This is a genomic window from Mycoplasmopsis arginini (genome assembly GCF_965278885.1).
Taxonomy (GTDB): Bacteria; Bacillota_I; Bacilli_A; order Mycoplasmatales; family Metamycoplasmataceae; genus Metamycoplasma; species Metamycoplasma arginini_B.
This window is the reverse complement of sequence record NZ_CBDIHE010000003.1, coordinates 1-110,543: the sequence shown is the minus strand read 5'-3', so window position 1 is coordinate 110,543 and position 110,543 is coordinate 1. Positions and strand designations below refer to the sequence as shown.

Annotated in this window: 109 protein-coding genes, 11 tRNA genes and 1 other RNA gene; 70 read left to right on the top strand and 51 right to left on the bottom strand. The window is 24.7% G+C overall.

Going from position 1 to position 110,543, the window contains the following annotated elements; translation table 4 throughout:
* Positions 1–126 precede the first annotated feature (126 nt).
* The 5 genes from ACQW0Y_RS01775 to ACQW0Y_RS01755 all read left to right on the top strand — a co-directional run bounded on the left by ACQW0Y_RS01775 (position 127) and on the right by ACQW0Y_RS01755 (position 2,870).
* Positions 127–202, top strand: a tRNA-Thr gene (locus ACQW0Y_RS01775).
* 3 nt (positions 203–205) lie between these two features.
* A tRNA-Leu gene (locus tag ACQW0Y_RS01770) sits at positions 206–290 on the top strand.
* A 95-nt stretch (positions 291–385) separates the two neighbouring features.
* Entirely contained in the window at positions 386–781 is a 396-nt protein-coding gene (gene dcm_N / locus ACQW0Y_RS01765) for a DNA (cytosine-5-)-methyltransferase N-terminal subunit (RefSeq protein ID WP_427867465.1), read from the top strand.
* Positions 751–1,605: a DNA (cytosine-5-)-methyltransferase gene (gene dcm, locus ACQW0Y_RS01760; protein ID WP_427867464.1), complete on the top strand. Its 855-nt coding sequence runs from the start codon at positions 751–753 to the stop codon at positions 1,603–1,605. Before dcm_N ends, dcm begins: the two co-directional genes overlap by 31 nt.
* Entirely contained in the window at positions 1,596–2,870 is a 1,275-nt protein-coding gene (locus ACQW0Y_RS01755) for an MAG4270 family putative restriction endonuclease (RefSeq protein ID WP_427867463.1), read from the top strand. Before dcm ends, ACQW0Y_RS01755 begins: the two co-directional genes overlap by 10 nt.
* 100 nt (positions 2,871–2,970) lie before the next feature.
* Here the strand turns inward: ACQW0Y_RS01755 and ACQW0Y_RS01750 are convergent.
* The 4 genes from ACQW0Y_RS01750 to ACQW0Y_RS01735 all read right to left on the bottom strand — a co-directional run bounded on the left by ACQW0Y_RS01750 (position 2,971) and on the right by ACQW0Y_RS01735 (position 3,398).
* Positions 2,971–3,046, bottom strand: a tRNA-Val gene (locus tag ACQW0Y_RS01750).
* Positions 3,047–3,049: 3 nt separating this feature from the next.
* Positions 3,050–3,125, bottom strand: a tRNA-Glu gene (locus ACQW0Y_RS01745).
* A gap of 4 nt (positions 3,126–3,129) precedes the next feature.
* Positions 3,130–3,204: transfer RNA gene (locus ACQW0Y_RS01740), tRNA-Asn, on the bottom strand.
* A 118-nt stretch (positions 3,205–3,322) separates the two neighbouring features.
* Positions 3,323–3,398 (bottom strand) — tRNA-Thr (locus tag ACQW0Y_RS01735).
* Between the two features lie 162 nt (positions 3,399–3,560).
* Here ACQW0Y_RS01735 and ACQW0Y_RS01730 point away from each other — a divergent pair.
* The 13 genes from ACQW0Y_RS01730 (at position 3,561) to ACQW0Y_RS01670 (ending at position 13,890) form a co-directional block, all read left to right on the top strand.
* Positions 3,561–4,001 (top strand): division/cell wall cluster transcriptional repressor MraZ, encoded by a 441-nt coding sequence (locus ACQW0Y_RS01730; RefSeq protein WP_109246692.1) that lies wholly within the window; start codon positions 3,561–3,563, stop codon positions 3,999–4,001.
* Entirely contained in the window at positions 3,998–4,909 is a 912-nt protein-coding gene (gene rsmH, locus ACQW0Y_RS01725) for a 16S rRNA (cytosine(1402)-N(4))-methyltransferase RsmH (protein WP_427867467.1), read from the top strand. Before ACQW0Y_RS01730 ends, rsmH begins: the two co-directional genes overlap by 4 nt.
* 3 nt (positions 4,910–4,912) lie before the next feature.
* A complete protein-coding gene (locus ACQW0Y_RS01720) occupies positions 4,913–5,980 on the top strand; it encodes a hypothetical protein (RefSeq protein ID WP_427867462.1) in 1,068 nt (355 codons plus the stop codon).
* Between the two features lie 62 nt (positions 5,981–6,042).
* Positions 6,043–7,170, top strand: a complete 1,128-nt coding sequence (ftsZ, locus tag ACQW0Y_RS01715) for a cell division protein FtsZ (protein ID WP_427867461.1) — start codon at positions 6,043–6,045, stop codon at positions 7,168–7,170.
* 108 nt (positions 7,171–7,278) lie between these two features.
* Positions 7,279–7,941 carry a 16S rRNA (uracil(1498)-N(3))-methyltransferase gene (locus ACQW0Y_RS01710; RefSeq protein WP_427867460.1) on the top strand — a complete coding sequence of 221 codons (663 nt, stop codon included), beginning with the start codon at positions 7,279–7,281 and terminating at the stop codon, positions 7,939–7,941.
* 90 nt (positions 7,942–8,031) lie between these two features.
* Entirely contained in the window at positions 8,032–8,466 is a 435-nt protein-coding gene (gene rplM, locus ACQW0Y_RS01705) for a 50S ribosomal protein L13 (RefSeq protein ID WP_427867459.1), read from the top strand.
* Positions 8,466–8,864, top strand: a complete 399-nt coding sequence (gene rpsI / locus ACQW0Y_RS01700) for a 30S ribosomal protein S9 (RefSeq protein ID WP_057247583.1) — start codon at positions 8,466–8,468, stop codon at positions 8,862–8,864. Before rplM ends, rpsI begins: the two co-directional genes overlap by 1 nt.
* Positions 8,865–8,907: 43 nt before the next feature.
* A tRNA-Ile gene (locus tag ACQW0Y_RS01695) sits at positions 8,908–8,984 on the top strand.
* A gap of 110 nt (positions 8,985–9,094) precedes the next feature.
* Entirely contained in the window at positions 9,095–9,814 is a 720-nt protein-coding gene (locus tag ACQW0Y_RS01690; RefSeq protein ID WP_427867458.1) for a hypothetical protein, read from the top strand.
* A 124-nt stretch (positions 9,815–9,938) separates the two neighbouring features.
* Positions 9,939–10,205 carry a 30S ribosomal protein S15 gene (gene rpsO / locus ACQW0Y_RS01685; RefSeq protein ID WP_004414576.1) on the top strand — a complete coding sequence of 89 codons (267 nt, stop codon included), beginning with the start codon at positions 9,939–9,941 and terminating at the stop codon, positions 10,203–10,205.
* A 152-nt stretch (positions 10,206–10,357) separates the two neighbouring features.
* Positions 10,358–10,885 (top strand): tRNA (cytidine(34)-2'-O)-methyltransferase, encoded by a 528-nt coding sequence (locus ACQW0Y_RS01680; protein WP_427867457.1) that lies wholly within the window; start codon positions 10,358–10,360, stop codon positions 10,883–10,885.
* 12 nt (positions 10,886–10,897) lie between these two features.
* Positions 10,898–11,740: a ribosome biogenesis GTPase YlqF gene (ylqF, locus tag ACQW0Y_RS01675; protein WP_427867456.1), complete on the top strand. Its 843-nt coding sequence runs from the start codon at positions 10,898–10,900 to the stop codon at positions 11,738–11,740.
* 2 nt (positions 11,741–11,742) lie between these two features.
* Entirely contained in the window at positions 11,743–13,890 is a 2,148-nt protein-coding gene (locus ACQW0Y_RS01670) for an SGNH/GDSL hydrolase family protein (RefSeq protein WP_427867455.1), read from the top strand.
* Between the two features lie 41 nt (positions 13,891–13,931).
* Here ACQW0Y_RS01670 and ffh read toward each other — a convergent pair whose 3' ends face one another.
* Together ffh and ACQW0Y_RS01660 are read right to left on the bottom strand one after the other, a co-directional pair.
* Positions 13,932–15,257 carry a signal recognition particle protein gene (gene ffh / locus ACQW0Y_RS01665; protein ID WP_427867454.1) on the bottom strand — a complete coding sequence of 442 codons (1,326 nt, stop codon included), beginning with the start codon at positions 15,255–15,257 and terminating at the stop codon, positions 13,932–13,934.
* Between the two features lie 199 nt (positions 15,258–15,456).
* Positions 15,457–16,137: a hypothetical protein gene (locus tag ACQW0Y_RS01660; RefSeq protein WP_427867453.1), complete on the bottom strand. Its 681-nt coding sequence runs from the start codon at positions 16,135–16,137 to the stop codon at positions 15,457–15,459.
* 236 nt (positions 16,138–16,373) lie between these two features.
* Between ACQW0Y_RS01660 and ACQW0Y_RS01655 the strand changes: the two genes are divergently transcribed.
* The 6 genes from ACQW0Y_RS01655 (at position 16,374) to ACQW0Y_RS01630 (ending at position 23,102) form a co-directional block, all read left to right on the top strand.
* Positions 16,374–17,750 (top strand): glycine--tRNA ligase, encoded by a 1,377-nt coding sequence (locus ACQW0Y_RS01655; protein WP_427867452.1) that lies wholly within the window; start codon positions 16,374–16,376, stop codon positions 17,748–17,750.
* A gap of 20 nt (positions 17,751–17,770) precedes the next feature.
* Positions 17,771–19,720, top strand: a complete 1,950-nt coding sequence (dnaG, locus tag ACQW0Y_RS01650) for a DNA primase (RefSeq protein ID WP_427867451.1) — start codon at positions 17,771–17,773, stop codon at positions 19,718–19,720.
* Complete coding sequence (locus ACQW0Y_RS01645; protein ID WP_427867450.1) at positions 19,710–21,248, top strand: RNA polymerase sigma factor; 1,539 nt, start codon at positions 19,710–19,712, stop codon at positions 21,246–21,248. The genes dnaG and ACQW0Y_RS01645 overlap by 11 nt, the downstream gene beginning before the upstream one ends.
* Positions 21,249–21,265: 17 nt before the next feature.
* Positions 21,266–22,111, top strand: a complete 846-nt coding sequence (locus ACQW0Y_RS01640; protein ID WP_427867449.1) for a deoxyribonuclease IV — start codon at positions 21,266–21,268, stop codon at positions 22,109–22,111.
* 273 nt (positions 22,112–22,384) lie between these two features.
* Positions 22,385–22,516 (top strand): hypothetical protein, encoded by a 132-nt coding sequence (locus ACQW0Y_RS01635; RefSeq protein WP_427867448.1) that lies wholly within the window; start codon positions 22,385–22,387, stop codon positions 22,514–22,516.
* Positions 22,509–23,102 (top strand): hypothetical protein, encoded by a 594-nt coding sequence (locus ACQW0Y_RS01630; RefSeq protein ID WP_427867447.1) that lies wholly within the window; start codon positions 22,509–22,511, stop codon positions 23,100–23,102. The genes ACQW0Y_RS01635 and ACQW0Y_RS01630 overlap by 8 nt, the downstream gene beginning before the upstream one ends.
* Positions 23,103–23,157: 55 nt before the next feature.
* Here the strand turns inward: ACQW0Y_RS01630 and ACQW0Y_RS01625 are convergent, their stop codons facing one another.
* The 6 genes from ACQW0Y_RS01625 to holA all read right to left on the bottom strand — a co-directional run bounded on the left by ACQW0Y_RS01625 (position 23,158) and on the right by holA (position 28,508).
* Entirely contained in the window at positions 23,158–24,207 is a 1,050-nt protein-coding gene (locus ACQW0Y_RS01625; protein ID WP_427867446.1) for an aminopeptidase P family protein, read from the bottom strand.
* A gap of 16 nt (positions 24,208–24,223) precedes the next feature.
* Positions 24,224–24,376: a 50S ribosomal protein L33 gene (rpmG, locus tag ACQW0Y_RS01620; protein WP_004414614.1), complete on the bottom strand. Its 153-nt coding sequence runs from the start codon at positions 24,374–24,376 to the stop codon at positions 24,224–24,226.
* Positions 24,377–24,537: 161 nt separating this feature from the next.
* Positions 24,538–25,443, bottom strand: coding sequence for a CDP-diacylglycerol--glycerol-3-phosphate 3-phosphatidyltransferase (gene pgsA / locus ACQW0Y_RS01615; RefSeq protein WP_427867445.1), 906 nt, complete (start codon positions 25,441–25,443; stop codon positions 24,538–24,540).
* Positions 25,430–25,954: an MHJ_0274 family protein gene (locus ACQW0Y_RS01610; protein ID WP_427867444.1), complete on the bottom strand. Its 525-nt coding sequence runs from the start codon at positions 25,952–25,954 to the stop codon at positions 25,430–25,432. Before ACQW0Y_RS01610 ends, pgsA begins: the two co-directional genes overlap by 14 nt.
* A 67-nt stretch (positions 25,955–26,021) precedes the next feature.
* A complete protein-coding gene (locus ACQW0Y_RS01605) occupies positions 26,022–27,527 on the bottom strand; it encodes an alpha-amylase family glycosyl hydrolase (RefSeq protein ID WP_427867443.1) in 1,506 nt (501 codons plus the stop codon).
* Between the two features lie 12 nt (positions 27,528–27,539).
* Complete coding sequence (gene holA, locus ACQW0Y_RS01600; protein WP_427867442.1) at positions 27,540–28,508, bottom strand: DNA polymerase III subunit delta; 969 nt, start codon at positions 28,506–28,508, stop codon at positions 27,540–27,542.
* Positions 28,509–28,598: 90 nt separating this feature from the next.
* On the opposite strand from holA, the gene ACQW0Y_RS01595 reads away from it, so the two are divergent.
* The 3 genes from ACQW0Y_RS01595 to ACQW0Y_RS01585 all read left to right on the top strand — a co-directional run bounded on the left by ACQW0Y_RS01595 (position 28,599) and on the right by ACQW0Y_RS01585 (position 31,213).
* Entirely contained in the window at positions 28,599–29,330 is a 732-nt protein-coding gene (locus ACQW0Y_RS01595) for a YebC/PmpR family DNA-binding transcriptional regulator (RefSeq protein ID WP_060823258.1), read from the top strand.
* A 102-nt stretch (positions 29,331–29,432) separates the two neighbouring features.
* On the top strand, positions 29,433–29,945 hold the full coding sequence (locus tag ACQW0Y_RS01590; RefSeq protein ID WP_427867441.1) for an MAG0490 family ComEA-like DNA-binding protein: 513 nt from the start codon (positions 29,433–29,435) through the stop codon (positions 29,943–29,945).
* Positions 29,870–31,213 (top strand): MAG0480 family ComEC-like protein, encoded by a 1,344-nt coding sequence (locus tag ACQW0Y_RS01585; RefSeq protein ID WP_427867440.1) that lies wholly within the window; start codon positions 29,870–29,872, stop codon positions 31,211–31,213. The genes ACQW0Y_RS01590 and ACQW0Y_RS01585 overlap by 76 nt, the downstream gene beginning before the upstream one ends.
* On the opposite strand, the gene ligA is transcribed toward ACQW0Y_RS01585, so the two are convergent.
* From ligA to ACQW0Y_RS01565, 4 genes are read right to left on the bottom strand one after another with little or no spacing between them, the layout of a single operon-like run.
* Positions 31,210–33,219 (bottom strand): NAD-dependent DNA ligase LigA, encoded by a 2,010-nt coding sequence (gene ligA, locus ACQW0Y_RS01580; RefSeq protein ID WP_427867439.1) that lies wholly within the window; start codon positions 33,217–33,219, stop codon positions 31,210–31,212. The genes ACQW0Y_RS01585 and ligA overlap by 4 nt on opposite strands.
* Position 33,220: 1 nt before the next feature.
* Complete coding sequence (locus ACQW0Y_RS01575) at positions 33,221–34,171, bottom strand: energy-coupling factor transporter transmembrane component T family protein (RefSeq protein WP_109246674.1); 951 nt, start codon at positions 34,169–34,171, stop codon at positions 33,221–33,223.
* A gap of 1 nt (position 34,172) precedes the next feature.
* Positions 34,173–35,201, bottom strand: coding sequence for an ATP-binding cassette domain-containing protein (locus ACQW0Y_RS01570; protein WP_427867438.1), 1,029 nt, complete (start codon positions 35,199–35,201; stop codon positions 34,173–34,175).
* The gene (locus ACQW0Y_RS01565; RefSeq protein ID WP_427867437.1) at positions 35,186–35,989 is read right to left on the bottom strand and encodes an energy-coupling factor transporter ATPase; all 804 of its coding nucleotides are present in this window, start codon (positions 35,987–35,989) and stop codon (positions 35,186–35,188) included. Before ACQW0Y_RS01565 ends, ACQW0Y_RS01570 begins: the two co-directional genes overlap by 16 nt.
* 182 nt (positions 35,990–36,171) lie before the next feature.
* Here ACQW0Y_RS01565 and ACQW0Y_RS01560 point away from each other — a divergent pair, with 182 nt between their 5' ends.
* Entirely contained in the window at positions 36,172–38,076 is a 1,905-nt protein-coding gene (locus tag ACQW0Y_RS01560; RefSeq protein ID WP_427867436.1) for a hypothetical protein, read from the top strand.
* 19 nt (positions 38,077–38,095) lie between these two features.
* On the opposite strand, the gene hpt is transcribed toward ACQW0Y_RS01560, so the two are convergent.
* The 13 genes from hpt to ruvA form a co-directional block, all read right to left on the bottom strand.
* Entirely contained in the window at positions 38,096–38,641 is a 546-nt protein-coding gene (gene hpt, locus ACQW0Y_RS01555) for a hypoxanthine phosphoribosyltransferase (protein WP_427867435.1), read from the bottom strand.
* Positions 38,611–39,282, bottom strand: coding sequence for a deoxynucleoside kinase (locus ACQW0Y_RS01550; RefSeq protein WP_427867434.1), 672 nt, complete (start codon positions 39,280–39,282; stop codon positions 38,611–38,613). Before ACQW0Y_RS01550 ends, hpt begins: the two co-directional genes overlap by 31 nt.
* 149 nt (positions 39,283–39,431) lie before the next feature.
* Positions 39,432–40,304, bottom strand: a complete 873-nt coding sequence (locus ACQW0Y_RS01545) for a tetrahydrofolate dehydrogenase/cyclohydrolase catalytic domain-containing protein (protein ID WP_427867433.1) — start codon at positions 40,302–40,304, stop codon at positions 39,432–39,434.
* A 2-nt stretch (positions 40,305–40,306) separates the two neighbouring features.
* Positions 40,307–40,483, bottom strand: a complete 177-nt coding sequence (locus ACQW0Y_RS01540) for a DUF2188 domain-containing protein (RefSeq protein WP_004414744.1) — start codon at positions 40,481–40,483, stop codon at positions 40,307–40,309.
* Between the two features lie 167 nt (positions 40,484–40,650).
* Positions 40,651–41,038, bottom strand: a transfer-messenger RNA (tmRNA) gene (ssrA, locus tag ACQW0Y_RS01535).
* Positions 41,039–41,043: 5 nt separating this feature from the next.
* Positions 41,044–41,475, bottom strand: a complete 432-nt coding sequence (smpB, locus tag ACQW0Y_RS01530; protein ID WP_427867432.1) for an SsrA-binding protein SmpB — start codon at positions 41,473–41,475, stop codon at positions 41,044–41,046.
* A 32-nt stretch (positions 41,476–41,507) separates the two neighbouring features.
* Positions 41,508–43,640 (bottom strand): ribonuclease R, encoded by a 2,133-nt coding sequence (rnr, locus tag ACQW0Y_RS01525; RefSeq protein ID WP_427867431.1) that lies wholly within the window; start codon positions 43,638–43,640, stop codon positions 41,508–41,510.
* A 9-nt stretch (positions 43,641–43,649) separates the two neighbouring features.
* Positions 43,650–43,904 carry a preprotein translocase subunit SecG gene (gene secG, locus ACQW0Y_RS01520; protein ID WP_004414865.1) on the bottom strand — a complete coding sequence of 85 codons (255 nt, stop codon included), beginning with the start codon at positions 43,902–43,904 and terminating at the stop codon, positions 43,650–43,652.
* A 17-nt stretch (positions 43,905–43,921) separates the two neighbouring features.
* The gene (gene aspS, locus ACQW0Y_RS01515; protein WP_427867430.1) at positions 43,922–45,595 is read right to left on the bottom strand and encodes an aspartate--tRNA ligase; all 1,674 of its coding nucleotides are present in this window, start codon (positions 45,593–45,595) and stop codon (positions 43,922–43,924) included.
* Positions 45,595–46,854, bottom strand: coding sequence for a histidine--tRNA ligase (gene hisS, locus ACQW0Y_RS01510; protein WP_427867429.1), 1,260 nt, complete (start codon positions 46,852–46,854; stop codon positions 45,595–45,597). Before hisS ends, aspS begins: the two co-directional genes overlap by 1 nt.
* A 34-nt stretch (positions 46,855–46,888) precedes the next feature.
* Complete coding sequence (gene secDF / locus ACQW0Y_RS01505; protein WP_427867428.1) at positions 46,889–49,534, bottom strand: protein translocase subunit SecDF; 2,646 nt, start codon at positions 49,532–49,534, stop codon at positions 46,889–46,891.
* Positions 49,535–49,622: 88 nt separating this feature from the next.
* On the bottom strand, positions 49,623–50,570 hold the full coding sequence (gene ruvB / locus ACQW0Y_RS01500; RefSeq protein WP_427867427.1) for a Holliday junction branch migration DNA helicase RuvB: 948 nt from the start codon (positions 50,568–50,570) through the stop codon (positions 49,623–49,625).
* Positions 50,548–51,165 (bottom strand): Holliday junction branch migration protein RuvA, encoded by a 618-nt coding sequence (gene ruvA, locus ACQW0Y_RS01495; RefSeq protein WP_129694510.1) that lies wholly within the window; start codon positions 51,163–51,165, stop codon positions 50,548–50,550. The genes ruvB and ruvA overlap by 23 nt, the downstream gene beginning before the upstream one ends.
* 110 nt (positions 51,166–51,275) lie before the next feature.
* Between ruvA and ACQW0Y_RS01490 the strand changes: the two genes are divergently transcribed.
* The 4 genes from ACQW0Y_RS01490 to ACQW0Y_RS01475 all read left to right on the top strand — a co-directional run bounded on the left by ACQW0Y_RS01490 (position 51,276) and on the right by ACQW0Y_RS01475 (position 53,633).
* Complete coding sequence (locus ACQW0Y_RS01490) at positions 51,276–51,824, top strand: inorganic diphosphatase (protein WP_427867426.1); 549 nt, start codon at positions 51,276–51,278, stop codon at positions 51,822–51,824.
* 175 nt (positions 51,825–51,999) lie between these two features.
* Complete coding sequence (locus tag ACQW0Y_RS01485) at positions 52,000–52,350, top strand: hypothetical protein (protein WP_427867425.1); 351 nt, start codon at positions 52,000–52,002, stop codon at positions 52,348–52,350.
* 189 nt (positions 52,351–52,539) lie between these two features.
* Positions 52,540–52,950: an MHO_1580 family protein gene (locus tag ACQW0Y_RS01480; RefSeq protein ID WP_427867424.1), complete on the top strand. Its 411-nt coding sequence runs from the start codon at positions 52,540–52,542 to the stop codon at positions 52,948–52,950.
* Positions 52,914–53,633, top strand: a complete 720-nt coding sequence (locus tag ACQW0Y_RS01475) for an MHO_1580 family protein (protein WP_427867423.1) — start codon at positions 52,914–52,916, stop codon at positions 53,631–53,633. The genes ACQW0Y_RS01480 and ACQW0Y_RS01475 overlap by 37 nt, the downstream gene beginning before the upstream one ends.
* Positions 53,634–53,658: 25 nt before the next feature.
* Here ACQW0Y_RS01475 and nadE read toward each other — a convergent pair whose 3' ends face one another.
* Positions 53,659–54,441, bottom strand: a complete 783-nt coding sequence (gene nadE, locus ACQW0Y_RS01470; protein WP_427867422.1) for an NAD(+) synthase — start codon at positions 54,439–54,441, stop codon at positions 53,659–53,661.
* 131 nt (positions 54,442–54,572) lie between these two features.
* On the opposite strand from nadE, the gene efp reads away from it, so the two are divergent.
* Genes efp through ACQW0Y_RS01455 form a run of 3 tightly spaced genes read left to right on the top strand, consistent with a single transcriptional unit; the run spans position 54,573 to position 57,283 of the window.
* Entirely contained in the window at positions 54,573–55,130 is a 558-nt protein-coding gene (efp, locus tag ACQW0Y_RS01465; RefSeq protein ID WP_427867421.1) for an elongation factor P, read from the top strand.
* Between the two features lies 1 nt (position 55,131).
* Complete coding sequence (locus ACQW0Y_RS01460; RefSeq protein ID WP_427867420.1) at positions 55,132–55,440, top strand: MMB_0454 family protein; 309 nt, start codon at positions 55,132–55,134, stop codon at positions 55,438–55,440.
* Complete coding sequence (locus ACQW0Y_RS01455) at positions 55,433–57,283, top strand: transketolase (protein WP_427867419.1); 1,851 nt, start codon at positions 55,433–55,435, stop codon at positions 57,281–57,283. Before ACQW0Y_RS01460 ends, ACQW0Y_RS01455 begins: the two co-directional genes overlap by 8 nt.
* On the opposite strand, the gene ACQW0Y_RS01450 is transcribed toward ACQW0Y_RS01455, so the two are convergent.
* Positions 57,280–58,002 carry a pseudouridine synthase gene (locus tag ACQW0Y_RS01450; RefSeq protein WP_427867418.1) on the bottom strand — a complete coding sequence of 241 codons (723 nt, stop codon included), beginning with the start codon at positions 58,000–58,002 and terminating at the stop codon, positions 57,280–57,282. The two genes, ACQW0Y_RS01455 and ACQW0Y_RS01450, sit on opposite strands and share 4 nt — an antisense overlap.
* A gap of 125 nt (positions 58,003–58,127) precedes the next feature.
* Between ACQW0Y_RS01450 and ACQW0Y_RS01445 the strand changes: the two genes are divergently transcribed.
* The 5 genes from ACQW0Y_RS01445 (at position 58,128) to ACQW0Y_RS01425 (ending at position 60,404) form a co-directional block, all read left to right on the top strand.
* Positions 58,128–58,436 (top strand): MG284/MPN403 family protein, encoded by a 309-nt coding sequence (locus tag ACQW0Y_RS01445; protein ID WP_427867417.1) that lies wholly within the window; start codon positions 58,128–58,130, stop codon positions 58,434–58,436.
* Complete coding sequence (locus ACQW0Y_RS01440) at positions 58,420–59,553, top strand: MHO_1580 family protein (protein WP_427867416.1); 1,134 nt, start codon at positions 58,420–58,422, stop codon at positions 59,551–59,553. Before ACQW0Y_RS01445 ends, ACQW0Y_RS01440 begins: the two co-directional genes overlap by 17 nt.
* A complete protein-coding gene (locus ACQW0Y_RS01435) occupies positions 59,553–60,062 on the top strand; it encodes an MHO_1590 family protein (RefSeq protein ID WP_427867415.1) in 510 nt (169 codons plus the stop codon). Before ACQW0Y_RS01440 ends, ACQW0Y_RS01435 begins: the two co-directional genes overlap by 1 nt.
* A gap of 7 nt (positions 60,063–60,069) precedes the next feature.
* A complete protein-coding gene (locus ACQW0Y_RS01430; protein ID WP_427867414.1) occupies positions 60,070–60,294 on the top strand; it encodes a phosphopantetheine-binding protein in 225 nt (74 codons plus the stop codon).
* A 35-nt stretch (positions 60,295–60,329) separates the two neighbouring features.
* Positions 60,330–60,404 (top strand) — tRNA-Trp (locus tag ACQW0Y_RS01425).
* 119 nt (positions 60,405–60,523) lie between these two features.
* On the opposite strand, the gene ACQW0Y_RS01420 is transcribed toward ACQW0Y_RS01425, so the two are convergent.
* Positions 60,524–60,598, bottom strand: a tRNA-Thr gene (locus ACQW0Y_RS01420).
* An 86-nt stretch (positions 60,599–60,684) separates the two neighbouring features.
* Here ACQW0Y_RS01420 and prfA point away from each other — a divergent pair.
* The 10 genes from prfA (at position 60,685) to ACQW0Y_RS01370 (ending at position 70,366) form a co-directional block, all read left to right on the top strand.
* Positions 60,685–61,764 carry a peptide chain release factor 1 gene (prfA, locus tag ACQW0Y_RS01415; RefSeq protein WP_427867413.1) on the top strand — a complete coding sequence of 360 codons (1,080 nt, stop codon included), beginning with the start codon at positions 60,685–60,687 and terminating at the stop codon, positions 61,762–61,764.
* On the top strand, positions 61,764–62,474 hold the full coding sequence (locus tag ACQW0Y_RS01410; RefSeq protein ID WP_427867412.1) for a peptide chain release factor N(5)-glutamine methyltransferase: 711 nt from the start codon (positions 61,764–61,766) through the stop codon (positions 62,472–62,474). Before prfA ends, ACQW0Y_RS01410 begins: the two co-directional genes overlap by 1 nt.
* Positions 62,475–62,508: 34 nt before the next feature.
* The gene (gene dnaJ / locus ACQW0Y_RS01405; protein ID WP_427867411.1) at positions 62,509–63,615 is read left to right on the top strand and encodes a molecular chaperone DnaJ; all 1,107 of its coding nucleotides are present in this window, start codon (positions 62,509–62,511) and stop codon (positions 63,613–63,615) included.
* A gap of 91 nt (positions 63,616–63,706) precedes the next feature.
* On the top strand, positions 63,707–65,548 hold the full coding sequence (gene topA / locus ACQW0Y_RS01400) for a type I DNA topoisomerase (protein WP_427867410.1): 1,842 nt from the start codon (positions 63,707–63,709) through the stop codon (positions 65,546–65,548).
* 132 nt (positions 65,549–65,680) lie between these two features.
* On the top strand, positions 65,681–66,790 hold the full coding sequence (locus tag ACQW0Y_RS01395) for a hypothetical protein (RefSeq protein ID WP_427867409.1): 1,110 nt from the start codon (positions 65,681–65,683) through the stop codon (positions 66,788–66,790).
* A 2-nt stretch (positions 66,791–66,792) separates the two neighbouring features.
* A complete protein-coding gene (locus tag ACQW0Y_RS01390; RefSeq protein ID WP_427867408.1) occupies positions 66,793–67,059 on the top strand; it encodes a hypothetical protein in 267 nt (88 codons plus the stop codon).
* Between the two features lie 15 nt (positions 67,060–67,074).
* Complete coding sequence (cmk, locus tag ACQW0Y_RS01385) at positions 67,075–67,743, top strand: (d)CMP kinase (protein WP_427867407.1); 669 nt, start codon at positions 67,075–67,077, stop codon at positions 67,741–67,743.
* On the top strand, positions 67,743–69,059 hold the full coding sequence (gene der / locus ACQW0Y_RS01380; RefSeq protein ID WP_427867406.1) for a ribosome biogenesis GTPase Der: 1,317 nt from the start codon (positions 67,743–67,745) through the stop codon (positions 69,057–69,059). The genes cmk and der overlap by 1 nt, the downstream gene beginning before the upstream one ends.
* Before the next feature lie 2 nt (positions 69,060–69,061).
* A complete protein-coding gene (locus ACQW0Y_RS01375) occupies positions 69,062–70,036 on the top strand; it encodes an NAD(P)H-dependent glycerol-3-phosphate dehydrogenase (protein WP_427867405.1) in 975 nt (324 codons plus the stop codon).
* Between the two features lie 33 nt (positions 70,037–70,069).
* Complete coding sequence (locus tag ACQW0Y_RS01370; RefSeq protein WP_057235694.1) at positions 70,070–70,366, top strand: HU family DNA-binding protein; 297 nt, start codon at positions 70,070–70,072, stop codon at positions 70,364–70,366.
* On the opposite strand, the gene recU is transcribed toward ACQW0Y_RS01370, so the two are convergent.
* The 5 genes from recU to ACQW0Y_RS01345 all read right to left on the bottom strand — a co-directional run bounded on the left by recU (position 70,356) and on the right by ACQW0Y_RS01345 (position 75,747).
* Positions 70,356–70,859 (bottom strand): Holliday junction resolvase RecU, encoded by a 504-nt coding sequence (gene recU, locus ACQW0Y_RS01365; protein ID WP_427867404.1) that lies wholly within the window; start codon positions 70,857–70,859, stop codon positions 70,356–70,358. The two genes, ACQW0Y_RS01370 and recU, sit on opposite strands and share 11 nt — an antisense overlap.
* 52 nt (positions 70,860–70,911) lie before the next feature.
* Entirely contained in the window at positions 70,912–73,041 is a 2,130-nt protein-coding gene (locus ACQW0Y_RS01360; protein WP_427867403.1) for a UU173 family protein, read from the bottom strand.
* Complete coding sequence (locus ACQW0Y_RS01355) at positions 73,013–73,882, bottom strand: MAGa7180 family putative nuclease (protein WP_427867402.1); 870 nt, start codon at positions 73,880–73,882, stop codon at positions 73,013–73,015. The genes ACQW0Y_RS01360 and ACQW0Y_RS01355 overlap by 29 nt, the downstream gene beginning before the upstream one ends.
* Positions 73,883–74,060: 178 nt before the next feature.
* Positions 74,061–74,579: a peptide-methionine (S)-S-oxide reductase MsrA gene (gene msrA, locus ACQW0Y_RS01350; RefSeq protein WP_427867401.1), complete on the bottom strand. Its 519-nt coding sequence runs from the start codon at positions 74,577–74,579 to the stop codon at positions 74,061–74,063.
* A 100-nt stretch (positions 74,580–74,679) separates the two neighbouring features.
* Positions 74,680–75,747 carry a hypothetical protein gene (locus ACQW0Y_RS01345; protein WP_427867400.1) on the bottom strand — a complete coding sequence of 356 codons (1,068 nt, stop codon included), beginning with the start codon at positions 75,745–75,747 and terminating at the stop codon, positions 74,680–74,682.
* 264 nt (positions 75,748–76,011) lie between these two features.
* Between ACQW0Y_RS01345 and ACQW0Y_RS01340 the strand changes: the two genes are divergently transcribed.
* From ACQW0Y_RS01340 to ACQW0Y_RS01330, 3 genes are all read left to right on the top strand, one after another.
* On the top strand, positions 76,012–76,995 hold the full coding sequence (locus tag ACQW0Y_RS01340; protein ID WP_427867399.1) for a variable surface lipoprotein: 984 nt from the start codon (positions 76,012–76,014) through the stop codon (positions 76,993–76,995).
* Between the two features lie 330 nt (positions 76,996–77,325).
* Positions 77,326–77,979, top strand: a complete 654-nt coding sequence (locus ACQW0Y_RS01335) for an ABC transporter permease subunit (protein ID WP_427867398.1) — start codon at positions 77,326–77,328, stop codon at positions 77,977–77,979.
* On the top strand, positions 77,972–79,138 hold the full coding sequence (locus ACQW0Y_RS01330) for an ABC transporter permease subunit (RefSeq protein WP_427867397.1): 1,167 nt from the start codon (positions 77,972–77,974) through the stop codon (positions 79,136–79,138). Before ACQW0Y_RS01335 ends, ACQW0Y_RS01330 begins: the two co-directional genes overlap by 8 nt.
* A gap of 28 nt (positions 79,139–79,166) precedes the next feature.
* Here the strand turns inward: ACQW0Y_RS01330 and ACQW0Y_RS01325 are convergent, their stop codons facing one another.
* Positions 79,167–80,180, bottom strand: a complete 1,014-nt coding sequence (locus ACQW0Y_RS01325; RefSeq protein ID WP_427867396.1) for an HxHSH motif-containing lipoprotein — start codon at positions 80,178–80,180, stop codon at positions 79,167–79,169.
* Positions 80,180–82,045 (bottom strand): MAG3240 family lipoprotein, encoded by a 1,866-nt coding sequence (locus ACQW0Y_RS01320; protein WP_427867395.1) that lies wholly within the window; start codon positions 82,043–82,045, stop codon positions 80,180–80,182. Before ACQW0Y_RS01320 ends, ACQW0Y_RS01325 begins: the two co-directional genes overlap by 1 nt.
* Before the next feature lie 116 nt (positions 82,046–82,161).
* Between ACQW0Y_RS01320 and ACQW0Y_RS01315 the strand changes: the two genes are divergently transcribed.
* From ACQW0Y_RS01315 to ACQW0Y_RS01300, 4 genes are read left to right on the top strand one after another with little or no spacing between them, the layout of a single operon-like run.
* A complete protein-coding gene (locus ACQW0Y_RS01315; RefSeq protein ID WP_427867394.1) occupies positions 82,162–83,112 on the top strand; it encodes a hypothetical protein in 951 nt (316 codons plus the stop codon).
* 23 nt (positions 83,113–83,135) lie between these two features.
* Positions 83,136–85,487, top strand: coding sequence for an OppA family ABC transporter substrate-binding lipoprotein (locus tag ACQW0Y_RS01310; RefSeq protein ID WP_427867393.1), 2,352 nt, complete (start codon positions 83,136–83,138; stop codon positions 85,485–85,487).
* Positions 85,487–85,957 (top strand): hypothetical protein, encoded by a 471-nt coding sequence (locus ACQW0Y_RS01305; protein WP_427867392.1) that lies wholly within the window; start codon positions 85,487–85,489, stop codon positions 85,955–85,957. Before ACQW0Y_RS01310 ends, ACQW0Y_RS01305 begins: the two co-directional genes overlap by 1 nt.
* Before the next feature lie 32 nt (positions 85,958–85,989).
* Positions 85,990–86,550, top strand: a complete 561-nt coding sequence (locus tag ACQW0Y_RS01300; RefSeq protein WP_427867391.1) for a variable surface lipoprotein — start codon at positions 85,990–85,992, stop codon at positions 86,548–86,550.
* A gap of 26 nt (positions 86,551–86,576) precedes the next feature.
* Here the strand turns inward: ACQW0Y_RS01300 and ACQW0Y_RS01295 are convergent, their stop codons facing one another.
* The 3 genes from ACQW0Y_RS01295 to ACQW0Y_RS01285 are packed head-to-tail and all read right to left on the bottom strand — an operon-like array spanning position 86,577 to position 88,630.
* On the bottom strand, positions 86,577–87,140 hold the full coding sequence (locus ACQW0Y_RS01295) for an NAD(P)H-dependent oxidoreductase (RefSeq protein ID WP_427867390.1): 564 nt from the start codon (positions 87,138–87,140) through the stop codon (positions 86,577–86,579).
* Positions 87,141–87,166: 26 nt separating this feature from the next.
* On the bottom strand, positions 87,167–88,219 hold the full coding sequence (locus ACQW0Y_RS01290; RefSeq protein ID WP_427867389.1) for a helix-turn-helix domain-containing protein: 1,053 nt from the start codon (positions 88,217–88,219) through the stop codon (positions 87,167–87,169).
* 12 nt (positions 88,220–88,231) lie between these two features.
* Entirely contained in the window at positions 88,232–88,630 is a 399-nt protein-coding gene (locus tag ACQW0Y_RS01285; RefSeq protein ID WP_427867388.1) for a cytidine deaminase, read from the bottom strand.
* Positions 88,631–88,813: 183 nt separating this feature from the next.
* Here ACQW0Y_RS01285 and rpsP point away from each other — a divergent pair, with 183 nt between their 5' ends.
* The 3 genes from rpsP to rplS are packed head-to-tail and all read left to right on the top strand — an operon-like array spanning position 88,814 to position 90,097.
* Complete coding sequence (gene rpsP / locus ACQW0Y_RS01280) at positions 88,814–89,074, top strand: 30S ribosomal protein S16 (RefSeq protein WP_057236159.1); 261 nt, start codon at positions 88,814–88,816, stop codon at positions 89,072–89,074.
* A gap of 2 nt (positions 89,075–89,076) precedes the next feature.
* Positions 89,077–89,754: a tRNA (guanosine(37)-N1)-methyltransferase TrmD gene (trmD, locus tag ACQW0Y_RS01275; RefSeq protein ID WP_427867387.1), complete on the top strand. Its 678-nt coding sequence runs from the start codon at positions 89,077–89,079 to the stop codon at positions 89,752–89,754.
* A complete protein-coding gene (gene rplS, locus ACQW0Y_RS01270; protein ID WP_004415194.1) occupies positions 89,744–90,097 on the top strand; it encodes a 50S ribosomal protein L19 in 354 nt (117 codons plus the stop codon). Before trmD ends, rplS begins: the two co-directional genes overlap by 11 nt.
* Positions 90,098–90,221: 124 nt before the next feature.
* Here rplS and ACQW0Y_RS01265 read toward each other — a convergent pair whose 3' ends face one another.
* Entirely contained in the window at positions 90,222–91,289 is a 1,068-nt protein-coding gene (locus ACQW0Y_RS01265; RefSeq protein ID WP_427867386.1) for an alanine/ornithine racemase family PLP-dependent enzyme, read from the bottom strand.
* Between the two features lie 3 nt (positions 91,290–91,292).
* Positions 91,293–92,543 (bottom strand): tyrosine--tRNA ligase, encoded by a 1,251-nt coding sequence (gene tyrS / locus ACQW0Y_RS01260; RefSeq protein ID WP_427867385.1) that lies wholly within the window; start codon positions 92,541–92,543, stop codon positions 91,293–91,295.
* A 238-nt stretch (positions 92,544–92,781) separates the two neighbouring features.
* Between tyrS and ACQW0Y_RS01255 the strand changes: the two genes are divergently transcribed.
* From ACQW0Y_RS01255 to ACQW0Y_RS01215, 9 genes are all read left to right on the top strand, one after another.
* Complete coding sequence (locus tag ACQW0Y_RS01255) at positions 92,782–93,663, top strand: DegV family protein (RefSeq protein ID WP_427867384.1); 882 nt, start codon at positions 92,782–92,784, stop codon at positions 93,661–93,663.
* Positions 93,664–93,886: 223 nt separating this feature from the next.
* The gene (locus ACQW0Y_RS01250; protein WP_427867383.1) at positions 93,887–94,258 is read left to right on the top strand and encodes a hypothetical protein; all 372 of its coding nucleotides are present in this window, start codon (positions 93,887–93,889) and stop codon (positions 94,256–94,258) included.
* The gene (locus ACQW0Y_RS01245; protein ID WP_427867466.1) at positions 94,161–96,098 is read left to right on the top strand and encodes a putative immunoglobulin-blocking virulence protein; all 1,938 of its coding nucleotides are present in this window, start codon (positions 94,161–94,163) and stop codon (positions 96,096–96,098) included. Before ACQW0Y_RS01250 ends, ACQW0Y_RS01245 begins: the two co-directional genes overlap by 98 nt.
* Before the next feature lie 26 nt (positions 96,099–96,124).
* A complete protein-coding gene (gene mip / locus ACQW0Y_RS01240; protein ID WP_427867382.1) occupies positions 96,125–98,926 on the top strand; it encodes an Ig-specific serine endopeptidase MIP in 2,802 nt (933 codons plus the stop codon).
* A complete protein-coding gene (locus tag ACQW0Y_RS01235) occupies positions 98,926–100,392 on the top strand; it encodes an MSC_0624 family F1-like ATPase-associated membrane protein (protein ID WP_427867381.1) in 1,467 nt (488 codons plus the stop codon). The genes mip and ACQW0Y_RS01235 overlap by 1 nt, the downstream gene beginning before the upstream one ends.
* Entirely contained in the window at positions 100,379–100,888 is a 510-nt protein-coding gene (locus ACQW0Y_RS01230) for an MSC_0623 family F1-like ATPase-associated protein (protein ID WP_427867380.1), read from the top strand. Before ACQW0Y_RS01235 ends, ACQW0Y_RS01230 begins: the two co-directional genes overlap by 14 nt.
* Before the next feature lies 1 nt (position 100,889).
* The gene (locus ACQW0Y_RS01225; RefSeq protein ID WP_427867379.1) at positions 100,890–101,798 is read left to right on the top strand and encodes an MSC_0622 family F1-like ATPase gamma subunit; all 909 of its coding nucleotides are present in this window, start codon (positions 100,890–100,892) and stop codon (positions 101,796–101,798) included.
* Positions 101,798–102,271 (top strand): MSC_0621 family F1-like ATPase epsilon subunit, encoded by a 474-nt coding sequence (locus tag ACQW0Y_RS01220; protein ID WP_427867378.1) that lies wholly within the window; start codon positions 101,798–101,800, stop codon positions 102,269–102,271. The genes ACQW0Y_RS01225 and ACQW0Y_RS01220 overlap by 1 nt, the downstream gene beginning before the upstream one ends.
* On the top strand, positions 102,255–104,378 hold the full coding sequence (locus tag ACQW0Y_RS01215) for an MSC_0620 family F1-like ATPase-associated subunit (RefSeq protein WP_427867377.1): 2,124 nt from the start codon (positions 102,255–102,257) through the stop codon (positions 104,376–104,378). The genes ACQW0Y_RS01220 and ACQW0Y_RS01215 overlap by 17 nt, the downstream gene beginning before the upstream one ends.
* Before the next feature lie 123 nt (positions 104,379–104,501).
* On the opposite strand, the gene tig is transcribed toward ACQW0Y_RS01215, so the two are convergent.
* Complete coding sequence (gene tig, locus ACQW0Y_RS01210; protein ID WP_427867376.1) at positions 104,502–105,908, bottom strand: trigger factor; 1,407 nt, start codon at positions 105,906–105,908, stop codon at positions 104,502–104,504.
* 49 nt (positions 105,909–105,957) lie between these two features.
* On the bottom strand, positions 105,958–106,662 hold the full coding sequence (locus tag ACQW0Y_RS01205) for a hypothetical protein (RefSeq protein WP_427867375.1): 705 nt from the start codon (positions 106,660–106,662) through the stop codon (positions 105,958–105,960).
* A 125-nt stretch (positions 106,663–106,787) separates the two neighbouring features.
* On the opposite strand from ACQW0Y_RS01205, the gene eno reads away from it, so the two are divergent.
* Positions 106,788–108,164 carry a phosphopyruvate hydratase gene (gene eno, locus ACQW0Y_RS01200; RefSeq protein ID WP_427867374.1) on the top strand — a complete coding sequence of 459 codons (1,377 nt, stop codon included), beginning with the start codon at positions 106,788–106,790 and terminating at the stop codon, positions 108,162–108,164.
* A 35-nt stretch (positions 108,165–108,199) separates the two neighbouring features.
* Here the strand turns inward: eno and rplA are convergent, their stop codons facing one another.
* The 5 genes from rplA to ACQW0Y_RS01175 form a co-directional block, all read right to left on the bottom strand.
* On the bottom strand, positions 108,200–108,892 hold the full coding sequence (gene rplA, locus ACQW0Y_RS01195) for a 50S ribosomal protein L1 (RefSeq protein ID WP_268164568.1): 693 nt from the start codon (positions 108,890–108,892) through the stop codon (positions 108,200–108,202).
* The gene (rplK, locus tag ACQW0Y_RS01190) at positions 108,892–109,335 is read right to left on the bottom strand and encodes a 50S ribosomal protein L11 (RefSeq protein WP_427867373.1); all 444 of its coding nucleotides are present in this window, start codon (positions 109,333–109,335) and stop codon (positions 108,892–108,894) included. The genes rplA and rplK overlap by 1 nt, the downstream gene beginning before the upstream one ends.
* Before the next feature lie 207 nt (positions 109,336–109,542).
* Positions 109,543–110,142 (bottom strand): FMN-dependent NADH-azoreductase, encoded by a 600-nt coding sequence (locus ACQW0Y_RS01185; protein WP_427867372.1) that lies wholly within the window; start codon positions 110,140–110,142, stop codon positions 109,543–109,545.
* Between the two features lie 132 nt (positions 110,143–110,274).
* Positions 110,275–110,348: transfer RNA gene (locus ACQW0Y_RS01180), tRNA-Gly, on the bottom strand.
* 5 nt (positions 110,349–110,353) lie between these two features.
* Positions 110,354–110,427, bottom strand: a tRNA-Gly gene (locus tag ACQW0Y_RS01175).
* Between the last annotated feature and the right edge of the window lie 116 nt (positions 110,428–110,543).

The following is a 110,543-nucleotide window of genomic DNA, read 5'->3' as shown; positions in this document are numbered from 1 at the left end:
AATATATATTTTTACAAAAACAGAAATAACTGGAACGCCAATGTTTTAAATTTTATCAAAATATAAAATACTTTTTTTATAAAAAATTAAAAAATTATATATAATTATAAAGCATTAAAAGCACAAGCCGTTTTAGCTCAGTTGGCAGAGCAACTGACTTGTAATCAGTAGGTCGTAGGTTCAAGTCCTATAAACGGCACCATATGCGCGAGTGGTGAAATTGGCAGACACGTTAGTTTTAGGCACTAATGCTTTACGGCGTGAGGGTTCAAGTCCCTCCTCGCGTACCATATCATTCATTTGTGGAGAAGACATTTAGTCTTCTTTTTTTATATAAAAAATTAATATTTTTTAAAAATCAAATATTCCGTTAAACTAATATATTATGAAAAAAATTAGATTATTTGAAATGTTTTCGGGAATTGGAAGTCAATATAAAGCCTTAAAAAATTTAGAAAAAAAATTAAAATTTAAAACCATTAGTTTGGGAGCTTGTGATTTTTATATAGATGCAATTATTTCATATATGATAATTCATTATGGAATTTTAGAAAAGGAAGTTAAGATTCCAGATGAGGAACAAATAGAAATATTGTCTAAAAATTCTTTTAGTTCTAATAGTAAGATACAAGTAAGCAGAAAATATTTTTCAAGAATAAGTAAGGAAAAATTAAATGCAATTTTCCCATATTTAAATGCTTTTATAAATAATAATTATTTTAGAAATGTTTATAACTTTTCTAATGATTCTTGAGAGAGAGAGAGAGAGAGACTTATTTAAGATTTTCTAATACTGACATAAAAACATTTAAAAAATTACCTAAAAATATTGATATTTTAACCTATTCTTTTCCTTGCCAAGATTTATCTCAACAAGGAAAACAAAAGGGAATAAGTAAAGAAACTAGAAGTGGGCTTTTATATGAAATTGAAAGAATCCTACAAAATAATAAAGATAGATTACCAAAAGTTTTATTACTTGAAAATGTAAAAGCTTTAACTACAAAAAAATTTATTAAGGATTTTAAAAATTGAATAAAAATTTTGGATGAACTTGGTTATGTAACAAAATGAAAAGTTCTAAATTCATCGGATTATAATAGTTTTCAAAATAGAGAGCGAGTTTTTGCAATTTCTTATTTAAATAAAAATTCTAACTTTGAATTTCCTAACAAAGTAACAAATAATAAGGATTTGTCAGAATTAATAAATATTAATAATGAAGGTAAAGATTTATCTAATTTGCTTTCTTATAAGAAGACGAATTTTTACAAAACTAATAAAGGTATTTTTAAAAGTAAATTTATTAATTATTCTAAATTTAATTCAGAAGCTTATTTATATTTACCTAAAGGCCTTGGACCAACGCTAACCGCATCAGGTGCTAATAGTCGATTAAAGTTTTATTTTGAATCAAAACAAATTATAAAAACTATGGATGAGCTTGAGGCTTATCAATATATGGGATTTAGTTTGGATGATGCCGTTGCTGTACAAAGTACAAAATTATTATCACGTGAAAAAATGATTTTTACTTGTGGTAATTCAATTTCTGTTGAAGTTTTAGAAGCATTATTTGAGGAGATTATCAAAAAATGTCTATAAACTGATTAAATATATGGGAAAGATGCAAAAAATATTCTTTTGATTTTATATCAAAAAACTATTATAATAATAATTCAAAAAGTTCTAAGTTCAAGGGTAAAATAGATTTATTATTTTCAGAGGATGAGAATTTTATTCTTTACTGGGAAATAAAATTTACAGAATTAGCAATAGATTTGTATACAACAAAATCATGATTTAAAGAAAAAAATAAAAACTTTAGATATAGAGAAAATTTGCTAGAATATATAAATAAAATGTGTAATAAGAATTACAGCCAAGAAGAAAGGCCTAAAAAAATATCTAATAAGACTATATTTCTTGGTAGTGATGAATTACGATTTGTAAATCAATGATTTAATTCTAAAGAATACCAGAGCACATTAAAAAATATAATTGCAATAATTAAAGGAAATAACCCCTGTGGTTCAGCAAAGAATCCTAATAATTCTGAAATGATATGAGACATAAGCGAAGAAAAGACTCGTTTTTCAAAATATAAAAATAACTTAATTATGTTGTTAGATGACATTTTTTATTTTGATAGAAGATATTCAGAAATTGATAAAGACGATTTGAAACAATTTAGAGAATTTGAAATTTCTCAAGATTTGCATAATTGATTAGATAAAATTTTAAACGAAAATAATCAGGGATCAATTAAAGAAGAAATTAGAAATTATATTAAATTTATAAATTCTGAAATTGAAAATAAAAAAAACACAATTGAAAATTTTAGTAAAAGAATTAAACAAGAAATAAATGAAACTAAAGTATTATTTAATGAAGCTAAAAAACAAATAAAAGCTGAAAGATCAAGAGTTTCAACAATAACAGTTAATGTTTTTGGAGATTCAGATGCTTCAGAAAATGCACATATTTATCAAATAAAAGATATTAATTATGACATTGAAAAAGAATTAGAAAAAATGCTTAATAATTTTAAGAAAAATAGTATATCTAAACATTCAAATAATAATATTTTTAAATGTTATAAAGATAAAATATCATTAGAATTTGATAGAATTATGAAAAAATTTAAATTATACGTTACTGATAAAGATAATCTGTTAAATTTAACAGCAACTGTACATAGGTTATATGATAAAGATTATTTTTATTATGATGAATCAGGAAAAATAATATTATTAAAGAAAATAAAGGAAAATGATCGTATTTTAATTGAGCTTTATAAACAAATTCCTAAAAATTGCTTATCTAAAAAAAGAAAAGAATATATAAGACTTAGAAATAACAATTTGTAATAATAAAAATCTCAAGATATTTATTAAACTTGAGATTTTTTGTTTTTTTAAAAAAAGTAATAAAAAAAATGCCTTATGGCATTCAAGGTGCATTTACAAATGGTGGAGAATGAGGGGCTCGAACCCACGACCCTCGCCTTGTAAGGGCGATGCTCTCCCAACTGAGCTAATTCTCCAAATGGTGACCCTAGCGGGACTCGAACCCACGCATGTATGGATGAAAACCATATGTGTTAACCACTTCACCATAGGGCCATAATGGCGCCGACTATTGGGATTGAACCAACGACCAACTGGTTAACAGCCAGCTGCTCTACCGCTGAGCTAAGTCGGCACTCATTTAACTAAATGCTTAATTATTATAACTTAAAAAAATAAATTGTTACAAAAAAAATATTTTTTTTAATAATTAATGGTTTAATCACCAACATAACTCAATTTATCAGCAATTATGGTGCTGGCTAGAGGGATCGAACCCCCGACCCACTGATTACGAATCAGTTGCTCTACCGACTGAGCTAAACCAGCATGTAAAGTATTTTAGCAAATTTTAAAATAAATTTAATAATTAAAATAGCAAATTTAAAACCAAAAATAGCAATTCTTTATTTTTTTTATAAAAAATATATTTTTTTTGTAATAACAAACTAAAAAAGTGTAAAATATGGTTGATAGTGGGAGGAAGTGGAAATGTATGGTAAATACGAACGAAGTTTAGATGACAAAAATCGTGTTGTTATTCCGCCAAAAATTCTAAGTGAATTAGGTGATGAGTTTTTTATCACCATCGGATTTGACAAACAGTTAATTCTTAGAGATAAAAAAGAATTTGAAAAACTAAAATCTAGACTTGATGAAAATAATTCCCTAAATAAAGATTTAAGAGAATTAAGCAGATTTATTTTTGCTAACACCGAATTAGTTAGCCCAGATAAATTAAATCGTATTATTATTCCTAAACATTTAACCTTAAAAACTGCTATCAAAAAAGATGTTGTATTCATTGGTTCAGGTAACATTTGCGAATTATTTGCAAAAGAAATTTATGATGCAAAAGAAAGTTATTTTGAAGAAGAATCAAACATCGATGATCTAGCTCAAAAATTATTTGAACAAGGAGTTAAGTTATAGAATCACATATCCCCGTTTTGCTTAATGAAGTAGTTAACTCATTAGAAATTAAAAAAGACGGGATTTATCTAGATTTAACTTTAGGTCGAGCAGGTCATAGTGTTGAAATTCTTAAAAAAATAAAAGAAAACGGCTCAGGTTATTTAATTTGTTTTGATAAAGATATTGAAGCAATTAATGAATCTGATCCAAAACTTAAGCAAATTAGTAATTCTTATAAATTAATAAAAAGTGATTTTAGATTTCTTAAAGAAGAACTAAAAAAAATAAATATTGAAAAAGTTGATGGAATTTTAGCGGATTTAGGCGTTTCAAGTCCTCAGCTTGATAAAATCGAGCGTGGTTTTTCATATTCACAAAATACAAAATTGGATATGAGAATGGACTTGGAATCAAAATTGGATGCCAATATAATAATTAATGAATGAGAAGAAGAAAAAATAGCTCAGATTTTATATGAATATGGTGATGTAAAATTGGCTAGAACAGTTGCGAAATCAATCGTAAAAAATCGCCCTATTTCTACTTCATTTGAATTAAATGAAATTATTAGAAACGCATTACCAGCTAAAATAGTTCGCCAGAAAAATCCATCAAAAGCAATTTTTCAAGCATTAAGAATTGCGGTTAATGATGAACTAAATGCACTAGATGATTTATTAAATCAAATTAATGATTTATTAAATGTAAATGGAAAATTAGCAATTATTACTTTTCATAGTAAAGAAGATGCAAAAGTAAAAAAATTTTTCCAAAATCTTAACTACACCGATCCGAAATTAAAAAAACTTCCGATTCAAACAGAAGTGAAGTGAAAACAAAAAATCATTTTTCCTTCTGAAAAAGAATTGGAAATAAATAAAAGATCTCATAGTGCGAAGTTGAGAGTTATAACAAAATTAGGTTAAATTATGAAAAAGAGTGTTATTGTTGCTTATAAATTTAAAGTAAATATATTTTCCGTAGAAGTTATCGAAAAAAGCTTATATGGAAATATTTTGGTTTATAAAAAAGAAACAAATAACACCTCATTTAACCTTTTTAATTTAGATAGTTTTATTAAATCAACAAAAAAAGAAATTGAAAAAACAATTGCTTCAAAAATAAATGATGTAGTTGTTATTGTTCAAAATTCCTCAGATTTATCAATTCATAAAAAAATTATTTTAAATAAATCTAATACTTCTAATTTAACTGAATTAGATATAGCTAAAAAACTTTATCAATTAGAAAAAGCTAACAAACTATACTTATTTGATTATTCATACATTGAACAAAAACAAAATGAAAACTTTATTAATTTAAGTATGCTTGATTGAAACAAAGCAAAAAATATCTTTAATTTATTTATAAAAAATGATTTAAATGTTTTAAGAATATATGATTATGATTTCCTAAATAATATTTCTTTAGATTATAAAAAAGAAAAAGGAGTAGCTACCTTAGTTTCTTTTGAAGATCTTAGCTTGAAAATTGAAATATTAAAAAATAATATTTGTATATTTAAAAAAGAATTAAAAATGGGAATTAATTTTTTAATTAAATTAATTGCAGACCATTTAAAAATAAGTGAAAATCGAGCAAAAATAGAATTTAATTTATGAACTTTAAACTTGCATGCAGGGGATAGTAAAGAAATTGAATTTTTAGTAAAAAAATACTTATTTTTAGTTGAAAAAGAATGTTTAAACTTTAATATGAAATTATTAGAAAATCAAAATGTTAAATTTATTTGCCCAAATTCTAAAATTGCAAGTATTTTTAACAAATTTGAGAATCAAATAACTAAGTTAATTAGCTTTAATAAGGAAAATATTTATTTAAATGAAATTATTAGTAATGAAATGCAAGGTATTATTAGCTTAATTGATAATAATGCACAAAACACTATTAAAGAAATGACTATTACATCTGAATTATTTGTATTAGATACATATAATTTAGAAAATAAAAATTATTCATTTAATTACAACAAATAAAAAATAATTACTTATATAATTTAATTTATTTGAGTTTAGTTTTATTTTTAAGGAGGCTAACCATGGCAGATTTAGAAAATTTTAATTCTGTTGCAAAAATTAAAGTTATCGGCGTCGGTGGTGGCGGTAATAATAGTATTCAAAGCATTTTAGATACTAAAATTGATGGATTAGAGTTTATTGTAGCTAATACGGATAAACAAATTTTGGATAAATTTGATAAGTCTCTTACTTTACAATTAGGAGATAAAAGAGGAATAGGCGCTGGAGCTAACCCTGAAGTGGGTAAAGCCGCTGCTGAACATTCTGCGCAAGAAATTAAAGAAAAAATTAAAAATGCTAATTTAGTTGTTATTACAGCGGGAATGGGTGGTGGAACCGGAACTGGTGCTGCACCTGTGATTGCGAAATTAGCAAAAGAGCAAAATTCTTTAGTAATTGCGATTGTTACAACTCCTTTTTCTTTTGAAGGAACAAAAAGAAATCAAATTGCTTTAAAAGGAATAGAAGAGTTAAAAAAATACGTTGATTCTTATATTATTATTTCAAATGACAAATTAAAAGACAAATTTGGAGAAATTTCTTTTAAAGATGCTTTTAAGGTTGCAGATAATATTGTTAAACAATTTATTAGAACTGTTGTAGATATTATAGCTGTACCTGGTTTAATTAATTTAGACTTAGCAGATTTAGAAACTTTAATTAAAAACTGTGGCGAAACTATTGTTGGTATTGGAAATGCCAACGGTGAAAATGCCGCAAAACAAGCAATGCATCGCGCTATAAATAGCCCAATTATTGATAGCAATATTAAGGGTGTTACAAAAGCAATTGTTTACTTTTCATCATCTAAAAATAGTACAATCAATGACTTTCAAGAAGCAATAAATGAGCTAAAAAGCATTGCAGGTGAAAATGTTGATGTTATCTTTGGTGTTGGATCACCAGCTAGTGAAGAAGCAGAAAAACTAGGTGAAATTTATGTATCTGTAATAGCTACAGGAATTAAGAAAGCCGAAAATGAAAACGATTTTAAGTTAACAGAAGAACAAGTTACTCAAAAACGTTATAACGAGGATGATACACAAGAATACTTAACACTTTCTAATTACTCATCTTCAAAAAATAAATCATACTTAAGTGAAAATGATATTAGCAATATTGAAAATGATGAACTACTTTATAAATAATTTATTAGTAAAATGATGTAAGAAATTTTATTAGCATAAATAAATTATTAATAATGTATTAATCAAAAAAGAGGCACCCGCCTCTTTTTATATTATAATTTTTGAATTATGTATAAATTTTTTGCTTATCAAAAAGAAAAAGAGTATTTTATATTAGACGAAGATGTTTTAAAACATTTAAAAGTAATAAGAATTAAAGATCAAGATTTTTTAATTAATTATCAAGATGAGTTTTATTTATGTAATTTTATTTTTCCTAATAAGGCTTTAATTAAAGAAAAAATTTCAACTAATAATGAGTTGGATTTTGATGTTGTGGTCGCTATACCATTAATTAAACAAAACCATTTTGAAATTGCATTACAAAAATCCGTTGAACTAGGTGCAACTAAGATAATTCCGTTTATTTCTGAATATACAGATAAAACTAATATTCAAATTGATAATAAATTACCGCGTTTTAGAAAAATAATTTTGGAAGCCGCTCAACAGTCTTTTCGTAACAAAATTCCAGTTTTAGAAAAAGTTTTAAAATTTGAAGATCTCATGAATTTAGATATTACAAATAAAATTCTTGCTTATGAAAATGAAAAAGCAACTAAAATTGAAAAAGTAAATAAAAATACTTTATTAATAGTAGGACCTGAGGGTGGTTTTTCTAAAAAAGAAATAGATTTAGCAACTCAAAATAATGTCAAAATTGTTGCACTAACAAAAACTATTTTAAGAGCAGAAACAGCAATTATTTATATGCTGGTAAAAATAAATTAAATAAAAATTTTTTTGTTATAATAGATAAGCATAAATTTAAATTGCAATTTAATTAAATCAAAAATATATTTACATTTAGAAAGAGAAAGTATGCGTCAAACAACAATTATTAGAAAAGAATTAGTTGACAAAAAGTGATACATCATCGATGCAGCCAACGTACCTTTAGGTAGACTTTCAACTCTTGTAGCTTCAATCCTTCGTGGAAAAAATAAACCAACATTTACACCAAATGTTGATATGGGCGACAATGTAGTTGTTATTAATGCAAAAGATGTTCTTTTAACAGCTAAAAAAGATGAAAAGAAAATTTACTACCACCACACTGGATATCCTGGTGGATTAAAACAAATTACTGCTGCTGATTTAAGAGCTAAAAAACCAGAAGCTTTAGTAGAAAAAGCAGTTAGAGGTATGTTACCTCATACAAAACTAGGCCGTAAACAATTTAAAAATCTATATGTTTATGCAAACGCAGAACATAAACAAGTATCACAACAACCAACATTAATCGAGGTTAAATAATGGCAGATAAAATTAGATACTATGGTCTAGGTCGTCGTAAATCATCTGTTGCCAGAGTTTACTTAATTCCTGGAAAAGGTAGTTTTGTAATTAATGGTAAAGAAGCAAGACAATATTTAAATTCAGATATTTTATTAAAAGATGCTTTAAGTCCATTTACCGTAACTGAAACAACAAATCAATTTGATGTTTTTGCAAATGTTAACGGTGGTGGTCTAACAGGTCAAGCTGGTGCTATCAGATTAGGTATTGCCAGAGGACTTTTAGAAGCTTCAAATAATGAATATCGTAACAAATTAAAAGATGCCGGTTTCTTAACAAGAGATGCTCGTGTTAAAGAACGTAAAAAATTCGGTTTGAGAAAAGCAAGAAGAGCAAGACAATTTTCAAAACGTTAATTTTTTTTGTGGTATACTTATATGGGTTTTATCCCATTGTAATGCGAGCGTAGCTCAGCTGGTTAGAGCACACGACTGATAATCGTGAGGTCGATGGTTCAAGTCCATTCGTTCGCACCATTTCAAGAAATTGATCATTAAACACGCATAAGCGTGTTTTTATTTTATTTATTAATAATTGTTTTATAATTAATTAAAATGTTTTGACTTAAGGTGGAAATATGTGATGAATGTTATTATTAATTCTTCCAGTTATTATTATTTTTATAATTATCATTATTTCTATTGTTAGATTCAAGAAGAAACTTAATTCTGATAAAGAAATACAAAAAAATAATCAAGATACCGTAGAAAAAAATGTTATTGAGGACAAAGAAGTTACTGTTGATGAAATAATTTCATCTGTTTTTTATGATAATGTTTTGCCAAAGGAAGAATATAGTAAAGTTGAAGATTTTTTTAGCCCGAAAGAATTTCTAGAAAGAGAGAAGAAAAATATTTGGGTTAAAAGATATTATCAAGTAATTGAAATTATGGAAAAAAAGGGAGCTATCATCGGACCTTATAATGAAATTAGAATATCTGATTATTATACTAATTTTAAAAATGAAATAGGCCAATGAAATTATTGCCGTCATCATATAGACGAAATAAGAATAAGTGCCCAAGAATTTAGCTCTAAAGAATCTGGTATGTATGAATACTATAAGATATCAGAAAGTATATTAATTAATTTTGATCAACATTTATTTTTGCATTACTTAATAATCATGGCCAAAACGACTTCTCCTAATGATAATATGTTATACCAGCTTAATAGAACTTTTGATGATGATAAGAAAAGTTTTGAATACTGGGATAATATTATTCAAAAATATTGTCAAGAATATGCTATTCCTTATCGAAAAACTTGACGTAATAATTTAAAAAAACAGAGTATAGAAAATTAATATTTAATTATAGCCGCTTAATGAAAAATGAAGATATTTATTAAAAAGTGTTATACTTATATCGATTAAAAATTATTCCTTGGTAATAATTAAGATTATTGCTAGGTTATGAAAGGATCAAAACATGGTTTCAAAACAAAGAAAAAGCGAATTAGTTAAACAATTTGGTAGAAATGACAAAGATACAGGTTATCTTCCTGTACAAATTGCAATTCTTACTGAAGATATTGAATCATTAAAAAAACACTTCGCTGTAAATAAAAAAGACTTACATTCAATGCGTGGATTTATGGCTAAGGTTAACCACCGTAAAGCTCTATTAAGCCACTTAAAGGATGAAGATTACACTTTATACCAAACAACCATTAAAGCTCTAAATATTAGAAAATAATTTTAATATTTTAAGCTTAAAACTCAACACGAAACGTTGAGTTTTATTTTTTTATCTAAAATTGATTTAAAAAAAATAATTTAATTGCTATGATTTTAAATTCCAATTGTTAATCAACTTTATTTTTTACTATTTATAGTAAAATTTTTACTATGATTAACATTATTTTATATCAACCAGAAATAAGCCCTAATACCGCAAACATAATTAGAACATGCTTTGCCGGAAAGGCTAAACTTCATATCATCAAGCCTATTGCTTTTGATTTGCACCCGCATTGATTAAAAAGAAAAGCAGCTGGTCATTTTTTAAGTGAAATACAACATGAAATTCATGAAAGTTATGATAAATTTATAGAAAAATATCCAGATAAAAACGTTTTTTATATTACGCGTTACGGACTTCACAATTATGCTGAAATTAACTATAATAAAGTTTTGAAGAAAGAAAAAGAAATTTGAGTAATGTTTGGAACTGAAAGTACAGGAATTCCCAAAAGAATTATGCAAGGCAAAATTGCAAACTGTTTAAGAATTCCAATGAATGCGCAATGCCGAAGCTTAAATTTAGCTAATTCTGTTGCTATTGTATTATATGAAATTTTACGTCAAAATAACTTTGAAGATCTATCAGTTTATGAGGTTCAAAAAGGTAAAGATTTTATTCTAAAAAAAGATTAAAAAAGGATTAACATGATTCATTGATTTCCTGGTCATATGGCCAAACAATTTAGACTTTTACAAGAAAAGCAAAAGCTTTTTGATTTATTTATCGTTGTAATGGATGCAAGACTTCCTAAAAGCTCTTTTAATGAAGAGATTTTTAAACTTATTAATAATAAGCCAATTTTATTTGTTTTTAATAAGGCGGATAAAACTAATTTAGCTAAATTGAATCCTTTTTTAGAAAAGTACCAAAAACGTGGACAAGTTGTTATAACTAATTTAAAAAACAAAGACGGATATGCCAAAATTAATAATGCATTAAATAAAGAATTTTTAAAATTTAAGACTAAAAATGATCTAAAAGGAAAATTAACACCTGCTTTAAAGTGTGTTGTTTTAGGCGTGCCTAATGTTGGTAAATCTACTTTAATTAATACTATGTCTAAATCTAAATCAACTAAAGTAGGAGCGATAGCAGGTATAACTAGATCAGAACAATGAATTAATTGCAAACACTATATGTTATTAGATACACCCGGCTTATTAATGCCTAAAATTGAAAGTGATGAAACTGGTGCAAAACTTGCTATTGTTGGATCAATTAGACAAGAAGCGATTGATATTAATGAGTTAATAGTTGCTTTATATCGATTAATGTCAAAATATTATCCTGAGAAACTAACAGAAATTAAATTAGAACCTACTTTTAACGAGGAAGAAATTTTTGATAACCTTGCAAAGTACGCCCAAATTAATAATTTACTTCTTAAAAATGGTGTTTATGACATTAAAAAGGGAATAAATATGTTAATTAATTATTTCAAAAATTTAAATAATGTAATTTTTGATGTATATGAGGAAGGTAAATAAAAATGACTGACAAAAATACTTCGAAAATTAGAATTAATTATATCGCATTAGGTGATGCTTTTGCTTCGGGATTTAATTCAAAAGTTGGATTTCCTACTAACGGATTTTTAAATCAAGACGGAAAAATTTTAGGTTTATGCTATCCTTCAACACTTGCTAATTTAATTAAGAATAATGACAATTTAGAACTAACTAGTTTTTACAACTTTTCTGTTATTAATGGATCAATAGATTTTTTAAAGGCTTTCTACACAAATGATAAAAAAACATTAAAAAAAATGTCTAATAAAATCGACTTAATTCAATCAATAGATTGATTTTCAGCTAATATATTTGAAAACTATTTTTCAAAATTTTTAAAGGACTGAAATATAGATAAAAATGATTTTAGTTTTTTTTCAAAAAAAATAAAAGAAGCAAATTTAATAAGTATAACAACAGGTTTTTATGATTTCTTTTCTAATTTACCTTTAAAAGAAATTTTTTCTTTGCATAAGTTAAATTCAAAAGAAAGAGATGATCAAATAAAGCAAATTCAACAACTTGTTTCAAATGTGAGAATAGATGTTGAACAAAAATTAATAAATTTTATAGCAACGATAAAATCAGTTAATAATAAAGCAAAAATAATTACGACAAATTATTCACCTTTATTACTTAATTTAAAAGATACGATTTTGTCATTTACTAACATAACTCTAAAAGAACGTTTTGATATTTATTCTTATTTACAAAATACATTAAGCGAATCTATCAAAAACGCCGCGATAAAAAATTCAATAGATTTTATTGATATTAATGATAAAAAATATTGAGAAGAAAATAAGAGTTATTTATTTGAAAATATTTTTTCAATTTATCCAACTGAAAAAGGTTATAAGAAAGTTGGAATGGACATTTATACGAAATTATTTTTTAATAAAAAGCATTTTTTATTGGATTTAAATAATTTGACATTTAAAGATAAATATATTTCTGATCAAAATTATTGAATGGATGATGTGAAATATTATATGTCTATTTCTAATAGTTCTAATAATTATGATTTATTCAATAGTGTTTACGGTAGAAATAAAAATGAGAATGTTTTTGTTCCAAATAGTTCAGAGACATACTTTAATAGTAATCTTGATAAGAAAAACCGCGTCACTGATTTTTGATCTTTATTTATAAGATATAGTAAATTTCCAATTAAAGATATTTCAAAAAAATTTATTATTGAAAAATTTTTAAAAGCACCTGAAGAGTATGAAAGTGTTAATAAAATTTTAGAATTTTTAAATAATGAACAAAGATCAAAAGAAGCTATTTTGATTTTGCTAAAGGATCAAAAAGTCGATAATATTCTTTATATTATCGAACAATCTTTGATTGCAAAAAAACATAATGAAGCCTTTTATATAGATTATGAATTAATTAAAAAAGAAATTAATTCAATTTTCAAACAAGAACAAAATTTAGTTTATGATGTTTTTAAAAACTTTTTTAGCTCAGGTTTAATTAATGATTCAAAAGCTGAAATTAAAGAAATTACAAAAGCGATTTTTAGTGATGCTTTAAATACTAGTCTATTAAGTTATTTATTTAATATAAAAAATGATAAACGGTTTAATAAAATAAAAAAATATCTTTCAAGCTTAAATACATTTAAGGAATTTATCGATTTCTTTATCGAATCACTAATTAATTATTCAGATATTTATGTTAAGTTAAAAAACTTTGATGAACTTTGAAAACATTTTATTATTAAAAATAAATATAATTTATTATTTCTTTTTGACAAAATGTTAGTTGAATTAACTAACGATGATAATATTAATAATACCGTTGATTTCTTTATATCAACAATTAAGAATTCGATTCGTTTAGAATTAGATTCAAAAGACTATAAGGCATTAAAAAATGCTATTAATAATGTTTTAAATATTTGTAAGAATCACCCTAAATATTTAAATAATATTTTCTTAAAATTTCTTGATAACGCTAAAAAGATTTCAATATATGACTTAATTTTTCAACTTAAAACAAGGAAAGAAAAACTATTTAAGAAATCAAACCTTATCTCAATAAATATCTTTTTTATTACTGGTGTAAAATTATTGAAAAATCTTTTTATCATTAAAAAGATAATTAAGAAAAATAAACTATAAAAATAAAACCCCTGAGATTTTTTCTCGGGAGTTTTATTTTTCTATCCTAAAATTCCGTTTTTAATTTGTGGATTTGAACCCATTTCTTTCATTTGTTTTGACATTCTTTCAAAATCATTTATTAGCATATTGTATTCTCTTGCGCTTCTTCCTGATCCTTTGATAATTCTGTCTTTTCTAGTTGGATTTTTTAAAAGTTTAGGGTTCTTTTTTTCTAAGTCAGTCATTGAATTAATTAAATAAGTATAAACCTTAAATTTATTTTCGGCCTCATCTATTTTTTCGTCACTAACTTTATCAGCCATACCAGGAATTAATTTAAGTATAGCTTTCATTTTACCTAATTTTTTAATTTGAGATAAAGAGTTCATTAAATCGTTAAGATCGAATTTACCGCTAATCATTTTATAGCCAATTTTTTTCATCATTTTTTCATCAACTTCTTCCGAAGCTTTTTCGATTAATGATAAAACATCACCCATTCCTAAGATTCTGTCAGCCATTCTGTCAGGATAAAATAGTTCTAATCCAGTAATTTTTTCACTTACCCCGATAAATGCAATCGGAACTTGTAGTAAATGAGTAATAGATAACGCAGCACCACCTCTAGCATCAGAATCTAGTTTGGTTATAATTGTTCCACTTAGATTTAGTTCTTCATGAAACTTTTTAGCTGTATTAATAACATCTTGACCACTCATTGAATCAACAATTAAGAAAATATAATCAGGTTTAATTTTACTTTTTATATTCTTTAATTCATCCATTAGTTGTTCATCAATTGCTAAACGGCCGGCGGTATCAATAATAACTAAATCGTTTTTATGCTCTTCAGCAGCTTCAATTGCTTGTGTTGCTATTAATAAGGCATCATTTTCACTCTTTGTGTAAAAGTCTGTTTGCGTTTGTTTTGCAAGTTGTTCTAATTGATCTCTAGCTGCTGGACGATAAATATCATCTCCGACTAATAAAGGTTTTTTAAAAATGCCTTTCTTTCTAAAGTAAACTGCTAATTTTGCTGAAGTTGTAGTTTTACCAGAACCTTGTAATCCAACCATCATTATTTTTGTTGGATAAGACTTGGGCTTAATTTCAATTGTTTTATTCCCTAGTATTGTTGTTAATTCGTCTTTAAATATTTTTAAAACTGTTTGTTGTTGGTTTAATTTACCAATAATTTGACTATTTAAAGCCTTTTCCTTTACTTGTTTAATAAAAGATTTAACAACTTCTAAATTAACGTCGGCCTCCAACAACGCCAATTTAACTTCGCGTAAAATTTCTAAAATATCTTCCTCATTAATTGATAATTTTTTGTTAATTTTATCAATTGATTTTTGAATTCTTTTTTGTATAAAATCTAGCATGTATTTATTATAATATAATAAATTAAAATAAAAACGCCATTAAGGCATTTTTTACTTATATCATTTGTTTTTAACAAAAATTTGGCATTGTTAATATTATATAGCCATAAACCATTCCAATAATTATTCCAATTAATGCTAATAAGCCAAATATGACACCAATTGTTATTAAAATATTTTTCTTTTTATTTGACATATATTAAGCTCTTTTCATTTCTAATTTGAATTCAATTTCAATATTTTTCTTAGTAACTAAATTTTTAATTTCTAGAGAAGATTTCTTATTTAAATAATCAACACTTAAATTAAAAATAAATTTTGGTTTCTTATCTTTTATAAAAATATGTTTGCAATTTAATTTTTTATTTATAGCATCATAATCTTGTTTTTGATTAGAGTTAAAAGCGAACTTATCGACATAGTGTCATAAAACATTTTTCTCATTTCTTAGAATATAAGTGTAATTTTTTTGAGCATCAATATCATTTAATTCTTTAAAAACATCATCAAAAAGATTTTGATTTACTTTTAGCATTACTGAAAAATAATCATCTTGATTTGTGTTTCTAACTTGGCACTTTCTATGTACTCAATTAAAAACAAAATAATATTCATTATTAGATTTTACAATTTTTGAAATTTGTTTTGATTTTAAGGTGTTTTCATTGATTGAAAAATACTTTTCTGCTTCTTTGTTTAAACTTATTATTTTTGAGTCAAATGCATATTCTTCTTTCTCATATTCTTTAGGTAAATAAGGTTTTGTATATGTGTTGTAATTATGAATTGCTATTCCACCAAAGTAAAATCCTAAAATAGTACTAGGAATTAATACACCAGCTAATGTTCCAAACAAAATTTTTTTACTCTTATTAGTCATTTATTATTCCTTTCTTATTTTTATAAAATAAAAATCAAGATACTATTAATATCATAGTTCTTTTTCTTTATTTTTTTTTTTTAAAAAAACCCCCCAAACTTTTTACAAAAAATGCAAATTTTTATTTAAATTATAAAAAATATCAAGATATTGCCAAATTTAGTCATTAGATTTTTAGCGTTTGTGATACAATTTATATATTGTTTTAACAATCTATAAAAAAATAGGAGTATTGCATGTCAAATAATAATCAAAAAAATATTCAAGATGTAATTGCGCACTTAAAAAATCAAGGTTTTGTTTATCAAAATTCTGAAATATATGGTGGTGTTGTTAACACATGAGATTATGGGCCTTTAGCAACAACAATGATGACTCAAATTAAAAATATTTGAATTAATGAATTTATTAGAAAAGAAAAAAATTATCAAATTGATTCAAAGATTATAATGAATAAGAACGTTTGAAAAGCCAGTGGACATATTGATAATTTTTCAGATTTTTTAATAGAAAATAAAGTTAATAACAAAAGATATAGAGCTGATCATATTGTTAAAGATTTATTTCCTGAAATTAATGTTGAAAAATGCACATTTGAAGATTTGGAAAAAATAATTAAAGAAAATGTTAATAAATATGATGGTGTTGCAACTGATTGGGGAGTGATTAGACCATTTAATTTGATGTTCAAAACTCAAATGGGAGCTATTGATAATTCTTCATCAGAAACATTTTTAAGATCAGAAACTGCACAAGGTATTTTTGTTAATTTTAAAAATTTGACAAGAACCTCAAGAGCTAAGCTACCATTTGGAATTGGACAAATTGGTAAAAGTTTTCGTAATGAAATAACTCCGCGTGATTTTATTTTTAGAACAAGAGAATTCGAACAAATGGAACTTGAATTCTTTTGTGAAGAAAAAGATAGTGATAAATTCTATGAATACTGAATTAATAAATGTAAAAACTTAGTTACTTTTTTAGGTTTAAAAGAAGACAATATTCGTATAAGACTTCATGAAAAAGAAGAATTAAGTCATTATTCAAAAGGAACTAGCGATATTGAATATTTATTCCCTTTTGGATGAGGAGAATTATTAGGAATTGCAAACCGTGGTAATTATGATTTATCTCAACATATGAAATTTTCGGGTGAATCATTAGAATACCTTAAAGAAGATGGAACAAAAATTATTCCTTTTGTTATTGAACCTTCAATTGGGCTAGATAGATTATTATTTGCATTAATAATTGATGCATTTGACATAGAAAAATTAGATAATCAAGAAGAAAGAGTTGTGCTACACTTAGACCAAAAAATCTCGCCATATCAAATTGCTATTTTACCATTAATGAAAAAGCAATCTGAAGAAGCAAAGAAAATTTTTGAAGATTTAATTGAAAACACAAATTTAAGAGTAACTTATGATGAAAGTGGTTCAATAGGAAAAAGATACCGTCGTCAAGATGCTATTGGGACACCATTCTGTGTAACAATTGATTTTGATACCGTTGAACACAACACTGTCACAATAAGAAATCGTGACACAATGAAACAAGACACAATTTTAGTAAGTGATATAGCTAAGTATTTAGAAGATCAAAAAAAATAAAATAATGAAATTAGGGATAAATGATAAAAGAAAATATATGAGAATTTGTTATTTCTAAAAGCGACATTGTAAATATAGTTGGTCAATATGTTTCTTTGACAAAACAAGGAAAAAACTATAAAGCTTGTTGTCCTTTTCATGGAGAAAAAACCCCTTCATTTATTGTTAGTCCAGAAAAAAATATATTTAAATGTTTTGGATGCGGAAAAAGTGGAAACGCTATTAAATTTATTGAGTTTAAAGAAAATTTATCTAGCATTGATGCATTAAAATTGTTAGCTAAAAAACAAAATTTAGATATATCTCAATTTGGTGATTTTTCTAATAAAGGAAATTTTTCAAATGAACATTTTAAGATTTTAGAAGTTAATAAAAGTGCTTCAAATTTTTTTAGATATCAAATTACGTTTGAAAAATCTGAATTTTTAAAAGATTATCTTAAAAAGAGAGATTTAAGTGAAGAAATAATAAAGGAATTTCAAATTGGTTTTGCTTCGAAAGATAAATCGATTTATGACACTTTAAAAGAGCACCAATTTGATTCTTTTGAAATTTTTAATTCCTCTTTAGTTTCAAACTATGATAATAAAAACTTTTTTAATGACCGTTTAATGTTTCCGATTCATGATGAAATTGGAAACATTGTTGCTTTTTCTGGTCGCGATATAACGGGATTACAAAATCAAAAATATTTAAATAGTGCAGAAACAATAGTTTTTAAGAAAAATGAAGTTATGTTTAATTATTTTCATGCTAAGGAGGAAATATTTAAGCAAAAAGAAGTTTATTTAGTTGAAGGGCAATTTGACTGCATTGCTTTGCATAAAACCAATATTAAAAACGTTGTAGCTATAATGGGTACCTCACTTTCGATTAATCATCTTAAAGAGTTATCAAATAAAACTATAACTTTATTTTTTGATAATGATTCTGCAGGCAAAACAGCAACACTAAAGAATCTTAAAATTATTTTATTTTATGCTTCTAAGTATCAAATTAATGTTAAATTTGTTATTAATAATTTAAATAAAGACCCAGATGAAATTTATAAATTAGATCAAGGAAAAACTTTAAATAAATTATGTGAGAACAAAATAGATATTGTTGAATACTTATTTAACTTGTGTAAGGAAAATATTCAAGATAATAATCAATCATTTGAAAAAAATAAAAAATTTGAAGAGATTTTTGAATATGTATACTATGTTGATAAGTCGTTAGTTTTAATGTTAAAAGAAAAACTGATTGCAAATAATATTTTAAACAAAGAATTATTCGAATATTATTTTTCAAATTCAAAACCTTATTTTCCTTCTGACCCATTTTTTAAAAATAAATTAACTGATTCAAAAATAAGAAATAATTTTAATGAAATTAGAAGCCAAAATATTCAATCAAAAAATTTTGATGTTAATTTTGATAAATTATTTTTAAATAAAGACAATTTTCAAGAATCAAATAACATAAAGCAAAATTTAAAGACTAATAAACAATTAAATAATCTTAATTATAAAAAAACAAAACTTAGGGAAGGTTTAAGTTCACATTATACTTTATTGAAAGATATTTTATTAATGTCATTAAACCAAGAAGTATTCATTAAACAATGAAGAAACGATAAATTTCACCAGTTAGACCTAAAAGATGAATCACAAAAATCTTTAAGAAAATTAATTACATATATTATTAGAAAATCAAGACAAGGTTACAAAATCAATCAGAATAATTTAATTTCTTTTATCGAAAATGATATTAAAGAAATAAGTAAAACAAACCGCAACGATTTAGTTAAGGAATACAAATCATATCTAGAAGAAGCGATTCGAATTTCGCAAATTATTTTAGATAATAATTTAAATAATCAAGATATTGATTTAATGCTTAATAAAGTTGATGAATTTGTTGAACGAAGAACAAAAACTGGTAAACAAATTTTGATTTTCAACAAAGGAGAAAAAAATGCCAAATAAAGATTTAGAAAAATCAATAGACTATATAGTTTCTGTTATTGAGCAAGAAATAGAAAAAAAACAAAAGAAAGATAAAACTAAGAAAACTTTTTCACAAGAAGAAGTGTTTAATATTATTGATAAGAAAAAACTTTTTGTTGATGAAGAAGAAGCAGATTTATTGTTAACAAAATTATTTGAAAAAAACTTAATTTCTAATAATGTAGATGATGGTGATAATGATGATGTTGATGGTTTTGGAGATGATGCTCAATTCAATGAGAATGCTTTAAAAGATATTGATTCTGAAGAACCAGATAATGAAGAAATTGATTATGATTCAGAATATGACGATAGTACTAGAGTTATAAATGATGATTCTAGTTCAAGTGATGAAGAAGAAAATTATAGCGAAGATGATGAATATATTTCTACAAGAATTGGTGGAGAATACGAAGATGATGATGAATATAATTATGATTTAAGCGAATATGATGATTATGGCGATAGCGGCTGAAAAAGTAGTCGTAGATCTTCAGAAGATTTTGAAGCTTCAAAACTATTAAAGAATTACGATAGTGAAGAAATTAAAATTGGTACTTTAAGAAAAAATTCAGAAAATAGTAATTTATCAAACCGTTTAACAGAAACAAATGATATTGTTAAATGATACATGAGATGAATTGGTAAATATGGTAAACTTTTAACTCCTAAAGAAGAACTTGAAACCGCTGAAAAAATGGCAAATGCTCGTGAAAAAGGCGATTATTATACATATAAAAGGGCTCGTGATTTATTAATCAAAAGAAATTTAAGACTTGTTATTAATAATGCTAAGAAATATAAAAATCGTGGTTTAAGTTTTATTGATTTAATTTCTGAAGGTAATTCAGGAATTATGAAGGCGGCTGATAAGTATTTACATACTAAAGGTTATAAATTTTCAACATATGCAACTTGATGAATTAGACAAGCAATTACTCGTGCTGTAGCAGATCAAGCAAGAACAGTTAGAGTTCCTGTTCACATGGTTGAAACAATTAATAAGGTCTTAAAAATCGAAAGAGAATTACAACAAGAAAATGGATATCCACCAACAGATGAAGAAATTGCTAAGAAATATGGTGAACCAGAATTTACTGCTGATAAAGTTAGATATATTAGAAAAATTAACATTGATCCTATTTCCTTAGATAAAAACATTGGAAAAGAAGAAAATTCTAGTTTTTCTGATTTTGTTAAGGACGAAAGTGTTATGAGTCCTACCGACTTTTCTAGCCAAGAAGAATTAAAAGTAATTATAAACGAAATGATTAACTCTTTACCAGACGAATCAGATCAACTTTTAATTCGTAAAAGATACGGAATTTCTGATCCTAATGGTGAATCATATCGTCCACATTTATTAGATGAGATTGCAAAAGAATTAGGAATTACCAAAGAAAAAGTTCGTCAAATGGAAACAAAAGTTTTACGTAAATTAAAACATCCACAAAAACGTAAAAGATTAAAAGAATTTTTTGCTAATGAAGGTTATAATTCCGATTAATTATAGGAGATTTTAATATGATTAAATTAGGTAGTCATATTTCATTTGCAAAACCTGATTATTTATTAGGTTCAGCAAGGGAATCAATTGAAAATAAAGCAAATTGTATGATGATTTATTTAGGCCCTAATCAATCTACTTATCGTGTTGATAAGCAATATTATCAACTTGATGAATATCTTAAATTATATTCTTCTAAAGTAAAACCAGAAGATATTGTAATTCATGCTCCATATATTGTTAATCCATCAAATCCTGAAAAATCAAAGTTTGCAATTAACTTTTTAGTTTCAGATATAAAAAGAATGAATTATATTGGTGCTAAATATTTGGTTCTTCACCCTGGATCTCATACAATTTATTCACAAGAACAAGCTAAAGCAAGCTTAGTTTCTTCTTTAAAACAAATTCTTGCGCAAACTAAAGATGTAGTTATTACTTTAGAAACAATGGCAGGAAATGGAACTAATTATTGCAATAGTTTTGAAGTTTTAAGAGATGTAATTGAAGAGGTTAAATCTGAACGTGTTGCTATCTGCCTAGACACATGCCACATTTGAGATGCCGGTTACAATATTAAGGATTATGATAATTTTAAAAAATATTTAAAAGATAATGATTTTTTAAAATATATTAAAGTTTTACATTTAAACGATTCTTTAAATCCGTTAGGTGCTAAAAAAGATCGTCATGCTAATATTGATAAAGGTTACATTGGGCTAGAAACATTGCAAAAATTTGTATTTGATAAAGACTTTGATAATATACCAATTATTTTAGAAACGCCATATATAAATAATAAACCTCCTTATAAAGAAGAAATAGCTTTATTATTAAACGAAAGCGAACCAACATTATTTTAAAAAAGAGCAAAAAAGTTAAGCAAAAAGTTTAAACTTTTGCTTTTTTTTATTTTTTTGTCAATAAATAAATTGAATTTTAATCTTTTTTTTATAAAGAACTATAATAAAAACACTATAAAAGGATAAATAATTATGAATAAAAAGGATTTTTATATCAATTATCAATTTCGTCAGTGCTTGATGATTAATTATTGCTTTTTAATAAGTAAATAATCATTAAGTTTGTTTTTAAATAAATTTTTAGATAAAAAGTTTAAAAGAAGGTTTTTAATAATGAATAAAATTAGTAAAAAGAAAAAAATTATTATTGCAATAGTTGTTATAGCAACAGTGCTTTCTATAATCGGAATCATTTTAGGATTCTTTGGAGCTTTATCGAAAGGATATCATCATTTTTATGGATAAATCAATTTGTCTTGAAAAAAATATTTCCAAATCAAAATGAGTTTTAGGGCTAACAATCTATTCGATAATATTAGCAATATTTTTTATAGTTACTTTATTGTATACTCAAGATTTCCTAAACACTCAAGCAAGATCTGCAGCAAATAAATTCGAAAACTACGAAGAAGGTGTTGAAATTTTTTGATTCAAAGGATTTAGAATTTCAATATTAGTCATCTTATCTGTCTTAACCATTTTCTTTATTGTATTATTTGTAAAATTCTGAACTAAAATTAAAACAAATAATAAACAAGATAAAATAATATCAATAATTTTATTTTCAATTAACTCATTTTTATTATTCTTATCTTTTATTTATGTTGGTATTTTAATTCATTCGATTGATGTTGTTTTGTGAACATTAAAATATGGATGATGAGAAGGTGGGATAGTTAAAAAAGATAATTTAAGAATTGCAATAATCTATTACAACTATATAATTTGAATTGAAGCGGTGCTTTTTGTTTCAAGTAGTTTATTTACGCTTATTTCAATATTTCAAATTTATCACTATGGTAAAATAGTTCATAAGAAACTTTACTTATAATTTAAAAAAGTAAATAATAAAAAGTTGCTTAAACAAAGCAACTTTTTATTATTATTTATTTATAATCTTCTGGTCTGCTTAATACTTTAGCACCTGTTTTAGTAACAAGAATAGTGTCTTCTACACGAGCTCCACCAAGATCTTTAACATAAATTCCTGGTTCAACGGTAATAACCATCCCTTCTTCTAAAACAACATTACCTGATCTTCTTCCTACACCTGGTAGTTCATGAACATCAATACCAACACCATGTCCGGTAGAGTGAGTAAAGAATTTACCATAACCTTTTGATTCAATATAATCTCTACAAATTTTATCGATTTCAGATGTTTCAATACCTGGTCTAACTGCTTCTCTTCCTAATCTTTGTGCTTCGGTTACAATATCTAAAATTGTAACTAATTCTGGGGATTTAGGTTTTCCAAAGAAAAATGTTCTGGTAATATCACTTGCTCAACCTTTGTATTGAGCTCCAAAGTCAACCTTAACAATATCGCCATCCACTAATTTACGGTTTGTTGGGTGGTGATGTGGTTCAGCAGCATTTGAGCCAAACGCAATAATTGATTCAAAACATTCTTTTTCTGCACCAAATAAACGCATTAAATATCCTAATTTATTTGAAGCTTCTAATTCAGTCATACCTTCAACTAAGATTTTCTTAAATTCCTCAAAAGCTTGTAATGAAATTAAACAAGCTTCTTCTATTTGTTCATATTCTTCTTGGTCTTTTTTAATTCTAAATTGTTTACCTTTTAAATTATGGAATTTAGCTTTAGGCAACATTTGTTTAAAATATTCTAATGTTTGAACTTGTAAATAATCTGCTTCGATACCAACATTTGCATATTTCTTTTTTTCTAAGAAATTAGCTAATGTATTTCCATTTGATTCTAATAAAATAACTTCAACATTCTTTGCAAACTTACTTGCATATTCAATGTATCTGCCGTCAACAAATAAATAAGCTTTATCCTTTTCAATTACGATAAAACCATCACTTGTTTGAACGCCAGCATATCATAATGTAGTTTGTGGTGCTTCTGAAATAATTGCATCTAATTTTAAATCATCAAAAATTTTGGTTATTTCTTGTTTTAGCATTTTTTACTCCTAATACTTATTTCTTTTCTTTGTGACCTGTGTGTGCATTACATTTTGGACAGTATTTTGTTACTTCCATTTTTTCAGGGTGTAACTTTTTGTTTTTCTTTGTAATGTAGTTTTCCATTTTACATGATTCACATCTTAATGTTAAACCTTCTCTTGGCATAATTTTCCTCCTGATTAATTTTATGTGAATATATTTAATAATAAATATATTAAAAATAATAATAAATTATATTATAAAAACGTTTTAATTTAGTGTTTTTGTACAATTAAACTTACTTGATTATTAAAGAATTTATAAAAAAATAGTTAGTTGAATTGCAACTAACTATTAAAGAAAGGTTCGTCATATGAAATTTGATCAGAATTATTTTTATCTTTACTCTTTGAATTCTCTGAACCTAATTTCATTTCTTCGTTCTCTTCATTTTTAACTTCCGCAGATTCAATAACTATATCTTCTTTAGAAATTTCTTCTTTCTCTTTTACATTATTTTTCTGTGCTTCAATATCTAATATATATTGCTTAGTAATTCCCTTTAGATATTTACGTAAGTATATTATTCCACTGATTCAAGCTAAAACAAGTCCTAAAATTAAAGGAATGTTAACATACAATAAATATAAATTATTAGTTACATGTTTTCCAGTGTCAGAATCAATTTTGGTAAATCAAGGAGCCGAGACAGCGATTGCAATAATTGCTAATGAAACAACAATTGTTTTGATTTTTCCTCATCAATTTGCTGCTACTTTAATATCCTTTTTAACAGCATATACTCTTGCTCCGTCCACAAATATATCTCTAATAATGAATAGAATCACTATTGGTAAATATGAATAGTTCATTAATGAAATAAATAAAAGCATTAATGTTGTAGCTATCTTATCAGCAATTGGATCAAATATTTTCCCGAAGTTAGAAACAGTCTTTGTTTTTCTTGCTACATATCCATCAATAAAATCAGTAATCATTGCAGTAATAAAAATTAAAACATTAATTCAATAAATTGCAGACAATGCTATTGAATATTTTTGTTCACCAACAATTTTTATTCCGTCATATCAAAATGTTCCATTAAATTTTGTTACTAACAAGAATGCTGTAGACATTAAGATAATAAATGGAATCATTAAAATAATTCTTAATACTGTTAATCAGTTTGCAACACCAAACCTTGTTTTATTTTGTTTTCTAGTTTTTTCTAGTTGTTTTTTATTTTTCTTCATAGAATTGTCTTTCAATAGATTCTAAAGTAATTTTTTCTAAGTTATTATTTCTTTTTTCTTCAGGAATGCTATTGTATTGATTTTCGAAAAACTCTAGTACATTATTAATTTTTTTCTCTCATAAATTAGGTTGAGTGATTGTTAATAATTCAGCATTTTCTACAAAAAGACTATATTTTTCATCATCTTTAAAAAAGAAAGCAAAATCATCTCTGTTAATTAATTTTAATAAAAGTCTTCTTGCACCTTCTTTAATTTGACCCATTTTATATAATGTTTCTTTTTCAACAAATTTATTTAATTCTTGCTTTGTAAAATCAATAACATGTTTGTATGTAATTATAAAATCATAATATAAAGCTAAAGTTTCAGCGTTTTTCTTATTTTCTAATTTTTCTGCTTTTCTCTTAGCACGTTTATTTTTAGTAGCTTTTCAAACAATGTAAGCAATTATTAATAATAAAACTACCGAAAGCAATGTATAAACTATAACTTGTCCATTTCCTTGCATAGTATCTCCTTAATTAGTTTTAAAAATTATATATTTTTATATTAAATTTATTATAAATAAATTCAAATTAATTTTTTTGTTTGTATAAAATTAAGCTTTCAAACGGCCCTAATTCTTTGGGTATTTCTGAATAAAATTTATTAGCATAAGAACTTGCTAATATTGAAAAATTGTTATAAGGAATTATCTTTCGATGATTATTTGTTAGGTTTATAAGAAAAATAATTTTTTGTTGGTTAATAGTATGCTTAATTTTAAATATTCCATTATTATGTTCTAAAATCACATTCTTATTTTTGAAAAATAAAGAAAAATCAGAATTAAAAACTAATTTATTTAAAAAATAAACAAAGTTAATGGTGCTATCCTTATTTTTTGTTTGACTTTCAACATTATTATGTTCAAAATTTATTGGAAGAAAAATGTTTTTATTATTTTGGTTAAATATTTTATTACTATTTCAAGGCATTTGAATATATGAAGATCATTTATTAAAATAACAGTTATATGTAAAATATTTTTCTAAGCTAACATTTTTTGATTGATAAAAACGTTTTTCTTCATTGTAATTTTCATTATTAAAGTCGAATTTTCAATTAAATTTAGCTCTTAAACAACCAATTTCATCGCCATAATATATACCAATTGAATTATTTCCTGAATATAATAGCATCATAAAACTTTTGACTGACTCGGTAAAATATGCTTTTTCGTTTCCTCATTTTGAAATTATTCGTCCTGATAAGTCAGAACCAAAAGAAATAATAACATTAGAATCATCCTTGAAAGCTGATAAAAACTTAAAAACTAAATTAAAATTTAAGCAACTTTTCTTGTTTTTCTTTAAAAAATCATTATTTCCAATTGTTGAAATTCATGTTAAGTATAAATAATCTAAACATTTATTTTCTAATGAAAGCATTTTTTTATATAAACCCAAATTATTATTATGTGATTTTAAAATTACATTCATTTCTGGTTTTTTTCTTTTTATAATTTTATATAAATCAGTAATAAATTTAAGTTTATCTTCATCTTTTAAACTATCAAAAGCAAGAAATTCAAAGTTATCTAAAATAATTGTTGAAGTATTTAATTTTAAATAGAAATCCAATACATTTTCAAAATATTTGATAAAGTCTGTTAATTCATACAAAGTTGTGTTTGTGATACTTTTATTAATTAAATAAGGATCTAGCTTTGTTAAATATTTATTTGTTTGCTTTTCATTTAAATCATACAAACTCATCATATTATTTCAGTTAATAAAAGACTGTTTAATATTTTTTAAATCTATTATTGGTGCGATTTCTATTTCATTTTCTTTAAATTTTTTCACTATTCTAGCGAAATCTTTAATTGAACCAAATTTGTTCTTTATTGAATCTAAATCAAATTCATTTTGATATTGGTTTAAAATATCATCAAAAGCAACAACATTTATTCCTAATTGTTTAAAATAGTCTAGTTTTAATTCAACACCTTTAAAATCTCCAAATCCACTTTTATTAGTATCTAAAAAGTTTTCTAGTTTTAGTTCGTATAAAATTATTTTTTTATTTGATAAATTCATTTCTATCCTTTTTTATTTTAATAAGAAAATATTGATTAAACCAATAAAAGTATCACTTGAAATTTCGCCTAATTTATAATTCACATCAATTTGTGAAATATTAGCTATCATTTCATTTAATTTTTTTTCACCTATTTTTAAAAAGAAATCTCAATGAAGTTTAACTCTATATGGATGAATATTTATGATTTTCGAAGTTTCTTCATTACTAATATTTTGTTTTTTTAAAATACTTATACTTTTTGTGTTTAATAAAATCGTTGAAATTTGAGAAAGAATTAAACTTATATCAATTCCATATTCTAATTGTTGATTTAGGCTTTTAATAATTGATTCGGGACTATTTCACTTCAATATAGCATCACTTAATGCAAATTCAATATTATTAGCAACAGAAAAATTATTTTGATTAACAATATCATTTGTTATTTCTTTATTAATTAAAAGCAATTTATCTACTTCATTTTCTATTAAGCTTAAATTATTTGGCATTGAACTTAAAAAGTTAAAAAGTGTAGATTCGTTAATTTTTCCACCTTTTTCTTTGATCATTGTGTTAACGAAAGAAAATAATCTGCTTTCATTTATTTTTTCAACCTGAATTATTTTACTATTCTTATTAATAAAATTAAAAGCCAAAGAAGGACTAAAATTTTTGTCGTATTTATAAATTTCTTGAGTAAAAATAAATACTATATTAGGATCACTAATCGAACCCTTAATTAAATTAATAAATTCTTCAATTAAATTTTTCGCAAATTTGCTTTTAGTATTAAAAATAAAAGGATTTTTAATAATAATTATTTTTTTATTAAAAAATAAACCAGTATTATTTAATACATCTGCCAGCTCTTCTAATGCGAAAAAATCATAGAACTTAATCAGTTCTAAATCTTCTGAATTACCGTTTTTTTCATTATCAATTATTTCATTTATTTTTTTTCTAATAAAATAATCTTCGTCGCCCTTAATTAAATACATATACGCTATTTATTATATTATGAAAGTATAAAATTTTGGTATAATAAACAAATATCGTTAATATTAACTAAAAAAGATTGGAGTACGCATATGTCAGGACATTCAAAATGAGCAACAACAAAACATCATAAAGCAGCAATGGATTCAAAAAGAGCACAAATGTTTCAAAAATTTTCTAAGGAAATAATTGTAGCTGCAACAATCGGCGGACCAGACCCTGATTCAAACCCAGCATTAAAATTAGCAATTGCAAAAGCTAAAGCAAAATCTATGCCTAAAGCAAATATTGAAAAAGCAATTTCAAAAGTTTCAGGTGGATCAAAAGAAGGGGCTAATTTTCAAAGTTATTTATATTCTGGAACAGCATTTGGAGGAATTAATTTCGTTGTTAGTTGTTTAACAGATAATTTTAACCGTTTAGCTTCAAATATAAAACATTACTTTAATAAATATAATGGACAATTAGGAAAACAAGGAACAGTACCATATGTTTTTGATCAAAAAGGTTTAATTGAATTTTCTAAAGAACTTGCTTCTGAAGAAGAAGTAATGATGACTGTATTAGATGCTGGCGCTGAAGATTTTCAAGTAGAAGAAGATTTATACGTTATTACTACTCAACCATCTGATTTCCAAAAAGTAAAGCAAGCCTTAGATGAAACATTTAAAATTGAAAATTATTCAACTGCTGAAGTTACATATATTTCAAACTCTGATGTTGAAGTAGATGAAGAAAAAATGGAACAACTTGAAAAGTTTGTTGATTTATTAGAAGATGATGAAGATATTCAAGAAGTTTGACACAACGCTGATTTAGTTTAATAAAACAATAATAATTTAAAGCCAATTGATATCGGCTTTTTTATTTTCTCTTTTTTTTCGCTTTTTTGCGAGATTTAAGAAAATAACAGGGATTATTAAATTATGAAATTAAAACTTAATAAAAAGAAAATTTTTTTAACACTTGGAATGTTTATATTTTCATCTTCTATTCTTGTTGGTGCAATAGTTGTAAAAAATGAAATTATAAAAAGGAATAGTCTTGTGGAATTAGCGGATAACGAATATTTAACTGTTTATATTGATGGGGCTGTTAAATATCCTGGTGAATATACTTTTAAAGACGGGGCAATCTATCTTGATTTAATTAAAGAAGCGGTCTTGGAATCTGGCGCTAATCTTAAGGAATTTAATAAAAAACAAAAATTAAAAAATGGAGAGAAGATTACTATTCCTTATTCGAAAAATACAAAAATAACAGTTAAAGATATTAATGGTTACGAAACATTGGTTAATCTTGGAATAAAAAGAAATATAGCTATTAAAGTTTTTGATTATATATCCAACAATGAAATAAAAAAATGAGATGAAATCTTAAAAATACCTGGTATTGGTGAAAAAACCTACTTGATATTAGTAGAAAACGTCGATATATAGATTGCATCTTGCCTTCTTTAATAGCTGCATTAATAACATTTGTTTTGATTTTAAAAATAAATACAGTTTTAGTTTCTGTTAGTTTATTTCTTATTTGTTTATTTAATCTTTTTAAAACTAAATTCTGATTTTTATATTTTGTATTTTTCTTAATGATATTCTTAGCATATACTATTTACTACACTTTGATTTATCAGTTTGATAATTATGAGATAAATGAAAAATTTAAAGTTTACAAAATTTTTAAATCATTTTTAATATTTAAATATAAAAACTTTCTATTTAGAATACCTAAAAAAATTATTAAGTTTAATCTAGATTTAAAAAATAATTTTGAGTATTTTTTTAAAATAAAGGGAACACTTAAGAAAATCAACAATTTAACACTTTTTAATTTAAGCAATGAAATATTTTTTGATATTAAAATTGTAAAAATTAATTTTGATTATCAAATTCAAAAGCTAAGTCTTTTTTCTTCAAAAAATGAAACTGTTTTAGAGTATTTGAATATCATAGTTTTAAACAATTATCTTTCTAATGGTAATGTCGTAAACAAACTAAGTAATTTAAATATTATTCATTTTTTTACAATAAGTGGATTTCATTTTAATTTAATTTATTTAACTGTAATTAAACTATTTTCGAAAATTAAAAGAAAAATATTTGTCGAAGACTTTATTGGTGTTGGGTTGTTAATTATCTATTTAGTAGCAATAAACTTTCATCTTAGCGCAAGTCGTTCGTTAATTTTTTTAATCTTAATATTTTTAAATAAAAACGTTTTTAATAAAAAATTAAATAATATATCTTTATTATCTATAACAGCTTTAATATTAACTGTTTATAAACCTTTTTCAATATTTTCTTATTCTTTTATTCTTTCTTTCTTAATAACGTTGTCAATATTTATAACGGTTGATTTTTTAAAAGGAAAAAACTATTATTTAAGAAGCACTTTTGTGTTAATTGTTATTCATATTTACTCTACCTTTTTAATACATACTTTTAGTGAAGGCTACAATATTTTTTCATTCTTTATTCAAATTTTTTTAATTCCAATTGTTTCTTTCAATTATATTTTTACATTACTTTTTTTCAAAATAAATTTTGTAATAGAAACAAGTTTATTAATTTTTGATGCTATTCTAAATTTATTAAGTGACGCTAGTTATATTATAAAGTTTAGAATTGATTGAGTTTATTGTTTTATTTTTACTTCATTATTATTGTTTTTAAATAAAATAAAACTCCAGCCTATCTTAGGCTAAGAGTTATTGTTGTTTGAAAGTATAATATTAAATTGTTCTTCATTAATTATTTGAACATTATGTTTTTTTGCTTTTGATAGTTTGCTTCCTGCATCCTCACCCACTAATAAATAATTTATGTTTGAAGATATTGAAGAAAGAACTTGCCCGCCATTTTCTAAAATTATTTTTTCAAAATGGCTTCTTGGCTTTGATAATTTTCCTGTAATTACAAATGAAAAACCTTTTAAAATTTCGCTCTTAGTGTTTTCTTTGTATATTGGGTTAACACCTAAGTTGATTAAGTCAAGAATTAATTGCTTGTTTTCTAAAGAACCAAACCATTCAATTAATTGTGTGGTAATTTTTGGTCCAATATCATGATAGTTTTCAAATATTGTAAAGTCAAAATCTAAGACATTTTCAAATTTTAAAATTTTTGATGCTAAAAAACGTGCGGTTTTCTGACCGATTAAAGGAATTGAAAGAGCAAAAAACAACTTTTCCAAAGACTTATTTTTTGATTCTTCAATTGAATTCAAAATTTTATTTATTGAAGTTTCTCCAAATCCGTCTTTTTGAATCAATTCATCTTTAAATAAATAAAGTTTAAAAATATCTAAAAGATTTTTAATATAACCCAGTTTATTAAAAAATATAATATTTTTTTCACCTAGTGAGTTAATATCCAGACCTTCTTTTGAAGCGAAATGAATAAGTTTTCTAATTTTTATTTCAGGACATTGAGTATTTAAACAATATTGTTCTAATTTTGTTTCATTAAAAGTCAAATCTTTATTGCAATATGGACAGGTTTCAATTGGAACAAATTCTTCAAAATTATTTTTATTTGCTAAACCAATTATGCAAGGAATTATTTCCCCTGCTTTTTTTACATAAACCTCGTCGTTAACGTTTATATTTAGTTTTTTAATAAAATCGTAATTGTTTAAGGTAGCAAAATTAACTTTTGTCCCTGATAATTCAACTTCATTAAGAGAAGCATTATAAGTAACCAAGCCAGTTCTTCCTACTGTTACAAAAATATCTTTTAAAATAGTTGAGGCTATATCTGGCTCATATTTAAAAGCAATTGCGAAATGTGGAAACTTTGCTGTATAGCCTAACTTATCATAAAATTCCAGTTCATTAAGTTTTATAACTATCCCATCAGTTTCATAATTTAATTTTTGTTTTTCATTCTTAAATTTTTTTATAAATTCTTTAATTTCACTAATTGAATTAATTTTTTTTGATTGATTAGAAACATTGAATCCTAATTTTTTTAAAAAATTAAATGATTCTTCCATTGTTTTTAATTCATGATTTTCAGGCGATACAACATAGTATAAAAACGATGATAATTTTCTTTCAGCTACTATTCTAGGATTTAATTGTCTCAATGTTCCGGCAGCAGCATTTCTAGGATTAGCCATTGCGTTCTTATTTTCCTTAATAAGTTTGGTATTTAATTCATCAAATTTATCTATAGGAAGATATATTTCACCCCTTACTTCTAATTCTTTTTGGTAATTAATCTTTTTAGGAACATTTTCTATTTGATAGATATTATTTGTAACATCTTCCCCTATAATTCCATTGCCTCTTGTAAGTGCTTGTTTTAGAATACCATTTTCATATTTTAGTGAAATAGAAAGACCATCAATTTTAGGTTCAATAAAAAAAGAAAATTTACTTGTAACTTTTTCAATATTATCTATAAATTTTTCTATTTCTTCAATTGTGTAAGCCTTATTTAAGGAAAGCATTGGTTTATCATGACTAACTTTAGTAAATATTTTTAAAGCATTAGCATTGATTTTATTTGTCGGTGATTTTTCGAGTTCTTCCTTAGAAAAAAGAAAACTAAAATCACTTTCAAGTTTTTTTAATTTATTAAATTCTGTATCATAAATTTCATCTGAAACAAGCGGATTATCATAATCATAATAATACTTATCTCATTCGCTAATCTTGTTTTGAAGATCTATAATTTGTTTCTTTATTATTTTATTTTGTTCATTCATATTAAACCTTTTGGAAAGTAGCTAGTCATCATGATGGAAGATTTATTTGTTCTATAGCACATACTACAACTAAACTAGTTAAGCCCATTAAAATTAATGTTGCTAATAAATCTTTTCAGTTTGGAGCTAATTGTCTATAATATGTTCTTTTTGAATAAGGTTCATAACCTCTAGATGTCATAGCATCAGCTAAGTCATTTGCTTTATTAAATGAAGAAACAAAAAGAGGAATCATTAAAACAATAAATGATTTAATTTTATCCTTAATATTACCATTTTTAAAGTCGACACCACGGCTAGATTGTGCTTTCATAATTCTGCTTGATTCTTCAAGGAGAGTTGGAATAAATCTTAATGCTATTGAAATAATCATTGTAATAATTTCAGTAGGTATTCTAAAAAGTTTTAAAGGATATAGTAAGTTATTTATTGCTCTTGTTAAAAGTACTGGCTTTGTTGTTACTGTTAAGATTGTGGTAATTAAAATAACTCCATAAATTCTTAACATGATGGTAATTGTTCGATGAATTGAAAATAACGTCAGTTGAAAAATATTATTTATATCATTATTAGGAGCAAAATATGTTACATTAACAATTATTTTTCCACGATAAATTAAATAAGCGTCAGCATTTACTTCAGAAGATAATGGTACATACTTATCTAGATCATAATACATTACAGCTCCCTTAACCGTAAGCATATTAACCAAGAGTAAAAATATGGCAATGTAAATTGGTAACTTAATTTTTTGAAATAATGATTTTATAGATTTTGTAGAAATTGCATATAAGACCATACTAAAAACAACTAAAATTGATAAAGTTATGTAGTGTTCTGAAACAAAAAATAAAATTATAAATAATATATTTGCTAAGAATTTAAGTCTGGGATCTAATTTATGAATAGGAGTATCGATATTCAGATATTTACCAATAATTGTTTTATTCATCTTATATCCCCTTCTTTTTATTATTTTTTAAATTTTCGTTAATCTTTTCAGCTAATTGCTCAATATTAGTTACTTTCCCGATATTAAAACCCAATTGATTTAATTTTTCAACAAAAGAAAGCAACTTTGTAGGAATTAAATTATTTTCAATTAACAGTTTATTATCGCTCAAAATTTCATAGGTATCGCCATCTTTAATAATTTGACCTTCTTTTACAAACAATGTTCTTTTGGTTCATCTTAAAGCATTATCTAAATCATGGGTTACTATAATAATTGTTATTCCTTTTTCATATAGATTGTAAAATAATTGAAGCATTTCTTCAACACCTTGTGGATCTAAACCTGCTGTAGGCTCATCTAAAACTAAAAACTTTGGTTCCATAGCTAAAATTCCAGCTAATGCCACTCTACGCTTTTGACCACCTGATAAATTAAATGGACTTCTTTTTAAATAGTCAAGTGGTAATCCAACCATTTCAATATATTTTTCAGCAAGTTCTTTTGCTTTATCTTTTTTTACACCCATTGAAATTGGTCCGAAAATAATATCTTTTTCAATTGTTGATTCAAATAATTGATATTCAGCAAATTGAAAAACAACCCCAACTTGTTTTCTTAAAGCCTTAACATTTTTAATTTTTTTCTTACTTTTTCTAATATCTACATCTGTATAAACTATTTCTATTCTATTTTTTTTATCTAATTTTTTAAATTGTTCTAGTTTTAATTTATACTCATTTAGCTTATTTTCATATACTTCTTTAGTGTCTTCTTTTGTTTGTTTAGGAATTTTAGGCTTACTCATTTTTTTATATAATGGAATATCGCTAAAGTGTATTGACCCCTCGTCAGGAATAATTAAAGCGTTAAGGTGTTCGATTAATGTAGTTTTTCCTGAACCTGTTGGACCTATTATAGAAATAGCTTCACCTTCTTTTATAGTCACAGAAACATTATTTAATACTTTTATATATGTTGGTAACTTTTTATTGTATTCTTTACTTATATTTTCTACTTTAATCTGCATAAAGTCTCCAATAATTCTTTTTCTTCATATGTGGGTTTTATACCTTTAATCATTTCACTTAATTTGTAAATAAAAGGTGAATCTATTTTAGCTATTTCAATAATTTCCTTATCATTTAATATTTCGATAGGTTTTCCTTGAGCTATAACTTTTCCACCTGAAAAAACAATAAGTTTATCAGCCAGTAGTGCCTCGTCCATATCATGTGTAATTGAAATTAATGTTTTATTAGTTCTTTCATGCAAATTATGAATTATCTTATAAATATCATTTCTTCCTTTAGGATCTAGCATAGAAGTTATTTCATCAAAAATAATAATATTAGGATCTAATGCTAAAGTAGAGGCAATAGCTACTCTTTGCTTTTGCCCCCCCGATAAATTTTGTGGTTCACGATCTAAAAAATCGCCCATCCCAACTTCATTAGCATATTTTTTAATAATTTCTTCCATTTCATCAACGGTCATTTTCTTGTTTTCAAGACCAAAAGCAATATCATCTTCAACTGTAGCCCCAATAAATTGGTTATCAGGATTTTGATAAACGATACCTATTTTTTTACGTATTTCTCTTAGGTTTTCAGAATTAATTTCCATTCCATCAATAATTATTTTTCCATATGTAGCTTTGTAAATTGCGGCTAACAATTTAGAAAATGTACTTTTACCTGACCCATTATGACCTAAAATTGCAACGTATTGACCATCTTCTATTGTGAAATTTATATTATCTAATGTTAATTTTTTACTTCCTGGATATTTATAACTAAGTTTTTTGATTTCAATCATAAAAATAATTATATACATTTATTAATTTAAGATTGCAAAAACTAGAAATCGTTTTAAATTAATATTCATTAATATAAATATTAATGCATTTAATGTGCAAATACTAATTTAGTAAAGAAAAAAACTTTTATTTTTTAAAACATGTGTATAATTAAACAACTATTAAGAAAAGGGGACTTATTATGAAAAAAAATAAAAAACTTTTAGTTGTTTTGAGTGGATTGGCAAGTACATTAATTCCAGTTTCAATTTTATCTGCCAGATGTTCAAATGATACTAATTCAGGAAGCGAAAATGGTGGAGAAAATAGTGGTGGAAATAGTGGTCAAAATGATAATTCAAACCAAAATGATAATGGTAACTCAAACGAACAAACTGAAGAAGAACGCATTAGAGAAAAAACAAGAGAAATTAATGAAGCAGCACAAAAATTAGTTATCGAGTTTGATAAAACAAAAAACACAATTGAAGAAGCTTTAAAGATCGAAAATTATCACTTTAATTTAGATGCAAAATATAAATTTGAAAAAATTAGTTTAACAAGAATTCAAAATAATGAAGTTTCTTTGGTTTTTAGATTAAAGGATGAAGAAAATAATATTTTTTCAGAAAGTGTTGTAAGATTTTTCGACTTTAATTTTTACTCAAGTTCACAATGAACTGAAAAACCTTCTGTTGTAAATGGAATCACAGCTGATAAATATGGTAATTTAGTTCACTTATACGAATTAGACAGTCAAATGGAAGTAAGCAAAGCTATTGAAAAATTAGTGTCAGAAAAACAGAAAGATAACGTTACTGTTTCAAACTTAGCGGTAGAATCTTATGATGAATCAACAGGAACTATTTCAATTAAATTTGATTATCAAATTGGCGAGCAAACCTTCGCAAATAAACATGCTTCTTTATCAGGATTTAAAAAAGTTGAAATAATTAATCAAAATTTATTAACAATTTCATTAAATAAAAATAAATTAATAGAGGAAAAAAAAGATATTAATCAACTAAATAATGCAAACTTAATGGATTATTTAACAATAAACTTCTTAAATTCTAATGGTGAAAGTGTCGATTTAATAAAACTAACAAAGGATAATCCTGGATTATACTCATTTGAAAATGGTGTTAGCTTTTCAAATGAACAAAACAAGGAAAATGTTAATTTTGTTCTAAATATAAATTATAAAAAGAAGGAATTAAATCAAGAAGAGAGACAAGTAACTGCTAGAGTTGAAGTTTTAAGAAAACAAATTAAAGATAAAGAAATAACAAAAAAAGAAATTTTAGATTATATCATTGATAATAAATTAAATGAGAAAGCAGTTGATAATAATGGTAAGTTTGCATCCTCTTTATTATATTTATTTAGAAATACAAAAAAAATTGCTCATAATTATGTTGATAATTCTGAGGAAAACTATTTTAGTGCTTCAGAAAAAATTGAATTAGCAAATCAAAATTTAACAATTGACGATTATGCTGGAACTGCAGAAATAAGTTTTAATTTAAAATATAATGATAATGGTAGAGAAATTAATTCAAAAGGTAAAACAATTAGTGTCAAGGGTTTTAAAAAGTTAACAAATGAATATCTAAATAATTTTGTTTTAATATTCCATCAACCATGAGAAAATTCAAGTAAATCTTTTATTAATAAAGTTAGACAGGAATATTTAAACAATCCTTCTCAAAATTTTACTCTAGATTCTAATTGAATTAGAAATAATTGAAGTATAGGTGATTCTTTTGTATTTTTAAGAATGATACAAAATCAAAACAATAACACAGAAACACTAGAATATAGAAAAAATTCGATACTTCAATTAAATGCAAACGGTAGAAGTATAGAAGACTGTATAAACGAAGGTACAAGAATAGATATGTTTAATAATGGTGATTATTTTGAAATTAATAATCTAAATGTAACTTTTGAATCTATTTCAATCGAAAGTGTTAACGAAAATAGAGTGACATTTTTAATAAATATCAATTTAGAGGTATCAATTCATTCTTCTCAACAACAGGTAATTACAATTCCTAAAACAATTTCATGATTCTTTTATACAGATCGTGAAAGTTCACAATAAAAAAATAGCTTTTCAAAAGCTATTTTTTTATTGTTCCTATATATGGTAATTGGCGAAGTTTTTCCTCTCAGTCAAATCCAAAACCAACTACAAAGTCTTCTTTTTGAATTAAAAAACCAAAGTTATCAGGTTCAAAATCTACAACTCTTCCGCTAGGTTTATTTAATAAAGTAAGTACTTTTAAACTTTTTGGATTTCTTGATTTCAATATAGATACAACTTTAGTCATTGTTCTAGCTGTATCAACTACGTCTTCAACAATTAAAACGTCGCAGCCTTCAATATTATTAACAAGGTCTAAAATAATTTTAACATTTCCAGAAGACTTATCTTTTCCGCCATATGAGCTTGTAATCATAAAGTCTGAAATAAAATCAATATTAATAGTTTTTATTAATTGTGCATAAAAAGGTAAGCAACCCTTTAAAAGACCTACAATAATTAAATTATTAGAATCCTTATATGTTTCATTAACTCAGTGGCTTAATTCAACGATTTTGTCTTCTAATTGTTCCTGTGTAAAAAGTATTTTATCTATTCTTGGATCAATTGTCTCATTTGACATTGTTTTTCCTCCTCATCAATAATTTTAATTACTTGATCATAAACTTCTTTTTCAGTTAAGTTATTTGTATCAATTGTTCTGAAATTAAGTTGAAAATTATCGGCTAACTCTTTAAATGTTTTGTAATAATTCTCATGTAAATTTTTGAAATATGCATAATTTAAATCTCAATTATCTACTTCAGATTTTCTACCCCTTTCAAAAATTCTCTTTTTAAAAGTATCAAAATTTATATCTAAAAATATTACTAAATCAGGCAATTCTGATTTTGTAATTAGTTTATTGAATAACGCATCATAGGCTTCTAAATATTTTGGTTCTTTTTCTTTTAATATTAATTTAGCAAAAATATAATGTTCAATTGAAAATCTGTCTAAAAATAAATGACGATCAACATTTGGCTTATTTTTCAATTCATCAAAAATTTCAGCAAATTTAGAAGAATGGTTTTCAATAATATAGCTTTGAAATCCTATGGTTAAATTAGGTCTTTTTTCATACAATCATTTTAAAAATGTATTAAATACCTCATCATTTTCTTCGAATTCATGTAAAAGTAATGAATTAGGATAATGTTCAACTAATTTTTTAGAAAGGGAACTTTTACCTGCGGCAATCATACCGCTAACACCAATTATCATAAACACCTCTTTATTAAAATTTATTTAATTTATTTTACTAAAAAGTTTTAATATAAAATGCAAAAAAATAAAAAAAATTACTAATAATCAAATGCCCAATTTTTAGATAAAATGAGGGATAAAATTATAGTAAATATTTCTTTATTTTTTTAAAATTCATTAGTTATTTTTGAAAAAATATTTGTGCCATTTTGAATATCAAAAGCTTTAATTAAATTAAGAATTAATCCCACGATAGTCATAGGACCAACACCACCTGGAACCGGTGTTAAATAAGATACGCTTTCCTTAATTTTATCAACTTCAATATCGCCAACTATTTTATTTTCAAGACGATGAATGCCTACATCAACTAAAATAACGTTATCTTTTAATTTAACGTCATTTAAGCAACCTCTGCATCCAGTTGCAACCACTAATAAATCGTTTTTATATATATCATCTTTACTTGTGTTTATATCATATCTTTTTACTCTAGCATTACTTTGCTCAAAAAAGTCTGATAAAGGTTTTCCTACTATTTTGCTTTGACCAACAACACCAATATTCATACTTGCAAAATCTATATTATATTTCTTTAATAATATAATAATCCCTAAAGCAGTTGCTGGTAAAAATGATTTTTTATTTAAAACAAAGTTTGATTTTTGATTAATCTCATTTAAGCCATCAATATCTTTTTCTATTTTAATTTCATTTAATAAATCATTTATATTTTTAACATTATTTGTTTGTATTGGAAGTTGGATAATAAATCCAGTTGTTTCATCATTTAACTTTTTAATAGCTTCTTTTATTGTTTCTTCTGTTGCATTTTCTTCTAATTTAATAAAATTTGTTTTTAATCCTAAAGAATGAGCGATATTTAATTTATGTTTTATATAAATATTTGACTCTTCAAGATTTCCGACCTGTAAAATACCTAAAATTGGCAACTGACTATCTGCCAATGTTTCCAATTCCTTCTTTATTTTTTCTTGAATTCCCTCTTTAGTTTTTCTACCATCTAATAATTTGTACATTACTATACTTTTCTAAATGCACCAGTTTTGCTTTGTACGTTAATTGATGTTGTATCTTTTAATGATCTTGCATAATCCATTGCTTCTTTTTGGGTTTTAAAGACTCTTAAAGCACGTTGTCCCTTTGGGTTTTTTACTGCTCAACCGTCAGGATGATTCACCACTAATCTAACAGCCATTTTGCCTCCAATTAATATTTATTTTTCGTTTTGAATATTTTTATATATATTATAAAGTTATTAGCGTTTTTTAATTAAAAAATAGTTATTTTTTTAAATAAAAACCAAAAATTATTATTAAAAAAAGCAACATAAATATATTGCTTTTTGGTGTTTTACTATACATTTGGTGGAGATGCGGGGAATCGAACCCCGGTCCACACATTTTTTTGGTATTGGTTCTACAGTTTAGTTTATTTTTAAATAAATTATTTAAGTTAAAACAAACAAAAAAATTAAATAATTTCAGATGATAATGTCACTTAGCTATTTACTGATTTTTACTAAGTCTAGCCCTTAACAACAAAATCCTACAAATGGGCCATTTATAAGAATTTGACCAGATTTAATTAAGCAAAAACTGGGTTTAATTGATTGTTCATAACATTTGTCATGAAAAATTCTTTTTCTTTTTTGTTTTCTAAGTTTGCATTTAAAAAGCCTAGAAAGTATTTTAGGTTTACAAGACCACTGCAACAATAACAATTAAATGCATGTCGAAGCCATTACACCCCCGTGCATTAATAAATATTCTTAATATTTCTTTTTAATTCTTCCTGTTTAATTTTTTCGCGCTTATCGTATTTTTTTAATCTTTTTGCCAAAGCAATTTCTAATTTAATATGGTTATTTACTCAATAAATTGAAATTGGGATTATGATTAAACCAAGTCTATCGGCTGTGTTTTTTATTCTTAAAATTTCTTTGCTATGCATCAACAATTTACGAGAACGATCTAATTCACCTTTTACTAACATGTATTGTGATATATGCATATTGTTAACCCAAATTTCATTTTTGTTGCTAATAGAACAGAAAGCATTATCAAGTTTTACATTTTGCGCTCTTAAACTTTTAACTTCTCATCCTAGTAATGAAATACCAGCTTCATATGTGCTGTGTATTTCATAATCTGATTTAGCAAATTTATTTTTTGAAATTAATTTTGGCATAAATAAAATTATAAATGATAAAAAAGGAAACATTAACACAATTTTGCATTAATATTTCCTTTTTCTCTTTCTATACTTTCGATCTTTATACAGTAATCTTTTCCAATTTTAAAATTATATTTATTTCCTTTTGCTTCAAAATTAGATATCTTAACAACTTCATCATTTAAGTTTTCAAATCTAATTAATACACTTGTTTGAAATTCGTTGATATTTAAAAATAGACCAAATTTTTCTATCGAAACTAATGTTGCTAAGAATTCTTTATTTATTAAGGTTTCAAAAAACTCAGCTTTTCTAATATCTACAATATTTCTTTCTACTGTCATTGCTGTTTTTTCGCTTAATGAATTGAGATTTGCAATATTTTCAATTTGATTTGAAATTTCTTCAAATTCTTGATCAGAAAAAGTTTTATTTTCAAATAAGTATTTTTTAATTAAACGATGTAATAATAAATCAGGATATCTTCTAATTGGGGAAGTGAAATGAGAATAAAACTTTGAAGCTAAACCAAAATGACCAATATTATTAGAAGAATAAATAGCTTTCTGCATTGTTCTTAAAAATGCATTTTTAAAGTATTCACTTAGCCCTTTTTCTTTAATCTTATTTACCATTTTCGCAAAACTTAGTGGTTCGCCATCAAATGGTACTTGAACATCCTTATAATTTGCAAATTTCATTAATTCTTGTAATTCAAATAATTTTTCATCTGAAGGTTTATCGTGAATACGGTAAATCGATGGAATATTTTTTTTGCTCATGATTGAAGCGATTGTTTCATTAGCTCTAACCATAAAGTCCTCAATCATATTTTCACTTTCGCCTTCTTCTCTTATCTTAATTCCTATAACCTTATTATCTTTGATAATAATCTTAGGTTCCTTAATTTCAAAATTAACGTACCCATCTTGCAATTTGCAATTTCGAATAATTTTAGAAATATTTCTTGAATCATTAAGAAGTTTTTCTAATTCAATTGGTAATTTTATTTTATTTTCAAAATAATCATTTACCTCATTGTAAGTTAAACGGTAGTTTGAATTAATAATGCTTTCATAAATTTTTTCCTCAACGTTATTTCCGCTCTTATCGATCTCAAGTTCTAAAGTTATTGTACATCTATCTACGTTTGGATTTAGTGAACAAATTCCATTAGATAGCTCAAATGGAAGCATTGGAATTACTTTATCTGGTAAGTATATCGAAGTTCCTCTTAATAATGCCTCTTTATCAATAGCACCATTTTCTTTAACATAATAAGATACGTCAGCTATATGAATAAAAAGTTTAGTGTTTCCATTTGGTAAGATATAACATGATATAGCGTCGTCAAAATCCTTTGTATCTAATCCATCAATTGTAACAGTTAGTAAGTTTCTTAAATCTTTTCTTTTAGAAATTTCATCACTATTAACTTCTGTAGGTAAAGATTTAGACTCTAAGATAACATTTTCATTAAAATCTAAATTAATCTCATTTTCTGAAAATATTTTTTTAAATGGATAATCAAAGTCTTTTGTGTTACTTAAAATTTTATTAAAAGCCACAGCAATATTCTTGTTGTTAGGATTTAAAACTGAAACCTCAACGATATCATCTTCTTTGATACTTTTAGGAATTTGACTTTTATTTAAAATTTCAATATTTCCTTTATCTTTATCATTTAGCGGTTCAAAAACATAAAAGTTTTTTTGATTTTTAATCAATTTACCTACAAGAATTTTTTTCTTATGATCTAATAATTTCTCAATTTTAGCTTTATGCAAAACTTCTTTGTTTTCATTGTAATAATAAAATATTTTAGCTTCAATTAAATCTCCATCTAAAAGATTTCTAATTTCGAAAGGAAATAAAATTGCAGACTTATTAATTTCGCCATCTTCAAATTCAATGAACCCTAATCTTTTATTGGTTATTGCAACATTATTTTGCACAGTTTTTAAATAAAAAATAGGAGCATAATCATTATTTTTTTTAACTTCTATTTTATTTTCAGAAACAAGATTTTTTAAAATTGTGGAAAGTTTAGTGTTTAATGTTGGATGTATTTTTTTCTTTTTTACTATTTCTAAAAAACTTAGACCCAAAGGATTATTTTGAATAAATTCCAAAATTTCATTTGAATCTAAAGTTTTAAAGTTTGTATTTTCTTTTTTCATTATATATTATTAACCTTGTTGTCAAACAACACGTAAAACAATCGCAAAAATGAACATTAGAACGCCTAAAGTAATCATTGATCATTTAAGAACTTTCTTTATCCCGCGTTCTTTTGAAATTTTAAATAAATCTAAGTCATTACTTCCAACTAAAGCACCACTAAAACTATTAGAATCTGGAGCCATCATAAATGATATTCCAATTATACCTAATGAAATTATTGATAATATTACAACTAAAATTCATACTAATGTACTACTCATATAATCTCTCCTTAATTTTATTTTTTAATTTCTAAACCATATTCTAAAAGTTGTTCTTTTGTAACTTCAGAAGGTGCGCTTGTAAGTAAATCTACTCCTTTTGCATTTTTAGGAAATGCAATAACATCTCTAATTGATGTTGACTTTGTTAGAATCATTAAAATTCTTTCAATACCAAAAGCAATACCGCAGTGAGGAGGAAGTCCGTATTCAAATGACTTTAAGAAAAATCCAAATCTTGATTTTTGTTCTTTCTCAGATATATTTAATATATTAAACATCATTTTTTGTGTTTCTAAATCATATATTCTAATAGAACCAGATCCTAATTCAAAACCATTTAAAACAAGGTCATATGATTTTGCTTTAACTTTAGGAAATTCCTTATTTTCTAAATATTTTATTGTTTCTTCTTCGAATTGTGTGAATGGATGATGGGCAGGCACATATCTTTCTGATTCCTTGTCGTATTCAAACATTGGCCAATTTATAATTCATAAAAAATTTAGTTTATTAGGATCAGCTAATTGATAAATATCGTTTAAAAGTGTTCTAATAGCTCCTAATGATTTTAATACATTATCTTCTTCATCACCAGCTGAAATTAAAGCATATGAATTATTATGTTTTTTTGATTCATCAATACTTGATAGGTATTTACCAACTTCACATGTTGCACAAGATAAATCTAATATTTCAAAAAAGTCACCACCATTTTTCTTAAAAGTTTCATTAATTAATTTAATATGTTCATTTACATTACGATCAAAAATAATAGCTTTTACAAATTTTCTGTTAAATTTGTGTGAAAAAAGTTTTGAATAGTCTTGAATTAAATATTCATATCTTGTATCTGGTTTATCATTTCCATAATGTTGCATTGAATAATCAAAGTCCATTTTTGGGAAATTTAAATTAATATCAAATCCTAGTTTTCCTAGAACATCAACTCACATTTCTTCGCAAATATTAAAAATTTCTTCTTTTGTTGCGAAAGACATTTCTATATCTAATTGAGTAAATTCTGGTTGACGATCTTTTCTTAAATCTTCATCTCTAAAAACTCTTGCTAATTGAAAGTATTTTTCTACTCCTCCAGCCATTAATAATTGTTTAAATAATTGAGGAGATTGTGGCAATGCGAAAAACTTTCCTTTTCTTCTTGTAGGAACAAGATAGTCTCTAGCCCCTTCAGGTGTTGATTTTGCTAAAATAGGTGTTTCTACTTCTATGAATCCTTTTTTATCAAAAAAGTTTCTTATATATAAAGATAGTTTATGTCTTAATTTAAGATTTTCTAAAACCCTTTCATTTCTGATATCTAGAAATCTATATTCTAATCTTAAATCTTCATTTGCAGAATTCATCTTATCATCATTAATATCAAAAGGAATTTGTTTAGAAGAATTTAGAATTTCATATTCATTAACTAAAACTTCAATTTGCCCTGATTTTAGTTGTTCGTTTGCTTCAAGGCGTTTTTGAACTGTTCCTTTAACCTTCAAACAGCTTTCTTTAGTTAAAAGAGGATCAGAGACATTTGTGAAAATTAATTGTACAATTCCGCTTGAATCACGAAAATCTACAAACATTTGATTTTTGAATTTTCTTTTGTTTGCAATTCAGCCGTATAATTCTACCTCTTGATCAACATTATTTAAATTAAGGTTTGAACAATATACTTTTTTCATTACTTCACTTCCTTTAACTTATTTTTAAAATCTTCAATATTTCTATATTCAAAAACGAATTCTTTTTCATTTATTTTCATTTTTATTTCATTTTCTTTTGAATTTAGTTCTTTAAAAATTAAAATATTAGGTTTTAATTGATAGTTTTGTTTAAATAGTTGTTTAATTGTTATTTTTTTATTTATTAATTCAACGTTGAATTCTTTACGAAGATCATAAGCAATATTAATGATTTCTTGTTTTTCTTCTTCATTTAGATAAGCTATTAAAATATCTAATTTATTTTTTAAATTATCATATTTTTCAATGTTGAAAGAAATGATTTCTGCTATTCTGTCTAGTCCAAAAGCAAATCCTATTGATCCAATTTTTGGTCCACCAAAAGATTCAATCATTCCGTCGTATCTTCCGCCTCCTAAGATAGTCGATTGTGACCCTAAGGCTTCAGAGGTAGAAACAAATTCAAAAACAATATCAGTGTAATAATCTAGCCCTCTAACTAAATAAGGATTTATTTCATATGATATTCCAAAATTGTTTAATAAATTAATTAATTCATCAAAATCTTTCTTTTCTTCATCTGATAAAAACTCAATAAGTTTAGGTGCATTTTTAACAAATTCTTTTTGGTTTTCTTCTTTATCATCAAGAATTCTTAAAACATTTTTTTCTAAACGAAGTTGTGATATTTCACTAAGTTGGTCTTTATATTTTTGAAAGTATTCTTTTAAATAATTAATGTATTTATTTCTGCTTTCAAAGCTTCCTAAATTATTAATTTGCAATACAAAATCGTTTAATTTTAATTCTTTTAGAAAATCATTTGCAAATTTTATTATTTCAAAATTAGATAAAACAGATTTATCTTCAATAAGTTCCACACCACCTTGAATAAATTGTCTATATCTTCCTTTTTGAGGTCTTTCATATCTAAACATTGGGCCAAAATAATACAATTTGGTTTTTTCTAAATTATTTATTTTATTTTCAACATAAGCTCTAATTGTTGAAGCTGTACACTCTGGTCTTAAGCTTATTGTTCTTTGACTTTTATCTTGAAAAACATACATTTCTTTGGTAACTATATCACTTGTTTCACCTGTAGCTCGAACAAAAAGAGCATAATCTTCAATAATAGGAGTTTCAATAAAACTAAAATTATATCTATTACTTACTTTTTCAAAAGTTTGACGAATAAAATTTAATATTCTAGCTTCTTTTCCAAAAATATCTTTAGTTCCTTTTAATCTATTAAACATTTTGACCTCTTAAATACTTTTATATTTTTTAAAATTACATTGAAAAATCATTGATTCCAATAAATGTTTGTTCTTGAATTTTTTCTGTTTTTCAGAAATCTTTTTCTATTCTTCTTTGTTTATTCTTGAATTTAATATTAATTAGTTGTTCTCAAATTTTTGGCATGATAAATAGGTTTAAATATCATATAAATAATAATGATAGTTGGAAAGTTAAAATTAAATTAAATGAAACATTAACTAATAAAAATGGTGCTGAAGATAATAAAATAAATCCTAAAAATAAATTAAAATGTTGTACTGCAATTACGTCTGATAATAATATTTTAATAATACTGTTAACTTGTTCTGGTTTGTAAATAAAGTTCTTTGTATTTATATCTTTTTTAATTTCAGCTTTAATTCTAGAAGCATTTATTATTGAATCTAAAATATTTATGAATGATATAAATAATAATCCATCAAATACAAAATTGTCAATTTTGGTTCTAAAAATAATTAATGAAGAAATTACTAAACTGATTAATAATAATTGTTTAATTAAATAAACTAGTGCTGATTGGAATGAATATCTAAATGTGATATAAACAATAACAGTTATATTAATCAAAATAATTAATAAAGCCGTTCATCCAATTGAAGTGCCAACGTATGAATTATTTAAATTATTTCCAGATTTAACTAGTTCGACATTTAAATAATTTTTTGAGTTAAAGAAGTTAACTAATTCTGTATTGATAAAATCATTTATATTTACGTTTGAATAAACAAATAATGAATTTAGACCTTGTTCATTAACCTTAACTTTTTCAATAATTACATTTGCCTTACTACTATTTGTTATAAATTCAGATAAATCATTAAAAATTGCCGATTGTGCTGAAATGCTTTCGCTATTTTTAAAGTCTATACCGATGTTATAAATAAATTTATGACTTAATTCATTAGTTATATTAAAACCAGATAACGCAGATTGAGATTTAATAGCAAATGATCCATAAATAATAATTGCAACACTAATTAAAATTATTAATGGAATAATAAAATACTTAGTTTTAAATAAAATATTAATTTTTTCAATAAATTTACATTTAGTTAATTTTGTTTTAGTTATTAAGTGTTTCTTACTATCAAAAGATTCTGTTTGAATAAATGATTTGAATAATAATGTATTTAATCCTATCACTATTGCTGCTATTAGTAAAGCCCCAATTCCAATTAAAGCCCCAATTGTTGAAGAATGATTTATATTTAAATAAAACGCTAAAATTGAACCTATTCCTAAAATTGCAATAACATCAAGTCCGGAAATAAAAGTTCTTTTAGTTGCTTTATTTATTGCTTTATTTGTATTAGCACCTTCTCTAAGTTCTTTTGAAAAAATTTGAAGTTTTTTAGCCAATAAACTAAATGCCACAAAAATAATAAATATTGTAATTAATGCAATTAAAGAATTAATTACTACACCAAATGCACTTATTATTGATAAGAAAACAAATAATAGAAATGCCATCGTGACACTAGCTATAGCACCTAGTAATCTATGTTTTACAACTAAAAATATAGACATAGCAATTAAAATAATAACAATAGCTAAAATATAAGAATCAAACTGTTTTACTGATTTAGTTTCAAAATAAATTGCTTGTTTTTCTAAAATAAACGGTGTATAAGAAAAATTAATTAATGAAGTTAATTGTTTATTTGAATAACCATTTGGACTATTGTTTATTAAATAAAATATTGAATCACGTTTTTGTGATGAAATTAATGAAACAGGAGAAGTGGCTGAAATTAAATATTTTTGAGCATTAATTGAATATTTTAGGTTTGGTTTTAATGAACTTAAAATATTACCTTCTTTATCCTTTGTAACTTCTTCACCTGGGTTGTGATTTACATAAACATAATTAACGGGATTATTTTTTGCTTTATCTCAGTTTTCTTTATCATATTTAATTGCATTATGAATAAATTCATCTAAATTCAATCAGAAATAAACTTTGTTTTTAGGAGCTTCCAGATTTTGATCTTGTTCTTGAAAACCACGAATTCAATAATCGTAAGCTAAATGTGTGAATTGATCTCAAGCATAATTATTTAATTTAATTTGAATTCTATCAGCATATCCTTGTGGAATTTTATCACTTGCAGGATTTGCGTCTAAATCCATATTAAAATTTTGAGAACCCTCATCGATAAGTTCTTGTAATCCGTGAAAAGTACTTTCTCCCCCTTGATATCTTCCTTTATAAAACAATGGATTACCATTATGATCAGTAATTGTTAAATAAGGTTTCTTTACCAATGAATCTAATAACTGTTTCTGTTTTATATCATCAGTAGCTAGTAAACTTTTAATTTCAATTAAATCATTAGATAATAACTTAACATCAAAATTAGATGTCAATTTATCATCCTTCTCTTGTAAATAATCTTTTACTATATCTGCAATTTTATTAGGTGTTATGTCTGTTTTTGAACTTGATTGATATTTATCTTTAGCAATTTTTAAAACTGCCTTCGTACCTACTATGTCGTTATTTGTTGGATTGTTGTTTTTTAAGGTAGGATTTAAATAAAATATTGTTCCAAAAACTAATGCTATAATCATAGCAATTAACACAAAAATACTAAATACCCATTTTATTGCAGGACTTATTCTATTTTTTTTATTCATAGGTACAATTATATAATAATTGTTATTTTTTAGAACATATTAGTTGAATTATTGAAACTAAGTTATAAAAAGCTTAGTTATGTTTAAATTATTTATTAATTTTTTTTAAATATTCTAAACCGTCTTCCGTTATCCTTCTTCCCCTAACAGTTTTTTCTATATATTTTTGTAATAGTAAAGCGGGTTCAAGATCATTTATTATTGTGAACTTATCATCTTTTATTATTGAGCTAATTGTATCTAGTGAAGCACTTTTGTTTTTAAAAATATTTTTTAAAATTAACAAATATTCTACTTGAAAAATGTTTAATCCACCAGGATAAACATCTAGATAATTAAATGCTTCTTTCACTAAATTTAAATCAATTTCTTTTTGATTTTTAAAAATTGCAAAATCATGAACTCGATTTAATAAATTATTAGCTATTCTAGGTGTAAAACGACAGTTTCTTGAAATTTCTTCAACTGCTTTTAAGTTGATTTTTATATTATTTCTTGTGGCGGAATTAGAAATAATTGTTTGAATTTCATTAACTGTATATGGCAATAATTTACCAATATATCCAAATCTATCTTTAAGGGGATTCGAAATTAAATTAAATTTAGTTGTAGCTCCAATTAAAGAAAATTTATTCAAATTAAGACGCATTATTTTCATATCGCCTTCAACCCCTATTGGTAAATCAATTACATATTCTTCAATTGCTGAATATAGTAATTCTTCAACATTTTTGTTTATTCCATGAATTTCATCAATAAACAAAATATCATTTTCCTTCAATGATGAAAATAATGTTAAAATATCACTTTTCTTTTGAATTAAAGGTCCTTGGACATAAACGATATTTGCTTTTGTTTCATTTGCAATAATTTGTGCTAAAGTGGTTTTTCCTAAGCCAGGAGCTCCATAAAAAAGGATATGATCTATTGGTTTCTTTTGTTTTTTAGCAGAATTAATCATAACCTTTAAAGTTGATGTAATTTTATTTTGTCCTATAAAATTTTCAAAACTATTAACCCTGAATTCTTGCTTCATTTTGTTTTTGGCTTATTATTTTTATTGCATTTTCAACAGATTCTTCAATATTATTTGTTAATTCCATATTATCTAATGCTAGCTTTATTTGATTTGGTTTAAAACCCAACATCTTCATAGTTTCTTCAAATTCTTTTAATGATGAATTAGTTTGAGTAGCTTTATTGAATTTTTGAAGTTCATCTTCGGCCATTTTAGAAATAAATTTTTCATACTTATCTTTTAATGTTAAAAGTATAGAGTTAGCAATTTTATTAGAAACATAAGGTATTTTAGTTAATTTTTCCTTATCTGAATTTGCAATGTAATTAATAATATTTTCTCAACCGCTGTTTAAAATTGAAATTGCTGTTTTTGGGCCCAACCCTTGTAAAGAAATTAAATCCTCAAACACTACCATTTCTTTAAAAGTATCAAAACCATATGTTACTTTATTATATTCATTAATAATTTCCGAAATGAAAATTTTTCTTATTTCGCCAACTTTAAATCTGCTAATCTGAGGTGCATAAATTAGTTCTCCTCTTCCATTATGATCTAAAATTAAATAATTTGCATTAGTATGCACGATTTTACCGTATAAATAAATTGTCATTTTTTGTTTCCTCCGCCATTAAATATAAGAAAAGTTTTGTTTATCGGATTGTGAAAGCGAAAAAAAGAAGAAATTTTTGAGAAAAGATAAAAATTGGTAAAATTTTAACTATGAAAAATATATTAGTAAACATAGAAATTCCTAAAAATTCTAATATTAAATATGAATACGATAGAAAAACTGGAAAAATTAAAGTTGATAGAATTTTAAGAGAAGGTTTTAAATATCCAGCAAATTATGGTTATATTTCTGAAGCTTTAGATTGAGATGGCGATGAATTAGATGTTTTAGTATATTCTCCCGAAGAATTTATGCCAGGCGTAGTTGTAGAAGCAAGAATTATTGGGGCAATGAAAATGATTGACTCAGGTGAAACGGACACAAAATTAATCGCTGTGCATGCTGATGATTATCGTTTAGACCATATTACAAAATTAGAAGATTTAGATAAAATGTGACTTCATTCAGTAGAATTATTCTTTAAAAATTATAAATTCTTTAAAGGTGCTAATGTTACAAATGTAACTGGTTTCGAAAACATTGAGTGAGCTGAAAAAGAATATAATGAATGTGTTGAATTAATGGAAAAATACGGCACATTAGACAAAGAAGAATTTATCAAAAGAATGAAAGAATTACATCCAGAAAAATATTTATAAAAATATAGTGTACAAAAAACGCTATATTTTTATAAAACTTAAAATTTTTTTTATATTTTTTTTGAAAAATATAAAAGAATTTTTGAGTCTCAATTATTAAATAAAAAATAAAATAAAGGATTAAAATAAGGTGGAAAGCGAGGAATATGGAAAAAAATTTAAAAAGTTATTAGCGATGAAACCGATATTGTCAACCTTACTATCAGATTTAAATTTAGATAATAAAAATGGTAGTAAAAAATATCATTATGATATAGAAGAATTTGAACTAAAATTAGCAAAAAAATTAGCTAACTTTGCAAGAATTAGAGAAAAAAGATTACAAAACAAATTAAACTTCATTGACTTTATTTATGATTTAATTAAAAGTCTTTCAGCTCTTGATCGTTCAATATTATTAACAATAATCTTTAGAAATGACTATGACAATATCACTTGAAAAACATTCAATATTTCAAAATCTACCTTTTATCGCAGAATTAGATTCTTAGAAAGAATAATATATTGATGTTTATTTGGTGAATAGTAAAATTAGTATAAAAAGTAATTTTTTAATATTTATTTGCTTAAGTTGCAAATAAATATTTATTTTTAATTTTATTCAGGGTTGAGACTAATTTAAAATTTATGTAATAAAAATTTTTCTGTCTCATTATTAATTTTTTAGCTCAAAAAAATGGTGTACTTATTATGCCTAAAAGGCACTGGAGAATTAATGATATATAATTATCAAGATGTAAATCAGCAAAAAATTACATATGAATATAAAGAAGAGATTAAAACTTCAATTGAAAAATGTAAAATTAACAACAAAAATGTAGATTTAGGATTAAATCACAATGAAAAGTGTGAAATTGAAATTCTTAGAAATTTAAATGAAAATTCTTGAGTTTTAGAGTTTATTGTGCCAAAAAGAGTTTATGATTCATCGAGAATAAAAATTCTTGAACTTAATGATAAAAAATTACTTATTCAAGATTTAGAAGAATTGGAAAACAATAGAGTTAGATTTAAAACTATGTTTTTTCAAGATAAAACAATAATTAAATTTGATGATCTTTCAAAATTAAAATTTAGTTTTCACTCAAAATGAAGAAAAGATTTTTTAATAAACTATCTTTTATAATTAATTTTAATATCAATAAAACTAATAATGATTTTACAAATATAAATGTGAGAGATAAAAATTTAAAATTTAACTTTATTGAATCGATAAAGTTTGATATTGAGAATAATGTTTTACCGCAACTTAATCCTTTTCAGAATAACATAGCTTATTATAATAATTTAATTTTTAATTTTAATTTTTTCAACTTAAAACAAAATGAATTCTTATATAAAGTATTGGAACAAAAAATCGAAATTAAGACACCAAATAGATACTATACACCGGCTCGTAATTACAATATAAATTTTTTAAATAAGATTTTAATTAAAGAAAATAATAAAGATTATAGCTTTGATTTAATACCAAAAATTAATACGGTAAATAAATTTAAAACAAATATTGAATATTTTATTGATAAAAATAATAGGTGAGATAACAATCAAAAAGAATTTTTTGAATCTAAAAACGGAATTTTAAAAGGATATCATTTGCCATTAAAATATAGCGGCGATATTACACTAAAGTTTAATTTAAATCAAAAACTCGTTAATAATCTTAAAGAAATAAAATATTTAGCAAACTTTTCACATCCCCTTTTTAACGAGAATAATGGTTTAATAAAATTGAATTGCCAAGTTATAAATACCACAGAAGAATTTCAAAATTTGAATTATTCAGATTGAACGTTAAAAAATTTATAAATTAAAAAACATCACGCGATGTTTTTTAATTAATTTTAGGTCCCTTTGGAATTAATTTTCTTTTGTGATCAGTTTTTTTGTTTAGAAATTTTATTTTTTTAGCGGTGCTATCCTTTGTTTTGCTTTTATCTAAAATATATTCTTCAAATTGCTCATAAGTAAAACCCAATTCATCTTCGTCATATTGGTTATTTAATAAATTTGCACTCGGTCTTTTTTTAATAATTTCAATCGGAACTCCAATAACTTTAGCCATTTCATAAACATCGCTTTTTAAGATATTAGCAAAAGGTAATAAATCACAGGCTCCATCTCCTCACTTTGTAAAATAACCCAAATAATATTCATTAAAGTTATCAGTTCCTAAAACTAGTGAATTATTTTGTTGCGCTTTTGTATATAGAACATTCATAAAAAATCTTGATTTAGCATTTGCCTTTATTCAATTTTCTTCTAGGCTAAATTTATTTGCAAACATATTAAACTCATCTGTTAAATCAATTGTTTCAATAGTATTATTTAAAGTGAAATTTAATTTTTTAATATCTCTTTCATTTTCAATATCACTTTTAGTTTTTAAATAATAAAAGTGTGTTTTTAAACCTAATGTTTTATAACAAATTAAAGCTAAAGTAGCGCTATCTATTCCACCAGAAATTCCTAAAACTATTCCTATTGAATTTGCTTTTTTTACTTTACCTAAAATTCATTTTTGAATTTTTTTAATCACCGATAAATATTTTTCTGATTTATTCATTTGAGTGTTATTTGTTTGCTTCTTATCCATAATTAATAATTTTATTATCATTTCAACAAATTATTATTTTATTTTTGTTTTTCGTATTTAATAATTTATAATTTTTTATATTTATAATAAAAAACAAACAAAAATTTAAATAAATAAAAATTAAAAATAAGAAATAAATTTAGGAGAAAAATATGATTAACGTTAATGATTTAAAACCAGGAGTAACATTTAAATTAGATGGAAATATTTATGTTGTTTTAGAAGCGCAACATTCAAAACAAGGACGAGGGCAAGCCAATGTTAAGGCTAAAGCTAAAGATTTAAGAACAGGTTCTACAACTATCAAGTCATTTACTGGCGGTGAAAAAGTTGAGAAAGCCATGATTGATAAAGTTTCAATGGATTATTTATATAATGCAGGAGACACAGTTGTTTTAATGGATCAAGAGACATTTGAACAAATTGAAATTCCTGTTTCTTCATTAGAATGAGAATTAAACTTTTTAAAAGAAGGAATGAAAGTTATTGTTAGAAAATACGAATCAGAAGTATTAGATATTGAATTACCAGCTAATGTTGCTTTAAAAGTAACAGAATCACCTGATGCAGTGAAAGGAAATACTGCTCAAGCCGCACAAAAGAAAGTTACATTAGAAACAGGTTTTGTAGTAGAAACTCCATTATTTATAAAAGAAGGAGAAGTTATTTCAATTTCTACCGAAACAGGTAAATATGTTGGAAGAGCATAAGATGAAAGATTTTGTTTCAGTTAATACAAAGATGAACTTTGATTTCAAAGTAGAAAGTGAAACTATTTATCAAGCAATTAATCATTTTTTTGAAAATCAAGATGAAATTATCTTAACAAAAGCACCATCAATTAATATCAAAGATAATAACGGAATTGAAATTTTTATTAGTTATAAATTAAAAAAAGGTTCAATCTTGTCTTTTGAAACTAAGAAAATGATTTTTATGTTAGAACAAAGAATATATTCTTTATTAAATGTAAAACCTAATAATATAAATGTAATTTTTGAAGGTATAAAAAATGTTTAAAAGTAAAAGAATTAATAATCTAGCAATAGATAATATAAAAATTAATTCCTTAGCACAAATTGCTAATGCAAAAAGCACAAATATAGCAATAAATATTACGGCAGCTAAAATTTTTCATGCACTTTTTGCTTTTCATTATAAATTTGATATAAAAAATCCTAATTGAATTTCAAGAGATAGATTTATTTTATCTATTTCTGAAGCAAATCCAACTTATTATTCAATGTTATACTTATTGGGATTGATTAGTAAAGAAGAAATAAAAAATATTAATAAACCAATTTGTGAATTTCGTAACTACTTAAAAAAGAATAATAAATTAGGTATCGAAATCTCTTCTGGAAAAATAGGAAATGGTGTTGCTGAAGCAGTTGGAATCGCGATAGCGGAAGCTTATTTATCAGCAAATTTTAGGGAGATCAATCATTATACTTATGTTTATGTTTCTAATAGAGATTTAGAAACCGGTGTTGCAAATGAAGCATTGCAATATGCTGGGTCAGTAAAATTAAATAAGTTAATTGTTTTATATGATGCAAATACATTACTAAGCAGTTTTAATATAAATAAAAAAGCATTGGATATAAAGAAAACTTATCAATCTTATGGCTTTAAATATATAAAAATTGATAATGCTGATTATAAAAGCATATCTAAAGCAATTTCTAAGGCTAAAAATAGCAATAAACCAACATTTATTGAAATCAAGCCTCCTTTAGGAGAATTATCTAGCCATAATTTAGAGAACTATTATACAAAGTCATCAACAATAGATTTTGATCAAATTGATGAATTTAAAGAACAAACCAACTTTAAAAAGGGTGACTTTTTTGACACTTATTCAGAAATAGTAGAAGAATATAAGAAAGTTCTTGAAAAGAATAATAAATTATTTAATAAATGAACTGCTTCAGATAAATTAATAAGTTTTTTAAACGAAGAATTAAAAGAAAATGTTAATGATAACTTTTTATCAGCTTCTAATGAAATTGATTCCAATTTATTTACAATAATTAACAACCTTTTTTATAAATATAATAATACTTTTGCCCTTTCTTCATTTTTATGAACATTAACAAAAATAAAAACCGCTAATGGTGTCTTTGATTTTAATAACAAAGAAGGGCGTTCGTTGCTTCTTGGAATGAAAAAAGAAGCAATGGGGTTAGTAGCAAACGGAATTTATACCCATTCCAATTTCAAACCATTTGTTTTTAACTCATTATCATATGCAGAAAAAATTATTCCAAGTATTAGAAAATCATTGGCAGATAATTCTAAAATTTTATATATTTTTAATAACGACTTAAATTCTGTTGAAAATTCAACTATTTTTTATCAAGAAGAAGAACAAATTGGAATTCTTTCACAAATTGAAGGATTAAAAATATTATACCCTGCAGATCAAAAGGAATTAATGGGATCGATAGAATATTATTTAAATAAAGCGGAAGGACCAGTTGCAATAATTGCTAACTTTTCTAGCAGCTGAATTTGCGATACAACTTCAAAATATAATTTTTTATCAGGATCATATTACATTTTAAAAAATGATTCAGAATATTCATTATTAGCAAAAGGTAATGATTTACAAATTGCTTATAAATTAGCAAAAAAACATAATTTGAATTTAATCTCAATTTCAAATGATGGTAATTTATCTAAATTGAATTATAATAAAAAAATGGCCATCACATTTACAAAAGATATTAGTGACGGATGAATGAAGTATGCTAAATATAACTTAAATGTGAATAACTCAAATAATAAATTGAAATCTGATTTTAATTCAATAGAAAAAAATCTTAAAATAATTTTAAATAAAAAAACTAACAGCATTTAATTTGCGTTAGTTTTTTTTATGATGTTTTTTTGAAATCAATTTATTTCTATAGAAGTTAGTTTTCTAAACTCACCGATTTTTAAATTTTCATCGTTAATACATCCATATCTTTTACGATGTAATTTTTTTACAAAATTATTTACTAATAAAAAAAGATTTTTTACGTGGTGATTTCTGCCCTCATTTAAAATTACACTATACACATTATCATTAATTTGTTTAACTTTTTGTTTTGAAAAAACTCCATTTAGTTTAACAAAACTAGAGTTTAAGAAAGATAATTCTTTTTCACTTAATGGTTTTTCTAGGTGAACGATGTATTCTCTTTCTATTTTTGAAGAAGGATGAGCTAATAAATTAGCAAAATTCCCGTCATTTGTTATTACAATTACGCCTGTAGTATTAAAATCTAGTCGTCCTATTGAATAACAGTACTTATTAACCCCTATTCATTCATAAATAGTTTTTCTTCCCTGCGGATCTTTTAATGTGCAAATTGTATTCTTAGGTTTATTAAGTAATAAGTAAAATTTTTCATCTTTATTTTTTAACAATTTATTGTCAATTTTAATAATATCATTAACTGAGACTCTTAAACCGATTGTTGCAATTTTATCATTAACTAAAACCCGATTTGCTTCTATTAATTTTTCCGCTTCACGGCGCGAACAAAATCCAGAGTCAGAAATCATTTTTTGCAATTTAATTTTTTCTTCCATAATTAAGACCTTTCCTAAAATAGCACTTTGAAAAAATAATATTTATATTATAAATATTTTTATCTTAAGTTTCAATTTTATCTTATTTATTTGTTTTTGGTATTAAATTGGGGTAGGAGAAAAAAATGCTAGAAAACAAAATTGATAATTTAAAAAACATGAGTTTGCAAAAGAAAAGAGCTTTTATCATAGATTTTTGTTTGAACCAAAAATTAAGAAAGAATACCACAAAGGATAAGAGTATTAAGAATGTTAATCTGTTAGAATTTTTTCTTAATTCCTTAAGCGAAGAATATCGAATGATTTTTATAAAAGACTTTATTAATAATGAAAATGATTCTTCTTGATATTTAGAAAATTGATCTAAAAATGCTTATTATAAAAAATTGAATTATTTAGTAGATTTATTTATCGAATATGTTTATTGTTCATAATCAAAACGTTCAAAAGTATGAATTAGTAAATAAGCAAGATCGATGAACTGAAGAATTTATTATTAATGCAAAACAGACAAGGTACTTAGATAATTGAACCAGTGTTAATGAGCTAACAAAAGTTAAAATCAAAAGAATTATTCAAAGCGATAATTTTATTATTACCTTTGAGCATTACAATCCACTAAGAGAAATAAAAGACATAAGGGTCACTCCTTTAATCAATAATAAACTAGTTGATTTTAAACCAAGATATAATCTAAATACTGGAAATATTACATTAACTTTTAATAGTGATTTAGATTCTAAAAACAAATTAGATTTTAATGATATAGCTAATTTAAATTTTGAAATTGAATACAATATCGGCGGTTATTGATATCAATGTAAATCTTTTAGTTATTGAATTAAAAAAAATTTAAGATCTAAAAATATACCAATTAACAAGGATATAAATGTTGAAATTCTTAGCGAAATAGAAATAAGTTCAATACCAGATAGGATTGACAAATTTTCAATAAATCATAATTTTAAAACTAAATATCTAAATTTTCGTTTTAGACCAAATACTCTAAAATTAGGAACTTATAATCAAAATTTATTCTCTTTAGAAATAACGAAAAAAGATAATAAAACACAAGAAGAGTTTTTTATTGATAATACAGATATTTATGATTTAAGTTTTTCAACTGCAAATTTATTTAGTAACTCAAAAAATAAATACGATACAAAAATAAATTACACTTCTTTTAATCAGGCTAATATTTCAATAGATTCATATTCTTACTATGATAAATTGTCCGAAAGTGTTATTGTTAATGAACCAAATCCTAAAGCAAAATTAGGTTTATTAATTCCTTTAAAATTTGAAGGAATTTTTGGATATGAAATTATTTTTAATTTAGGTAAGAATTTAAAGAATTTTAAACTCAGTTATTCTCAAGAATTAAAAAAACCATTCTTTAGTATTAATAATGGAATAATAAAATTAAAAGTTTCATCAGTTAAAGGTTGGTTAACTGATGAAAAATGGCATTTAATTAAATATAAAAACTTTATCGAAATAATTAATAATGCAAATTCTTTAGAATCAATAAACAAAATAGGAGAAAAATAATGAAAGAAAGAAATAAAAAAATATTATTATGAACATCTCTAGGGCTAATAATCGGCACCTCTGCTGCATTAGCCACAACTTTTGTTGTTTTACAAAACAAGAAAAATCAAAATTCAGATTTAGAAAAAAATGAGAATCATGAAGAAAAAAGTAATAACAATAATACTAACAATAGCGAAACCAATGACTTAGATCAAAATACTGATAGTAATGATAATTTAATTGATAATCAAACAAAAAAAGAATTAAATTGAAAGGAAATTTTTCCTGAAATAAAAAGCACAGATTATTATAATAAATTAAACTATAAAGATGGGCAAGCTTGAATTGATGAAGACATGATTGTATATATTATTAAAGATATTTTAAATAGAATGCTAGTTACCAATGGTGAAGTCAGATACGCATATAAAAAAGTAGATGATCAAAATTTAATAATTACTTTTAAGTGAAATAATGAAAAAGAAAAAAGTGTTGTAACTTATAAGATAAGTACAAATAAGTTATAATATTATTATGAATTTTCAAGATATAGTATTTAAAGAATTAAAAAAGCTTACAAAAAAACCTTTTGATTTAGAAACATTAATCAAAGACTTAAACATTGATAGTTTAGATCTTGTTCTTTTAGTATCAGATTTAGAAAGTAAATTTAAAATCGAAATCAAGGACGAAGAATTAATGAACCTAAAAACTATTAATGATATTATCGATATAATCAATCAAAAATATACAAAATAAAAAAAATAATGTAAAATATTTATCGTATCGTTTGTACGGGTATAGTTCAATGGTAGAACAACGGGCTTCAACCCCGTGTGTTGTGAGTTCGAGTCTTGCTACCCGTGCCATATCATTAATTTAATGAATTCAAAAAGCAACTTCAATGTTGCTTTTTTTATTTAAATTTAAAAAATAAATAACAAAAAAATCCAACGTTAGTTAGATTTTTTGTTAGTAAATTAATATATGGTGCCGTCAACTGGAATTGAACCAGCGACCCCTTCCTTACCATGGAAGTGCTCTGCCCCTGAGCTATGACGGCGTTTTTAAATATGACTGATTATTATTATATAAAAAAACAACTATTATTTTTAATAAATTTAAATAAATTTAAATATACTTATACATATGGAAAAAACAATGTACGAATCTTTATGTTCTATTAAAAAACAATATTTAGAATTAGAACAAAAATTAAATGAACCAGAAGTTTACAATAATATAAAACAATATACAAAAATTTCAAAAGAAAAAGCTGATATTGAAGATATATATTTAAACTTTAAAAAATACCAAGAAATAGAAGATCTTTACTTGTTAAGTAAGGATATTTTGACTAATGAGAAAGATGAAGAACTAATTGAATTAGCAAGAAATGATATTGATAATCAAATAGAACAATTAAAAGAACTAGAGGAAAAAATAAAAGAACTTTTATTACCTGTAGATGAGAATGACAAACGAGATGTTATTGTCGAAATTAGAGGAGCAGCAGGTGGCGATGAAGCTAATATTTTTTCTGGTGATTTATTTAAAATGTATCAAAAATACGCTGAAGAAATGGGATTTAAAATAAAAATTATTGATTATACATATGGTTCAGCTGGTGGGTATAGCCAAATTGTTTTTAGTGTAAAAGGAGAAAAAGTTTTTTCTAAAATGAAATTTGAGAGAGGTGTTCATAGGGTTCAAAGAGTTCCTGCAACCGAAACTCAAGGGCGTGTACACACTTCTACAGCAACTGTAACTGTTTTACCTGAAATTGATGACGACGTTAATATTGTTATTAAACCAGATGATATTGAAGTAGATGTTTTTAGATCATCGGGAGCTGGCGGGCAATCTGTTAATACAACTGATTCAGCTGTTAGAATTACACATAAACCAACTGGTATTGTTGTTACTTCTCAAGACGAAAGAAGTCAAATCCAAAATAGAGAAACTGCTTTAAAAGTTTTAAAAAGTAGATTATACGAAATTGAAATTCAAAAAAGAGAAGAAGAAGAAAGTGGATTAAGAAAATTAGCAGGAACAGGCGATAGAAGTGAAAAAATTAGAACATATAATTACCCACAAGATAGAATTACTGATCATAGAATTGGATTTTCAACTTCTTTAAAAGTTGTTATGGAAGGTGAATTAGAAAAAATAATCGAAGCTTTAATTGCTGATGAGAAAGCAAGAAAGATTAAAGAAGCAGGTTTATAATGATAGATAAAGAGGTTTTGCTAAGAGAAAAAAGAAGATACGAGCAACCTCTTTTTATTTCAAAAAAGGAAGAAAAACTATTAAAAAAAGATTATCCAGTTCAAAAAATAATTGGATATCAAACTATGCAAAATGTTCATATTGACATTAGATATGATGTTTTAATTCCTCGGTATGAAACAGAAGAGGTTATTATCGAAACATATAAATATATAAATAAAGATTCAAAAGTCTTGGATTTATGTTGTGGATCAGGTTTTATTGGTTTGGCGATAAATAAGAATATTAAATGTAATGTTACATTATCTGATATTTCTAATCAAGCAATTAAACAAACAAGATTAAACATTAAAATAAATAAACTAAAGAATTGTAAAGTTATAAAGAGCAATTTATTTAAAAAAATAAAAGAAAAATTTGATTTGATTGTATCTAATCCGCCATATTTAAATAAAAATCATAAATTTGCAAATTCATTAAAATGGGAACCAAAGAAAGCCTTGTTTGCAAAAGAGAACGGTTTATTTTTTTATAAAAAAATTACCAATGATTCAATTTACTATCTAAAACCTAACGGTCATTTAATTTTAGAAATAGACGAGTTTTCTAAAAAATGACTTGAGGAAAATTATCCTAACACTATTTTTATAAAAGATATAAATAAAAAAAATCGAATTGCGATATTAAAATATAATGATTTAAAAAAATAGCACTCTAATTAAAATTGTGCTAAAATTCTTTATTATGTCAAACAAGAGAGATTATTATGAAATATTGGGCATAAATAAAAATGCTACAGAAAAAGAAATTAAAAGTGCTTATCGTAAATTAGCTATGCAATATCATCCTGATAAAAATAGTGCCCCTGATGCTGAAGAGAAATTTAAGGAAGTATCAGAAGCATACGAAATATTATCAGATCCAGCAAAAAGAGAAAAATATGACAAGTTTGGTCATAATGCATTTGATCCAAATGCTTACCACTTTGGAAATTCAGAAGATATTTTCAGTAGCTTTTTTGAAAGTTTTGGTTCAGGTTTTTCCGGGGCTGATATTTTCGGAGATATTTTTAGTTCTTTTAATAATTATGAAAATCAAGATACTAAGAAAGGACAAGATTTACAATTAGTAGTTAACATTAATTTTGAAGATGCAATTTTTGGCAAAACAATTGAACTTAACTTAGATAAATATGAAGTTTGCGATTATTGTCATGGAACAGGCGCTGAGAGTAACGCTGATATAGTAACATGTAGTACTTGCAACGGAGTTGGTAGAATCCAACAAAGAGTAGCAATTTTTTCAACAGTAAAAACGTGCCCTACATGTAAGGGTTTAGGTAAGAAAATTAATAAATTTTGCCATGAATGTAATGGACAAAAAACTAAAAAAGTTAAGGTTACACAACGTGTAGAAATACCTACTGGTGTTGAAGATGGTGATACCATTAGAATAAAAGGTTTAGGGAAACCTTCTTCTTATGGTAATAATCCTGGAGATTTATATTTAGTATTTTCTGTTACTCCAAGTAAAAAATACAAGAAAATAAATAACGATTTATATATTGAAATGCCACTTTCTATTAAAAGTTATTTATTAGAAGATGAGATTGAAATACCTACACCATATGGTAATAAGAAAATTAAAATAGATCATAGTTTAAAAATCAATGATCCGTTTAAAGTAAAAAATTGCGGATATCCTTATAAGAATTCGAATTATAAAGGTGATTTATATATTAAATTTGACTTATATATGCCAAAATTAAGTAGGGAAGAAACCAAAAATCTTAAAGGAATTTTTGAAGATAAAAACGACACAAAACGAGAAGAATGATTAAAAAAATTCTAGTCGTTTTTTTAATTTAATTTTTTAACAAAAAATTTTATGTTATTATTATTCTTTATAAGTTAACAAAAAGCAAGGGGAAAGGAACTATCATATGTCAGAAAAAATAATGATTGTTGAGTCACCAAATAAGGTTCACACTATTCAAAAAATAGTAGGAGATGAAATAAAAGTATTGGCCAGCGTTGGTCACATTTTAAAACTATCAACTGGTGGATTAAATAATTTAGGAATTGATTTTGAAAATTGAGAACCAAAAATGATTCCTGATCCTTTGAAAAAAACAATAATTTCAGAACTAAAAAAGGCTGTAAAAAATGCTGATGAAGTTTTAATAGCAACTGACCCTGATCGTGAAGGTGAAGCAATTGCTAATAATTTAATTACAACTTTAAAATTAGAAAATAAATATAAAAGAATTAAATACAATGAAATTACTGATGAGGCTATAAAATTTGCAATAGAAAATCCTTTAGAAATTGACCAAAATTTAGTTAAAGCTCAAAAATCTAGACGTATGTTAGATCGAATAATTGGTTTTCGTTTATCGCAGTTAATGATGCAAAAAGTAAAAAACGCGCCTACAAATCCTTCTGCAGGACGAGTTCAATCTATCGCTCTAAAATTAGTTTGTGATAAAGAGAAAGAAATTGAAAGCTTTAACCCAATTTTATATTCTAAAATTAATGCTAATCTAATTAATGGTTTAAGTGTCCCATTATATTTAAAAGAAAATAAAGAATTTGAAGATAATACATGACTAAATCGTGAACAAGCAGATATTACTTATAATGAACTTTTAAATAGTAATTATGAATTAGTTGTTGATGATATTTCGGTATCAAAAAGAAAAGAAAGTGCTTATACACCTTTTAAACAATCAGTACTATATAAAGAAGCGAAATATAGTTCAAAAACAGTGCAAAGTTCAGCACAAAAATTATTCGAAGCAGGGTTAATTTCTTACCCAAGAACCGATTCAACAAGATTAAGTGAATCATTTATTAATAAAGCACAAAAATATATTACAAATCGTTTTGGTGAAAATTATGTGGCCAAAGAAATCAAAGGATTTGCTGGATCACAAGATGCTCACGAAGCAATAAGACCAACATACATTGAATTAACGCCTGAAGAAGCTAAGACAAAACATGATTTAAATGAAATTGATTTTTATATTTATAAAATAATTTATGATAAAACAATAATGTCTTTAATGACATGCCCAGAAAAAGAAAATTATAGATTTAATTTAGTAAATGGAAATAATAACTTTAGAATGTCATTTAGCAAAGTAATTTTTGATGGTTATTATGCATATTCAGGTAAAGAAGAAATAATAAACATTCCAAAATTACAAATTGGAGATATTTTAAAAGTTGACGAGTTTATCAAAGAAGATAAGAAAACCTTACCTCCGGCTCGTTATAACGAAGGTTCTTTAATTAAAAAATTAGATGATATTAAAGTAGGGAGACCATCAACATTTGCATCAACAATTTCAGTCATTAAACAAAGACTATTTGTTGAACTAACAGATGGTCATTTAATTCCAACAGAGTTTGGAAAAGTAGTTTTGGAAAAATTATTAACAAGTTTTCCAAAAACAATTAATGAGGAATACACAGCTAAAATAGAAGCCAAATTAGACTTAATTTCTGAAGGAAAAGAAGATTATAAGGAATTAATGCAAAAATTCTGAGACAGTTTTAATGAAAGATATGATGATATTAAAGATCAAATAAATATTACTGTATTAGAAGCTAATAAATTAGATGAAAATTGTCCTTTATGCAATTCTCAACTGGTCTATCGTTATACAAAAATTAAAAAGCAAAAATTTATTGGATGTTCAGCTTTTCCTAATTGTCATTATATAAGAAATATTGAAACGCAGAATAAAAGTTTCTTTAGAAGACGTAAAGCTAAAAAATAAATAAAATACATTAGAAAATATGTAAAAAAAAACCAAAAAATCACTTAAGGGTTCTTTTTACTAAAATACTTATGTATTTTATTTTTTTAGTTTTATTTACAAATATTAAATTTACATAGTAAAATTGTTATCATGAAAAAAGAAATAAAGAAAACAAAGAAACATTCAACAAAATGAACTTTATTTTTAGTTCCAGCATTAACTCTTTCTGCTGTTGCAGGAGCAATTTATTATGTTGTTAAAAATAGTAGAACTATCCAAAAAGAATTTTGATCTGTCGAAAAATTTAATGAGGAAGTTAAAAAAATTGAAATTAAAAAACAAATAGTGGGTTCTTTACAAGCGAAAAACCTTTTATCTGATTTTAAAAGTAGAAAAAATTTAGCACAAAAAAGAATTGATGAGTTTAATGAAAAATATAAAGAAATAATTGAAAAAAAACCTGGCAGTCTAACTATTGAAGAAAAAAATATTATTAAAAATAAACCAGAGCCTTTTAATCCTGATTTGTTCTTAAAAAATAAAATCGAAACACTTTTAGATTTTGAAAAAATTAAGTTTTTAGATTTTAAATTTTTAGATGTTGAAGAGATTCCTAATGATTCATTTAATTTAAGAATTCATTTTGAAGTATTTTTAAATTATGAATATGCTAAAGGTGTTTTTGAATTAAACAAAGTAAAATCAACGCCAAATTCTAAGTATTACTTTAAATCGAGTCAAGTTGTTAGATTTTTATCTAATAATTTAAAAACTTATCAAGGAACTGAGTTTTCTAAGATGTGACCCGAAAACAAAAAAGAAGCTGAAGCAATAGTTAGAAAATATGATGCCAAAAGCAAAGAATTAGAAAATCAGGTTTTATCTTTTGAAGAAAGACAAAAAACAATCGAAGCAAAAGAAGCAAAAACCCAAGAAGAATTAAATGAATTACAAGAAATAAAAAGAAATATTGTTTCATTAAAAGAACAAATTAAGGCTGTTTTTAAAAGCGAAAATTTTCAGCAAGAAATTTTTACTTGATTTGAAAAAATATTAATAGCAACAGATGCTTTTCAAGATATTTATTCAAAAGAAAAATTTAACATAAAACCTTTTATCGAAAATTCAAATAACCAATATGTTTCATGAAACCCTAAAAAAGGTTTAAATGAACTAACAATTAAATATTTATTTATAAACAAAGAAAATGAAGAAATTAAAAGTGAAGGTGAAATTAAAATTTTTACTTTAGATGTTTAATTATGAAAAAAGAAACTAATAAATTAAAAAAAATAATTACAGAAGATACCAAACAAATCAAAGACTTAATTAAATTAATAAAAAAATATAATTTAAATGTTGATTTGGATATAGAAAGTTATATTCAAGAATTAGAAAACAAGAATATAGAAGAGATTGAATTAAATAAAATAATTAAAGATATAAATATAAATAAAAACTATAAAAATTACGAAGATTTAAAGATTGAAGAAAATCAAGAATTATTAGAATTAATTACAAAAGATTAGAAAAGGAGCTCTAAAATGAAAAATAAAATAAATATTGCGATAGATGGTCCAAGCGGCGTAGGAAAAACGGTTATGGCTAAAATGTTAGCAAAGGAACTAAATTATAAATTCATTAGTAGCGGTAATCTTTATCGTGCTATTGCTTATAATTCATTAATCAAAAATATTGATTTATATAATGAACAAGAAATTAATAATTCTTGAAATTTTAACGATTTATTCATTACTGAAGATGAAAAAATATTTTTAAATAATGAAGATATAACTTTAAAAATTAGAGAAGATAGAGTTTCATTAGTAGCTTCATTAATTGCAAAATTTCAATCTGTAAGAATCAAAGTAAATGAATTTATACAGAATTTTGGTAATAAAAATAAAGGTATTATTGTCGATGGTCGTGATGCAACATATCGAATTTTACCTGATGCAGAAGCAAAGTTTTTCTTGTGAGCGACCCCAGAAATAAGAGCAAAAAGAAGACAAAATCAAAATCTTTTATTAGGAATAGAATCTAATTATGATGAAATATTAGAATCTATAAAATTAAGAGATTATAATGATATGAATCGTGATATTGATCCTTTAATTGTTAGTGAAGGAAGTGTGAAAATTGATTCAACAAATATGAGCGTTGAAGAAAACTTTCAAGTTATGCTTGAGGAAGTTAAAAAGAGGTTAAAATAATGAAAAATACAGTAGCATTAATAGGAAAACCGAATGTTGGTAAATCAACATTATTTAATAAAATTATTAATAAAAGAAAATCAATAGTTTATGATACACCTGGAGTAACTAGGGATAGAATTTATCATTCAGCAAAATGGTCAGGTTATGAATTTAATATTATTGATACTGGTGGGATTACTCAAGAAGAAGGGAACTTTAAAGAAGAAATTCAAAAACAAGCTCAAATTGCTATTAACGAAGCTGAAGTTATTGTTTTTATTATTGATGGAAGAGAAGCAATTACTACTGAGGACTTTTTTGTTGCAAGTTTATTAAGAAAATCAAACAAGAAAGTTATTGTAGCATTGAATAAATTAGAATCAAATATTAATAATTCTTTTGATAGTCAAATTTATAAGATAGGATTTTCAGATATTTTTCCAATTAGTGCTATTCATGGCGATGGTGTAGGAAATTTACTTGATGAAATAATTAACAATTTAAACTTTGATGACAAAGACAAAAATGATAATTTTAAGTTAACAATTCTAGGACCAGCAAATGCTGGAAAATCAACTTTATTAAATACTTTAACTAATGAAGAAAGATCAATAGTTTCTAACATAGCAGGAACTACAAGAGATTCTATTTCGTCTTTTATTAAAATCAATAATGAGGAATTTGAAATAATTGATACAGCTGGGATTAAAAGAAAAAGTAAATTGACCGATAGTATTGAACATTATGCATTAATGCGTGCTACTGATTCTATTCAAGAAGCTGATTTATGCTTATTAATGTTAGATGCAACTGAAGAAGTTAGTCATTTTAGTCAAAATATTATTGGAATAGCATATGAATTAAAAAAACCTCTTATTGTCATTGTTAATAAATGAGATTTAATAGAAAAAGACACAAATACAATGGCAAATTATAAAAAGAATTTATCAAAAAAATTAAAGTTTGTTGATTGAGCTCCTGTTGTATTCATTTCAGCTAAAAATAAACAAAGAATAAATAAATTAAAAGATGAAATTATTCGTGTTAAGAATAACATATCAAGAAAAATTAATACTAACCAATTAAATTCGATAATGATGACTGCTCAAATGATTAAACCAGCTTCACCAATTAAAGGCAAAAGATTATCAATCACTTTTTCTAAACAAATAGAAGGGCCAATTCCGACATTTTTACTTTTTGTTAATGATACAAATTGTGCTCACTTTACTTATTTAAGATATATTGAAAATCAAATTAGACAAAACTATGATTTTTCAGGAACACCAATAAATTTAATTTTAAAAAATAAAAATAAAAAAGAGGAAAGATAATTATGAAAAATAAAATTGCAATTCTAGGTAGTGGCGCAATGGGAACAGCTTGTGCTAATGTTCTTGCTGAAAATAATAACGATGTAATTATTTATGGAATTGATAATAATGAGTTAAATGATCTTAGTAAGGGTTTTAACAAAAAATATTTTGAAAATAAGCTAGAAAAAAACTTTAAAACAACAACTAATCTAGAAGAAGCAATTGACCATGCGAATTTCGTAATTATTGCTATACCTACCAAATTTATTCCTGATGTTTTTAATAAATTAATAGAATTAATAAAATTTAAAACAGTTATTATAAATGTTTCAAAAGGTTTTTGACCAGAAACTAATTATTTTGTTCATAATAAAATGGAATCATTGTCTTTTGAAAACAATAACATAAAGGGTGTTGTATCAATAATAGGCCCTTCTTTTGCTGTTGATATAATAAACAAGCAAATAACAATTGTAAATGCTGTTTCCAAGGACTTAAAAATAGCTAAAAAAGTAAAACAGTTGTTTTCAAATCGATGATTTGGAGTTTCTATTAATGATGATGTAATTGGAGCTGAAATAGGATCAACATATAAAAATATATTAGCAATAGCTTCGGGCATGGCTATTGGTTTAGGATATTCTACAAATACTCAAGCAGCATTACTAACAATGGGGTTGAAAGAAATGGCTAAATATGCTAAATTTTTAGGTGCAAAGGTTGAAACAATTTATGACCTTTGCGGTTTAGGTGATCTTATGTTAACTGGTTTATCAGAAAAATCACGTAATTATCAATATGGAATGAATTTTTTCAAAAATAAATTAGATGACAACAAAACAACTGTTGAAGGTTTATATGCACTTAAATACATTTATGAACAAAATATATCTAAAAATAAATTAAATTTGCCATTAATAGAAGGAATTTATAAAATAGTATATAATAAGGAAAACCCAAATAAAATAATAAATAATTTGATGAAAAAAATTTAATTTTGGATTTGCTAAAATAAATAAGGAGTTAAAATGACAAAAAAAGAATTAATCAAAAAAACTTCAGAAGAAACTGGCTTTCAACAAGCTATGGTAGAATCTATTTTTGACCAAATGATTGATATTCTAATAGAAGAAATGGCTAACTCTAGACAAGTAACCATATCTGGATTTGGGGTTTTTTCTTCAAAATATATTCCTTCAAAAACTCAACAACACAATATTACAAAAGAAGAAATTGAAGTTCCTGCAAAAATGGATCCTAGATTTAAATTTTCTGATGTTTTAAAATCAAAAGTAGACGAAATTCATCAAAATTCTAAAAAGTAATATTTTCGATTATATTTAATATTCCAGGAAAAGATAAATTTAATTTTTTACCAATATCTAAAGCGTCTTCAAAGTGAAGTGCTTTTTTATTTTTAATTTTTTTTATTAATTGATCATGCATAATTAAAAAAAATGCATTTTCAAATTTAAAGTATATTATTCAAAAAGCTATTCCGCCATTTTTTTGAATTAAATTTAAATATTCTATTTGATGATTTTTAATATTTTTTAAAGGTAAAATGCTTAGTTCTGTACTTTTTGCTTCAAAAGCAATAAATTTTCCTTTATAAATACCATAATAATCAACAGAGCTTTTGCTACTAATTATCGCCTGATCTAAATTTAGTTTTTTATTCTTTAATGAAACAGATTTAAAACTAATATCCAAATTTTTTTTATGAATTAAGCAAATATCATTTTTAAAGTAAAATTCATTAGTCTGATTAATTATTGTTTCCAATAGCATTCCGCGATTTTTAAAAATTGTGTTCATATTATTATTAAAACAAAAAAAATAAGGAAATTTTCCCTATTTTTTCACATATTTAAACATCATATTTTTTATAATTTTTTAAATATTCTTTTTTATTTTTCATTAAATATTTTATTAAATCTGCTGCCATTAGCATTGCCATAACATCATTATGACAGTAAATTTTTAAATCTTTAATTTTTTCATTTCATTCATTATCTTTTATTAAATTTAGCGCTCTTGAAGTTGAGATAATTAATGCTGAACTGCCATTCTTAACATTTAATTCGGCATATGGTTTAATATTATGTTTTAAATACTGGCCTAATTTATTTTCCGTAACGAAATATTCAATTTTTTTGATTGAAAAGGCGCCATTTATATATCCAATATTAATTGGTCTATCAATAACAAAAACTTTTTTCATATGTGAAAGAAAAAAATTACATATATCTACTAATCTATTTATAATAAAATCTATTTTACTTAAATATAATTGATAATCTTCATCAGATATCATTGTTTTTTTTCAATATATTTCCAAAACCTGTTTTATTTCTATAAGTCTTGCTCTTTCATAACTGATATTATAGATAATATAATATGATATTTCTTCATCATATAAGTCATCAACTATTTTCTTATATGTATCTATTCCAAAACCTTTTGGATCGTAAACATAGTCATTACTTTCGTAAATTTCATTATTTTGCGTTTTAATAATCGATGTTTGAGAAATAACTTGATTTCATGCTGGTAAGTAATCTATCATTGGGATCGGTAAGGTGACGCCTTCAAAATCAAATCAAGCTATTTTTGCTTCTTTATCACTAATTACCTTATACTCATATAATTCTTCGATATTAGGGGCAATTGAAATAAGATTATTATCATAAAATTCCAAGGCTTTTTTTCTTGTCAAAACATCAACATCATCATTTACATTAGCAACGAGTTTCAATATTTTTTTACTACCGACTTTATAATTTGGATATTTTTTTTGAAATAACTTCGAAAAAAACTTATTAGAACTAAAATTATCAATAAAGTCATCATAACTTAATTCTCAATCTACTTTAATATTATCTTTGTTTTTTATTAAATTTAAAAACTCATCAAAAGAGCAAGTATAGTTGCTGATAGTTTTTTTAGTATCTGAATTTTCTAATCTTTTCTCATGGAAATTATAATTAGCTGAAGTTAACTCAGTTAAAACATGATCAATAATGGATCTATTCTCTTTTAACTTACTTTTTCTTTTGCTTGAATAATCAAAATTTGGATCTCCAACTAATTTTGCTTCTATTTCTTCTTCCGATAATTCCTTTTTGTTTTCAGAACTAATTGAAGCACCATTTTTTGAATAATAGCAATATTTAGTTAAAATAAAATCTAAAATACCTTTTTTAACATTAATTCTTTTTCGGTATTTTGGCTTAAGTAAAAAGATTTCGTTTATCTTTAGAAAATTATTAATAATTTTAAAATCTCAATAACTCTTTAGAAGTTGTTTTCTAGTTGTTTTTTTAGAATAAATTAAATTACCAAAAGTGCATTCCTTTATGTCTAAAAAAGTAACTTTAGAAACACAATCTTTATATTTAAAAACAGGATTTATAATTAAGCGATAATTTTGTTTTAAGGCTTTTTCGGTTTGACTAACCATATCTTCTTGTGCTTGTTTTAAAGAAATAAACTTAATTTGGTTATCATTAATTCCGTATTTTTCTTTATAAAAATTAACCAGTTGCTCTATGCCTTGATCATATACTTTTTCAATACCAGTTGATAATATATTTACATTGGTAAAAATAGAAAACAAATAATTAATATTCTTATATGTTTCTTCATCAAATTGTTTTTTTTCTAAATTTTCTGTTGAATCAAAATATTGTTTCAAAAATTCTATTTTATCAAACGGGTTAAGTTTAGTTAGTTTTTCTTTCTCTTCATTTTCTAAATTTTTTTCCGCAAAATCGTTAACTATATTTTCAATTTCTTCTGTATAAAAATCAAGAAAATCATATTCACTATGTTTTAAACCATCTTCATCATCTTCATAAGAAGTATCATCTTGTAATAAGGCTATATTTTTCTTACAATCAGAATTAATTTCTTCATCAATATCATTAAAAATAAGCCAAGGCTTTGTTGTGTTTGCAATTACAAAATCATTAAATGAATACACTTGTTTCTTCTTCATATTCCGGCACTGCCTTCCCTATCTCTACCCATTCCAAGTAAAGTTTTTCTCATTCATCATAATTTTTACAATCTAAATATCTAACAATATCCGAATCAATTACATCATTTCACTGCGGGCTCACACCGCTTGTTGTATATTTATTGTATCACTCTTCACAAGCTTTAATATCATCCAAAACCTGTTTGGTATTAACTTCAAAAAACCAGTTTTTAATTTTTCTTTTATTAATATCAACGTTTTCCGGATTTACATAATCTTCCTCTTCTAAGAAACATGCTACTATTGTAAATTTTGATGCACCTATTAAATAAGAATATAACTGTGCTTGTTTTATGTAAGCAACATTAATTCAATTATTATTTCATGCTTCAAATTTTTTACTACCAACTGTTTTAATTTCGATAATAATGTTTTGTTCCTCTAAGTATCCATCTGGTAATCCCCCAAACAATTCATTATCTTTAAAATAATCAAAATCATAATCTTTTGCATTAAATCTTTTAATTTCAAAGTGAAATTTTTCTTCTAATTTTGCAAGAATTTTTGGCTCCAAAGCAATACCGGCATTTACGTATTTTGGATCTAATACTGGAAATCTAAAATTAGCAACTCTAGCAAATGCCGCAAAGTCACTATTAAACTGGGTTAATTTTAAAATGTCGCCTAATGCTGATCCAGTAATTTTTCTAAAACCCAAAAAAGATCCAGGTTTATGCGACAATAATTTTTGATGATATTCTTTTTTTAATTTTACTGTTTTTGTTTCATAATCAAGGTCATATTGTAAACCGTTATAATGTGAACGTGAAGGAATTTTAATTTGTCTTGTGTTTTCCATTTAAGCCTCGCTTTTATATATATACTATTTTACAAAATTTAAATTAATTAAAATTAAAATGAAACTGTTATATAATGAACCCCAAAAGTTTTTCCAAATTACTTGGTCCAACTTTTGGGGTTCATTATATTATCTTTTATTTCTTTTTTTATTAGAAAAATAAAAAAGTTTAAGATAACTATCTTAAACTCTCAATTAATTTTAATTCATCTGAATTAAGTTTATAATCAACATTTAAATTCACGTGGCAATAACCATTAGGATTTTTAACTAAATAATCTTGATGATATTCTTCTCCTAAAATGAAATGTTTTAAAGGTAAAAGCTCAACATAAAATTCTTTGTAATTATTCTTTAATAGTTCAAATAATTTGCTTACTACTATAAAATCATTTTTATTTTCATAATAAACACCTGTACGATATTGAATTCCAATATCACCGCCTTGTTTATTAAGTGAATCAGGTTCAATAATTTTAAATAAGTGTAATACTAATTCCTCTAGTGAAACTAAACTATCTTCATATGTTATTTGTACAGTTTCAGCATGAAGTGTATTTTTCAAATTTTGGTAAGTTGCTTCATCAATAATACCATTTGCATACCCCACTTTAGTGTCAATAACTCCATTAACACGAGAAAAGTATGCTTGCACTCCCCAAAAGCAACCACCTGCAAAATATATAGTTTTTTTCATTTTTCTCCTTTTTTTAAAAAAATAGCATTATAATTTTAAACTTTTTTGAAAAATAAAAATACAATAATGTTCAAATTAAACGAACAATTATTGTATTTATCTAAAATTTAACTTTCTTATATTTCTTGGCAATGTTTTTATATACTTCAGAAACATTTTCATAATAATCTGGTTTAGTGTTATCTAAAGAATAAATTTTATCAATAGAATTAGCTATATCTTCTGCCATAATTAATTTTCTATTTTTATTAGATTTCTTTCAAATATCATAATATTCTTTAAAAATTGAATAATATTCTTTTCTTGATAATCATGGTGAAAAACAAATCATTATTTCTTTTATTAAAGAAAACAAAATTAAAACCTCTGAATTATACATATCGGTAATAATAATATATTTTCTCTGACCAAATGAAAAAGTCAATGCTCTTGTTAATGTTTTCTCAACATATGGCAATTTAATTAATTGAATATTTCTTTCCTTCAATATTATTGAAGCTTGTTTAATTTTTTCATCAAAATCAGTGTCATTACTGAACAATGCTTCCATTAATTTTATTGTTATATTTTTAGGTAAATATTCTTTAAATCTTTGTAAAACTAACTTGTTTTTTTCTTTAAAATTTTCTTTTATAAACAATTCACAAAAACGAATAAAAGGCAATCTTCCTGGCTTAACGATTTTACATTTTGTTATGTATAAATTCTTCGCAATATTTTTGGCATATTCATCGATATCTACTGTTCCATAATATTGTCTTAAAAATTCAATTTTTTCTTCTTCGGTAGAATTTTCCTTCATTCTATAATAATTTAAAATATTTGTTAAATATGGGTTGCTTTCTAAAATATCTCAACCTAATCTATTTATTAATTCTTCGTTATTATATTGTTTTGTTGTGTATTTAGTTTTAAAGTAATATCATTTATTACTCAAATATCCTATTTTTAAATTAAATAATTTTTCTAAATCTTGAATTAAATTTAAGCTCACATCAGGCTTAATGTCATTTAAAAGATTAAAAATTTTTCTTCGATCTATATTTAATTTTTCACAAACTTCAACAGATTTTAATTTTGAAATATTAAAAATATTTCTTAAAAATTCTCCAAAAGTTGTACATGAATTAATTTTTTGTTCTATTAATTTTAAATTTTCTTTATTCATAAACCATTTTGAACAAACTCCTATTTTATTTTCCCTAAAATAAACCAATCAATATTTGTCTATAATGTCCCCTTGTTTAAATATAAATTATAATTTATTAAAAATAAATTTATCACAATTTTTTTGACTTTTTATCTTAAAAAAGGCCATTTAACCTTCCTTTTGTGCTAATTTAACAAAAAAAATAAAAATATAGTTAAATTTTTTTTGCAATCTAATATATAATTTATAATATAAAAATAACTAAATAATCAAGAGGAAAAAATGAAGAAAAGTTTAAAAATTGTTTTATCAATATCACCATTAGCTGCAGTTTTATCTACTCCATTAATTGCAGCTTCATGTAAAAAAGAAGTAAACGAAAATATAGCAATAATCAAAGAAATTAATTCAAGTAAAGTTTTTATAGAAAAAATAGTTAAATACGAAGAAGAAGAAAATGAAAAAGCAAATGCTCAAAAAATTTTAAATGAAATTAACGAATTTCAAAGAGTTCAACCCCAAAATGATCACTATGATACAAAATTACTAAAAGAATTTCTTCAAAGAATTAAATCAGCAATTAATAGTTTTAAACAAAGAAATACACAGGAAAAATCAGGTTTAGTAGTACAAAAAATTGTTGAAAATCAAGAAGAAAAAGTAGCTTCTGAAGTTGTTGGAGAATTGAAAGCAGCTGCTAACTGAAATGATGTTAAAACAGTATTTCAAAAATATGGAATAAGCGTTACTGAAAAAGAATTAGCTGAAAATGAAGAACTAAGTATTGCTGAATCAACTCATGCACATGATGATGAAGGTGAAATTCACTTAGATATTAAATTCAAAATTGCTAAATCAACGGTAAGATTTACTTTATTAGGTTTCAAAGAAGTTGAACCAATTACAACTATTCAAAATTGAAAATTTGGAACTAAATTAGTTGGAGAATTAGAAACAAACGAAGCACAACAAGCTTATCTAAACAAATTAAAAGAAGAGCAAGCAAAAGGTTTTCAAGCTCTTTTAGTCGAATTTAAAAAACATATTAATGTCGAAGTAGTTGATGAATCAAATACAACATTAGAATTTAGTATTAAATTTGATGAAACTCAAACAAAAATTGAAGGAAATAAGTTACACTTATTAATTGAAGTATATGATAACACAAATATAACACAAGTTATTGAATCAAAAGTTTTAGTTGTAGATCTAGAAGATGAACATGATCATCACCATGAAGAAGGTGAAGAAGGTCACAGAAGATAGAATATCTTTCAAAAATAGGAGGCAATAATGATAAATAAGAAAAAGATCAACTTATTTAAAAGCATTGCTTTTTATTTTTTTATTTTCTTTTTTGCTATTATAGTAATATTTTTTGCTATCAATATTTTAATAGAGCCACAAATAAAGAAAAATTTAGCGGTTTTTTCGCAAATATCAAATAATTATGGAATAAGATTAAAAAACTTTTTAGTAAATTTATTCACTTTTAATCCAGGAAAAATTTATTCCCATGAGTTATCATCTTCGCAAAGTAATATTCTTTTACTTTATTTAAATCAGTTTAAATGAACTTTTCTAATAAGTTTTTTAGTGTTTATAATAAGCTTTATTTTAGGAAATATTTTAGGAATTACTTCTGCTTATAAATTAAATAAATCATATGATGTCATTGTTTCAGTGAGTGTTTCCTTTATGGGAGCATTACCAATTCTTATTATTGCAATTATTGCATTAACAAACTCTTCAGTTTTTGGTTATCCTTCACAATTTTTGAATAATAAATTAAGTCTTGTTTCTTTATTTGTTCCAGTTTTAATTTCTTCTTTTCCAACTTTAGCTATTTTCTTTTCTAAATCAAGAAAGAAAACATTTGAAATTTTAAAATCAGATTATTATTTATTTGCAAAATCATATGGAATGAATCAGTCTCAACTATTGAGAAAAACAATTTTAAAAGAACTTTTAATTAGTGAGTTAAATTTATTTTTTGTAATTTATGTCTTATTATTCACAGTAACAATTTTAATTGAAAGAATATTTTCAATTCCAGGTCAAAGTTTATTAATTTCTTTTGCTTTCAAAAAAGGTGAGTTAGATATTATTATGTTTTACTTTACTTTTAATTTTATTTTATTATCAATAATTTTATTATGTAACAAAATAGTAATTAAAAAATTAAATCCTAGTTTACAAGAACAAGGTCTATTTTTTAAAAAGAAAATAAAAAGGGGGCAAAATGCATAACCTTTTTACATTTAAAAAACAAAAATTTACAAATCAAAATCCTTATGTAATTCACACAACGCAAACTAAACAATATTGAAAAAGATTTTTTAATAATAAGCTAAACTTAACATGATTTATTTTATTTTTAGCTTTATTTTTAACCTTGATTATAGCAACTTTCTTCATAAGTAATTCACCAACAAATTCAATAAATTCAAAAACAAATTTGGTTAATAACTTGCCTTCTTATTTATCACAAACAATTACTAGAAACTTTAATCGTGGAGATGAATTAGATTTTATTAGAAATATCGCAGATCTTGAATATAAAGAATCAATAAAAAATCATCGAGAATTAATTTTTTGAATTGATTTTGACTCAGCTAGAGAAATTGGTGGAGATCAGACCATCTACACTGATATTGTTACCTTGAGATATAATCCTTACAATTTAATAAAAGCAGTTAATTTATTAAATAAAAATTCACTTATTGAAATTCCAAACGGTTTATATTTAGGAACCAATAATCAAGGGATTGATATTTATGGAAGATCTATTTCTTCAATTTGAATAACAATTTCAATTATTTTTTTAGCTATATTTATTAATATTTTTATTGGATTTAATTTAGCAATAATTACTAGTTTTTATAAAGAAAACTTTCTTATTAAGTTTATTAATAAAATGATTGATTCAATAAGTGTTATACCTGAAATTATTTGAGTGTTTTTACTATCAATTTTTATTGGTACAAATTGATATGGATTATTAATTTCTTTGTCCTTGATTTGTTGATTTTCATATTATAACCTTGCAAAAGAAGAAATAGAAAACTTAATGAATAAAGAATTTATTATTGCTGCTAAAGCTGTTGGCTTATCGAATTGAAAAATAGCCTATAGACATATATTTAAATATATATTTGCTAATTTTTTAATTATAGTTGTTGAAAGATTTTCTATTAATATTTTAATTGCTTCCTCATTAGCTTTCTTGGATTTCATAAATGATACAAATAATTTAAATATTGGCTCAATTTTAAAAGAAGCAATTGGTCTAGCTTCTGAAAATTCTGGATATTTAATAACAGTTTCATTATTTATAATTGCTTTTTCTTTAATTCTTAAATTATTATCAGCCTCTTTAGCAAACACATTCAACCCAAAATTTAAATAGTAAAAAGCCAGAATTTAAATCTGACTTTTTATTTTAAATTAATTTTGTTTTCAATGCCCTCTTTTTTTGCGATTTCTATTAAGATTGCTTTAATTTGTTCCATAGCATTTTTAGCATGGTTTTGAAATTCGATATTTATAAGATTATTTTTTTCATCAAATTCCATATTTCCTTCAAATAAATTTATTATAAAATTAAAATCATCTTCATAATTTTTTTGCCCAATATTATCAATAACATTTTGTTTTAAAATTAAAAAATCTTGTTTTAATTCATTTAATTGTTCTTCATCTTTTACATTATTTTTTAATAATGTGTGTCATAAACCCATTTCAAAAATTAAATTTATTATAGCATGTGAGTGACTATGAGAATTTTTATCACTTTCAATATTAATATTTTGAAGATCTTCAATTCTGGAAATTTTACTTTCATTAAATAGATTATTTTTTAAAAAGTTTCACGAAGAAATAATTGCTTTTTGTAATTGACCTAAATTTATATCTTTACCGCTCAACCTATTGTCAATTGTTTCTATAAACTTAATAAATTGTTGATTATCAAAAACTAAATTTACGTCATTTAAAACTGCATCAACATCAGAAAAAATTAATTGATATTTATCAAATAATTTGGCTAATTTGGATTTATTCTTTCCCGCTTCTTCTAATCATTTAATATAAAAATCTTGAATTTTTTCAGAATTAGTAGGATTTCCTTGGTCAATTATTAGAGCTGAAACTTTTGTTCTTAGAGCTTCTATTTTTCTTATTAATTTAACATAATATTTACGGTAATTACGATAAACACTTTTTACATCAGAAAATATTTGTGAAATTTTTTGACTATAAATTTGGTTAATCTCAATAGTTTTAGTATTTTGTAATTCAATTTTTTTAATATTATTTTTATTTTCATTTGTGTTATCTCATATGATATTTTCATTATCATTTGGATATTCAATTCCACATGAAACAGCTATTAAAGGAGTAGATAATAAAGATGCTGGAATTAGAATTTTTCAAATATTTTTCTTTTTCATTACATACCCCTTTCGTAATTAATTAATGTGAAATTATTCTTTTCATTAGTATCATCATATCCCTTAAAATAATTTCAATATAAAGATGCTTTTGCTAAGGTTTTTTCTCCACTACTTTTAAACTTATAATCCACATTATCTTCAAAACCAATAAAATTTAATTCAAAATATAATTGACCCAACTTATTTAGTTCTGGATTTAAATTAATATCAATTCTTTTAACTCCACTTAATGTTTTTCCAACTTGATTTTCTAATGCATAAGCAAGAAGGTAATTATTAACATAAGAATTAAAAACTTTTACTTGATATGAATCATTATTTAGAAGTGAAACATCGAAATTTTGACGACTATCATTGTTTCAATAGTTAAATAATTCATTCATTTTATTTGAAGCTTCATTTAATCCTTGTATGAAAGCAGAATCAGAACTATTATCAACAAAGTCATCTAATTTTATACTCGAAGGCAACCCAGTATTTTGTGGTTTAAATGAATAAATATCTTCTGGTAAAACAGAAGAAAGATTTTTATTTCTAAATATCAAACCCTTTAACCTGTGGCCATGATCATCAAAATTAGAACTTATTCATGAATATAGTTTTTTTGTTCCATCTTTCTTTGTTACTTGAACTATTGCTCTTATTAATTGATTTGTATCAAAATAATCTGTAAATTCAAAATCAAGAATTTTATATTCCAAATCTTCTTTTAATTTATATTCTGGAACTTTAATTGTAAAAATTTCGTCTTTAAATGTATTAAACAAATACATTAATCCTTTAGCATTTCAATAGTCGGGTGATGTTGATGATTTGATAAAATGGTTAATGTTATCAATAATAGTTAAGTATTCTTTTCCATTCATTATCAAAAGTGGGTTTTCAACATAATCAGTAAATAAGGGTAATTTTTCTCTTAGAGGTTTTAAACCAATTCCAAATTTTCCATTTGTTGAATAATTTCTAAATCCATTTAAATAATACTTTTTATTCTTATTTGATTCCGACATTAACTCTTTATTATTTCAGTCTTTTATGCTCTTAATTTTAAAAACAATGTAATCTTCAGCTCCGGTATAAGAGTGCTTAATTTCAGTATCTTTTCAATCTATTTCAATCGAAGAAACATTAACATTAAATTTGTTCAAGTAGAGTTTTAAAATGTCAACAAAAACTTCACGTTGCAATTTATGTTCTTCAGATAAAAAAGCAGTTGCTTGAATATATTGTGGCTGAATTCAGTTTGAAAATAAAGTTCTTCTTTTATCACTATTAACTAAATATTTTCTATTCATTATTGAATAATTTAAATTTATATCCTGATTTAATCTAAAAATAATAGTTTGTAAGTCCTCAAAATATGGATCCCTATTTCTGTTAAAATCTTTACCATAAATTAAAGCTAAATTAGTAAATCATTCATCGTTAAATGTTCCCGCTGAATCAACATCATCAAAAGAATACTCGTTTAAAAAATCATTAATATCACTAGCTTCACTTGAATCGAAAATTCTAATATTATTACTTTCAGTAACAAATTGTTTTCAATTATTCTTATAAGTAAAATCTGGATGATACTCAATTCATCTATCTTTGTTCAATAAATATAATCTTCCGTTTTCGATTTTAACGTCATCAAAATTGTGTTTTCCTTCTTCATCAAAATGATAAAAAATATTATTATCTTTTTCAATCGATGCAATTTGGCTTAAAGTTAAACGGTTTAAAAATACCCTAGATATTTTTTTAATGTCTAGATAAATATCTTTTTTTAGCGTTTGTGAACAACTTAAAGCAATTGTTGGTAATGACACAACGCTAGTTGTTAATAATAATTTAAATAATTGCTTTTTTATTTTCATATTTATTAATTTTATCACTTTTTTTTATATTATAGTTATAAAATTATTGTATAATAATAAAGTTTTAATAGACTAGTTTAAAAATAAAAAAATATTATTTTTTTGAAAGGAGAGATATGATAATCAATCCAGAAGGTACATGATTTGAAAGTAATTTAGAAATGACTTTGTTTTTAAATTTGCTAGTTTACATTCCAATACTAATGGCTTTACCTTTAATTTTAATGGGTTTACTATCATTTGCTAAAGTTAAAAATAAACCTAATAAAAGTAATGCATTAATTTACATGTATGCTTTTTCAACCGGGATGTTTTTAATGATTGGTGCTTTTGGTTTTCTAAGAGAAGGTTATGAAATTGCTAAAACTTTTACGCATAGTTCAAGCGATAAATTTGGTTCAGAAATCAATAGAACTTTGGTTATAGTTGGAATAATTGGATTAAGTTCTTTAATTGGATTTACTTTAGTAATTGGTGGAAGATATTTATTTATTAAAAAATCTAAGATAGACCCACACTCAAGCCATGAAGATCACAACCACTCAGATCACTTAATTTCTTTTAAAGATATAGATAACCCAAAAGCAGCTTGATTAGCAATATTTATGCTTTTAAGTCATCGAATTATCGACGGTTTCTTTATAGGATATTCAATATTTAAAATTATTTCTTCTCAGAACACTTTTTCAAGTTCTTTAATGCTTTTAATAACGTTTACTATTCACATCTTAATTGAAATGGCAATAGTTTATTTTAGACAAATTCAATATGGTGAAAAAAGAGGGAAAGCCGTTTTATATAACTTTTTAACCTTTTTATTAATAATTCCGTTCATTTTTTTAGGTGCTTTTACCGGTAGATTTTTAAATGATAATTTACAATGAATTCAATCAGGACTACTAATAATGGGTGGATCAATAATTGTTTTTACTGCTATATTCGAATTAGTTCCCGAATTTATTCATATTAGAAACAAAGATACTAAAACTCTATATCGTACATTAATAATTTTTAGTATTTCAATTGTTACAACAATTATGTTATTAAGTTTTCATGCGCACGTTTAATTTTAATTTTAGGAGGTTTTAAAATGAATAAAAGAATATTGTTTTTAAGTCCATTAGCAATTGTTTTACCATTTGTTTCATTATCATGTGCAAAGAATGATTTTAATAATGATGTTTATCATTACATCGAAAAAAATAACTTTGCTAATGATTATGGAGATTTTAGTTATTTAGATGATAATTATGTGAGTGAAAACATACACAAAATTAATTTATCAACTTCAGCAAAACTTTTTCGTGTGAAATCAAGAAAACAACCATTAATTGATTTTAGAGACAATATTGTTTTAGTTCCATCAGAACTATCCTACCAATTTGAATGAGCAAAGAAAATAAATATTATTACATCAACAGAAACATTAACTTTTGATAATGACAGAATAAACAAAGTTAATTATGATAATAACGCAACACCAGAAGAAGGAATCTTTATTCCAAAAAAGGATAAGGGAAATGGTTTTAACTCGCCTTTTCTTTTCATTCCTTCAAGCGATAACAAATCTATAAATAGTGATAATTTTAAAAATAGTTTAAAAAATTTAAAATCTTTTGAAATAGAATTAAATGAAAAGAACGATATTTGAGTTGATTATCACGGAAAATTAGTAAAAGAAAATAATAAAATTAATCACAAATCTTTTAAACTAGGTTTATTATCTAAACTTCTAAGAAACAAAGATTTTAAAAAACACTATATTCAAAAGAACAAAATTAATTTAGAAACCAATAATTATGATTCAAAATTAGATAATGGATTTGATTTATACAGTTATTTAATTAAAAATAAAATTGACATTGACAAATTATTAGATTTTTCAACTAACAAAATAATTATTAAAACTGTTGATGATTCATTAATTAATTTTGAAAAACTTTTTGAAAACTTATTTATTGTTCATAATTATTTTGATGCAATTCCATTTGAAATTATTGGATCAAAATACAAAGACCCTTTTAAAAACTTAGAATGATTTTTCAGCTATGGTAAAGATTTTCAAAAGCGTTACTATGCAGGTAGTTATTTTATTTCAAAAATGAATAACAATATAACAGAATTAGAAATAAATAATTTTTACATAAACAATAATGATAACTTAAAGAAAATTACTATTGAATATAACCCTTTACCGATTTCTCAATCAACTTTTTCTTTGCAGTCATTAAATGCTTTCAAACAGAATATTATTTCTAAATTAGATTATGAAACCTTAAATTTAGACGAAAAGAATTACATTTTAAAAAACTATCAAAAGTATAATTTTTCTTATCAAAAAAATTACAATAGATTTGAGCTTAATAACCAAATTATAGTTAATCAAAATCCAGATATTAATTCAAAAAATATGAATAAGAATTTTATTAAACTATATTATGGATTAAACGAAAAAAATCAATTAGATTTAAAACCAATAAACTTAACTTTTCAATCGTTGTTTAATAGTTTAATTAATCAGTATGCATTTACACAAGATAATAAAAGCTTATGATTGAGTCAAGCACCTGAAAATTTAAAAATTTTAGCTAATAATAGTGCTATAAATGTTGAAGAAATAAAAGACTTGTATAATCAAATTTCAAAACCAATAATTTTTAATTTTGAAAATAAAAAAATTAGTAATACATTTCAATTTCAAAATAAGGATAAATTAAATAATCCTCAAGTGCTTTTTGAAGAAGAAAAACTAAAATCAACTTGATTTGATTTAATAAAAGAAAACTTAGTAAAAATAATAAACGATTTTTATAAACAAACAAATAATGAAGAGAATATATATATAAATATTCCTGTTTCAATTGATAAAGATAATCAAGAAGTTAATAAAAAAATATTATTAGTTAAAAATATTTTAAATTCAATTGATTCAAGACTTAAAGTGAATTTAACCAAAATCGATGATTATGAAAAATATCATTATTATTTTGAAGAAAATAAATCAATATATAAAAAATCAACTTTCAAATTATTTCAAGGCGATACAGTTGAATTTATATACAATCAATTAACAAATTATGATAATAATCTAGTAAAATTAATTGACTTCTTATCTAAAAATAAGGTAATTTATCAACAAATTTATAAACAATTAATTAAATTAAATGATTTTCTAATAAGTAATAATTTGAGTTTAGAAAATATTGTTGACACGCAAACAAAAAATAAAGTAATTGGCTTTATTTACTCTTTAAAAATTGAAGAGCAAGCTGAAATAATTAATGAAATCAATAACTTAATAAGTTATTCTATGAGTTTTACAAACCAAATAAATATCAATAGTTTTTCAAAAGTTGTTTATCAAAAAAACTTTAAAAAGCCATTAGGTTGAAATAACTTAAATTATTATCAAGATATTGAAATTAACGAAAGGAGAGAATAATGAATAAGAAAAAATTATTATTACCAATTTTTGCAACAACAACTATTTCAATGTTACCAATAGTAGCAATTTCATGTGAAAATGGTAATTCTGGAACTTCAAATAATCCAAAAGTTCAACTTCTAACTTCATCTCAGATTCAAGAAATAGTTGATAAATTTGAATTTAAATTAACAAAAAAAGGCAGTGATTTAGAAGCCGAAAACAAACTAAATGAATTATGAGAAAAATTAGTAAGAAATAGAGATAATACAAAAAGTAATTCGCAAATTATTATTAATTGAAATAGCGAATTTAAAGACAATTTTATTTTTAATTTTCATAAATTAAATGGTTTTGGGTCTTCACACAAATATACATTTAAATTAATATGAGATAACCAAACTCCGGCAATTTCTTATCAAATTCTTTGTGTTGACAGAAACAATGAACTTGAATATCAAGGAATGGTAAAATTAGAAATTCAGTAACACAAAAAAATACTGTATTATAATATTATATTATGAAGAAAGTATCAAAAATTTTATCAATTGGTTCATTAGTATCTTTAAGCTTACCATTATTGGCAATTTCATGCAATAATTCTAAACCCCAAATCGATAACTCAGGGGGTAGTTCTGGTAGCGATTGAATAAACCCGAATATAAATAACTGAAATAGATTATCTTCTTCACAATTGGCAGAAGTTAAAGATTCATTTTCATACACCTTAACAGCTGAAGGAAAAAAATTAAGTCGTGATGAACTAGAACAAGTAATTAAAGAAATAAGAAAAAATTGTTATCCTGGGGATTCAGGAATAACAAGTTCAGCTCTTACTGCTGAAAAAACATTTTCTGATGTCAAAAAACATCCAAAATTTAAAAAATACTTTTCATTCACTACTGCTTTTGATAAAAACTTTTCATATTTAGGCGGACATAAATTAGAAATGGAATTTATGGTTCATGGCGATGATAAAGATTTACCTGCTATAAAATATGTTTTACGTTGCCCAGATAAAATATATCAAGGAAAAATGGCAGTCGAAGCAACAGAATTTGTTTACTTAGAAATAGATTAAAAAAATAGAAGCAATTTTAAAAGCTTCTATTTTATTTTTTTAATTATTTTATTAATTATTTGTTGTTTTTCTTCTTTATTATATTTAAATAATTTATCAATTCTTTTTGCTTCTTTTACCTTGATTCCAGTAAATCAACAAACTGCTTTTTTCATCATTGAAAAATCAGAATTTTTATAAATTAATTTAACAAAAAAATTAGGTGCATCACATGTCGAAAAAATTCTTGCACTTTTTCCTTTAAGTAATTTATCTCATAAAGCATCATTTTTATGATATTTATAAGCAAATCCAGGAACAAATACATTATCAATATATCCCTTTAATAAGGCAGGTACAGATCCTCATCAAAGCGGATAGAAAAAGATTAATTCATCGGCCCATTTTATATTTTCTTGTTCATTTTTGATTATTTCTTCATTTTCTTTTGTTTGACCGCTTTTATTTAAAACTAAATTTAAATTTAAATCAATTATATTAACTCTACGAACTTGATTACCCAACAATTTTAATTTTTCTTCATAAGCATCTGCTAGTCTTCCGTTAAATGAATCTTTAGTTGGATGCCCCATTATTAAATAGTAATTCATCTTTAATATCCCCATTTTTTTATTTTTTAATTAAAAGAAACTTTCTTATATTTTAAAAATACTTCTTTTTTGATATCACAAAATTCGCCTTTACGTTCTTTGTGATTAATTTCAAAGCATTGCTTGCGAGCTTGCAACGCGTCATCAATTCCTTCATACTTTAAATTAAATTTCTGTTTAATATCATAATATGTATTAACATATATTTCATCAATTTGCTTTTCGCCTTTATTAGCAAAAAAACAGTGTGTAATTTCATGCAAAATGTAATTAAAAATAAACGCTTCGCAATTAAAAATATCTGAAACAAATATTAATCTTACTGCTCCTTTTTGAAAAGTAATTGCAGCTATATCACTTTTTTCGATAAAAGGCATTGTAATTAAAATTATTCCTTTTGTTAAAAGATATGATTGTAATTCTTCAATTTTTTCTTTAAATTCTTTGTTTTCTTTACAAATAATTTTTACAACCTTGCGATATATAAGTTCAAAAGTATTTTTTCTAAAAACACCTATTTCTTTATTTTTTATTGCATCTAAAACTGAAAGTTCACAAAATCTTATTCAAACCTTACTATTAGGATTTGCATAAACGCTTTCATCAGCTAAAGCATTTTCTTTTAAATATTGACTATATTTTTTTAAATCAGCTACGCCGTAAAACCTGTTCATCATCATAAGTTTTTTACTTACCGGCATATCTTTAGTTAATTTAATATTACTTATTAAAGGAAGACTTGGATTAGCGATAATGAAATCTTCTCCGTAATTTTTAAGTAATTCTTCAATATTTTCGTTTTCAACTCTTTCTTTATTAGCATAAATTGAATATACTTCAGATAATGTTCCTAATTCTAAGTTAAAAACATTTTCCATTCCTTCAATAATTGACATACTCAAATTAACGTTAACTTTGCTATTTATAATAATATAAATATATTGCGTACTTAATCCTAAACGCTGAGCTAATTCTTTTTGTGAAATTGAAAATTTTTCTAAATAATAAGAAATTTCTTCACCAAAATTTTTACCATGTAATTCAACATGTCTCAAATCACAAATATGTTCTAATTCCATTTTATTTTCTTCTTACAAAGGCATAATATCTTCAGGTTTAACAGCACCCGGAATTAAATCTTTTATTAAAAAACTTTTTTCTTCTAATAAATCAGTTGAATGTAAAATAACTTTAGCATTCTTATCTAAAAATTGAGACATAACTTGAAGGCAAGCACCACATGGATACAGCAATTTATTTAAATTACTTATAATATGAATTTCTTGAAAACTACCTACTTCTGCTCCGTATGCAACTGAGCCAAATAAAGCTGATCTTTCGGCACAAAGTCCACTCGGATAAGCAGCATTTTCACAATTAACTCCATAATATTCTTTTCCATTTTTATCAATTGCTAATGCAGCAACTCTAACTTTTGAAAAAGGAGCATATGAATAATTTAACTTTTCTTTTAAAATTTCTTTTTTCATAATATTAATTTTACCATTAAACCAATTATTAAAAACCATTTAAAAATAAGTTTAAATTATATTTAAAAAATTAGAAAAATAAAAAGTGTAAAGTATTTTTGCTTAACATCTTTTTTTTATGGTAAAATTTTTCTATTAAAAAAATATAAATTTAATAATTAAACAAAAAATGAAAGGAATATCATGGTTAAATTAAGATTAAAAAGAACCGGTAAAAAATTCCATGCAACATATAAAGTTGTAGCATCAGATGCAAGAGCACCACGTGATGGGAAATTTATCGATGAATTAGGACACTACGACCCACATACAAAAGAATTATTTTTAAACGAAGAATTAACAACAACATACTTAAACAACGGAGCTAAACCTACTGAAACAGTTAGAACTCTATTAAAAAGAAACGATTTCTACAAAAAATATATCGAATCAAAAAATAAATAATTATGAAAATAAACATACTCACATTATTTCCTGAATATTTTGAAACTTTTAAAAGTTATAGCATTATTGCCAAAGCAATTAAACTTGGGCATTTAGAACTAAATATTATTGATTTTAGAAACTTTTCACGTGAGAAAAGAAATAAAGTTGATGATACAGTTTATGGTGGCGGCGATGGTATGCTTTTACAAGTAGAACCAATTAACTTAGCGTTAGAAACAGTTCCAAATAGTTATAAAATTCTAGTTAGTCCACAAGGAAAAACATTCGACCAAAAAAAAGCACATGAATTAGCTAAACATAGCGAAATTACTCTTGTGTGTGGTCATTATGAAGGTTTTGATGAACGCGTTTTAAATTTCGTGGATGAAGAATTATCAATTGGCGATTTTATTTTAACAGGTGGAGAAATCCCAGCAATGGTTATTTCTGAAGCTGTGGCTCGTTTGGTTCCTGGTGTATTAAGAAAAGGCAGTCATCAAAATGAAAGTTTTGAAAACGATGGCTTACTTGATTTTCCTCAATATACAAAACCAGCTGAATATAAAGGTTTAAAAGTTCCAGAAGTTCTTTTATCTGGAAATCATAAATTAATTAAAGAATGACGTGAGAAACATGCTTATTTAAAAACATTGAAAAATCGTAAAGATATAATCGAAAGGATTAAAAATGAGAAGTAATTTATTAGAACTTGTAGAAAAAGATCAAATTAGAACTGATCTTCCTCAAATTAGAGAAGGATATGTTGTTAGAGTTCACGTTAGAATTAAAGAAGGCGATAAAGAAAGAATTCAAGTTTTTGAAGGTTTAGTAATTGCTGCATACGGTGAAGGAATTAACAAATCAATTACCGTTAGAAAAGATTCATATGGTGTTGGTGTAGAACGTGTATTTAAGATTAACTCACCTTTAATTTCAAACATTGAAGTTACAAGAAAGAATAAAGTTAGAAGAGCTAAACTTTACTACATGAGAGGTCTTAAAGGAAAAAGCACCAGATTGAAAGAAATCAAAAGAAAATAAGTTTAATTTATATTTTTTAAAAGCACAAGTTTTATATCTTGTGCTTTTAATTTTTTTTATTTTAATCAAATAGAAGTAATAAAAAAAGTTAACACCTTATTTTGATGTTAACCTTAAATAATTATTACTTTTCAAATTCTTTTTCAACATATGAAGAATTGAATAAATACAATAAGCTTCCTCAATCTAAATCAAACTTAACAATATCTCCAGCTTTATAATCAATTTTACTATCTTGAGAATTAATTATTAAATGATCTGATGAACCACCTAAAATTTTAAGATCTTTATCATAAGGAATCATTGCATCAAACATAGTGTCTAATTTTCCAACTCCCAAAATTAATCTCTTAATATCTCCAATGTCTTCGAAATATGGAACGTGACCGAAAGCATCAATACCACATGCTCCTATTGGCAATGAAGATTTGTAATCCACTTCAATAACTTCTGCTTCACATCTAAATGCATCACGATACATTCCCTTAATAGTTTCACGATACATATCTTCGGTTCCAAATATCATTGCAAAACCCATTCTTAAAAAATTAATTTCATTTGGCATACGATTTTCTCAAACCATATGTAAACTTAAAGAGTTACCTCCTGACATATGGGTTAATTTAATGTTTAATGAATCTTCAATTTCGTGTTGTAATTTTACAAATTGTGCCATTGATTGATCAGATGGAATTCTAGCTCCATAGCAACCAAAATTACATCCTAAACCAATTAATTTAACACCTTTTAATTCATTAATTTGTTTAGCAATTTCTAATGTTTCTTCTGGTAAGTATCCTTCTCTTCTATCACCTAAGTCAACCATCAAAACAATTTCATGTGGTTTTAAATTATGTTCAACTACATATTCACTAATTTTTTTAATAACATTAATATCACCATTCAAAGATGAATCACATAGTTCTAACATTCTTGGTATTTCAGAAATCATCGGAATTCTTAATAGTTGTTTGTGACCAGGAATATCTTTGTATACTTCAAAGTTATCAAGTCTTGAATCACCAAAATTAGTAATTCCTGCTTCATGATATAACTCTGCCATTCTTCTATTACCACAAAAACCTTTTGTAACAGCTAAAACTTCAATATTTTTTTCTTTACAAATTTCAATTGCTCTTCTTACATTATTTTTAAATTTTGTTTCGTTAATAACAATTTTAGGAAAACTCATTTTTTACTCCTTTATACTTTCTTTGTTTACTAAAATGTAAAAATCTTTTTTACCCTTTTTAAGGATTGCATACTTATTATTATATTTTTTAAATTCAATATTTTTACTTTCTTCTTCAACTAATTCATTATCTATTAAAAATGATTTTTTAGATAAAAATTCTCTTGTTTCTCGATTTGAAGTAGTTATATTATTATTTTTAACAATATCAATAAACTTTTCATTATTTGAGACTAAAAAAGTCGGCAATGAATCTTTAACCATTTCAATATCTTTAATTGTTAGATTTAATTTACTTCTTGAAAATAATATATCACTAATTTTTCTTGCTTGATTTGCATATCTTAATCCATGAATATTTTTTACAACTTCGAAAGCTAAAGTTTTTTGCGCTAAACGTTTAAACTTCTCATTGTTATGAATGTTCATAATTTCATTAATTTCTTCTAAATTTAAAAAGGTTAGAGTTTTAAGATACTCATCTACTTTACTATCTGATTGATTTAATAAAAACTGGTATAAAGCATAAGGTGAAGTCATTTTCTTATCTAATCATAATGATCCGCCTCCAGTTGATTTACCAAATTTATTACCATTTTCATCGGTTATTAAATTAATTGTTAAGGCTACCGCATTAGCATTTTCGCCATGTATTTTTCTAATAAATTCTAGACCAGTTGTAATATTACCTCATTGATCCGATCCACCGGCTTGAATTCTTACATTATATTTTTCATATAAATTTTTAAAATCTCAACCTTGAATTAATTGATAACTAAATTCAGTAAATGTTAATCCATTATTTAATCTTGTAGCAATGCTTTCTTTTTCAAGTAAATAATTAACATTTATTAATTTTCCAACTTGTGAAAGAAAATCTACTAACGTCATATTTTTATAAAATTCAATATTATCAATAACCTCTAATCCAAATTTTTGAAGTTGCTTTTTAATTGCTAATTTATTTTGTTTTAATGTTTTATTATCTAAAAATTTTCTTTCACTATTTCTAAAGCTTGGATCCCCAATCATTCCAGTAATTCCGCCTAAAATAGCATACACTTTATAACCTTGCTTTTTAAATCTTAGTAATGTCGCAATTTGTAAATAATTACCTAAATGTAAACTTTTGGCTGTGGGATCAAAACCAATATAAACACCTGAATCTTTTGGAATTTGTAAAAACTTTTCCTCATTGGATAAATTATTTAAAATTTTTCTCGCTCTAAGCTCATTAATAAAATTTTGTGACATAAATTTCCTTTCTTTTTTATGTATAAAGACAACTTATTAAATTTTAACTAAAAATAAATATTTTTATTGTTGAAATATATTAAATTTGATTTTGCTTATAATTTTATTTATTTACTACTTTTTTAATTGTGTTTATTAAATATTTATTAAATAATTAAATTAAGTAAAATGTGATTTTTAAAATAATATCTATATAATTTTTGTATTCAATTATTGAAAACAATATTTAGGAGAAAATATGAAAATTAAAATTATTGTTGACTCTTCATCAGGTTTAACTGAAAAACAAGCTAATGACCTAGGGTGAGGTTTCATTCCATTACAATGTGACATTGAAGGAAAAACTTACCAAATTGGTAAAGATATTTTTATTGAAGATTTTGCTAAAATGTGAAGAGAAAATAAAAAAATTAACGCAACAACATCTGCTTCATCGCCAGCAATAAACGAAATGGAAATTAATAAATATATTAATGATTATGATTTAATTCTTATTTATTCAATTTCACAATTTTTATCTTCACAAAATTCTTTTTTAAAGACTCAATTTCAAGACAATAAAAAAGTATTTATCGTAGATTCAAAAAGAATTTCTTACTTAATTTTAAAAGATTTATTTGTTTTTGAAAAAAAAATAAAAGCTGGGATTTCTTTTGAAGAAGCAATAAAACACTTTGAGATAAATAATGAAAAATTAATTTTAATTCCTCAATTTAATGATGCTTTAGTTAAAGGTGGCAGATTATCAAAAGCCGCTGCTGCTGTAGCAAAATTATTAAAAATAGTTCCTCTAATTGCATTTGACAACGGGGTATTAGAAAAAGAATCAATCGGACGTATTTTTACTAAATCATTAGAAAAAACTGTAGCAGATATGTGAAACAATAGTAAGGATAATTTTGAAAACAAAATTTTAGTTGTAGCGCATGCCGATAGTGATTTACTAGATAGTTTAATTTCAACTTTTAAACAAATTACCGAAAACAAAATTCCTGTTTATGCATTTAAATTGCCTGTTGATGTTTCAATTCATACAGGAATTGGTGCAGTAGCAGTTTCTATACTATCTTGTGACGAAGATACAAAACAAAAAATATTAGCTTTTAGTAAAGAATATTAAAAATCGAATAAGAAATCAAATAAGTTCAACACTAAATTTGTTTTAGTTTGAACTTTTTATTATTTTGGCTTAAAATAAAAACAAAATGTTATTTTAGGCTTAAAAATTTAGTAATTAATTAAAAATTATTCTTTTATAACTCAACAAAAAACTCATATGTGTTAAAATTATTTTTAATTAATTATTAATTAATTAATGAAAGATAGAAAAAAGGGTGATAAAAATGGCTATTTTAAAAAACAAAAAAAGAAAAATTGTTTCTTTAATTTTAGGTTCGACAATTGCCGGTGCCACTTTGTTTGGCGCTGTTTTATTTTCAACGAACCAAAAAAATGAAAAAGGTATTGATTTTAATAATCCTTTTGGAGCAAATCCTGAAATATTTCACAAAGGAAATCCTGACACAACAAATGCTAACGTATCAATTTCTGACCGTAAATTAAAAGAGATTGAAGTTCCACCAGTTGTTGAACAACCTAAACCCACACCTAAACCAAATCCAACACCAATTCATCCAAAACCCACACCAGTTCCGCCTAAACCAACACCATTACCACCAAAACCAACTCCTACCCCACCTAAACCAAAAAAATAATAACAATAGAGTTGTTATTGAAATTAATGGTGTTAAGGTTGTTGCTGAAGTAACTCCAGCTCCTTCTCGTCCTTTAGATCCAAGAGATGTTGAAGCGGGAATTACTAATTTAAATCCATATTTAAATCATATTGTTGGCGATGTTAAGAGTATTGAGGTTACCGAAGAATTAAAAGATGCTACTGCTAAAGATTTAGTTAATCGTGAAGGTATTGGATTAAAAAATTACTTTTCTAATTTTACTGCTGAAATTCTTGAAGAAGGTCCACAATTTGATGGTGAAGCACATATTAGAAATAATATTTTGGTTTGACAAAAATTATTAGATAAATTTAAACGATTATTAGATAGTCCTAATGTCGTAAAATTTTTACTCCCTCAAGCTGTTGCTGAATATAGAAAACCAAAACAATTTAAATCACAAAATCTTAAATATGCTTGATTAATCAAAAATTTAGATTACAGTAAATTTAACAAGTTGGCAAAGGGTGCTGAAGCACAATTAAAACAAGGATATACAGCAACTGCAGATAATGCTTATATTAATGAAAATGGTGAATTAGATTCTTACACATATGAACCAGCACCAGGTTACAATAAAGTAACTTCAAGAATGGAAAGAGACAATAAAGAAAGACGTGCTTTTAGTATTGAAGATCATTGAGCAAGAAATCCTGAAGATATAAAAAATGGTGTATATCGTGGATGAAATAAAAGAGATGCAACAAATGATGCTAGATTCCAAAAATACAATGTTAGCAAGAGCGATGGTATTGCAATTACAGAATTAATAAGAGAAAAAGAAATACCTGGAAAATTAAATAGAGGATTTGTTGTTGAAATTGATGCAGCTAATGAAAATGGGTATGCAAAAACTAAACAATTAATTGAAAGATTAAAGAATGATGGAGTAGTAATTACTTCTTACCGTATTAAAAACATGGGTAAAAAAGATGTTAACCAAAAATTTAAAGATATTTTAAGAGCATTACCTGATAACCTTCCGCAATTAGAATTATTCTTTGATCACCGCGCTACAAATACTTCTTCGTTAATTGAATTAGAATCTAAACACATTAAAGAATTAGCGCTATTTACATTAGGAAACTCATTATTAGATGATTGAACACTTAATCCATTAGCTTTAAGAAAAGTTGAATGAGTCAACACAATGGATTATAACGTAAGTTCAGAAAATAAACCTGGCGCAGATATTGCAACTAGAATTACTTTTAATACTTTAGCTTTCGAAGAAAGTGATATTCTAAGAAATGAAAGTGACATTTACAAGCGAATTAACGAAGGCTTAAGAATGGCTTATTATGTAAGAAATAATGAAGGAATTTTCCAAGGCAGTTTTGGTCCTGGGCTTCAACCTGACACAAATGAAGGTGGAAATAGTTATCCAACAAGACTTGATTTCTCAAGAGCTCCTTCGATTAAATCATTAAAAGGTTTAAAATTCTATGATTACATTAAAGCAAGTAATGCCAAACGTAAACTAAAGAATTTAAAACTATTTAATGATAAAGAATATTTTGAAATTGATGGTGATGAATTAGATAAATCACAATTTGATTCAGTAATGGCAATTAATGAACCTCCTTTTGCAATGCCAAAAACTAAAATTGAATTTAGTAACGGAAGTATAACAAGCGCAATTAGAATATCAGGCACCCAAAGATTAAGTGGTAAAGCATTATCAAATCTAAGTGTATTGCTAAATCTATCAAAAATTCATGCTCCTTTACAAGTTTCACAAGGCGCAGATGCACTTAAAAAACAATTAGAATCAAATGGATATCGTGTTGAATATGCAAGTGACAACACATTTAATTAATAATTAGGATTATTTGAGGTATTAAGATGAATAAACAGAAAAAAAGAATTTTAATAACAAGTTTATTAGGCGGAACAATTACTTTATTACCTGCTTTTGGATTAATTTCTTGTGAAAATGAAATCTCAAAAGAAAAACGTTTAATTGAAGAAAGTATTGATAAATTAAATAAGGTAATTAACGAAATAAAAATTGAAAATAAAACTTCTTACAAAAGTAAAGCGTTTTTAGAATCAACAAAAATCATTAATGATTACAAAGAAAATATTGAAAGTAAAGAAACGGACTTAATTGCTTTAAGAAAAACAAAAAATAACATTAAAGATTTAATTAATGAGTTGACAATCGAATTAAATAACTATAAAAAAATTAACGAAGAAAATAGTAATAATCCTAAAGTTGACCCAAAACTAGATTACCCTGATGCTAGATTTGAAAATGATTTTCGTGAATTAACTAACTCACAAAATATTGAAACTAATTTTGATTTAGATTTTAACAGTTTCTTTCCTCAACACGAAAAAGCACATATTTATCCAAGTGAACTTCAAAATCAAGCATCTTCATTAAAGGTAAAATCAAAAAGTGAAGAGCTAAATAAGAAAATAGAATTTATTGTTAATAATATTATTTTAGAAAGCAATGCTAATACAACTGGACATGCTAAAATAAATCTTGTGTTTAGAAATAAAGCCACAAATACTCAAAAGAACTTTATTTTTAAATTAGATGGGTTGAAACATAATCCTTTTAATACTGATAACGAAGGTAATAAACCAAATGGGAACGGATCAGAAAATAATGCTAATTTAAGCGAATTTGATAAGTACGAAAAATTAGACCAATTTGGAAGATTTAAAAAAGATAACGAAGAGTATTTAAAAGCTTTAAAACAAAATTTAAGTTTCACAAAAAATGTAAACAGCTTATCTGATTTAAGACCAAACTTAATTATTTATGAAGCTAAGAAAAGAGAATTTGATGCTAAGGCTGAAGAATTAAAATTAGATTCGTATGATAACTCTGCTTATAAAGGTTTTAGTGTTCCTACATATCATCAAGACGGTTCGTATGATGGTTTAGAAATATATGCAGATGAAGTAGGAAAAGGTGCTAGCGCTATCGATTCATTGGGTAAAAAGAATATTTATCAAACAATCGGGCTTGCTCGAACTATTGTTAATGAACAATTTCTAAAAATAGCCCACCAAACTTTTTCTTTAACATTAAATAATTACAACACTTTTGAAAAAGAAATTACTAACGCACAAAATTCAATTAAATTTTGAGAAGATGCTAATAATGAAACAACTTTTAGAAATCAAATTAATCAAAGATTAGAAGAATTGCGTACCAACAGAGTTCAAATTGAAGAAGAGTGAAATGAAAAAATTAAAAATAATCAAGACGTTCATTTAACCGATTCTTTAAATGAACAAAAAAGAAAAATTCTTGAAGATTATGATAAAACAATTAGTTTTTTCGAAACTCATACAAGAGAAAAAGAAATCGAAATTTTAAGAAAGCAAATTGTTGAATATCAAGCGAGAGCTAATACTAAAAGAGAATCACTTTCTGAATCAGGAACAATATGAGTTCTTGATTATCAACCAGTATCTAATGGAAAATATCCAACAAAATGATATTTCGGAACAAATGCTCACGTTGCAAAAGCAATTACTAAAAATCTAAAAGGCTTTACAATAACTAAAATTAATAACGATATTAAGGTTGGTGCTAAATTAAGAATTTCAAGTATGGACGATAATATTACTTCGTTTTCAAATGAAGATCCAAGTGCAATTCGAACAGTTTTTACAGCAACAGATTATTTAAGTAAAAGTCCCAAAGAATTCTTATCAGATCGTCAAAAAGCAATTTATGAAGACGTTGAAGAATTTGCTGATTTTGCGGTTATAGAAATTGACTTTGAAAAAATGGCACAATCTTTTGTTGCTATTTCAAATGATAGTAATGTTACTTACAATTTTACAAGTCAAAATAACTTTAATTTAGCTAAAGAGATTACTAACAATTATGCTAATAACCCTGATGTTCATATTAAATTTAGAGACAAATCTTATTTATATGATTATCAAGCAATCAATTATCCTTTAAGAGGAAAAATAAGCAAATCATTAGATAATTTATATGCTGTCGGATGACCTGGTTCAAAAACAGACTTTTATTTAAAACCATATCAAGATGATGATCAAAAGGAAAGAGCTAAATGAGGAAGTTCATTTAGTTTATGAACTAATACTGAGTCAGAATATTATGATGCAAAAATTACTAGTGGCGAAAACGGTCCTTCATCATTTCCTGAAGAAAATCTAAACCGTGGAGACTTTTTATCATACCAAATTGGTTATCGTTCATTTGCTGACAAACCTGGTATTTTGGATTCATTTTTAACATCGCCTTTATTAAGTGGACAATTATATGAACACGAAGGTAAGAAGTATATGAGTATGGCATTAAAATATATGCCAAGAAGATGAGCACCAACTGGCGGTTCTTCAGGTTCTTCAGTAAGAAATCAAAACAATGAATTAGTAGCAGTACACCATGCAACTAATAACATAGCTAGAATGGGTCTTTCAGTTGCATTTAGATCAGAAGGGTTTAACTATAATGGTTTATTTGGAAACTACAATTTACCACAATATGACTTAATCTATGGTGGCGGAGAATTCCAAACCAAATCATATAGACAAGCTTTAAAACTTCTTTACCCACAATTAGAAAGAACAAACTTATTTTCAGAAGGTCTTAATGATGAAAATATTCCAAATAAATTTAAATTTACAAGAGGAGGTGAAATATAATGGTTAATTCCCAAGTGAAAGAGAAGAAGATTTATGATGATTTTGAGTCGATGCTAAATAATAAAAAGAAAAACTCATTAGTAACAACTTTAAAATTAATTTTAATTAGCTTTTTTGTTTTGTTATCAGGTTTAATTTTATTTTTTGCACCAACAACAATTTTTTCAAACAAACTGTTTTTTAAAAGTAATATTGAATATTTTCTAGAATTTTCTAGTTTAACAACTGAACGGATCAATTATTTAGCATTATTTAGATTATTTTTATTAATCAGTATCTTTATATACACAATTACAAAAAACTTTTCGAATATATTTACGCACAAGGAATCAACTAAAAAATACATCCCATGATTCGTAATTTATCTATTGTTTTCAATTGTTTCAGTGGTATTATTATTTACTTTTTTCAAACAAGAAACAATGGATTATTATGGTTTATCCTTTATATCAATTCCTTTATTATTAATTGACATTTCATATTCAGTTTATACATATAAACTAAAAAGAAAAACAAATCCTTTAGTTTACAAAAATAAAAAGGCAATAGTAATTTCAATTTTTTCAAGAATTGCTTTAGTATTAACTTTTATCGTCATCTTATCAATTTGAGTATTTTCAATTAAAGGTGATAAAAATGACTTTTTAAATAATAATATTGTTCATCAATTCTTTGTAAACATGTTTTCAAAGAAAGATGCAAAGAACTTATTCTATATTATTATGTTTTTCCTAATAATAAGTTTACTTGTACTTGGAATAAATTTTGAACGTATTATGTTAATTGCTTCGAAACAAAACAAAAATACTGATACAAGAGAAAAATTATTATTATATATTGCTTTAACATTTACAAGTTTAATATGATTTATTAGAGCCTTATTTTATAAGAAAAGTTCAGATGTTATTATTGCGGATTCACCTTCAAAAAATTATTTATACTTAATTGGTTTAATTTTTATTAGTTTAATATTTTTATCTTATGTTTTAGTAAATTTTGTTAAAAAACTAAGAATTAAGGGTGTGTTATTAAACACTATTTTTACAGGTTTTATTCTTACATTAATTTGAATAGTAACTGCAATAGTAAGTTTAAAAAATCAAGAAATTATTGTAACTAACATCACTATTTTATTTGCTTCATTATTTAGTGTTATTAGTTTATTAATTTACAAATTTAAAACTACAAACGAACCTATATATGTTTCTATTTTCTTGAAATTAATTGTTAGTTTAATTGTATCTACATTAATAATTAATGGTTTAAATGCCTTATTATTAGCTAACAATAATCAAAGTTTCTATAATATTTCTTCATTATTATCATTAGATCAAATTTTTGTTATTTCAACACTTGTTTTACTATTTACATTTAACATTGCAACTATTATTAATTTAATTTCAACATTAAACGTTATTACAAGAAAAAATAAAGCAATAAGGGAGGTAATTAATGAAAGTAAATAAAAAAGAATTAAATCTATTTAAAGAAACTACAAAAAAAATAGATTTATTAAATGCCTCTTTTGATGAAGTAAAAAAACAGGATAAATTTATTTCTTTTGATAAGTTGATTTCAACAATTTTACTAAAAAGTACAACAAGTTTTAAAAACAAAGAAATAAATAAATTATTAGATTTACTAAAAACTGCTTTTTTAAATAAACAAGAAATTATTTTTGATAAATTTATAGTTTCTTTTAAATTAGATAAAGAGTTAAATAATTTTTATTTAGTTCCATATATTACAGATAAGCCTGCAACAAATTTTGAGGCTATAAATTTAAAGACAAATTCAAGTTTAATTAAAGAAAACATAACATTATATCTAAATAATGAAATCAATAACTTATTAGCAAATAATTTTTATATCGAAATATTTGAAAACGTTATTATCAAAGGTGATAATCAAAACAATTTATTAAACATATTTTACAATGAGAAAAATATTTTAGGGTGATAGTATGCATTTAAAAAAATGAGAAGAAAAACTTCAAAATTTAGAAGGTATTTTAACAAAAGTAAATAACTCAAAAAATATTCTTCTAATTGATATTATGAAGTTAACTAGAAAGTTAAAATTTAATATTTCTAATGCTTTATTAAACATTAACTTAATTAAAGCTATAAAAGAAAAATATGCTATTAAAAATAAATTGATTAATGACTCACAAAAAGAAAGCAAGCTTTCGCAAAAAATCAAGAATGTTTTCAAAAGAAAATCAGTATTATGAATTTATTTAACTGAAAATCAAAAATATTCAACAGACTCATATAGTAGATATGAAAAAAAATTATTAGAAAATGTTAATCCTAAAAAGGATGATTTTATTGCTATTGGACAAAGAGCAAATGAATTTTGTAAACAAAATAATTTCAACGTTATTAAATCTTTTGCTGAAGAAGATAAGCAAACTAATAATATAGCTTGAATAATAAGTCAATTTGTTAAAATCTTACACATTGACAATAATTACAATAAAGTTAATTTTGTCCTTAATACAAACAAAAACTATAACAGTTATTTCACCATTCTTCCTATCGATCAGTTTGACGTGAATAAATTAGTTAGCGAAATGGATGAAGAAAAAACATTATTTGATATTAGCGATTATAAAATTTACCCTGGTATTGAAGATTTTATCGAAAACGAGATTAATATCTTTTTAGAAAATGCTATTTATTCATTATTAATTGAATCTTCGTTCTATAATGCTAAAAATGACTTAGTTACAACAAATAAAATAATTAACCAAATTGAAGAAGAAATTATCAAAATCAAAAAGAAAATAATTCGTACTAAACGTGAAAAAGAAATTGAAGAAATTGTTTTATTAACAAGATCTAATGAAGGTTTTGGAGGTAAAAAATAATGGCAACAAATAGCACATTTAAGATTAACATTAATTTTATTGTTAATAAAAACCTTTTAATTAGAAATGGACAATTATTTATTAATATCGATGACGAAGATGATTGAGCATTAGCTGATTTAAATTCAATAATGGCCTATGAAAATACAGTTGTTAAAATTAAAGATTTAGATGAAAATAAAGAATTCTATTTGTTCCTAATCAATACAAATATTATTGTTAACGATAATGAAATCAAAATTAATACTTTTAATAAAATGGAAATTTATAAGCAAAATAAGAAAGCAAAATTTGATAAGCCTTTAATCAAGGAAGTGATGGATAAAATAAATTATTATGAATCATTACAAAAAATTGGTTTAAGTCTAGATCAATTTATGGAAGAAAAATTATTGAAGCAAAAACTATATATTTTAAAAATGGAACAAAACTTAAAAATAGTAAAAGAGATTAATTATGAAAATAAAAAATAAATTATTATCATTAGGATTAGTTAGTGCAATACCTTTTGCACCTTTTGCTTTAGTATCAGCTTCATATAATAAAGTATCTGAAGGTGAAGGAGGAAATACCACTCCTTCAAATCCTTCAAATCCATCAAAACCTTCAACACCGGAAAAACCAAAATTAGACCCTAACTTTAACACTTTTGCAAACTTAGCTAAAGAAAAAGTGGAAAAGGGTGTTGAAAGAGTTATAGACTTAACAATACAGTTCCTTGATAACGAAAAAGAAAAATTATTAAAAGATTTAGATAAAGATTTTAAAAACAATATTGAAAAATTAATTTATATCCAAGTTTTAAAACAACATCTAGAAAAAAATAAGGAAAGTTTAAAAACCCAACATACCAATAACTTTGGTTTTACCGTTGTTTTTCCTTATGTGATGTCAATTAACCAGAATTATCATATTTCAAAAGTGGATTATGAAGGCGAAAAATTTGATGACATAAAAATTGGTAAAGATACAAAAACCAATTACTCAGAACAAGTTAAACCTGATGGAAAAATCACCAAAGGAAAAGAAGAATTAAATGCTATAACTAAAGATAAGCTTGAAAAATTAATTAAAGATTACTTCGGTGCTTTAACTAAAGAATTACCTCAAATGATGTATGATACTGAAGATATTCCTAAAATTAATGAACACATCAACATTAAATTCGGAAGTTGAACAGATAAAGAAAATACAATCAATGGTTTTAGCTTTACACATCCAAAAGACTTTGCTTCATGAGAAGAATATATTGTCTCAAAACTTCATAAAAAGTTTGTTAAATTTGACTTAAATCAAAATAAAAACTTTACTTTAGAAGAGGAAATTGAAAAGAAAGAAGATGAACCAATTAATAAGCCTGATTTAGTGCCTGGCGATAAACCAAATAAGAAAGTAGACACCGAGGAACAAATTCAAGCTTTACCAAGTTTAATACCTAATGTTAACTTTGTCCATACTACCAAAACAGCTTCTAATTTAAAAAGTTATTTTGACAATGCTAGTGCTGAAATTAAAGCAAAAATGTTCTTCTTTAATAATGCAATTAACACAAGATATGAATACTCAGTTACTGCATTAGATAATAAAAACAATACAACTTTAGTGGCAACAGTTAAAATTACTGATCGTGTTGATACTAAAAAATCTCGTTCATATAAAATAGAATTATCAATTGATAACTCAAAAGAACAAGAAGCCTTAAATTATGTATATGAAAAAATTATTAATTCAAATAAAAACTTATTTGGAAAAATATTTACTGCATTAGGTGTTGATGATAAAATCAATTATAACGAATTAAGAAATGATATTTTAAGAGATGCGCTTTATAATTTAGTTGGAACAGGTGTTCTATTAACAAATAAATTATCATATGTAGAAGAAGCAAATAAGATAATTACAAATGCGGCACTTTCATACCTAAAAAATCCAAATGATGATACAACTTTAAAATCAAATATTAGAAATTCAGATTATTTATTATTAACAAGTTTATTTTCATCAACAATTAATGGCGCAGATTATTTCTATAGTTTATCTAACTCATTAAAATTTGTTTTATTAAGATTTAAAGAAATTATTAAATTAAATGCCGAAATTGTTAAAAGAAATTTTGATGAGAATGGTTTTGATTTAAATATTGTAAATCATTATTATGACTTGTTAAATAAACAAATTTCAAGATTAATAGCATCAACTGGATCAAGAACTTTAAATATTTTTAATTGATATGATTACTACACAAAATCAGTTAAAGAAATTATGGACAATTTTGCAACATTAGCTTTATTAGTTGATAATAAAAAATTAACAGATAAGAAAGATCAAGACAATTTTAGCAAAGCATATTTTCAAGCGGATATTCAAATTAACAATAATAAAAATAATGGTAAAAGAGCATTAAACCAAGTTGGTTATGGATTACTAAGTATTTCTATAATAGTAGCCTTAGCATCAATTATTTTTATAGCAGTAAAAAGCAAACAATTAAAATCATTAAAATTAAATAAACTATCGATTTTAACAATTACTATAGTTTTAGTTGTGTTACTTCTATCAGTAGTGATGATTGCTTTATAATAAATTAAAGAAAAGTCAGAAATTTATCTGACTTTTTTGTTTTAAAAATTTTTAATTTAAAAAAATATGACCTACATTATACAAAAGTACAATTGGCCATATTTTAAATTTATAATAATTTAATTATTTTTCTTCAGATTTTTCTTGTGATTTAGCTTTTGCTACTGCAACAATAGCTTCTTCTGCTCTTTTGTTGTATGCTAAAACTTTTTCATTTTCTTTTTTGTATTCAGCGAAACTCTTTGCATCATTTAATTCTGCTAATTTTTCAAAAATTTTATTTGGTAATTCACCTTGTTCAAATTGTTTGAATGGCATAAATGTTTTAATTTGTTCTGGTTTTAATCCATATAAATTAGCTAATTGATTAATTTTCGATTCATAATCCTCAGCTGAAACATGTAATTTTTCATCATCAACAATTTTTCCAAATACAAATGATTTAGTTAAATTCTTCTTAGCTTCTTCCTTGTATAGTTTTAAGATATCTTCTTTAGTAGTTTTTGCAAATTCAATATAATCTCTTTCACTAATACCTTTTTGTTTTAATTGTTGCATAAAACCTTTGTAGTATCTTTCTGCTTCTTCACTAATTAAAATTTCTGATAATGTTACGCTTGATTTTGAAATAATTTCATTAATTGCAGATTCAACAAACTCTGAACTATTTTTATGTAATTTTTCTTTTAAAGCTGAAATTAAAACAAATTCATTAAAACTTTCTAAATTAGTTACAAGCGGATTAACCTTAACTTCACTTAAAAATTGATCATTAACTTCTGGATAATTTGCAGTTTTAATTGAGTTAATTGTAACTCTAAATACAACGTCTTTTCCTGCTAAATCTTTAGCGTGATATGTTTCAGGGAATTTTAAGTTAAGATCTTTTGTTTCACCTTTTTTAAGACCTATCATTTGTGATTCAAATCCAGGAATAAATTGGTTTGATCCAATAACTAAATCAAATTTTTCAGCTTCGCCACCATCAAATTTTTCGCCATCAATAAATCCAACAAAATCAAAGTTTACGTGGTCATTTAACTTAATAGGTTCTTCTGAATCAATCATAACAACATAATTTTCTAAAATTTTGTTTTTTGCTGTTGTTAGTTCTTCTTCTGTTACTTTAGAATCTGATAATTTAGTTTCAATTTTCTTATAATCACCTAATTTAATTTCAGGGTATAGTGGAAAAATAAATTCATAAACCGCTTTTTCTAAATCAATTTCTTTAATGTTAAAAGCTGGTCTATAATTGTCAACTATTTTATCGTTATCTTCGATTTGGGTAATAATATGTTCTTTATAAACATGTTCTAAATTGTCGTTAATAGCTTTATCAAAAATTCTAACTGGATCAATCTTTTTTAGAGCTTCAAATAATGGTGCTTTTCCTTTTCTAAAACCAGGAACTGTTACAGTTTTTGCTAAGTCTTTTTTAGCCTTGTCATAAGCTTTTGCTCAAGCTTCACCTTCTAAAGAATAGTCAATAATTAGTTCTGTATTTTCTTTATTAAATTTTCTTGACATTTTTTCTTTTCTCCTTGAATAAAAAATATTGTTAATATTATAACATTATTTATTTAAATAATGCATATAAGGTTTTTTCGTTTTCACTCAAAGATTCTTCATCTTTTTCGTTGAATAAAACTTTAGTTACATTTATAATTGCGTCATACTCGTTTGATGTTTTGTTCTTTAAAATATTAACTCAGTTTTTAAATAGATAAGCACTAAAAACTTGTCTTGCAATTTTACTTTTAGCAACATCTTCTTTAAAAAGCAATAAAATTTCTTTTTCTAATTTAGCAATTGATTCATTTTTTAAAAAAGAACCATCTTTCTTTGGATTAATAAATTCTTTTTGAACATTGTATTCATAATCAATTTCTTTTGTTTGTAAAAGGTCATAAATTAACGTTTGAAATCCTGAGTTATCAAATCCCTCTCCATTAAAAAAGTATTGAAACTCTGAAGCAAACTCGTTTAAATCACGATTCTTTAATTCATTGTATGTAATCATAAAAATATAGTCCATTTTTTTGTTTTTTAATGAATTAATTAAAGATAATGTATCCAAACTAGTTTTAACCTTTAAATTGTTTTTCTTAATTTGAAACAAAATAGTATTTCTAAAAGCTTCAATCTCGTTTTGCATTGCACTAATTGGAAATTGTTTCTTTCCTTCATCTAAAAGATAAACTGCTTTTAAGGGATCTTCGTATCTAATCTTGCTAATTTCGTCTATAAATGTATTAAATTCTTTTTCTAATAAATTACTCATAAATAGAATTTTACACTATTAAAAATATTAATCTTAATAATCCTTTATTTAAATTTATAAATAATTTATAATTTATATTAGATTATTTTTTATAAACAACATTAAACACAATTAAGGAGAAAATAATGTCTAAAATTAAAAAAATCTATGCTTATGAAGTTTTAGATAGTAGAGGTAATCCAACTGTTAAAGTTGAATTAACAACTAAGAAAGCATTTGCAGAGGCCCTAGTTCCTTCTGGAGCATCAACAGGTTCGAAAGAAGCGCTTGAATTAAGAGATAAAAATACTCAATATGAAAGTAATTGATTTGGTGGTAAGGGAGTTCAAACTGCTTGTGATCATATTAATAATGAAATATCAAAACTATTAGTTGGTATTGATGTAAAAAAACAAGAAATCATTGATAATTTAATGATTCATGCAGACGGAACTGAAACTAAATCAAAATTTGGTGCAAATGCGATTTTAGCAGTTTCTTTAGCATGTGCAAAAGCAGCTGCAATTGAAAGCAAAAAACCATTATATGAATATTTAGCTTCTCTAAAAAATATTGACAATAATGTTTTTAGTTTACCTGTTCCGATGTTAAATGTAATTAATGGTGGAGAACATGCTTCGAATACTATTGATTTCCAAGAATTTATGATTATGCCAATTGGTGCTAAAACATTTAAAGAATCATTACAGATGGCAAACAAAGTTTTTCACACATTAGCTAAATTATTAAAGAAAGCAGGACACGGAACTCAAGTCGGAGATGAAGGTGGTTTTGCTCCAAATCTACACACTCATGAAGAGGCTTTAGACTTTTTAGTAAATGCTATAAAAGAAGCTGGATTTAATCCAGCAACAAGCGGAGAAAAAGCTATTGGTATTTGTTTAGATGCTGCTTGTTCAGAATTATATAATAGCGAAACAAAAACTTACATTTTTAAAAAGTTTAAGAAAGCCTTATTAGAAAAAAGACCAGGTTTTGAGGCTTATGCCAAAAATAAATATGAATTTAGTTCTGAAGAATTAGTAGAATACTTTGGTCATTTAATTGAAAATTATCCTATTATATCAATCGAAGACTCGCACCATGAAGATGATTGAGATGGATTTGTTTTAATGAGAAAGAAATTTGGCAAAAAGGTTCAATTAGTAGGTGATGATTTAATTGTAACAAACCCTAAATATATTCAAATGGCCATTGATAAAAAAGCAATTAATGCTTCATTAATTAAAATTAATCAAATTGGTTCATTAACAGAAACAATTAAAGCTATTCAAATGTCCCAACAAGCTAACTTAGTTCCCGTTATATCGCATCGTTCAGGAGAAACAGAAGATACATTTATTGCTGATTTAGCAGTTGCCTTTAGTACTAATGAAATTAAAACTGGTTCAATGTCAAGAACAGATAGAATTGCTAAATATAATAGATTATTAAAAATTGAAGATGAACTAAAAGAAAAAAGTGTGTATTTGGGTTCGAAAGCTTTTTCTAACTTAAAATAATAATATAAAAACTCGGGTTTTCCCGAGTTTTTATATTAGTCGATTTTAACTTTAACAGCTGCACCCATTGAAGTTGAAACTACAATGTTTAAAACATATGTTCCTTTAACTGTTTGAGGTTTTAATCTCTTAACTGTTTGGATTAAAGTTTCAGCATTTTGAACTAATAATTCAGTAGCCATTGATTTTTTACCAACTGAAGCATGGATAATTCCACCCTTATCAGCACGGTAATTAGCTTTACCTTTTTTAAGTTCTTCAACTGCTTTCGCAGGGTTTGTTGTAACTGTTCCAGTTTTTGGGTTAGGCATTAAACCTTTAGGTCCAAGTTTTTTACCATATTTACCTAAAACTAACATCATTTTAGGATCTGCAACGATAACATCAAAATTATATTTATCTTGATTTAATACTTCAGGTAATTCAGAAGATGCATAAACAAAGTCTGCACCAGCTTCTAAAGCGGCCTTTTGTGCTGAAACTTCATCGGTAGCAACTAAAACTCTAACACTTTTACCTGTACCGTTTGGTAACACAACAGCTCCACGTAATTGTTGGTCTGATTTTCTAGTATCTAGGTTTAATTTGATAGCAATATCTAAAGATTCATCAAATTTTGCGAATGATGCTTTTTTTGCTAATTCAATAGCATCTGCTAATGAATAAACATCTTTTTTGTTAACTAATGTTTTTAAAACTTTAGCATTTTTTGTAACTCTTTTAGCCATTAGTTAGCACTTCCTTTTAATCATTCTTCATAGCCATCAATTGTAATACCCATATTTTTTGCTGTGCCAGCAACTTGACGCATTGCAGCTTCAACTGTGTTAGCGTTCATGTCTGGCATTTTGTATTCAGCAATTTCTTTTAATTGTTCTAATGAAATTGAACCAACTTTTTCTTTGTTTGGAACTCCACTACCTTTTTTAACTTTTGAAGCTTGTACTAATTTAAATGAAGTAGGTGAAGTAAATAATTTAAAATCAAATGATTTATCTTTGTATACGGTAATTAACACAGGAACTGGTTCAGCTCCTCTTTCTCTTGTTTGGTCATTAAATGCTTTTGTAAATTCAGGCATGTTAATACCAACACCAGCTAGTGCAGGACCCGGTTTTGCTTGGCCGGCCATAAACTGTAATTTGGCTTTCTTTTGTATTTCTTTTGCCATTTTATAAAATCCTTTCGATAATTGTGGTTCTAACGAATTTATTGAAAATTCTTCCACTTTTTAGGCAATTTAACATTGCAACTGGAATTATACCAGAATTAGTTATTTTTTATAAAAATAACCAAATAAAAAAAGATGAAAATAACAAAATAGTTAAATTTATCTTTTGTCTTCTTTTTTTCTTCTTATTTTAAGCCTTTTTAAACCTTAAAAACTAGTTGCTGTTGATTTTATTTCTTCAATTTTAGTTTCAACAATTTGCTCTGGTGTATATGTATTAAATGGTGCAACTTTTGTTCCATCTATTAATATTGTTTTTGTAACTTTGGCACCTAGAAAATTTCATACTCCTTCTAAATAAGACACATGACTTGCCCATAAATATCACCCATAAGGAGCGCCTTGCGATGCAATAATTTGCACTTTTAAATGATCTAAAAGACCAATTGAGCTACCTTTTTTAGCATATTTATAAGAAAATGTTTTATTAGCAACAGCAATACGGTCTATAAATGTTTTTAATACAGTTGGAACATTAAAATTGATCATTGGCGATGCAATAATTAATTTATCTGTATTTTTTAATATTTCAATATACTTATCTGATAGTTCTTCATTAAAAAAAGAACTAAAATTATTAGAATTCATTCCTGATAATGACATTTCTAATTGATTTAAATCAAATTCTGTAATTTCATCTTCATTATTATTTTTTTTATATTCTTCAATAAATTTTTTTGTAACAGCATATGTAGCTGATTTTTCTTTTGCTATTGGAGAAGAATATAAAACTAAAACTTTAGACATAATAAATCCCCCTAAATTATTAATATATATTATTAATAATATATTATATATTATTAGATTACTAACTAATTAATAATAAAAATTAATATGTAAAAAATAAAAAAACTTGGAATTTACCAAGTCTCTTTAATATGGTGCGGATGAAGGGAATCGGACCCTCGTATTCAGATTGGCAACCTGATGTTCTACCATTGAACTACATCCGCAATAATGGTGCAAGTGATGGGAATCGAACCCACGTAGTTAGCTTGGAAGGCTAAAGTTCTACCATTAAACTACACTCGCAAATAGCGATATATATTATAAACCAAAAAAATACAATTTGTTAAAAATAAAAAAATATTTTATTTTTAAAAATTAAAAATATGGCGTTCCAGTATACGTAAGTAATCTGGCGCCAT